The sequence below is a fragment of the Streptomyces sp. AC555_RSS877 genome (assembly GCF_019049245.1).
Taxonomy (GTDB): Bacteria; Actinomycetota; Actinomycetes; order Streptomycetales; family Streptomycetaceae; genus Streptomyces.
Genome location: NZ_JAGMUK010000060.1, coordinates 75,829 through 190,023, shown reverse-complemented (window position 1 = coordinate 190,023; position 114,195 = coordinate 75,829). Strand labels below are relative to the sequence as shown.

Genomic DNA, 114,195 nt, shown 5'->3' with positions numbered 1-114,195 from the left:
CAGTCGACGTCCGTACCGACGCAGGGTGACGAGTCGCGTACGACATGCGTACCCTCGCGAACGACCCGCGTGCCCGCGCCAGGAGTTTTGTGACCCACCCCCTGCTGACCGACCTCACCACCCGAGCCAAGGCCAAGGCCCACTCGGCCCCATCCGCCTGCCCCTGCGGGGCAACCGCCACCCTCGCCGACCGCCCCGACGCCACAGTCGTCCGGCACGCCGGGACCGTCGCCAAGGCGCACGCCCCGGACACCACCCGCACCGGCCTGGCCCCGCGTCTCACCGCCGCAGCCCACCTCCCCGGCATACTCCTGCCCCCACTCGGGGCGACCCCGGTCGACCTGCACGGCAGGCTCGTGACGTTCTGGCCCTACGGCACCCCCGTGGACCCGGAGGATCCGGACGCGGCCCCCTGGGAGGACGCCGCCGCCCTCCTGGCCCGCCTCCACCGGACCCCCACCGCGGCCCTGTCCACACCCGCACCCCCGCCCCGCACCGGCGCGCACAACTCCCCGGCCCTCCTCGCTCCGCCTCCCATGCGCGGCCCCGCCAAAGCCGCCCTCGCGATCGCCCGGCTCCGCGCCGCGGCGGCCCACCACGCGGCCACCACCCCTGTTCTGCGGGCTTGGTCCACCCTCCCGGCCTGGGCCCGCGACGAGGCCCCCATGCCGGACACCACCACCCTCTGCCACGGCGACCTCCACCTCGGCCAACTGGTCCGGCATCCCGCCCCCGACGGTCCGTGGCTGCTCATCGACGTCGACGACCTCGGTGTCGGCGTCCCGGCCTGGGACCTGGCCCGCCCGGCCGCCTGGTACGCCTGCGGACTGCTCCCGCCCGAGGAGTGGACCCGTTTCCTGACCGCCTACCGAGCGGCGGGCGGCCCGGCCGTCCCGGCGGCCGGCGATCCCTGGCCCGCGCTGGACGTCCCGGCCCGCGCGCTCACCGTGCAGACCGCCGCCCGGTCGATCGCCAAGGCCGTCGCGGCGGACCGCCCCCTGGACGAGGTGGAGCAGGCGCTCGTCGACGCCTGCGACCGCATGGATTCCGCCCCGCCGCAGTTGGAGCCTGGTTTCGCGAAGTAGGGTGCAACCGACCGCAGCCGGACAGAGTCTGTCCTGGCGAAGCACCAAGCAGGACCTACCGGCGAGGAGTTGAACCGACCATGCAGTGTCCGAAGTGTCATGCTCCGATGCACACGTACAACCGCAACGGCGTCCAGATCGAGCAGTGCAGCGGCTGCCGCGGCATCTTTCTCGACTACGGAGAGTTGGAGTCGCTGACCCGCCTGGAGTCCCAGTGGGCCCAGCCCGCGGTACCGCCGCCCCCGGTCGCCCCGCAGTACCCGGCGGCTCCCGGCGCTCACTCCGCCCCCGCCTGGGGCGCCCCGCAGGGCGGCCACTACGGCCAGCAGGGTCACCATGGTCATCACCGGAACAAGGGCTTCGGCCGCATGCTGTTCTCCAGCTGACAGCCGGCCGGCAGACGAAGAAGCCCCCGGCCGCAGGGCCGGGGGCTTCGGTGTGTGGACGATACTGGGATTGAACCAGTGACCTCTTCCGTGTCAGGGAAGCGCTCTCCCGCTGAGCTAATCGTCCTCGGGACCACAGCCCGCGGGCGGTGGAAACTGCGTGCGCGATACTGGGATTGAACCAGTGACCTCTTCCGTGTCAGGGAAGCGCTCTCCCGCTGAGCTAATCGCGCGGGTCCGGATCTTCGAAGATCCAGTGGACGATACTGGGATTGAACCAGTGACCTCTTCCGTGTCAGGGAAGCGCTCTCCCGCTGAGCTAATCGTCCTTGGAGGTGGAGACGGGATTTGAACCCGTGTAGACGGCTTTGCAGGCCGTTGCCTCGCCTCTCGGCCACTCCACCAGGAGTGTAGGGGCCCGGGAAGACCCCTGTTCCTTCGAGCGGACGACGAGGTTCGAACTCGCGACCTCAACCTTGGCAAGGTTGCGCTCTACCAACTGAGCTACGTCCGCCTGTCGTTTCGGTCCGCTCCCGCGTCCCGGCGACGTCTGAACTCTAGCGGATTCCCGGGCCAGCACAAAAACGCGTTTGCGCAGCGTGCTGCGCTGCGCCTGCTCAGGGACGTGCCCCGGGGCTCCCGCGGGGACACGGCCAGGTCACGCGCCGGGTACCCACCCTAGACTCGACTGCGTGCCCGACCTCCCTCCCCTCGCCCGCTTCGGCGACCGTGCTGCCACCGGTCTCCTCGACGTCACCAGCGATCCCGCCGCGCTCGACTCCACCGGTTTCTGGGCGGTCTGCGCGGACTTCGAGGGCCGGCTGACCTGTGCCCGCTTCGCGGACGTACGCAAGGAGCCGGTGCCCGCCCCGGTGCCGGGTGAGTGGCGGGGGCCGGCCGCCGGTGACTGGACGTCCTCCCTCGACCGCGCCGCGTACACGGCGGGCGTGCGGCGCATCCGTGAACACATCGCCGCCGGCGAGGTCTACCAGGCGAACCTCTGCCGGGTGCTGTCCGCGCCCGTCGCGCCGGACGCCGACGTGGACGCCCTCACGGCCCTGTTGGCGCGCGGTAACCCGGCGCCGTATGCAGGAACGATCCGCCTGCCCGGCCACGGAGTGGAGATCGCCACCGCCTCCCCGGAACTGTTCCTGCGCCGTGACGGCCGGGCCGTCGAGTCCGGACCGATCAAGGGGACCGGACGGACCGAGGCGGACCTGCTGGAGAAGGACTACGCCGAGAACGTGATGATCGTGGACCTCGTCCGCAACGACATCGGGCGGGTCTGCGCGACCGGCAGTGTGACCGTGCCCGACCTGTGCGTGACGGAGAAGCACCCCGGCCTGGTCCACCTCGTGTCGACCGTCCGCGGCGAGCTGCGCGAGGACGCCGGGTGGGCCGAACTGCTCGCCGCGGCCTTCCCACCCGGTTCGGTCACGGGTGCGCCCAAGTCGAGCGCCCTGCGGATCATCGAGGAGCTCGAGACGGCACCAAGGGGCCCGTACTGCGGCGGCATCGGCTGGGTCGACGCCGACCGGGGCGTCGGTGAGCTGGCCGTCGGCATCCGCACCTTCTGGATCGACCGCGCGGAGGGCGTCCTGCGCTTCGGGACCGGCGCCGGCATCACCTGGGGGTCCGACCCCGAGGCGGAGTGGCGGGAGACCGAACTGAAGGCGTCCCGGCTGCTCGCGGTAGCGTCGGGAACGTACGAGGTGACTGGAGGGATCCCGAAGTGACGATCTGGCTCGACGGTGGGCTGCAGGACATCGAGTCCGCCCGTGTCTCCGTCTTCGACCACGGGCTGACCGTGGGCGACGGCATCTTCGAGACGCTGAAGGTGGTGGAGGGCAGGCCGTTCGCACTCACCCGGCACCTCGACCGGCTGACCCGCTCCGCGCGCGGCCTCGGCCTGCCCGACCCCGACCTCGACGAGGTCCGCCGCGCCTGCGCCGCCGTCGTCGAGGCCAACCCGATGCCGCTCGGCCGGCTGCGCATCACGTACACCGGCGGCTACGGCCCGCTCGGTTCCGACCGCGGGGAGCACGGCCCGACCCTGGTGGTCGCCCTCGGCGAGTCCGCCCGCCGCCCCGACTCCACGGCCGTGATCACGGTCCCCTGGACCCGCAACGAGCGAGGCGCGCTCACCGGCCTCAAGACGACCTCGTACGCCGAGAACGTCGTCGCCCTAGCCCGCGCCCGTGAACAGGGCGCCACCGAGGCGCTGTTCGGCAACACGGTCGGACAGCTCTGCGAGGGCACCGGGTCGAACGTCTTCGTCGTTCTCGACGGCGAGATCCACACCCCGCCGCTCGCCTCCGGCTGCCTCGCAGGCATCACCCGTGCCCTGGCCGTCGAGTGGACGGGGGCCAGGGAGACGGACCTGCCGCTGGACGTCCTGGAGCGGGCCGACGAGATTTTCCTGACCTCCACCCTGCGGGACGTTCAGGCCGTGCACCGGGTCGACGACCGCGAACCGGCCCGCGCACCGGGCCCGGTGACCGCCAAGGCCATGCGGATCTTCGAGGAGCGGTCGGGCCACGATCTCGATCCGTAAAAGCGCGGCATATTGGGCTGCTCCAGGGCCCGGCACCGGGTAGAACACCCGTGATGACCACGACCCTGCGGCCGACCGAGCCGCTCCAGCGCACGGCCGACGGGACGCGCTCACGCCGCTACCAGGTATGCGTGAACAGCCGTCCCGTCGGCGAGATACATCTCGGCACGTCCCCCGTCTTCGGCGACGCGGTGGCCCGGATCCTGCACCTGCACATCGACGAGCCGGACCGCCGACGCGGCCGGGGCACGGTGGCCGCGCTCGCCGCGGAGGAGGTGGCGCGCGGCTGGGGCTGCAGGCGGATCGAGGCGGCGGTGCCGGCCGAGGCGGAGGCGGCGCTGAGGGCGGCGACCGCCCTCGGGTACGTCGTCCGCAACCGGCTGATGGAGAAGGGCCTCGGTGACACCCCGCCGGAACTGCCCGCGGGGAGCCGGAGCCGTGCCATGACCGAGGCGGAGTTCGCCGCCTGGCAGGAACACGAGAAGAAGGCCTACGCGCAGAGCTGGATCTCCCGCGGCGTGCCCGAGCCCGAGGCGCGGGCCAAGGCCGAGAAGGACCACGCCACCATGCTGCCCGACGGCCCGGCCACCGAGGGCATGCGGTTCAGCGTGCTGGAGCACGACGGGGTCCGGGTCGGCACGCTGTGGCTGGGATCGCGTGACGAACGTGCCTTCGTCTACGACGTGGAGACCGACGCCGGCCACCGGGGCCACGGCCACGGCCGGACGCTCATGCTGCTGGCGGAGGCGCAGGCCGTCGCGGCCGGGTGGCCCGGTATCCGGCTGAACGTGTTCGCGGGCAACACCCCGGCCGAGCGGCTCTACGACTCACTCGGCTACCGGACGCGCACCCACCACATGTACAAGGAACTGCTCTGACGCAAGGAGCCCGTCCGGGATTCAGGCACCCTCGGCCAGCAGCCGGTCCACGATCTCCTCGATGCGCTCGCGCAGCCCCTCCTGGCTCTTGCCGCCGTCGAGGCGCTCGCCGTCGATGACGTAGGTGGGGGTGCCACTCACGCCGATCGCCTTGCCCTCGGCCTGGTCGGCGTCCACGATCAGGATGTGCCGGCCGTCGATCAGCGCGGTGTCGAACTCCTCCGCGTCCAGGCCCAGTTCACGGGCGACCTCGACCAGGAGGGGTTCCCCCTCACGGTCCAGATCCGCCACCCGGGCCAGCACCGCCTCGACGTACGGCCACCCCTGCCCCTGCTCCGCGGCCTCCTCGGCGGCCTGCGCGGCGGCGAAGGCGTGCTTGTTCTTCTCCAGCGGGAAGTGCCGCAACCGCAGCTCCAGCCGGTCGCCGTAGCGGGCGCGCAGGACACGGAGGTCGTCCAGGGCGCTACGGCAGTCGGGGCACTGGAGGTCGCACCAGACGTCGAGAACGGGGGCGGCGGCACGCACGGGGGAGGAGTCACTCATGCCCCCATTCTCCCAGCCCCGGCCGGGACGCCCCCACCGGACCTCGGTCCGGCCCGGACGCCACCTGCGACGGCGACCCCGACCGGCCCCTGAGGTGGACGACCCGACCGGCCCCTGCGGAGGAGCCGACCCGGAGATGTCCCTGATGTCCGGTCGGAGCATGGCCCGGCGGGGCGCCGGGGGTGCAGGATGGAAGGGACGAAGTGCCCCTGCCCGACGCGCCCTGCCCTGGAGGACCGGATGATTGCCGAGACCGTCTGTTCCGCCGTCGCCGCAGCCGGCCTGGGCATCGCGGCGGTCACGGCCTACCGCAAGCGTTTCCTCTCCGCCGTCCGTATCGCCGCGTACTCGCTCGTGCCGCTCGGTCTGGTGATGACCGGCGTCGTGGAGTGGCTGGCGGACACCGCGTTCAGCCCGACGGCCTGGGCGGGATTCGGGGTGCTCGGCGTCTCCTGGCTGCTGTTCGCGGGCACGCGCGCCGTGGAGCGCCGCCGAGGCGGTACCCGCAAGGAGCGCAGGGAGGCGGCCAGGGGTGCCGCCCGGAGCGAGGCGGTGGCGCCGGCGGCCTCGGCGCCGTCCCTGGGCTCGGGCGCCCGCCCGGCGGACACACCCGCGAGCCCGCCCCGCGGCAAGCCCGCCACGGACGACTTCAGCGACATCGAGGCCATCCTCAAGAAGCACGGCATCTGACGTGCACGGACGACGGCATCACGTCCGCTCGAGGCGCTGAAAACGACACAGCGAGTCCCTGCGCGTCCGGAAATGATCACGACTCGAACCGGACATCACGGAATTCGGCGAACTCCCGCGCATTACGGGCGTGTTGATCGCGCCACAGGTCCGGACTGCGTCATCATCGCCGCGAGATGCTGGACACGACACAGAGCGACGCCGCGCCACCTCAGGACGAGCCGCGCGGATGCCTCTTCGCCCTTTCCCAGCCACCGCTGATGATCTTCCTTGCGGTGATCGGGTGTCTGCTGCTCACGGCTGCGCTGCACGACCTGCTGTTGCTGTGAGCCATATCCGCGGTCCCCGGCGTCACCCGCCGGGGACCGCGAGGACACCAGCGCTCGTCCGGGCCTTCAGCCCGCCGCCTCCTTGCGCCGCGCCCGGTACGCGGCCACATGCAGTCGATTGCCGCAGGTGCGGCTGTCGCAGTACCGCCGCGAGCGGTTGCGGGAGAGGTCCACGAAGGCCCGGCGGCAGTCGGGCGCCTCGCAGCGACGCAGCCGCTCCTGCTCGCCGGCCACCACGAAGAAGGCCAGCGCCATCCCGCAGTCGGCTGCCAGGTGATCGGCGACGGAGGCGCCGGGCGCGAAGTAGTGCACGTGCCAGTCGTAGCCGTCGTGGTCCGTGAGCCGGGGCGTGGTGCCCGCGGCGGCGACGAGGTCGTTGATCAGCGCGGCAGCGGCCCGGGGGTCCGGTGCGGCGAAGACCGCGGCGAACCGCCCGCGGATCTTGCGCACCGCCGAGAGATCGAACTCCGAGAGCACTCCGACATCGCTGATCTCGTGGTTCTGTACGAAATCCTCGAGGGCCGCGACATCCGGCAGCGCGTCCTGAGCCGCGTCGTCCTCCGGGGCGGTGTTCACCAGATCCACCACGGTGTCGAGGGCACACCGGGTGTCGTGGGTGATCAGCACGTTTCGCTCCCTGGCCTGGGGGTCGGGCGGACGCCCGCCGATGCTGGCCGATGGTAATGGGTCGCGCCCGCCAGGGAGCCGACGGTGGCACGACGCACGCAGACGCCGCCCCCGTGGGGATCCACGGTGACGACGCCTGCGCATGCCCTATGCGGTTGTCTGAGCCCGAGCCGTCTCCCCGAGTGGACGGCGCCGGGCGGCTCTGTGCAGCCTCGCCCCTTAGCTTTCCGCCAGGATGTGCGAGAGCTCCTGATCGAGATCGAAGTGGCGATGCTCCGTGCCGGGAGGCACAGCGGCATCGGTTCGCTTCAGGAAGGACTCCAGGGCCCGCGCCGGGGCCTCCAGCAGGGCCTCGCCCTCCGGTGAACTCAGGGCGATGCAGACGACGCCCTGACCATGACTGCGCGACGGCCAGACACGGACGTCGCCGGTGCCGGTGGGTCGGTGGAGACCCTCCGCGAGCAGGTCGCGGGCGAACACCCACTCGACGGTCTCCTCGGCTCCGGTGTGGAAGGTGGCGTGCACGGCGTAGGGATCGGCCGTGTCGTACCGCAGGCCTGCGGGGACAGGCAGGGAGGACTCGCTCGACACAACGAGGCGCAGGTGCAGCTCGCAGCTGACCGTGGTGTTCATAAGCGCCAGGGCCTTTCGCTCAGTGTGCGCTCGGGGATTCGCACGTCGGCGAAATCGACATGCCACCTACGGTGCCGTTGTAAACCCCTCTGAGTGTTTTGCGTGCCTTTACGTAACTCTTCCGGCCGAGAGTGCGTTCGCACGGTACGCCCATTTCGGTGACCGGTTTCCGTCCGGTAGGGTTTGGCCGTATGAACACGGGGAGTGACGAGTCGGGCGAGGTTGCCGTGGCGGTGGACAAGACGCAGACCGACGGCGTGAAGGGCGAGCAGGTGCTCGGCTCCAAAGCGCCCGAATTCATCAAGGCGCGCCGCATGCTGCACCTCAGCTGGCAGGTCTGTGTCTTCATCATCGGACTCGCGGTCGTGGGCCTCGGCATCGTCATGCTGCCGCTGCCCGGACCGGGCTGGGTCGTGATCTTCGGTGGCATGGCGATCTGGGCGACCGAGTTCGTCTGGGCCCAGCTGGTGCTCCGCTGGACCAAGCGCAAGGTCACCGAGGCGGCCCAGCGTGCCCTCGACCCCAAGGTCCGGCGGCGCAACATCATCCTGACGTCGATCGGCCTGGTGGTCGTGGCCGCCATCGGCAGCGTCTACCTGTGGAAGTTCGGCCTCGTGATGCCCTGGAAGATCAAGAACCAGTGAGCCGCCAAGGGGGTGCGCGGGCCGGCCGGTGCCGGTCACCCGTACCCCCTGACATGGGGTAATGTTCTGCCTGCGTCCGGGCGATTAGCTCAGTGGAAGAGCGCTTCGTTCACACCGAAGAGGTCACTGGTTCGAACCCAGTATCGCCCACCCGGACACGACGGCCCGTCTGCGAGACAGCAGGCGGGCCGTCGTCATGTGCGCGTCCCGGGCGAGTCCGGCCCCGCCGGAAGAGCCGCGCAACCTCCGGCGAGTTTTGGCCGATCAACATCCGCGTCCCGAGGGCCGGTTCACGTTCGACCGGTCGATCCCATGCGCCTCACCTGCGGCATCGCCCGGCCCGCCGCCGCCTCCGCTCCCGACACACCGTCAACTCGCGGCGCAGGCTCGCAAGAAAATCCTGTCCGAATCATTGACGCATTCCTGGGCCCTCCGTAGCTTGTGCCAGCAAGCGCTTACTTGAAACGATTCATGCAGACGGCAACGACGCTGCGGGGAGGGTCCGACTGTGGGAACCAGCAGGAATGTTGAGAGGCGTACGATCCTGAAGGCCGCGGGAGCGACGGCGGCCACACTGGGCCTGGCCGCGACCACGGGGTGCGGGGGAGACGGCGGTACCTCCTCGGACGGGACGGTGACGCTCCGTTATGCATGGTGGGGTGGCGAGCCGCGCACCATCGCCATGAAGAAGGCGATCGCGCTCTTCGAGAAGAAGTACCCGAAGATCAAGATCAAGCCTGAATTCACCGACTACCAGGCCTTCTGGGAGAAGTTCCAGACACAGGCCTCCGGCGGGAATCCGCCGGACGTATTCCAGAATGCGGTCGGTTTCCTGCGCAAGTACGACAAGCGCGGTGTTCTGCTCGATCTCAAGGCGCAGGCGGACGCCGGGAACCTGAGCCTTGACAACTTCCGCAACGGCGTTCTGGCGAACGGTCAGGTCGAGGGCAAGCAGCTCGGCATCCCCGTCGGCGCCAACACCATGGCGCTCGTCATCGACCTCAAGGCCTTCGAGAAGGCCGGGGTCGAGGCGAAGATGGGCTGGACCTGGGACGAGTACTTCGACGCGCTGCAGACGATCCAGGACAAGCTGAAGATCGCCGGTGACACCGGCTACCACGGCATCATGTACCTGTACGACCTGTACCTGCGGCAGAACGGCAAGGCCTTCTTCACCGACTCCGATCTCGGCTTCACCGAGGACGACCTCACGCAGTGGTGGACGGACGCGTACAAGCGCGTGAAGTCCGGGCTCGTCACCGACCCCAAGAAGATCGAGCAGGTCCAGCCCAAGTCGGGTCTGTCGGCCGGGCTCGCCGCGTCCGAGTTCACCTGGGACAACTTCTCCATCCGCTACGAGGGTGAGGGCGAGTCGGACTACGGACTCGCGCCGATCCCCACTACGGACGGCAAGCAGACCGGCCAGTACCTCGGCTCGCTGATGCTCAGCGGCTTCTCCGGGACCAAGCACCCCAAGGAAGTCGCCCAGTTCATCTCCTTCATGGTCCACGACCCCGAGGTCGGCAAGATCATGGGCTACGACCGCGGCATCCTCGCCACGACCGAGCAGTACGACGCGTTCCAGCCCACCGACGCCAACAACAAGGGCGTCAAGGCGTACGAGGAAGAGGTCGCCAAGGCCGGCGTGCTCGGGAAGATCACCCCGCACCCGTCGGGCGCCGATGTCATCGAGGCGGCGTTCCTGCGGATCGGCGGCGAGGTCTCCCAGGGCAAGACCAAGCCGGCCGACGCCGCCAAGGCGCTGTTCAGCGAGGCCAAGGCCGCGTTCGCGGGCTGAGGGGACGTACCACCATGACGCTCGTCAAGGAAGCGCCCGCGCGCCCGGTGAAGAAGCGGTCCGCCGCTCCTGCCGCCGGGCGGCGCGGGCGGCGCCGCGAGAACCTCTCCGGCTATCTCTTCATGTCGCCGTGGATCGCGGGATTCCTGGTGCTCACCGCGGGGCCGATGATCGCGTCGCTGTACTACGCGTTCACCCGCTACAACCTCTTCACCCCGCCGCAGTGGGTGGGCTTCGACAACTTCACGACCATGTTCCAGGACCCGCGCTGGCAGAAGTCGGTCGAGGTCACGCTGAAGTACGTCGTCGTGGCCACACCGCTGAAGCTGCTGCTCGCGCTCGGTGTCGCGCTGCTGCTTGCGCAGAAGCGGAGCGGGCAGGGCCTGTACCGGGCCGCGTTCTACATGCCCTCGCTCATCGGCGCCAGCGTCTCCGTCGGTTTCGTGTGGCGGGCGCTGTTCTCGGACGACGCGGTCGTGGATCGCACACAGAAGGTCTTCGGGCTGGACGTGGGCGGCTGGATCGGCAACCCGGACTACGTCATCTACGCGCTGGTGGCGCTGAGCATCTGGCAGTTCGGCGCGCCGATGGTCATCTTCCTCGCCGGCCTCAAGCAGGTTCCGCAGGAGCTGTACGAGGCCGCCGAGATGGACGGGGCCGGCCCCCTCCGGCGGTTCTGGAACATCACACTGCCGATGATCTCCCCGGTGCTGTTCTTCAACGTGCTGCTGGAGTCCATCCACGCGTTCCAGGTCTTCGGGTCCGCGTACGTGGTCTCCAACACCCAGTGCGGGCCGGCCGACGCCACCCTCGTCTACACCTGTTACCTCTACCAGAAGGGCTTCAAGGAGGCTCAGATGGGCTTCGCCTCCGCGATGGCCTGGACGCTGGTGGTCGCGGTGGCGCTCGTCACGGCGGTCCTGTTCTGGTCGCAGAAGAAGTGGGTGCACTACGAGGAGGCCGCCAAGTGACCACTGTCAGCACCCCTGCCGTGCGCACCGCGGGCGAGCGGCGGCGCACCGGTTCCATCGCCTGGCATGTGAGCGCGCTCGCCGTCCTCGCGGTCGTCCTGTACCCCGTGATCTGGGTGGTCGGCGCCTCGTTCAAGCCGAGCAAGGACATCATCGCCAGCATCGAACTCCTGCCCACCAAGCCGGTCTGGGAGAACTTCTCCGGGCTCGCCGACGGCATCTCCGGCATCTCCATCGGCACGTTCTTCACGAACTCGATGATGTATGCGGGTCTCGCCGTGGTCGGTGTCGTGCTGTCCAGCTCGCTCACCGCGTACGCCTTCGCCAAGATCCGGTTTGCCGGCCGGAACCTGCTGTTCACGCTGATGATCGGTACGCTGCTGCTGCCGTACCACGTCCTGCTCATCCCGCAGTACGTGATGTTCCGCAAGCTTGAGCTCACGGACACCCTGGTCCCGCTCGTAGCGGGCAAGTTCCTGGCCACGGAGGCGTTCTTCGTCTTCCTGATGGTGCAGTTCATGCGCGGGCTGCCGCGCGAGCTGGACGAGGCCGCCAAGCTCGACGGCTGCGGGCACCTGAGGACCTACTGGTCCATCGTGCTGCCGTTGTGCCGGCCAGCCCTCATCACCAGCGCGATCTTCACCTTCATCAACGCGTGGAACGACTTCATGGGGCCGTTGATCTATCTCAACACCCCTGACAACTACACCGTCTCGCTCGGCCTGATGATGTTCCGCGACCAGGAGGGCATCTCCAACTACGGCAGCATGATCGCGATGTCGCTGGTGGCGCTGGTGCCGGTCATCGCCTTCTTCATGGCCTTCCAGCGGTACCTCATCGACGGTATGGCGACGTCCGGACTGAAGTGAGCAGAAAGGGCTGAGGCGGTCACCATGGCGGAAGCACGTGTGAAGGCCCGTTCCCGGCGCAGGGGGTCCATGTTCGGCGAACGCTTCGCGCTCTTCGCCGAGTGTCTGCTCACCGGCGTGTGGATCGCCGTGGCCTGTCTCGGGGTCGTCACCTACCCCGCGGCCTTCGCCGCCGGCGCGCGGCACCTGCGGCGCCGTACGACCCACGAGGACGGTGGCTGGCGGGAGTTCGTCGCGGACTTCCGTACGGCCGCGCGCGCCGGGTGGTTCGTCGGGCTCGTCGGCTGGGTGGCGGCCGCCGCGGTCTGGGTGGACGTCCTGGCCGCACGGGCCGGGATTCCCGGCGGGCCGTTCGTCGGGGCGGTCGGTATCTTCGCGCTGATCGGACTCACCGTGGCGCTGCTGCGGGCGGCCGCCGTCTGGACGCCGGGTGCCACCTGGCGGGCGCTGCTCGCGGACGCCGGGCGGCGGACCGTGCTCGATCCCGCCGGGTCCTTCCTGGTCGTCTGCGGGCTGGCTGTCGTCACCCTGTCCGCCATGTTCGTCGCACCGCTGGCGGTCCCCGTCCTGGGGGCCGTGGCGGCTGCGGCCGTCGCCGTGGAGGAGCGGTACCGGCACCGCTGACCCGCGGTGCCCTCGCACAAGGTCGGCGCCCTGGGCGTCGTACCTCTCTCTGTCATGCCCCTGACCATCCGCATGTGGAAAGGAAAGGCTGGATTCTCATGTCTCCCATCCCCCGCAGGTCCATCCTCAAAGCAGCCGCCGTGGCCGGCGCCGCCGCACAGTTCAGCTGGGCTCTAGGAGCCAAGGACGCTCAGGCGGCGCCGAGAGCCGCCGACGGCGACGCCGATCCGGTGACCCTGGACTGGCTGGAGGACGGCGGCCTGGGCGCGGCCCCCGGCTCCACCGTCGGTGTCCCCTGGCCGAAGGGCACCTATCAGAAGGACCAGAAGTTCGCGATCACGGACGCGGACGGCAAGGCCGTGCCCGCGCAGTCCTGGCCGATCGCCTACTGGCCCGACGGCTCGCTCAAGTGGACGGCGCACGCCGTCAGTTCGGGTACCGGCAAGCTCACCCTGGCCGCGGGCGAGGCCGCCGCCCCCGCCAAGAAGGTGACCGTCGACAAGAGCGGCGGCACCATCGACATCTCGACCGGCGTGATCACCGCGAAGATCGGCAAGTCCGGCGCCACGCTGATCAAGTCGGTCACCCGCGGCTCGACCGAGATCGCCAAGAACGGCCGGCTCGTCCTCATCCGCCAGCCCGAGATCGAGGACGAGGACCAGGGCGCGGTCAAGACCGAGCGCTTCGAGGGCGCCATCTCGAAGGTCGAGGTCGAGCAGGAGGGCCCGGTTCGCGCCGTCGTCCGCATCGACGGCAAGCACCGCAAGGGCAGCCGGAGCTGGCTGCCGTTCTCCATCCGGCTGTACTTCTACGCGGGCGCCGACTCCTTCCGGATGGTGCACACCATCACCTTCGACGGCACCCAGGAGCCCGGCAAGGCCAGCGGCGACTTCATCCGCGGCCTCGGCGTCCGGTTCACCGTGCCGATGCGCGACCAGTCGTACGACCGCCACATCCGCATCGGCGGCGACGGCACCGGTCTGCTGCGCGAGGCCGTCAAGGGCATCACCGGACTGCGCCGCGACCCGGGCGCGGCCGTGCAGGCGGCGCAGTACGAGGGGAAGAAGCTGCCTGACCCCGCCACCTGGGACCAGCGGGTCACCACCCGGCTCCAGTACATCCCGGAATGGGGCGACTACACCCTCTCCCAGCTCTCCGCCGACGGCTTCGGCCTGCGCAAGCGCACCAAGAAGGGCCACGGCTGGATCGGCGCCGGCGGCGGCAAGCGCGCCTCCGGGTTCGGATACGTCGGCGGGGCGAGCGGCGGCTTCTCCTTCGGCCTCAGGGACTTCTGGGAGAAGTTCCCGGCCCAGCTCGACATCCGCGACGCCCAGACCGAGGAGGCCGAGGTCACCCTCTGGCTCTGGTCGCCCGAGGCGCAGCCCATGGACCTGCGCTTCTACCACGACGGCATGGGCCAGGACACCTTCGCCGAGCAGCTCGAAGGCCTCAACATCACCTACGAGGACTACGAGCCCGAGTTCGGCACCCCCTACGGCATCGCCCGCACCTCCGAACTCCTCTTCTGGGCCAACGAGTCCACGCCGAGTGCCGAGGCGCTCGCCGAACAGGTCGAGGCCGTACGGGTGCTGCCGCAGCTCGCCGCCCCGCCCAAGCAGCTCATCAAGGCCGGGGTCTTCGGCCCGGGTCTGTACTCCGAGCCGGACCGCTCCACGCCCGCCAAGGCCAAGATCGAGGACCACCTCGACTTCCTCTTCACGTACTACAAGGACCAGGTGGAGCAGCGGCGTTGGTACGGCTTCTGGGACTACGGCGACATCATGCACACGTACGACACGGTCCGGCACCAGTGGCGGTACGACATCGGCGGATACGCGTGGGACAACTCCGAGCTGTCGCCGGACCTGTGGCTGTGGTTCGCGTACCTGCGCTCCGGCCGGGCGGACATCTTCCGCTTCGCCGAGGCGATGACCCGCCACACCGGTGAGGTCGACGTCTACCACCTCGGCAAGTGGGCCGGCCTCGGCACCCGGCACGGCGTGCAGCACTACGCCGACAGCGCCAAGCAGCAGCGCATCGCCAACACGACGTACCGCCGCTACTACTACTTCCTCACGGCCGACGAGCGGGTCGGCGACCTCATGCACGCCAACGTCGACTCCGACGAGACGTTCCTCGTCCTCGACCCGATCCGCAAGATCCGCACCGAGCCGTACACGCCCGACCGGCACGCCCTGTCGATCGGCTTCGGCACGGACTGGAGCGGTCTGGTGTCCGCCTGGCTGACGGAGTGGGAGCGCAAGGGGCCCAAGTGGGAGAAGGCCAAGGCGCGCATCCTGTCGACCATGGAGACCATCGCCGCCCAGCCCAACGGGTTCGTGCAGGGCACCGGCCTCTACGACCTCGACACGGGCAGGTTCGCCGTCGCCGACAAGCCGGTGGTCGGCGTCTCGCACCTGTCCGCCGTCTTCGGCCTCAACGAGCTGTGCGCCGAGCTCATCGACCTCGTCGACATGCCGAAGTTCAACGAGGCCTACTTCGACTACTGCCGCTACTTCAACGCGACGAAAGCCGAGCAGGCCGCCCGTTACGGCTCCAACTTCGGCTCCCTGCTGCTGTTCCAGGGCCACTCGCGCCTCGACGCGTACGCCGCCGTCCAGACCGGGGACGAGAAGCTCGCCAAGCGGGCCTGGGACAAGTTCTACAACTCCGACGGGTACAAGGAGTCCTCGCCCTGGAGGACCGAGAAGCTGAGCGGCCCGGCCGCGCTGGTCCCGGGCAGCGAGGCCACCTGGGTGTCCACGAACGACACCTCGCTCTACGGCCTCGCCGCCATCGAGAACCTGGCGCTGCTGGGGGACAAGATGCCGTAACCGTCGGCTAGTTCATCTTCCCCAGGACCTCCCGCACCCGCCGGACATCACGCAGTCGCTGCTCGTACGTCGCCCCGAGTGCGAGCAGCAGCAGCCCGGCGAGGGCGGGAGGCACCCAGCGGGGGAGTGCGTCGGTGACCTGGACGAGGTAGGGCGCGAGCTCGTGCAGCGCGTCCAGGGCCAGTACCCAGCCGCCGAGCAGGAGCGGGGCCTGGAGGTGGTGCCGGGCGCCCAGCAGGGTGACCAGCAGGGCCGCGACGCCCAGCAGCAGGGGGCGCGTCCAGTGGGCGTCGCCCCAGGCCGCGACGAGGCTCGGCAGGAGCGTGGCGGCGAGTCCGGGGCCGTACGCCGTCCAGGAGGACGCCCGCGGATCGCGGCGCCGGCGCAGGGCGCCGACCAGCAGCGCCGGGACGGTGACCGGGAGGGTGTACGCCTCCGGGGTTCCGACGTCCCAGGCTGCCAGCCGGACCCAGGCCGCCAGCACGAAGAGGGCGGTGGCCGCGTAGCCGAGGGCGTGGCGGTCCGGGCGTACGGCCGTGCCGGCGGTGATCACCGCGCACAGGGCCAGGACCAGGGCGAGCAGCGGCGGGTCGGTGAGGGCGAGGGCCATGGCGAGCAGACCGGCGGCGGCGCCCGCCACCTCGACCGGCACGGTCGCCGAGGAACCGCCGAGCCGTGCCGCGAGCAGGGCCGCGACCGCGGGCACCGCGAGCACGAGCAGAGCGGTGTGCGAGGCCGGCCGCCCCGCGGCGGCACCGGTCGCGCAGGCGAGAGCGGCGGCGTACGCGAGTGCGGCCGGGGCCGTCACGGGGGCGAGGCGCGACCGCCACGAGGCCGCCGCGAACAGCGCCGTCAGAGCGGAGAGCACGGTCAGGGTCGCGGTCTGCGTGGCGAGGGAGAGGCAGGCGAGGCTGAGAGAGGTGGCCGATGCGAGAACGAGGGCCGTGAGATGCGTGAGCCGGTGCTCGGACGGGGCGCGGAGCGCGTACGCCGCCACCGCGAGCGCTCCGGCGGTCGTGAGGCCCGCGACCGACAGGCCGACGGCGTAGGGCAGTTCCAGGACCGGCGCCAGGGTGAGCACGGTGGCCCAGGCCAGCCCCACCGCACCGGCCAGGGCTCGCGGGCGCCAGGCCGTGTCACGGACCGCCAGGACGAGCACGGCCGCGACGGCCACCAGCACGAGCGGGACCGTCGCCGCGTGCGGCGGCCAGGGCGTGTCGACCGTCACCGCGGCACGCGCGTCCGGAGGAGCGCCGGTCCATGTGTGCCCCGACCAGCCGGCCGGACCCAGCAACGTGACCACGAGGACCGGCAGCGCCCACAGCACGGCGAGTGCCTGCACGGTGCCCGAGGCCCATACGAGGCCGCCTCGCACCGCCTCCGGGAGCCGTCCGGCCCGCACCGCCGCCAGCAGGGCGATCCCGCAGGCCAGATGGACCGGGACCGTCCATGCCTCGGCGAGCGCGGGGCGCACCGCACCGCCGAGCGCGGCGACGGTGAGCAGTCCGGCGGTGACGGCGAGACCGAGGGCTCGCTTCTCGCCCTCGCTCCGCCACGCCGCGACCAGCCCGATCGTCGCCGCGAGGAGGAGGAGGGCCGCCGCACGGGCTGCGGCGCTCGCGCCGCTGGCCGTCAAGGACAGCCAGCCGGCGGCCATCACGCCCCAGGCGCCCGTGCCGTACGCCCCGACGGCGGCGGCGATCCGTACGGACGCGGCCGGCGCCCGCAGCGCCACGGCCGTGTCGAACGCGGCGGTCAGCAGGAGCGCGGCCGTGATCCCGTGGGGACCGGCGTCGGCAGCCACCGACCAGAGGAGCAGCGGGAGTTGGGCCGGGGCCAGGGCGGCAGGGAAGGGCAGACGCAGAGCGGCGGTCGCCGGCAGCAGACCGTACGCGGCCCACAGCACCGCGAGCACGGCCGACGCGACGGCCGTGTACCCGGTGCCGTCCACCTCCGCGAGGGCGACCTCGTGCAGCGCGTACGCGTCGAGCACCGTCAGCGCGAGCCCGAGGCCCGCCACCGACTCGGCCGTCGAACGCAGGCCCCGCTTCAGGAGCGGCACCGGCGCCGCGAGCGCGGCCAGCGTGACCGCACCGAGCACCACGGCCCGCCCGGCGATGCCCAGATGACCCCAGCTGACCAGCGTGAACACCATCGCAGCGATGGTGAGCAGGATGCCGCCGAGCAGGAGCAGCACGTTCTGGACACGCGGTGCGGGAGCCTCGGGGCGGGGCGGCGCGACAGGCGCGGGCGGTGGAGCGTGGTGCAGGGCCGCGACCAGCCACGCACGACGGGTCAGCAACTGGGCCCGGCGGGCGTCCAAGTGCCACAGCTCGGCATCGAGGAGCCGCAACTCCTCGGCCGGGGGCGGAATGTGCGTCATGCCGTCGAGTGTGGTCCGCGTCACGCCGTACGCCATGAGTGCGGGTACTCAGGACGTACTCAAATACGCCTCACGGTGCCTGCGTACGGGCAGACTCCGCTCATGGACTGGACCCACTACCGCTTCCACAGCCGCTGGCACCTGCCCGCGGCGCCCGCCGTCGTGTACCGCGCACTCGAGCAGGTCGAGGAGTATCCACACTGGTGGCGCCAGGTGCGCGAGGTGAGCCGGACCGACGGCACGACCGCCGTCGTCCGTATCCGCTCCCTGCTGCCGTACGGCCTGACCTTCACCGCCCGCGAGGTGCGGCGCGACCCGGGGGCGGGGGTCCTGGAGATCGCCGTGTCCGGGGACATCGACGGCTGGGCGCGCTGGACGATCACCGCGGACGGCACGGGCAGCCTGGCCCGCTACGAGCAGGAGGTCCACGTGAACAAGCCGCTCCTGCGGCGGCTGGCCGTACCGGGACGGCCGGTGTTCCGCGCCAACCACCGGCTGATGATGCGGGCCGGGCGGCGAGGTCTCGCCGGCCACCTGGAAGCGGTTTGAAGGAAAGGCGCGGGGACCTGTATTGTTCAGTGCGTTCCCGGGCGATTAGCTCAGTGGGAGAGCGCTTCGTTCACACCGAAGAGGTCACTGGTTCGAACCCAGTATCGCCCACCGGGAAAGGCCGGTCCGTCCCAGACGGACCGGCTTTTTGCTGCCCCTATGCGTCCCCTTCGCGTCCCCCTACGCTGCCGCCGCCGGCAGGCCCGGACGCAGTGGCCACGCCGGGTCCACCGCCTCCTCCGTGCCGCTGCGCGCGAACCACGCCTGCAGACCGCGCGCCTGCCCCGCGTGCCACACCGCCTGCAGGGTGTGCAGTTCGGCGGGGCTCAGCCGCTCCAGCCGGACCGCGAACCGGCGCCCCACCGCTCGGACGACGTCCAGCGCGGCCAGTGCGTCGGCGCCCGCGTCGTGCGCGCCCTCCAGTTCGACGCCGTAGTGCGCGCACAGGTCGGTGAGGGTGCGGCGGCCCTTGCGGTAGCGGTCCAGATGCTTGTCGAGGACCCGCGGATCCAGCACCAGCAAGGGCGAGGACTCGAACCAGCGGTCCAGGGACGAGGCGCGATGACGGCGCAACTCCCGGTCCAGCAGCGTCAGATCGAACGGCGCGTTCATCACCACCAGCGGCCGGCCCGCCGCGGCCTGCTCGGCCAGCGCCTCGGCTATCTCGTACATCACCGGAGCCGGCCAGCGGCCGTTGCGCTGCAAATGCTCCTCCGTCAGCCCGTGCACCTCCGTCGCCCCGGCGGGCACCGCCACACCCGGGTTCACCAGCCACCGGGTCACCCGCGGCCGGGTGCCCGGGGCGTCCTGGACGGCGACGGCGGCCGACACGATCCGATCGGTCTCGACGTCGACACCCGTGGTCTCCGTGTCGAAAGCGGCCAGGGGCCCTTCGTACCAGCACGTCATACCTACTCAACCCCTCGTTCACCCACGGCAGCTGACGCCCCGTCGTCTGCCCCGTTTGGTGATACCCGGGCTGTTTGCGCCGTACGCCGGAAGGACACAACAGGAGTACGGGTCTTTGCAGTTCAACGACCCTACGCGGGATTCACTCGGCCCAGGTGTGGGCATATCACTTGGCTTGGAAGGCTGTTCGTCATGGCGATAGCCCAGCCCGAGCGGGGCGGGCTGCTGCCCGAACGCACCGGCCCCCAACGCGGCACACTCGCCACCACCGCCTGCATGGAGACCTTGCAGGTGGGCTACCTGCACGCGGTCGCGGCGGCCGCCGGCTGCTCGCTGTCCCAGCCGTTCCCGGACAACGGCATCGACTGGCACGTCAGCCACGGCTCACCCGGGCACACCGTCGACGACGAGGTGACCATCAAGGTGCAGCTGAAATGCACCTACCAGGTCCCGCCGAATCCCCCCGGCCGCACCTTCTCCTTCACGCTCGACAACGACCATCTGCGCAAGCTCGCCCGCACTCCGGTCTCGGTCCACAAGATCCTGGTCGTGATGCTCGTGCCGAGATCCCAGGACGACTGGCTGCGCGCCAGCCACGACCGGCTGGACCTCAGGCACTGCTGCTACTGGGTCAACCTCGCCGGTCACGCCATCACCGGCCGGAACCGGACCACCGTGCGGATACCGACCTCGCGCATCTTCGACGACCGGGCGCTCTGCGAGATCATGACGCGCGTCGGGACGGGAGGCAGACCATGACGCACCGCCCGACGGAAGAGCCACTGCGGCTCGTACGACCACACCCCGTCGGCCAGACCGCCGCCTGGAGGCGTCCCCCCGAGCCCGGCGAGGTCGACCCCGGCGTACTCGGCGCCCTGCTGCGCCGGCACGGCTGGCAGCGGCGCGGGGGAGCGGCCGGACGCTACGGCCGCTGGACCCCGCCCGGGCCGGGCGCCGGCGGCACGAGCCTGCTCGTGCCCGAGAGCCGGGCCTTCCCCGACAGCGAGGACCTGCTCGCCGAGGCGCTGCTCGCGCTGTCCCGCAGCGGCACACCCTCCGCGCGCGAGGTGCTGGTCTCCCTCGCCGTGCCCAGCGACGAGATCCGCTGGCGGCGCGACGTACCGACCGGTCCGGCCGGAACCGTCCCCTGGACGGTCGAGGAACAGCTGCGTTCGGCCGCCCGCCAGACGCTGCTCGCCGGAGCACTCGCCACCCGCGCGCGGGCGGGCTACTACGGCGCCCGCTACCGCCGCTCCGCCGCCGCGGTCCTGGAGAACGTCCTCGTAGGATCCGCCGCCGGCGGCCGCCGCCTGACCGCCTTCGTGCCCGTCGGCACCGGCCGCCCGCTCGCCGTACGCCTGCATCAGGCCCTGTACGCCGCCCGCGAGGCCATCGACTACCAGCGGGCCACCGGCGGCATGGACGCCTTCGACGGCGCCGTCGCGGCGGGCGTCAGCCGCGAGCTCACCGAGGCCCTGATCGCCCTCGTGCGCGGTACGGAGGGGGCGCGCATCGGCGTGGAGTGGGCACCGGCCGCCGGTGTACCCGAAGGATGCGCGGCGCCCGCCGAGGCCGTCGAGTTCTCGCCCGGGGACCTGCCCGTGCTGCGTGAGGCCGGCGCCCGCTATCTGCGCGAGGAGCCCTCCATGCCGGTCAGGATCACCGGGGCGGTGGTCCGGATGCGCAGATCGGGGCCGCGCGGGGAGGGATCGGTACGGCTGCGGGTGATCGCCGGCGCCGACATCCCGCACATACGACTGACACTGGACGAGGAGTCCTACCGGATCGCCGGGCACGCGCACCTCGTCGGACTGCCGGTGCGGGTGCACGGGCGGCTGGAGAGCAGGGGCGGCTTCAGGCGCCTCACGGACGCCTCCGGGGTCGAACCGGTGCAGGTGGACGAGGCCGAGCGGGACCGGCTGATGAAGTCGCTCCAGGAGACCGCGGAGATCACGGCCTTCTTCGAGGAGGCCTGCGGCGGGGACTGATTTCGCGGAGGGCGCGCCCGGGTCGGTACGATCCCCTATTGCGCGCGCTCTCGGTATGGCGCCGCATCCGCCTTCAGTCAGGAGAGACCGGTGTCAGACGTCCGTGTGATCATCCATCGCGATTCCGAGCGGGAAGAGCGCGTGGTGACGACGGGCACCACGGCCGCCGAGCTCTTCGCCGGCGAGCGTTCGATCATCGCCGCGCGCGTGGGCGGCGAGCTGAAGGACCTGTCGTACGTCCTGTCCGAGGGCGAGGAGGTCGAGGGCGTCCAGATCTCCTCCGAGGACGGCCTGAACATCCTGCGCCACTCCACCGCGCACGTCATGGCGCAGGCCGTGCAGGAGCTCTTCCCCGAGGCGAAGCTGGGCATCGGCCCGCCGGTCAAGGACGGCTTCTACTACGACTTCGACGTCGAGAAGCCGTTCACGCCCGAGGATCTCAAGGCCGTCGAGAAGAAGATGCAGGAGATCCAGAAGCGGGGGCAGAAGTTCTCCCGCCGTGTGGTCACCGACGAGGCGGCCCGCGAGGAGCTGGCGTCCGAGCCGTACAAGCTGGAACTGATCGGCATCAAGGGCTCCGCCTCCACGGACGACGGCGCGGACGTCGAGGTCGGCGCGGGCGAGCTGACGATCTACGACAACCTGGACGCCAAGACCGGTGACCTGTGCTGGAAGGACCTGTGCCGCGGTCCCCACCTGCCCACCACCCGGAACATCCCGGCGTTCAAGCTGATGCGCAACGCGGCCGCCTACTGGCGCGGCAGCGAGAAGAACCCGATGCTCCAGCGCATCTACGGCACCGCCTGGCCGACCAAGGACGAGCTGAAGGCGCACCTCGACTTCCTCGCCGAGGCGGAGAAGCGCGACCACCGCAAGCTGGGCTCCGAGCTCGACCTGTTCTCGATCCCCGAGCAGATCGGCTCCGGCCTGGCCGTGTTCCACCCCAAGGGCGGCATCATCCGCCGGGTCATGGAGGACTACTCGCGCCGCCGTCACGAGGAGGAGGGCTACGAGTTCGTCTACACCCCGCACGCGACGAAGGGGAAGCTCTTCGAGACCTCGGGCCACCTGGACTGGTACGCCGACGGCATGTACCCGCCCATGCAGCTCGACGAGGGCGTGGACTACTACCTCAAGCCCATGAACTGCCCGATGCACAACCTGATCTTCGACGCGCGCGGCCGCTCCTACCGTGAACTGCCGCTGCGCCTCTTCGAGTTCGGGACCGTGTACCGGTACGAGAAGTCGGGCGTCGTGCACGGCCTGACCCGTGCCCGCGGCTTCACCCAGGACGACGCGCACATCTACTGCACGCGCGAGCAGATGTCCGAGGAGCTCGACAAGACGCTCACCTTCGTCCTCGGCCTGCTGCGGGACTACGGTCTGACCGACTTCTACCTGGAGCTGTCGACCAAGGACCCGGAGAAGTTCGTCGGCTCCGACGAGGCCTGGGACGAGGCCACGGAGACGCTGCGCCAGGTCGCCGAGAAGCAGGGCCTGCCCCTGGTCCCCGACCCGGGCGGCGCCGCCTTCTACGGCCCGAAGATCTCCGTCCAGACCAAGGACGCCATCGGCCGCACCTGGCAGATGTCGACGATCCAGCTCGACTTCAACCTGCCGGAGCGCTTCGAGCTGGAGTACACCTCCCCCGACGGCTCCAAGCAGCGCCCGGTCATGATCCACCGAGCGCTCTTCGGTTCCATCGAGCGGTTCTTCGCGGTGCTCCTGGAGCACTACGCGGGTGCCTTCCCGGCGTGGCTGGCCCCGGTCCAGGCGGTCGGCATCCCGATCGGCGACGCGCATGTCGAGTACCTGGAGAAGTTCGCCGCGGCGGCCAAGAAGAAGGGGCTGCGGGTCGAGGTCGACTCCTCCTCCGACCGTATGCAGAAGAAGATCCGCAACGCCCAGAAGCAGAAGGTGCCCTTCATGGTCATCGCGGGCGACGAGGACATGGCGGCCGGCTCGGTGTCCTTCCGCTACCGCGACGGCTCGCAGGAGAACGGCATCCCGTTCGACGAGGCCATCGCGAAGATCGGGAAGGTCGTCGAGGAGCGGGCGCAGATCTGATCCGTCGCAGATGAGGCCCCCGGCGCGTTCATCCCGTCGGGGGCCTCTCGTCGTCCTCGCTCGAGAAGACCTGGAGCAGCCACGAGGCGAAGGTCCCGGTCACGGCGCCGAGCAGGGCCATCCCGATGCCCATCATCCCGACCGCGATCAGGCGTCCGACCGGCGTGACGGGGACGACGTCGCCGTAGCCGACGGTGGCGAGGGTGGCGCAGGTCCACCACACGGCGTCCCCGAAGGTCAGGATGCTCGCGTCCGGTGCTCCGTGCTCCTGCTGGTAGACGGCGAGGGCACCGGTGAAGCCGAGGAGGACGGTCGACAGCCCGGCGTAGGCGATCACGCGCGCGTGCAGCGCCAGCCGGGGCTTCCCGTGCCGCCGCTGCACGGCCTCGTACACCTGGACGACCCGCAGCGGCCGCAGCAGCGGCAGGACCAGCACCACGGTGGCCAGCCAGTGCGTCCGTACGAAGCGCAGGCGCTGCCCGCTCAGCCGCCAGCGCACCGCGTAGTCGACGGCGAACAGCGCCCAGGCGGCCACGGTCAGCGCGAGGCACAGGCCGAGCAGGCCGTCGGGGAGGCCGTCGACGAGCACGCGGATCGCGTACGAGGTGAGGAAGACCAGCGAGGCCACGGCGAGCGGGACCTCCGTGCGCCGCTCCCAGCGGGCCGAGGGGCTGTCGTCGCCCAGCGCATGCGCATCGTTCACCGGCCCAGCTTGGCCCGGGACGCTTTTCCCACAACCCGCCGACACGGCGCGAACGGGCGAAGTCATATGCTGCACTGCATGACGAGTGAGCCGGAGCAGCAGTGGGGCGTGGGGACCCGGGACGCGTTCCAGCGTCTGTGGACGCCCCATCGGATGGCCTACATCCAGGGTGAGAACAAGCCGACCGGCCCGGGCGCCGAAGACGGCTGCCCCTTCTGCTCGATCCCGGCCAAGTCCGACGAGGACGGGCTGATCGTCAGGCGCGGTGAGCAGGTCTACGCGGTGCTGAACCTGTACCCGTACAACGGCGGCCACCTGATGGTCGTGCCCTACCGCCACGTCGCCGACTACACGGACCTCACGGACGCCGAGACGGCCGAGCTGGGCGCGCTGACCAAGCAGGCCATGACGGCTCTGCGCACCGCGTCCGGAGCACAGGGCTTCAACATCGGCATGAATCAGGGCTCGGTGGCCGGCGCCGGCATCGCGGCCCACCTGCACCAGCACATCGTCCCGCGCTGGGGCGGCGACACGAACTTCATGCCCGTGGTCGGACACACGAGGGTGCTGCCGCAGCTGCTCGCGGACACCCGGAAGATGCTGGCGGAGGCCTGGCCGACGGCCTGACCCCCCCCGGGCGGGGGTGGGGGAGCCGTGAGCACGGCCCCCCACGCCTACGCGTCGTACACGTCGGCCTTCCGCGGTGTCGGGTCCTGCACCGCCGTGCTGAGGAACGCCGACCGGTTGCCGAACTTCTCCGTGTCCACGCCGTTCTCCTCCAGGACCCGGATCGCCGCGGCGTGCACCACCCGCAGCACCGGCGTGGCCGCGCGCAGCGCGTCGTCGGCCATGAAGCGGTGCCGCCACGGCTTGTCCGCCCAGGCGTGCCGCAGTCCGAAGGGCTCGGGGAGGGTCAGCGCGCCGCCGAGCCAGTTCAGCAGCGGCGGATACCTGGTCAAGGGCGCCCGGGCGGCGAGGCGTACCACCTCGTCCGCGTCGACCAGCGGGAGCTTCACCTTCCGGGTCTCCCAGAACTTGACCTGCTTGGCGACTTCCTTCTCCTTGGCCTCCGGCTTCGTGGTGAACAGCGAGTGCACCGGGCCCAGCGCGTGGCCGGTCACCTCGATGCGCAGCGTCTCGTGCAGCACGGTCACGGTGATCATCATGGTGATGACGAGCTGTCCGTCCCACAGCGTCCACTGCACGCCCAGGTAGTGCCGGTCGCCCGCGCCGAACTGCTGCTTGTTGCAGATGTCCTGTATGGCGTGCGGCTTGACCTGGTACGCGCTCACGTCCGTGCCCTCGGGCCGGGAGACCGCCTTCGCGTTCTCCCCCACCGGGGTGACGACCCAGTGCCGTACGGACGCTTTCGGGAAGCCGCCGGTGTTCAGCGTGTTCCGCTCCAGCATGCGCAGTTTGTCGTGGATGGACCGTATGACGTCCCAGCTGCGGAAGGGGTGGATCTCCCGGTCCGGATGGCGTGAGACCAGGTCCTCGGCGAGCTGCCAGCTGCCCCAGCGGGTGCCCATGCCGAGTATGCCCTTGGGCCCGGCGTAGAACACGGAGTTGGACTGCTGCTCGGCGCTCAGCTGGGCGAGGGACTGGCGCAGTTGCTCGGCAGCGGTCTCGCGGGGGCTGCTCGGCACCGCCTCGGGGACCTTCGCCCCGACGCTGCTGCCGGAGAGCAGGCTGTTCCAGCGCTCCCGCAGGTCCCTGGCCGTCCGCTCGCAGATCTGCTTGGCCCAGAACCAGCCCACCACCGGCATCACGATCGCCGCGCGTGCGTACCACGCCCAGAACCCGTCGAACGGCGTGCGCACCAGGAAGATCACGGCGAGCGCGCCCACTCCGACGAGCAGGGTGGTGGCGAGCGCTCCGGCCTGCCTGTTCTCGGTCCTCGCCACGGTGGTGCGGATCTGGAAGACCAGCAGCCAGATGAGGAGCCCGGGCAGGAACAGCACACCGCACAGCACCATGACGATGGTCAGCAGGCTGTCGCGGTCCCTGCGGATGTTGTTCGCCGCGAGACAGTGCTCGACCACGGCCTGTGGCTCGGCACCGAAGGACTGGATGAGCGGCTTGCGGCCGGCCCCCAGCATGCGGGCGATCACGGCCCCGGAGAAGGCCTCGCCCAGGTTGGGCCGGAAGATCCGCGCCCACCTGCGGCCGTCCGAGACGGTCGACTGATGCCACTCGCTGTTGGCCGCGAGGATGTCCCTCACGGGATTGTCCCGGTAGGCCGCCGAGGCCAGCGCGAACGTCGCCGTCTGTCCCTCGTCGCCCGTGCGCGGCACCTGCGGACCGAAGATGTCCGCGTAACCGCTGTCAACGGTCATTCCCGCCCCCGATCGCCGCGACTCCTGCTCATGCGGCCTTCCCGACTTCCTTGCTTCGCACACCTGTTGATCAGGTGATCAGCGTATCCGCAGGCACGGACATCCGTCGGCGGACGTACGACAACCGGTCGGCAAAGGCACAACATCCGGTCGGCGGGCGGCCGAAGCCGCCCGCCGAGGAGGAGGGGAGCCTTGCGCAAAGGTCACTTGTGGCGGGCCCGAGGCCAACTACGAGATGCTGCCCACCTTTTCACGGAGCCTTTCCGCGACCTGCGGCGGCATCGGCTCGTGGCGCGCGTAGGAGCGGCTGAAGCGTGCCGTGCCGTGGGACAGGGAGCGCAGGTCGACGGCGTACCGGCCGATCTCGAGCTCGGGGACCTCCGCCCGCACCAAGGTCCGCCCGCCGCTGGTCTGTTCCGTGCCGAGCACCCGGCCACGCCGGCCGGACAGGTCGCTCATCACGGCTCCCACGTAGTCGTCGCCGACCAGGACGGTCACCTCGGCCACCGGCTCCAGCAGATGGATCTTCGCGTCGGCCGCCGCCTCCCGCAGCGCCAGCGCGCCGGCCGTCTGGAACGCGGCGTCGGAGGAGTCCACGGAGTGCGCCTTGCCGTCCAGCAGCGTGACCCGGATGTCGAGGAGCGGATGACCGGCGGCAACTCCCTTGGCGGCCTGGGCCCTTACGCCCTTCTCGACGGACGGGATGAACTGGCGCGGCACCGCCCCGCCGACGACCTTGTCCACGAACTCGATGCCCGAGCCGCCGGGCAGCGGCTCCACCTCGATCTCGCAGATGGCGTACTGCCCATGGCCGCCGGACTGCTTCACATGACGGCCGCGGCCCGCCGACCTGACCGCGAACGTCTCCCGCAGGGAGACCTTGTGCGGGACGACGTCGACCTGGACGCCGTACCGGTTGCGCAGCCGTTCCAGCGCGACGTCGGCGTGTGCCTCGCCCAGGCACCACAGCACCACCTGGTGGGTGTCCTGGTTCTGCTCCAGCCGCATGGTCGGGTCCTCGGCGACCAGCCGGGACAGTCCCTGGGAGAGCTTGTCCTCGTCGGCCTTGCTGTGCGCCTGGATGGCGAGCGGCAGCAGCGGGTCGGGCATCTCCCACGGCTCCATGAGCAGCGGGTCGTTCTTGGCCGAGAGGGTGTCCCCGGTCTCGGCGCGGCCGAGCTTCGCCACGCACGCGAGATCACCGGCGATGCAGTGGGTGAGCACCCGCTGCTGCTTGCCGAAGGGTGCGGACAGCGCGCCGATCCGCTCGTCGGCTTCGTGGAGGGCGCGGCCCTCGTGCCCGCGGTCGGCGAGCCCGTGCCCGGAGACGTGCACGGTCTCGTCCGGGTGCAGGGTTCCGGAGAAGACCCGCACCAGCGAGACCCGGCCCACGTACGGGTCGGACGACGTCTTCACGACCTCCGCGACCAGCGGCCCGTCCGGGTCGCACAGCTTCAGTTCACGCGGCTTGCCATCGACGGTGGTGACTCTCGGTGCCTCGCGCTCCAGCGGCGTCGGAAAGCCGCGGGTGACCAGGTCGAGGAGTTCGACCGTGCCGAGCCCCTGCCGGGCGCCCCCGGCCGCGGGAGCGGCCGCCAGGACCGGGAAGAAGACCCCGCGCGCCACGGCCCGCTCCAGGTCCTCGATCAGCGTCGCGACGTCGATCACCTCGCCGGCGAGGTAGCGGTCCATGAGGGTCTCGTCCTCGCTCTCGGAGATGATCCCCTCGATCAGCCGGTTGCGGGCCTCCTCGATCAGCGGCAGCTGGTCCTCGCCCGGCTCGGACTCCTTGCGCTCCCCGGACGAGTAGTCGAACAGTTTCTGCGACAGCAGCCCGATCAGCCCGGTCACGGGCGCGTGCCCGTCCGGGGCCTGCGGGCCGTGCAACGGCAGGTACAGGGGCAGTACGGCGTCGGGGTCGTCGCCGCCGAAGGTCTCGGCGCAGAGCCGTGTCATGTCCTCGAAGTTCGCCCGGGCGGACTCCAGGTGCGTGACGACGATCGCCCGCGGCATGCCGACGGCCGCGCACTCCTCCCACACCATGCGCGTCGAGCCGTCCACCCCGTCGGAGGCCGAGACGACGAAGAGGGCCGCGTCCGCCGCTCGCAGACCGGCCCTGAGTTCTCCGACGAAGTCGGCGTATCCGGGGGTGTCGAGAAGATTGATCTTGTAACCGTTCCACTCGACGGGTACCAGGGAGAGCTGTACCGAGCGCTGCTGCCGGTGCTCGATCTCGTCGTAGTCGGAGACGGTGCCGCCGTCCTCCACGCGGCCCGCCCGGTTCACCGCTCCCGTCGTGAGGGCGAGAGCTTCCACCAATGTCGTCTTGCCCGATCCGGAGTGGCCGACCAGCACCACATTCCGTACGGACGCGGGTTGGTCGGCCGCTGTTGCCCTGCCGGCGGCTCCGGGGTGTGCGTTCGCCTTGTCACCCATGGCCTTGCCTCCCGTGCACGGTGAGGTCACTGTGGGCGCGGACATGCGGACCCTGCCCCGGACTCCGTCCGGGGACCCCCAGCGGTGGCGGCTCCGGTGACGCCCGCGATGTTCTTCGAGCTTTCCACTCCCGTCACGGTGCGTCCATACGACGGACGCGATCTGGCGGCCCACCGTCGGTCGCGGGCCGTACGGGGGATCACGGGACGTGGTGCCCGGCCGTCGCCCACGCGCGCGCGTGGCTACGATGGGCCAGCCGGTGGCCAGCAGGGGCCGCTCGGCCACACCGACCCTCGGGAAGGCCATGCTGAACAAGTACGCGCGTGCATTCTTCACGCGTGTCCTCACACCGTTCGCCGCGTTTCTCATCCGCAGGGGCGTCAGCCCCGACGCGGTGACACTCATCGGCACCGCCGGTGTGGTCACGGGGGCGCTGGTCTTCTACCCCATGGGCGAGTTCTTCTGGGGCACGGTCGTGATCACACTGTTCGTGTTCTCCGACCTCGTCGACGGAAACATGGCCCGCCAGCTCGGCCGCTCCAGCCGCTGGGGCGCCTTCCTGGACTCCACGCTGGACCGGGTCGCCGACGGCGCGATCTTCGGCGGCTTCGCCCTCTGGTACGCCGGGCACGGCGACGACAACGTGCTCTGCGCGGTCTCGATCTTCTGCCTGGCAAGCGGCCAGGTGGTGTCGTACACCAAGGCCCGGGGCGAGTCGATCGGCCTGCCGGTCGCCGTGAACGGACTCGTCGAGCGTGCCGAGCGCCTGGTGATCGCCCTCGTCCTGGCGGGGCTCGCGGGTCTGCACAAGTTCGGGGTACCCGGTATCCAGTACCTGCTGCCGATCGCCCTGTGGATCGTGGCCGTCGGCAGCCTGGTCACGCTGATCCAGCGGGTCGTCACGGTCCGCCGGGAGTCTGCCGAGGCGGAGGCCGCCGCCCAGCAGGAGACGCACGGGAGTGAGGCGGCGAAGTGAGCGCGCAGGAGCGGTTCGCCGACGCGCTGTACGGCCTCGGCTGGGGCGTGGTCAAGAAGCTCCCCGAGCCGGTCGCCGTGCGTCTGGGCCGGAGCATCGCCGACCTCGCCTGGAAACGGCGCGGCAAGGGCGTCCAGCGGCTGGAGAGCAACTACGCGCGCGTGGTGCCCGACGCCACCCCCGAGCGCCTCGCCGAGCTCTCGCGCGCGGGCATGCGCTCGTATCTGCGCTACTGGATGGAGTCCTTCCGGCTCCCCGCCTGGAGCGCGGAGCGCGTCAAGAGCAGCTTCGAGGCCAAGGACCTGCACCACCTCACCGACGGCGTCGCGGCCGGCAAGGGCGTCATCCTCGCGCTGCCGCACATGGCCAACTGGGACCTCGCCGGCGCCTGGCTCACCACCAAGCTGGGCATGCCCTTCACCACGGTCGCCGAGCGCCTCAAGCCGGAGACGCTGTACGACCGTTTCGTCGCCTACCGGGAGGGCCTCGGCATGGAGGTCCTGCCGCACAGCGGCGGCACCGCCTTCGGCACGCTGGCCCGGCGGCTGCGCGACGGCGGCGTGGTCTGCCTGGTCGCCGAACGTGACCTGTCCTCCTCCGGCGTCGAGGTCGAGTTCTTCGGCGAGGCCACCCGGATCCCGGCCGGCCCGGCGCTGCTCGCGCAGCAGACCGGCGCGCGGCTGTTGCCGGTGACGCTCTGGTACGACGACTCTCCGGTGATGCGCGGCCGGGTGCATCCCCCGATCGAGGTCCCCGGGACAGGTACGCGGGCCGAGAAGACGTCTGTCATGGCACAGGCGCTGGCCGATGCCTTCGCCACAGGGATCGCCGACCATCCGGAGGACTGGCACATGCTGCAGCGCTTGTGGCTCAAGGACCTTGATCCCGCGCGTTCTCCCGCCGGGGGGACCGCGTGAGGATCGGCATCGTCTGCCCGTACTCCTGGGATGTACCGGGTGGCGTCCAGTTCCACATCCGCGATCTCGCCGAGTACTTCATCCGCCTCGGCCACCAGGTGTCCGTCCTCGCCCCGGCCGACGACGACACCCCGCTGCCGCCGTACGTCGTCTCGGCCGGCCGCGCGGTGCCGGTGCCGTACAACGGCTCGGTGGCCCGCCTGAACTTCGGCTTCCTGTCCGCGGCCCGGGTGCGGCGCTGGCTGCACGACGGCGAGTTCGACGTCATCCACATCCACGAGCCGGCCTCGCCGTCCCTCGGCCTGCTGGCGTGCTGGGCCGCGCAGGGCCCCATCGTCGCCACCTTCCACACCTCCAACCCGCGCTCCCGGGCCATGATCGCCGCCTATTCGATCCTGCAGGCCGCCCTGGAGAAGATCAGCGCGCGGATCGCCGTGAGCGAGTACGCCCGCCGCACGCTCGTCGAACACCTCGGCGGCGACGCCGTGGTGATCCCGAACGGCGTCGACGTCGGCTTCTTCGCCCGGGCCGAACCCAAGCCCGAATGGCAGGGGGACACGATCGGCTTCGTCGGTCGCATCGACGAGCCCCGCAAGGGTCTGCCGGTGCTGATGAAGGCCCTGCCGAAGATCCTCGCCGAGCGCCCGCAGACCCGGCTGCTGGTAGCCGGGCGCGGCGACGAGAAGGAGGCCGTCGAGTCGCTGCCCGCCGAACTCCGCCCGCGCGTCGAGTTCCTCGGCATGGTCAGCGACACGGACAAAGCCCGTTTCCTGCGCAGTGTCGACCTGTACGTCGCCCCCAACACCGGCGGTGAGAGCTTCGGCATCATCCTGGTCGAGGCGATGTCGGCGGGGGCCCCGGTGCTGGCCTCGAACCTGGACGCATTCACCCAGGTGCTCGACCAGGGCGCGGCGGGCGAGCTGTTCGCCAACGAGGACGCGGACGCGCTCGCCGAGGCAGCCGTACGGCTGCTCGGGGACCCGGTACGGCTGGCCGAGCTGCGCGAGCGCGGCAGCGCGCACGTACGGCGGTTCGACTGGTCCACGGTCGGCGCGGACATCCTGTCCGTCTACGAGACGGTGACGTCCGGCGCGGCGGCGGTCGCCGCGGCGGACGACGAGCGGGCGACGGGGTTGCGGGCGCGGCTGGGGCTGGCGCGGGACTGAGCGGGGGGCATGCCTTTTCAGCGCGGGTCGGTATCACCCAGCCCGTCCGGCGTTTGAGGACGAGGCCCCTTCAGGGCCGAAGCGGGGGTCTGGGGGCGGCAGCCCCCAGCCACACCCCCACCAACGCCCCGCCAACCCCGGCGCAGCTCCCCGGTAGCCTTGCCGCCCGTGACCGCAACCCTGATCTGGATCCTCGTCGCGCTGGTCGCGATCGGCCTCTACCTGAGCTGGACGGCCGGGCGACTGGACCGGCTGCACGCCCGCATCGACGCCACCCGCGCCGGTCTCGACGCCCAACTGCTGCGCCGCGCCTCGGTGGCCCAGGAACTGGCCACCTCCGGGGTGCTCGACCCGGCCGCCTCGATCGTCCTGTACGAGGCAGCGCACGCCGCCCGGCAGGCCGAGGAGGAGCAGCGGGAGGTCGCCGAGAGCGACCTGAGCCAGGCGCTGCGGGCCGTGTTCGCCGAGACGCAGCAGGTGGAGGCGGTACGGGAGGCCCCCGGGGGAGAGCAGGCCACCCGGGAACTGACCGAGGCGGTGCGCAGGGTGCCGATGGCCCGCCGCTTCCACAACGACTCCGTACGGGCGGCCCGGGCGCTGCGCCGGCATCGCAAGGTGCGCTGGTTCCGGCTGGCGGGGCACGCGCCGTTTCCGTTGGCCTTCGAGATGGACGACGAGCCGCCCCCGGCCCTGGCGGATCGCCCTACCTAGGGCCTGCACGGCGGACAGCGCCGAGCCACTCTCACCGGCCCCTGGCCGGAAAACGATCCACCGTCTCCCCATTGGCCCTTGCTGTGGACTGGTCCCGTCCCGTTTCCTCGGTGCTGCAGATCCCTCTTTCACTTCAGCGAGGTCACCCGTGTCCAGCACGTTCCCCGACAACCAGACCCCCGAGACCGGCACCGCGCGCGTGAAGCGCGGCATGGCGGAGCAGCTCAAGGGCGGCGTGATCATGGACGTCGTCAACGCCGAGCAGGCGAAGATCGCCGAGGACGCGGGCGCCGTCGCCGTCATGGCTCTGGAGCGCGTGCCCGCCGACATCCGCAAGGACGGCGGCGTGGCCCGGATGTCCGACCCCACCATGATCGAAGAGATCATCGAGGCCGTGTCGATCCCGGTCATGGCCAAGTCCCGCATCGGTCACTTCGTCGAGGCCCAGGTCCTGCAGTCCCTCGGCGTCGACTACATCGACGAGTCCGAGGTCCTCACCCCGGCCGACGAGGTCAACCACTCCGACAAGTGGGCGTTCACGACCCCCTTCGTCTGCGGTGCCACCAACCTGGGCGAGGCCCTGCGCCGCATTGCCGAGGGCGCCGCGATGATCCGCTCCAAGGGCGAGGCCGGCACCGGCAACGTCGTCGAGGCGGTCCGTCACCTGCGCCAGATCAAGAACGAGATCGCCCGCCTGCGCGGCTACGACAACAACGAGCTGTACGCCGCCGCCAAGGACCTGCGTGCCCCGTACGAGCTCGTCAAGGAGGTCGCCGAGCTCGGCAAGCTGCCGGTCGTGCTGTTCTCCGCCGGTGGCGTCGCCACCCCCGCCGACGCCGCGCTGATGCGCCAGCTCGGCGCCGAGGGCGTCTTCGTCGGCTCGGGCATCTTCAAGTCCGGCGACCCGGCCAAGCGCGCCGCCGCCATCGTGAAGGCGACCACCTTCTACGACGACCCGAAGATCATCGCGGACGCGTCCCGCAACCTGGGCGAGGCCATGGTCGGCATCAACTGCGACACCCTCCCCGAGGCCGAGCGCTACGCCAACCGCGGCTGGTAAGTCACCCCCTGAGGACTGCACGTACATGACTGACACACCTGTCATAGGCGTCCTGGCACTCCAGGGCGACGTACGGGAGCACCTCATCGCCCTGGCCGCGGCCGACGCCGTGGCCAGGCCGGTGCGGCGCCCCGAAGAGCTCGCCGAGGTGGACGGCCTGGTCATCCCCGGCGGCGAGTCCACCACCATCTCCAAGCTGGCCGTCCTGTTCGGCGTGATGGAGTCGCTCCGCGCGCGCGTGCGGGCCGGCATGCCCGTCTACGGCACCTGTGCGGGCATGATCATGCTCGCCGACAAGATCCTCGACCCGCGCTCGGGTCAGGAGACGATCGGCGGCATCGACATGATCGTGCGCCGCAACGCCTTCGGGCGCCAGAACGAGTCCTTCGAGGCCTCGCTCGACGTGCAGGGCATCGCGGGCGATCCTGTGGAGGGCGTGTTCATCCGCGCCCCCTGGGTCGAGTCCGTCGGCGCCGAGACCGAGGTGCTCGCCGAGCACGACGGCCACATCGTCGCGGTCCGCCAGGGCAACGCGCTCGCCACGTCGTTCCACCCGGAACTGACCGGCGACCACCGCGTGCACGCCCTGTTCGTCGACATGGTGCGCGCGAACCGGACGGCGGAGTCCTTGTAGGATCTCTGCGTTCGTACGGAGTTGGGTTACGCGAAGGAGACAGGCAGATGTCCGGCCACTCTAAATGGGCTACGACGAAGCACAAGAAGGCCGTGATCGACGCCAAACGCGGCAAGCTCTTCGCGAAGCTGATCAAGAACATCGAGGTCGCGGCCCGGATGGGCGGCGTCGACATCGAGGGCAACCCGACTCTCTACGACGCCATCCAGAAGGCGAAGAAGTCGTCGGTCCCGAACAAGAACATCGACTCCGCGGTCAAGCGCGGCGGCGGTCTCGAGGCCGGCGGCGCCGACTACGAGACGATCATGTACGAGGGCTACGGTCCGAACGGCGTCGCGGTGCTCATCGAGTGCCTCACCGACAACCGCAACCGCGCCGCCTCCGACGTCCGCGTCGCCATGACCCGCAACGGCGGCTCCATGGCCGACCCGGGCTCGGTGTCGTACCTCTTCAACCGCAAGGGCGTCGTCATCGTCCCCAAGGGCGAGCTGGGCGAGGACGACGTGCTCGGTGCCGTCCTGGACGCGGGGGCCGAGGAGGTCAACGACCTCGGCGAGTCCTTCGAGGTCATCAGCGAGGCCACCGACCTGGTCGCGGTCCGCACCGCCCTCCAGGACGCCGGCATCGACTACGACTCCGCCGACGCCAACTTCGTCCCCACCATGCAGGTCGAGCTCGACGAAGAGGGCGCGAAGAAGATCTTCAAGCTGATCGACGCGCTCGAGGACAGCGACGACGTGCAGAACGTCTTCGCCAACTTCGACGTCAGCGACGAGGTCATGGAGAAGGTCGACGCGTAACGCTGCGCGAGCGAACGGTCTCAACGGGCCGACGGGACACGCCCCGTCGGCCCGTCGCCTTGCCGGGCGTCGCTGGCGGCCGTTGTCGGTGGCACCCGATAACCTGCCCAAACAGGCGATCGAAGGGAGGGCGGCGTGCGCGTACTCGGGGTGGACCCCGGACTCACGCGGTGCGGTGTCGGTGTCGTCGAGGGGGTGGCGGGCCAGCCACTCACCATGCTCGCCGTCGGTGTCGTACGGACCCCGGCGGACGCCGAGTTGGGGCAGCGCCTCGTCGCGATCGAGCAGGGCATCGAGCAGTGGCTGGACGAGCACAGGCCCGAATGCGTCGCCGTGGAGCGGGTGTTCAGCCAGCACAACGTCCGGACCGTGATGGGCACCGCCCAGGCCAGTGCTGTCGCCATGCTGTGCGCCGCCCGCCGCGGCATCCCCGTCGCCCTGCACACCCCGAGCGAGGTCAAGGCCGCCGTCACCGGCAGCGGCCGCGCCGACAAGGCCCAGGTCGGCGCCATGGTCACCCGCCTGCTGCGGCTCGGCGCACCGCCGAAGCCGGCCGACGCCGCCGACGCCCTCGCGCTCGCCATCTGCCACATCTGGCGCGCCCCCGCCCAGAACCGACTCCAGCAGGCCGTCGCCCTGCACGCATCGAAAGGCCGTACGGCATGATCGCCTACGTCAGCGGTCCGGTCGCCGCCCTCGCCCCCGACTCCGCGGTGGTCGAGGTGGGCGGGATCGGCATCGCCGTCCAGTGCACGCCGAACACGCTCTCCGGGCTGCGCATGGGCCAGCAGACCAAGCTGGCCACCTCCCTGGTGGTCCGCGAGGACTCACTGACCCTGTACGGCTTCGCGGACGACGACGAGCGGCAGACCTTCGAACTGCTCCAGACCGCCAGTGGCGTCGGACCGCGCCTCGCCCAGGCGATGCTCGCCGTGCACTCGCCGGACGCCCTGCGCCGGGCCGTCTCCACCGGCGACGAGAAGACACTGATCGCCGTCCCCGGCATCGGGAAGAAGGGCGCCCAGAAGCTGCTCCTGGAGCTGAAGGACCGTCTCGGCGAGCCGATCGGCGCGCCTGCGGTGGGCGCCGCGATCAGCACCGGCTGGCGCGACCAGCTGCACGCCGCCCTGATCGGCCTCGGCTACGCGACCCGGGAGGCCGACGAGGCCGTGTCCGCGGTGGCCCCGCAGGCGGAGGCGGCCGGCGGCACGCCCCAGGTCGGACAGCTGCTGAAGGCGGCCCTGCAGAGCCTGAACCGAGCCCGCTGAACGCCGAACCACCGCGCCGTCACGAGACCGCGAGGCACACTCGATGCCGTGTCCTTCGGGAGACGGCCCCGGGACCCACGGCCGACCGACCGACCGGCGCGCCACCGCGAGGAGAACTGCAGTGAACTGGGACGACACGACCGACACCCCCGCCGCCGAGCGGCTCGTCGGCGCGTCAGCCGATGGTGAGGACCAGGCCGTCGAGGCCGCCCTGCGCCCCAAGGACCTCGGCGAGTTCATCGGCCAGGAGAAGGTCCGCGAACAGCTCGACCTCGTCCTGCGCGCCGCCCGCGCGCGGGGCGCCACCGCCGACCACGTGCTGCTCTCCGGCGCCCCCGGCCTCGGCAAGACCACGCTGTCGATGATCATCGCGGCCGAGATGAACGCCCCCATCCGCATCACCAGTGGCCCCGCCATCCAGCACGCCGGCGACCTGGCCGCGATCCTCTCCTCCCTCCAGGAGGGCGAGGTCCTCTTCCTCGACGAGATCCACCGCATGTCCCGGCCGGCCGAGGAGATGCTCTACATGGCGATGGAGGACTTCCGCGTCGACGTCATCGTCGGCAAGGGCCCCGGCGCGACCGCCATCCCGCTCGAACTGCCCCCCTTCACCCTGGTCGGCGCCACCACGCGCGCGGGCCTGCTGCCGCCCCCGCTGCGCGACCGCTTCGGTTTCACCGGGCACATGGAGTTCTACGAGCCCGCCGAACTGGAGCGCGTCATCCACCGCTCGGCGAACCTGCTCGACGTGGAGATCGACGCCGACGGCGCCGCCGAGATCGCCGGCCGCTCCCGCGGCACGCCCCGCATCGCCAACCGTCTGCTGCGCCGCGTGCGCGACTACGCCCAGGTCAAGGCCGACGGCCTGATCACCCGTGACATCGCCCAGGCGGCACTCGCCGTCTACGAGGTCGACGCCCGCGGCCTGGACCGTCTGGACCGCGCGGTTCTGGTGGCCCTGCTCAAGCTGTTCGGCGGCGGCCCGGTCGGCCTGTCGACGCTCGCCGTCGCCGTGGGGGAGGAGCGTGAGACCGTGGAGGAGGTCGCCGAACCCTTCCTCGTCCGGGAGGGGCTGCTCGCCCGCACCCCGCGCGGACGGGTGGGCACGCCCGCCGCGTGGGCGCATCTCGGCCTCACCCCGCCCCGCTCCACGGCCACAGGAAACGGACAACAGGACCTGTTCGGGGCGTGACGACGAGCGTGGTGGCCGAGGTCAGGAACCCTGGTGCCATGCTGAGCGTTGTTCCATGCGCGCGGACTCGCTTAGACTCCGCCGATGCCGCCTTTGTCGGCGGTGTACACACCCCCAACCATCAGGCCGCTCACCATCGCGGTCACGTGAAGGAAGTACCGACCCGTGAGTCTCGTGACCCTCCTCCCGTTCATCGTGCTCATCGGGGCCATGTTCCTGATGACCCGCTCCGCCAAGAAGAAGCAGCAGGCGGCCGCGAACATGCGGAACGAAATGCAGCCCGGCAGTGGCATCCGCACCATCGGGGGGATGTACGCGACGGTCAAGGAAGTCAACGAGGACACGGTCCTCGTCGATGCCGGTCCGGGCGTCGACCTGCTCTTCGCGAAGAACGCAATCGGTGCCGTTCTGTCGGACGACGAGTACAACCGCATCGTCCACGGCGTCGAGCACGACCTGAAGTCCGACTCCGACGTCGTCCCGGACGACGCCTCCTCCCTCACCGAGACCGACGAGCCCGCCGACGCTGCCGCCGCTTCCGACGACAAGCCCGTCGACCTCGGCAAGAAGGACACGGCCGAGGAGACCGCCGAGACCCCGGCCGACACCGAGGCCGCCGAGGCGAAGACGGACGAGGAGCCGAAGAAGACCGACGGCGACTCCGAGGCGAAGTAGCCGCACCCCCGGGCGCCGCGGGCCGGCTCCGCGTGCCCTGGGACGTGCACAGCTCGCACGGGATCCCGACACCAGTCATGGCCGTCCGCCCGCAGATCCGGCGCGAGGCGGCCCGAGAGGGAGTACGAGAAGGTGGCAGCACCTAAGAAGGGCCGGAGCGCGAGCGCCCAGAGCAGGCCAGGGCGCTCGCTGGCCCTCATCCTGATCGCCATCGTGGCGCTCACCGGAGGAATGTTCCTCTCCGGGCACACCACTCCGCGTCTCGGCATCGACCTTGCCGGTGGTACGAGCATCACGCTCCGGGCGGTCCCGGAGGCCGGCCAGGAATCCGCGATCAACAAGACCAACATGGACACAGCGGTCGACATCATGAACCGCCGTGTCAATGGTCTCGGCGTCTCGGAGGCCGAGGTTCAGACCCAGGGCGAGAAGAACATCATCGTCAACATCCCCAAGGGTACGAACTCCGAGGAGGCCCAGAAGCAGGTCGGCACCACCGCCAAGCTGTACTTCCGGCCGGTCCTCACCACCGAGGTCTCGGGCGCGGAAGCGCCGGCCAGCCCGTCGCCGAGCGCCTCCAGCAGCGGCGACAAGGCCACGGACAAGGCGACCTCGTCGTCTTCTCCCTCCGGCTCCACCACCCCGTCGGCGACCCCCACCTCGCAGGGCCGCGCGGTCACCGACGCCCTGAAGGCCGACCCGACGCCGTCGACGAGCGCTTCGGCCTCCGCGAGCGCCAGCCCCTCCCCGTCCGCGAGCAGTGGCGACGCGAGCGCGGCGGCCGGTCAGATCGAGGCCCAGTACGCCGCCCTCGACTGCACGAAGCCGACGGCCCGAGCCAAGGCCGGCGACGGCGCCAAGCCCGGTGACTCCACCGTGGCCTGCGGCCAGAACTCGCAGGGCCAGTGGCAGAAGTACGTCCTGGGCCCGGCCGAGGTCGACGGCACCGACGTGGACGAGGCAAAGGCTGTCCTCAACACGACGACGGGCGCCGGCTGGACCGTCACCATGCAGTTCACGTCCGGCGGCGCCAAGAAGTTCGGCGACATCACCGGCAAGCTGGCCCAGAACCAGCCCCCGCAGAACCAGTTCGCCATCGTCCTCGACGGCGAGGTGGTCTCCGACCCGTCCGTCAGCCAGGCGCTGACCGGTGGCAACGCGGAGATCTCCGGCAACTTCAACCAGGAGTCGGCCGAGAGCCTTGCCAACATGCTGTCGTACGGCGCCCTGCCGCTGACCTTCAAGGAGGACAGCGTCACCACGGTGACCGCCGCGCTCGGTGGCGAGCAGCTGAAGGCCGGTCTGATCGCGGGCGCGATCGGTCTCGCCCTGGTCGTCATCTACCTGGTGGCGTACTACCGCGGCCTGGCGCTCATCGCCGTCGCGTCGCTGCTGGTCTCCGCGGCCCTCACCTACGTGATCATGGCGCTGCTCGGCCCGGGCATCGGCTTCGCGCTGAACCTCCCGGCCGTGTGCGGTGCGATCGTCGCGATCGGCATCACGGCGGACTCGTTCATCGTGTACTTCGAACGGGTCCGGGACGAGATCCGCGAGGGCCGCTCGCTGCGCCCCGCCGTCGAGCGGGCCTGGCCGAGGGCCCGGCGCACCATCCTGGTCTCCGACTTCGTGTCGTTCCTCGCCGCGGCGGTGCTCTTCATCGTCACCGTCGGCAAGGTCCAGGGCTTCGCGTTCACGCTGGGTCTGACCACTCTCCTCGACGTGGTGGTGGTCTTCCTGTTCACCAAGCCGCTGCTGACGCTCGTTTCGCGCAGCACGTTCTTCTCGAGCGGTCACAGCTGGTCCGGCCTCGACCCCAAGCGGCTGGGCGCCAAGCCCCCGCTGCGCCGCACCCGCCGTCCCGCCCAGCCTGCCGCCGGCCCTGTCGACCCGAAGGAGGCGTGAGATGTCGAAGCTCGGCAACCTCGGCGCCCGACTGCACCGTGGCGAGGTCGGCTACGACTTCGTCGGCAACCGCAAGATCTGGTACGGCCTCTCGATCCTGATCACCATCACGGCCATCGTCGGCCTGGCGGTGCGCGGCCTGAACATGGGCATCGAGTTCGAGGGCGGCGCCGTCTTCACCACCCCGAAGAACACGAGCGTCTCGGTGTCGCAGGCGGAGACGTACGCGGAGGATGCCTCCGGGCACGACGCGATCGTCCAGAAGCTCGGCGACGGCAGCCTGCGCATCCAGCTCGCGGGCATCGACACCGACACGTCCGGGCAGATCAAGCAGGAGCTCGCCAAGGACCTGAAGATCGACAGCGAGCAGATCAACGCCGACCTGGTCGGCCCCAGCTGGGGTGACCAGGTCGCCAACAAGGCCTGGCAGGGCCTGGGGATCTTCCTGATCCTGGTCGTGATCTATCTGGCGATCGCCTTCGAGTGGCGCATGGCGATCGCCGCGTTCGTCGCGCTGATCCACGACATCACCATCACGGTCGGCATCTACGCCCTCGTCGGCTTCGAGGTCACGCCGGGCACGGTGATCGGTCTGCTGACCATCCTCGGCTACTCGCTGTACGACACGGTCGTCGTCTTCGACAGCCTCAAGGAACAGACGAAGGACATCACCAAGCAGACCCGCTGGACCTACAGCGACATCGCCAACCGCTCGATCAACAGCACCCTGGTCCGCTCCGTCAACACCACGGTGGTCGCGCTGCTGCCGGTGGCCGGCCTGCTGTTCATCGGTGGCGGTGTCCTCGGCGCCGGCATGCTGAACGACATCTCGCTGTCGCTGTTCGTCGGCCTCGCGGCCGGTGCGTACTCCTCGATCTTCATCGCCACGCCGCTCGTCGCCGACCTCAAGGAGCGCGAGCCGCAGATGAAGGCCCTCAAGAAGCGGGTACTCGCCAAGCGCGCGCAGGCCACCGCCAAGGGCGAGACGCCGGAGAACGAGGTCGTCGACGACCAGTACGACGACGAGCCGGAGGACGCCACCCCCGCGGTCGTCGGCCCGCGCAGCCAGCCCGCGGCCCGCAACCGCGGCCGCGGCCGGCCCTCCGGGAAGCGCCGATGACCGGTATCGAGGAACTGCTGCTCAGCCGGATCCGTGACGTGGCGGACTACCCGGAGCCGGGCGTGATGTTCAAGGACATCACCCCGCTCCTGGCGGACCCGGCGGCGTTCACCGCGCTCACCGACGCCCTCGCCGCGATCGCAGCGGACGCCGGCGCCACGAAGATCGTCGGCCTGGAGGCTCGCGGCTTCATCCTCGGAGCCCCGGTGGCCGTCCGTGCCGGCCTCGGCTTCATTCCCGTGCGCAAGGCGGGCAAGCTCCCCGGAGCCACGCTCAGCCAGGCGTACGACCTGGAGTACGGCTCCGCCGAGATCGAGGTGCACGCCGAGGACCTGAGCGCGGCCGACCGCGTGCTGGTCGTCGACGACGTCCTCGCCACCGGCGGCACGGCCGAGGCGTCGATCCAGCTCATCCGCCGGGCGGGCGCCGAGGTCGCGGGCCTCGCCGTTCTGATGGAGCTGACCTTCCTGGGCGGCCGTGCCCGCCTGGAGCCGTCCCTCGCCGGCGCCCCGCTGAAGGCGCTGCTCAAGGTCTGAGCACCCGTACGAAACCCCTGCGCAAGGCGTGTGCCACCCGCAGGACACCGCAGTGGCGGGCCCGGAGGAATCCGGTGCCCGCCTCTCGCGTTTCACCGGTGGACGGCCCTCACATCGGGCTGAAGGCGATCCTCGGGCGCAGGCTCGCTACCATGGGGTCTCCGGAGCCTGACCGGGGGACCCGGATCGCGCACGAGGAGTCCTCTTGCCAGACGAGGCCCAACACCTGACCGCCGCAAAGCCCGAGTCCGCCTCGGGGCCCGCAGCGAAGCCCGCGCCGACCGACGCGGCCCAGGCGAAGAACGACCCCCGCGGGCCGGTCGAGCACGCCCAGTCGGCGCCCGTCGACAAGTCGGCCGAGCAGACGCGTCCCAAGCCCCTGCCGCCCACCCCCGACGCCGCGCGAGCGGGGGGTGCCCCGGCGCCCCAGCGGGCCACGAACTCGCCCACGGCCCGCCCCACCGCGGGCCAGCCCGCCCGCACCGGCTCCTCCAACCGCGTACGGGCCCGCCTCGCCCGTCTCGGCGTGCAGCGCTCCAACCCGTACAACCCGGTCCTGGAGCCCCTGCTGCGGATAGTCCGCAGCAACGACCCCAAGATCGAGACCGCGACGCTGCGCCAGATCGAGCAGGCCTACCAGGTCGCCGAGCGCTGGCATCGCGGCCAGAAGCGCAAGAGCGGCGACCCGTACATCACGCACCCGCTCGCGGTGACCACGATCCTCGCCGAGCTCGGCATGGACCCCGCCACCCTGATGGCCGGACTCCTGCACGACACCGTCGAGGACACCGAGTACGGCCTCGACCAGCTCCGCCGCGACTTCGGCGACTCCGTGGCCCTGCTGGTCGACGGCGTCACCAAGCTGGACAAGGTCAAGTTCGGCGAGGCCGCGCAGGCCGAGACCGTGCGCAAGATGGTCGTGGCGATGGCCAAGGATCCGCGTGTCCTGGTCATCAAGCTCGCCGACCGCCTGCACAACATGCGCACCATGCGGTACCTCAAGCGCGAGAAGCAGGAGAAGAAGGCGCGCGAGACGCTGGAGATCTACGCGCCGCTCGCCCACCGGCTGGGCATGAACACCATCAAGTGGGAGCTGGAGGACCTCGCCTTCGCGATCCTCTACCCCAAGATGTACGACGAGATCGTCCGCCTGGTCGCCGAGCGCGCCCCCAAGCGCGACGAGTACCTCGCCATAGTGACCGACGAGGTCCAGTCCGACCTGCGCGCCGCCCGCATCAAGGCGACCGTCACCGGCCGCCCGAAGCACTACTACAGCGTCTACCAGAAGATGATCGTCCGCGGACGTGACTTCGCGGAGATTTACGACCTGGTGGGCATCCGTGTCCTGGTCGACACCGTCCGCGACTGTTACGCGGCCCTCGGCACCGTGCACGCGCGATGGAACCCGGTCCCCGGCCGGTTCAAGGACTACATCGCGATGCCCAAGTTCAACATGTACCAGTCGTTGCACACGACGGTCATCGGGCCCAACGGCAAGCCCGTCGAACTGCAGATCCGCACCTTCGACATGCACCGCCGCGCCGAGTACGGCATCGCCGCGCACTGGAAGTACAAGCAGGAGGCCGTCGCCGGCGCCTCCAAGGTGCGCTCCGACCAGCCGAGGACCACCGGCAAGGACGACCACCTCAACGACATGGCGTGGCTGCGCCAGCTCCTGGACTGGCAGAAGGAGACCGAGGACCCCGGCGAGTTCCTGGAGTCCCTGCGCTTCGACCTGTCGCGCAACGAGGTCTTCGTCTTCACGCCGAAGGGCGACGTGATAGCGCTGCCGGCCGGCGCCACGCCCGTGGACTTCTCGTACGCGGTGCACACCGAGGTGGGCCACCGCACCATAGGAGCCCGCGTCAACGGCCGCCTCGTCCCGCTGGAGTCCACCCTGGACAACGGCGACCTGGTGGAGGTCTTCACGTCCAAGGCGGCCGGTGCCGGGCCGTCCCGGGACTGGCTGAACTTCGTGAAGTCGCCGCGCGCCCGCAACAAGATCCGGGCGTGGTTCTCCAAGGAGCGCCGCGACGAGGCGATCGAGCAGGGCAAGGACGCCATCGTCCGCGCCATGCGCAAGCAGAACCTGCCGATCCAGCGCATCCTGACCGGCGACTCCCTGGTCACGCTCGCCCACGAGATGCGCTACCCGGACATCTCCGCGCTGTACGCGGCGATCGGCGAGGGACACGTCTCCGCGCAGAACGTCGTGCAGAAGCTCGTCCAGGCGCTCGGCGGCGAGGAGGCGGCCACCGAGGAGATCGACGAGTCGGTCCCGCCGTCCCGCGGCCGCGGCCGCAAGCGCCGCACCAGCACCGACCCTGGTGTCGTGGTCAAGGGCGTCGACGACGTGTGGGTCAAACTCGCCCGCTGTTGTACGCCCGTCCCCGGCGACCCGATCATAGGATTCGTCACACGCGGTAGTGGAGTATCGGTTCACCGCAGCGACTGCGTGAACGTGGACTCGCTGTCCCGCGAGCCCGAGCGCATCCTCGAGGTCGAGTGGGCGCCCACCCAGTCGTCGGTCTTCCTGGTCGCCATCCAGGTCGAGGCGCTGGACCGCTCCAGGCTCCTGTCGGACGTCACGCGGGTGCTGTCCGACCAGCACGTCAACATCCTGTCCGCGGCCGTCCAGACCTCCCGGGACCGCGTCGCGACCTCCCGCTTCACTTTCGAGATGGGCGACCCGAAGCACCTGGGGCACGTCCTGAAGGCGGTCAGGGGAGTCGAGGGCGTGTACGACGTGTACCGGGTGACGTCGGCCCGCAGCAGGTAGGCACCGGCACCACGCACGAAGTGGGGCTCCCGAACCGGCAAGGTTCGGGAGCCCCACTTCGTACCTGCGTGGCGAGAGTCAGCCGCCGAACTCCTGCAGACCCTTCAGCGCCTGGTCCAGCAGGGCCTGGCGGCCCTCCAGCTCCCTCGCGAGCTTGTCGGCCCTGGCGTTGTTGCCCTGGGACCGCGCCTGCTCGATCTGGCCCTGCAGCTTGTCGACCGCCGCCTGGAGCTGGCCGGTCAGACCTTCGGCACGCGCGCGTGCCTCCGGGTTCGACCGGCGCCACTCGCTCTCCTCGGCCTCCTGGAGGGCCCGCTCGACCGCGTGCATCCGGCCCTCGACCTTCGGCCGCGCGTCACGCGGGACGTGACCGATGGCCTCCCAGCGCTCGTTGAGCGAGCGGAACGCGGCACGCGCGCTCTTGAGGTCACCGATCGGCAGGAGCTTCTCGGCCTCCTCGGCCAGCTCCTCCTTCAGCTTCAGGTTCTCGGACTGCTCGGCGTCCCGCTCGGCGAAGACCGAGCTGCGGGCGGCGAAGAAGACGTCCTGGGCGCCGCGGAAGCGGTTCCACAGGTCGTCCTCGTGCTCGCGCTGGGCGCGTCCCGCGGCCTTCCACTCGGCCATCAGCTCGCGGTAGCGCGCGGCCGTCGGCCCCCAGTCCGTCGAGCCGGACATCGCCTCGGCCTCGCCGACCAGGCGCTCCTTGGTCTTCCGGGCCTCCTCGCGCTGCGCGTCCAGCGACGCGAAGTGCGCCTTGCGGCGCTTGGAGAACGCCGAACGGGCGTGGGAGAAGCGGTGCCACAGCTCGTCGTCCGACTTGCGGTCCAGGCGCGGCAGGCCCTTCCAGGTGTCCACCAGGGCGCGCAGCCGCTCACCGGCCGCCCGCCACTGGTCCGACTGCGCCAGCTCCTCCGCCTCGGTGACCAGCGCCTCCTTGGCGTGACGCGCCTCGTCGGACTGCTTCGCGCGCTGCTGCTTGCGCTCTTCGCGACGCTTCTCGACGGTCTCCACGAGCGCGTCCAGCCGGACCCGCAGGGCGTCCAGGTCGCCGACCGCGTGGTGCGCGTCGACCTGCTCGCGGATGTGGTCGATCGCGGCCTGCGCGTCCTTCGCCGACAGATCGGTGGTCTTGACTCGCTTCTCGAGGAGGCCGATCTCGACCACCAGGCCCTCGTACTTGCGCTCGAAGTAGGCCAGTGCCTCGTCAGGGGAACCGGCCTGCCAGGAACCGACGACCTGCTCGCCGTCGGCCGTACGCACGTACACGGTCCCCGTCTCGTCGACGCGGCCCCACGGGTCGCTGCTCACAGCGCCTCCTCCACATGATGCCTGCGAGGGCCTCAGCGCCCCCGAGCATCGTCCACAGTTTCGTCACGGCCAACATAGGCGACCGGCGGGTTGCCTGTCCGCATCCCGCGCGACCGAAATTTCGCAGTTGGGGGTCAGGATTTGGTGACGGTTGCCTTGTTGATGACGACCGTTGCGTTGGGCGCTCCGTCGCCCGCTCCGGTGCTCTCTCCGGCGGCGGCGATCTTCTTCAGAACCTTCATGCCGCCTTCCGAAATCGTGCCGAACGGTGTGTAGCTGGGCGGCAACTGGCTGTCCTGGTAGACGAGGAAGAACTGGCTGCCGCCGGTGTGTGCCTGGCCGGTGTTCGCCATCGCGACCGTGCCCGCCGGATAGACGTTGTCCTTCAGGGATTTGTCCTTCAGGTTCTCGTCCGGGATCGTGTAACCGGGGCCGCCGCTGCCGGAGCCGGTCGGGTCGCCGCACTGCAGCACGTAGATGCCGTTGGTGGTGAGCCGGTGGCACTTGGTGTGGTCGAAGTAGCCCTTGCCGGCGAGGAAGCTGAACGAGTTCACGGTGTGCGGCGCGGCCGACGTCTTCATCGCGATGTCTATGTCACCGCACGTCGTCGCCAACGTCATCGTGTACTTCGCCGACTTGTCGATGGTGACCGCCGGCTCCTTCTTCCAGGTCGCCGTCTTGACCTTGCCGGCGGCGGCCTTCTCGCACGGGTCCGGCGCCTTGCTGGTCGGCGCCGCGCTCGGAGTCGTCTCGGAGCTCGCGTTGGTCTTGTCGTCGTCCTTGAGGGCGCCGGTCGTGTACAGCGCGAGGCTGCCGATCACGACCACGCCGAGCACGGACGCGATCACCGAGTTGCGCATGCGCGCCTTGCGTCGCGCGGATGTGCGCCGCTGCTGCTGCCGCAAGAACTTCTCCCGGGCAAGCTGCCGCTTCCGCTGTTCCTGGGTGACCACCGGATTCTCTCCTCATGCGTCTCGTACGCCTGCTGGGACGCGTGCGTCTTGTGAGCCGACCGCCTGCGTGTGCCCCGTACCGTATATGGGTTCGCTGAGGAATCGGCAGCGCCGGTAGGCTCTGACCACAGGCGCAGCCATTCCGAAGCCCGCCCGTATCGACACAAACGAAGGACGATCGTGCTCATTGCCGGGTTCCCCGCCGGGGCCTGGGGGACGAACTGTTATCTCGTCGCCCCCGCCGCCGGTGAGGAGTGCGTGATCATCGACCCCGGCCACCAGGCCGCCCAGGGAGTCGAGGAGACGCTGAAGAAGCATCGGCTCAAGCCCGTCGCCGTCGTCCTCACGCACGGCCACATCGATCACGTGGCCTCGGTCGTCCCGGTGTGCGGCGCGCACGGCGTACCGGCGTGGATCCACCCCGAGGACCGGTACATGATGACCGACCCGTCGATGGGTCTCGGCCGGTCGATCGGGACGCAGCTGATGGGCGAGCTGACCGTGGGGGAGCCGGACGACGTCAAGGAGCTGACCGACGGCGCGAGGCTGGAGCTCGCGGGCCTCGAGCTGTCCGTCGCGCACGCGCCCGGCCATACCAAGGGGTCGGTGACCTTCGGGATGCCCGAGGCCGCGGACATCCCGCCGGTCTTCTTCTCGGGCGACCTGCTGTTCGCCGGCTCCATCGGACGCACCGACCTGCCCGGCGGTGACATGGACGAGATGCTCGACTCGCTGGCCCGTGTGTGCCTGCCGCTCGAGGACTCGACCGTGGTGCTGTCCGGTCACGGCCCCCAGACGACCATCGGCCAGGAGCGCGCCACCAACCCGTATCTGCGGCAGGTGGCCGCGGGCCGCGAGGAACGCGGCAGCGTGGACGCTCCCCGACGAGGAATGTGACGAGACCTTCCGTGAGCACCTTCAAGGCCCCCAAGGGCACGTACGACCTGATCCCCCCGGACAGCGCCAAGTTCCTGGCGGTCCGTGAGGCGATCGCCGCGCCGCTGCGCAACTCCGGCTACGGCTACATCGAGACGCCCGGCTTCGAGAACGTCGAACTGTTCGCGCGCGGTGTCGGCGAGTCCACCGACATCGTCACGAAGGAGATGTACGCCTTCGAGACCAAGGGCGGCGACCAGCTCGCCCTGCGCCCCGAGGGCACGGCCTCCGTGCTGCGGGCCGCGCTCGAGGCCAACCTGCACAAGGCGGGCAACCTCCCGGTCAAGCTCTGGTACTCCGGCTCGTACTACCGATACGAGCGTCCCCAGAAGGGCCGTTACCGTCACTTCTCCCAGGTCGGTGCCGAGGCGATCGGCGCCGAGGACCCGGCGCTGGACGCCGAGCTGATCATCCTGGCCGACCAGGCGTACCGCTCGCTGGGCCTGCGCGGCTTCCGGATCCTGCTGAACAGCCTGGGCGACAAGGAGTGCCGTCCGGTGTACCGGGCCGCCCTGCAGGACTTCCTGCGCGGCCAGGACCTGGACGAGGAGACGCTGCGCCGCGCCGACATCAACCCGCTGCGGGTCCTGGACGACAAGCGCCCCGACGTCCAGAAGCAGCTCACCGACGCCCCGATCCTGCGCGACTACCTGTGTGACGCCTGCAAGGCGTACCACGAGGAGGTGCGCGAGCTGATCACGGCCGCGGGCGTCTCCTTCGAGGACGACCCGAGGCTGGTGCGCGGCCTGGACTACTACACCCGTACGACCTTCGAGTTCGTCCACGACGGTCTCGGTTCCCAGTCCGCGGTGGGCGGCGGCGGCCGCTACGACGGCCTGTCCGAGATGATCGGCGGTCCCGCGCTGCCGTCCGTCGGCTGGGCGCTGGGTGTCGACCGCACGGTCCTGGCCCTGGAGGCGGAGGGCGTCGAGCTGGAACTCCCTGCCCTCACCAGCGTGTTCGCGGTGCCGCTCGGCGAGGAGGCCCGCCGGGTGCTGTTCGCCAAGGTCACCGAGCTGCGCAAGGTGGGTATCGCCGCGGACTTCTCCTACGGCGCCAAGGGGCTGAAGGGCGCCATGAAGAACGCCAACCGCAGTGGCGCCCGCTACACCGTCGTCGCCGGCGAACGCGACCTCGCCGAGGGCGTCGTCCAGCTCAAGGACATGGAGTCCGGCGAGCAGACGGCGGTCGGGGTCAACGAGATCGTGGCGGAACTGGAGTCGAGGCTGGGCTGAGGGGGGTGCGCGCGGGGGTTTTCTTCGCCCCCGCCGCCCCTTCCCGTCCCTGGGGGCTGCCGCCCCCAGACCTCCGCTTCGGCCTGAACGGCCTCGTCCTCAACGCCGGACGGGCTGGAAGGAGCTGAGCGGCCCTCATTGGTCCAGCAGGCCGTGCCGCATCGCGCTCGTCACCGCCGCCGTCCGGTCGTCCACCCCCAACTTGCCGAAGGCCCGCAGCAGATGGGTCTTCACCGTCGACTCGCCGATGAACAACCGGCGCCCGATCTCCGCGTTCGTGCAGCCCTCCGCCACCAGCCGCAGGACCGCCGTCTCACGCTCCGACAACCGTGGTCGTTCCGGCCTCGTGCGGAGCCGGTCCACCAGCCGGGCCGCCACCGACGGCGCCAGCACGGTCTCGCCCCGGGCCGCAGCCCGCACCGCCTCCGCCAGCTCCGCGCGCGGCAGATCCTTCAGCAGGTAACCCGCCGCTCCCGCCTCCACGGCCCGCAGGATGTCCCGGTCCGTCTCGTACGTCGTCAGGACGATCACCCGGCACGGCAGGTCCGCCTCGCTCATCCGCACGATGGAGTCCACGCCCCCGCCGCCCGGCATCCGCAGGTCCATCAGCACGATGTCGGGCCGCAAGGCGGCGGCCAGTGCCTCCGCCTGCGGCCCGCTGGACGCGTCGGCGACCACCTCCAGATCCGGTTCCGCGCTCAGCATCGCCCGCAGTCCCTCCCGAACGACGGGATGGTCGTCGGCCAGGATGATCCGGATCACGGTGAGCTCCTCGGGGGTGGGACGGGCAGGCGGACGGTCACCGTCGTGCCGGCGCCGGGGGCACTGCGCACCTGGGCCGTCCCGCCCGCCTCGACGACCCGGGCCCGCAACCCCGCCAGACCGTAGCCGTCGGCACCGGTGCCGACGGCGGACGGGTCGAAGCCGCAGCCGTCGTCGCGTACGGACACGGTGAGCGTGTCGTCGGTGTACCCGAGGGTGATGCCGACCGACGTCGGACTCCCCGCGTGTTTGCGGGTGTTGGCCAGCGCCTCCTGACAGGCGCGGAGGGCGACCACCTCGGGACCGGCGGGGAGGGGACGCAGCGGACCGGTCACCTCCAGTGTCGCCTCGTGGCGGGCGGCCAGTCTGCGCAGCGCGTCCGGCAGGGAGGCGCCGGCCAGGTCCGCGGGCCCGCCCCCGGCGACCAGGGCGCGGGCCTCGGCGAGGTTCAGCCGGGCCGTCTCGTCCATCAGCGCCAGATGCCGGCGGGCCTGGGACACGTCGTGGTCGAGCTCCGCCTCGACGGCCTGCACCAGCATCAGCAGGCTGGTGAAGCCCTGCGCGAGCGTGTCGTGGATCTCCCGGGCCATCCGCTCCCGCTCGGCCAGGGCGCCGTGCGCGGCCGACAGCCGGGAGACCTCGTGGCGGCTCGCGTCGAGTTCGGCGATCAGCTCGGCCCGCTCCTGGCTCTGCTCGATGATCCGGATGACCCAGGTGCCGAGGGCCACCGAGAAGACGAGGGTGACCACGGCGAACAGCCCGTTGAAGAAGACGTCCTGGTCGCTCGGCCACCACAGCAGGGCCCAGCCGGCCACGGGCGCGAGATTGATGACGGCCACCGCCGTCAGTGCCCGCCGGATCCGCAACGACATGAAGCACTGGGGGACCAGCGCGAAGGTCATCAGCCGGGTCTCGCCCACGAGGATCGCCGACGGCAGGAACAGCGCCATCGCCGCCACCAGGTAGCCGAGCGCCTGTCGTTCCTCGGGCGGATCGCCCCGCAGGATGGGCCGCCCCACCCACACGAACAGGGGGATGAGAGGCACGAGCAGCGCCGCCGCGGCGAGGCGGACCGGCCACCCCGGGTTCGCCGTGCCGAGCACGAACACCAGGGTGGCCAGCCAGATGAGCGCGAAGTAGGTGTCCCAGATCCGGAACGACCGCGCCCAGGTGTAGGCGCCGACGACATCGTCCGGGTCGGTCACCCGTCGCGCCGGTTCTTCCACCGGAAGGTCAGCAGACACAGCAGCAATCCTCCGACGCACCACGCCCCCAGCACCAGGGCGATCCGTCCGAACTCCCAGTCCCCGGCCTGCTCCAGGACCTGCGCCGACTCCGGAAGGAACACACCGCGCAGGCCCTGGCACATCCACTTCAGCGGGAACAGCGCGCCGATGTTCAGCATCCAGCCCGGGATGGTGTCGATCGCGATGTACACCCCGGAGATGAACTGCAGGACCAGGAACGGGAGAACCACCACGGAGGTCGCGCTCTTGCCGGTCTTCGGGACCGAACTGATCGCGATCCCGAGCAGCGAGCACGCCGTCAGACCGAGAACGAAGATCCAGGCGAAGTCGAGCCACCGCCCCGCGTCCGAGGGCAGATCGATGTCGTAGAAGGCCGTGCCGACGAGCAGCAGGATCGCGGTCTCCAGCAGACCGGTGACCAGAACCAGCCAGATCTTGCCGAGGAAGTACGCCGCCGGAGGCATCGGCGTGCCGCGCAGCCGCCGCAGCACCTTCTCGTCCCGCTCGATGGCGATCGAGACGCCGAGGGACTGGAAACTCGTCGACATGATGCCGGCGGCCATCATCGCCGGGACGTACAGCTGCGAGGCGTTGATGCCCGCGCCCCGGACGTCGTCGCGGAAGATCGACGCGAAGAGGAACAGGAACACCACCGGGAAGGCGAAGGTGAACACCACGTGGTCGCGCTGCCGGAAGAACTGCCGGAGCTCCAGGGCGCCGCGCCCGAGACCGATGCCCCAGACACCGGGCAGGCGCTCGTCGGGCGCCTGCGACCGTGGTCGTACGGCGGTCGTGGTCATCGCGCGTCCTCCTGTCCGGTCAGCCGGAGATAGACGTCCTCCAGCGTGGGGCGGCTCACCCGCAGCCCCGGGATCTCGCCGTCGAAGCGGCTCATGAGCGCGCCGACCGTCCTGGTCGGCGTGTCCGTGCGTTCCGTGCGCGGGGTGCCGTCCGGGTCGGTCCACGCGACGGTGGCGCCCGTGCCGTACCGCTCCCGCAGGCCCGCCGGATCGCCCTCGGCGACGACCCGCCCCCGGGCGACGACCGCCAGCCGGTCCGCGAGGGCCTCCACCTCCTCCAGGTAGTGCGTGGTCAGCACGATGGTCGTGCCCTCGGCGGAGAGCTTGCGGATCAGGTCCCAGAACTGGCGGCGCGCCGCCGGGTCGAATCCCGTCGTCGGCTCGTCCAGGAGCAGCAGCTCGGGGCCGCCGATCACTCCGAGCGCGACGTCGAGCCTTCGGCGCTGCCCCCCGGAGAGGGCCTTGATCCGGCTGCCCGCCTTGGCCTGCAGACCGACCAGGCCGATGACCTCCTCCGGGTCCCGGGGCCTTGGGTAGTAGCGGGCGAAGTGCCGCACTGTCTCGCGGACCGTCAACTCGGCGGGCGCGGATTCGTCCTGCCAGACGATTCCGACGCGTGAGCGCCACGCGCGTGTGCCGTGCGCCGGATCCGCCCCCAGCACGGACACCTCGCCCGCGTCCCTGCCGCGGTTGCCCTGAAGGATCTCCACCGTCGTGCTCTTGCCCGCCCCGTTGGGTCCCAGCAGGCCGAAGACCTCTCCGCTGCGGATACCGAGATCGATGCCGTCGACGGCGGTCACGTCGCCGTACCGCTTGCGCAGCCCTCGTACGTCCACAGCGAGTTCGTTCGCGTGTGCAGTCATGCCGACGAGCCTCGTCCGGAACCGAGCGCTCCGGGACGACCGTGCGTACGTCCTTACGTCCACCGAACGGTGGACACACGCCTGCGTACGGCACAATGAGCGGTGTCCGCGGAAGGTCCAACTCTCAGTGATGGAATCGGCGTGATGAGCAAGACGACAGTCAAGGACGTCTCCACCGAACCGGGGCCGGAGCGCGCCGAGGCCGCCCCGCGGTCGGTGGGCGGCAGCCGTGCGTTCGCGCTGCTGCTCGTGATCACCGGTGCGGCGGGTCTGCTCGCGGCCTGGGTCATCACGATCGACAAGTTCAAGCTGCTCGAGGCCAAGGTCGAGGGCAAGTCCTTCACGCCCGGCTGCAGCCTGAACCCCGTCGTCTCCTGCGGCAGCGTGATGGAGAGCGACCAGGCCTCGGCCTTCGGCTTCCCCAACCCGATGCTCGGCCTCGTCGCCTACGGCATCGTCATCGCCGTCGGCATGAGCCTGCTCGCCCGCGCCCGCTTCCCGCGCTGGTACTGGCTCACCCTCAACGCCGGCACCCTCTTCGGCGCCGGATTCTGCGCCTGGCTGATGTTCCAGTCCCTGTACCGCATCAACGCGCTGTGCCTGTGGTGCTGCCTGGCCTGGGTCGCGACGATCATCATGTTCTGGTACGTGACCTCGTTCAACATCCGCAACGACCTCCTGCCCGCCCCGCACTGGCTGAAGAGCTTCTTCGGCGAGTTCACCTGGGTCATGCCGGTCCTGCACATCGGCATCATCGGCATGCTGATCCTGACCCGCTGGTGGGACTTCTGGACCAGCTGACCGCCCGGGGACCGGGGCCCTCCGACGGCCCCGACCGGATTGTCAGCGGTGTGACATAGGGTTTTCCTCGTGGAGCCCGACCTGTTCACCGCCGCAGCAGAAGAACGCCAGGAGAAGGACCCGTCCAGCAGCCCCCTGGCGGTCCGGATGCGCCCGCGCACCCTCGACGAGGTCGTGGGCCAGCAGCACCTGCTGAAGCCGGGCTCCCCCCTGCGCAGACTGGTCGGCGAGGGCGCCGGCGGCCCCGCCGGGCCCTCCTCGGTGATCCTCTGGGGCCCGCCCGGCACCGGCAAGACCACCCTGGCCTACGTCGTCTCCAAGGCGACCAACAAGCGCTTCGTGGAACTGTCGGCGATCACCGCCGGCGTCAAGGAGGTCCGCTCGGTCATCGACGGAGCCCGCCGCGCCACCGGTGGCTACGGCAAGGAGACCGTCCTCTTCCTCGACGAGATCCACCGCTTCAGCAAGGCCCAGCAGGACTCCCTGCTCCCGGCCGTCGAGAACCGCTGGGTGACCCTGATCGCGGCGACCACCGAGAACCCGTACTTCTCGATCATCTCCCCGCTGCTGTCCCGCTCCCTCCTCCTCACCCTCGAACCCCTCACCGACGACGACCTGCGTTCCCTGGTCCGGCGTGCGGTGGGCGACGAGCGCGGACTCAAGGACGCCGTCACCCTCCCCGAGGACACCGAGAACCACCTGCTGCGCATCGCCGGCGGCGACGCGCGGCGCGCCCTGACCGCCCTGGAGGCCGCGGCCGGGGCCGCCCTCGACAAGGGCGAGACGGAGGTCGGCCTCCAGACACTCGAGGAGACCGTCGACCGAGCCGCCGTGAAGTACGACCGGGACGGCGACCAGCACTACGACGTGGCCAGTGCCCTCATCAAGTCGATCCGCGGCTCCGACGTCGACGCGGCCCTGCACTACCTGGCCCGCATGATCGAGGCCGGCGAGGATCCCCGCTTCATCGCCCGCCGCCTGATGATCTCCGCCAGTGAGGACATCGGCCTCGCCGACCCGAACGCCCTGCCGATCGCGGTCGCCGCCGCCCAGGCAGTCGCCATGATCGGCTTCCCCGAGGCCGCCCTCACCCTCAGCCACGCCACCATCGCCCTCGCCCTGGCCCCCAAGTCCAACGCCGCGACCACGGCGATCGGCGCCGCCCTGGACGACGTGCGAAAGGGACTGGCCGGTGCCGTGCCGCCGCATCTGCGCGACGGGCACTACAAGGGCGCCGCCAAGCTCGGCCACGCGCAGGGATACGTGTACCCGCACGACCTGCCCGAGGGCATCGCCCCCCAGCAGTACGCCCCGGACGCCATCCAGGACCGCGAGTACTACACCCCCACCCGGCACGGCGCCGAGGCCCGGTACGCGGACGCGGTGGAGTGGACCAGGAAGCACCTCGGTCGCAAGCGGCCTTGAGCACCCTGTAGACTCGCCCGAAGTGCTGCGTCCCGTGTCCGGCCCAGGCCGGTTCACCAGAACGGGACATCCAGCCGGAGGCCTGGTCCGCCAGGATCTCCAGGAGCGTCGCGCACCGTCGAACGGTGTCGCGGGCAGCCCACCACCACCCGGATTCCCGGGAGAGGCCGGTGGGCCACTCGCGTGCTGCACGTTGTGCCCAGACCAGGGAGCGGCTGCCCGGCAGGTCCCCAGTGGACCGGCGGGGTTTCCCCGGCTGCGGATGCGACCTCCCCTAACCCTGGTGAAGCCGTATTCGCATCAGAAACACGAGGTGTTTGGTTCATGCCGAACCAGTCCCGCCCCAAGGTGAAGAAGTCGCGTGCCCTCGGCATCGCGCTGACCCCGAAGGCCGTCAAGTACTTCGAGGCCCGCCCCTACCCGCCGGGTGAGCACGGCCGTGGCCGCAAGCAGAACTCGGACTACAAGGTCCGTCTGCTCGAGAAGCAGCGTCTGCGCGCGCAGTACGACGTGTCCGAGCGCCAGCTCGTCCGCGCCTACGAGCGTGCCGCCAAGACCCAGGGCAAGACCGGTGAGGCCCTGGTCATCGAGCTCGAGCGCCGTCTCGACGCGCTGGTCCTGCGTTCGGGCATCGCCCGCACGATCTACCAGGCCCGCCAGATGGTCGTCCACGGCCACATCGAGGTCAACGGCCAGAAGGTCGACAAGCCGTCCTTCCGCGTCAAGCCCGACGACGTCGTGATGGTCCGCGAGCGCAGCCGCGAGAAGACCCTGTTCTCGATCGCCCGCGAGGGTGGCTTCGCCCCCGACGGCGAGACCCCGCGCTACCTCCAGGTGAACCTCCGCGCCCTGGCCTTCCGCCTGGACCGCGAGCCGAACCGCAAGGAGATCCCGGTGATCTGCGACGAGCAGCTCGTCGTCGAGTACTACGCCCGCTGATCACCAGCAGGCCGTAGCACCACCTCTCAGCCCGCCGTCTTGCCGCCCTTCCGGGTGGGCGAGGCGGCGGGTTCGTGCGTGTCCGGGGCCGAGGCCGCCGTCGTGTGCCGCACCGGCCCGCGCGGCGCCGGCACCGCCTCCAGTAGGCGATCCTCGCAGTGCCCGGCGCAGCGCCCGGACGGCCGTCGCGTCCCGGCCGAGCCGCGCGCCCTGCCGTACGCCCTCCCCGTACGGTCCGTCGCCCAGCCGCATCCCCGGGCGATCGCCTCGCAGAGGACGAGGCTGACGATCGAGCCGTCGGCGGCCACGGAGGGCGACCCGGCGGAGGCCGCGCTGCTGCAGGGCGCCACTGCCGCGACGTGGCCGTCGGTGAGTCTGCCCCTGTTCGCCCAGCGGCCCCAGCGTGAACACCCGCTCGCCCGCCACGGCCGGCGGCCGGCGTCCCGCGGCGAGCATCCGGAGGCCGGGCGCCCGGCGCAGCAGTTCGACGACCAGGTCGGCGCAAGCCTCCAGCAGGTGCTCGAACCCGGCGAGAACCAGCAGGAGTTGGCGCCCGGCGAGATACGCGGGCAGGATCTCGCGTGGCAGCTTGGCGCTGTGGTCCGTCAGCCCGAGCGCCGCCACGAAAGCGTGGCGGCGAACTCCGGATCGCGCACCGGCGCCGGCTCGACACGCCACACGCCGTCGGCGGACCGCCCGGCCGCGCGCCGCCAGACGCGAGGTGCCCCGCCCCGCCCACACCCCCGGCCGTGACGAGCCGCGAGGGGCCGAGCGCCCGCGCCGGCCCGGAGAGTTCGGCCGTGCGGTCCGCGAACACGTCGGCATCCAGGGGCAGATCGCCGCTCACCGAGGTGCCGCCGGGCTGATGGGCGCGCATGGGCCACGGAACGTACCGAGACGTGTTCGGTCCGTACAATCGCCTCCCGCGGTGCGGCCGCGCGCGGGCCTTAATCCGGTTCGGAGTCAGGACCCCGGCGCGATAGGCTCGGCGTACGACTTTTCCGATACGCAGGCACGTTTCAGGGAGCGGGTGCACACAGTGTCCGGTGGAGAGGTGGCCGGGATCCTGGTGGCCGTCTTCTGGGCGATTCTGGTCTCTTTCCTCGCCGTCGCGCTGGCGAGGCTGGCCCAGACGCTCAGGGCGACCACCAAGCTCGTGGCGGACGTGACCGACCAGGCCGTCCCGCTGCTGGCCGACGCCTCCTCGGCGGTGCGCTCCGCGCAGACCCAGATCGACCGGGTCGACGCGATCGCCTCCGACGTCCAGGAGGTCACGTCGAACGCCTCCGCGCTGTCGACCACCGTCGCCTCGACCTTCGGTGGCCCCCTGGTGAAGGTCGCCGCCTTCGGCTACGGCGTGCGCCGGGCCCTCGGCGGCAGCAAGGAAGACGTGCCCGCGAAGGCACCCCGGCGTACCGTGATCGTGGGCCGCACGGTCTCTCGGCGGGACAAGCGAGACCTCCGCAAAAAGAAGGACTGAGAGCCAGCGATGTTCCGCCGTACCTTCTGGTTCACCTCGGGCGTCGCCGCCGGTGTGTGGGCCACCACCAAGGTCAATCGCAAGCTGAAGCAGTTGACCCCCGAGAACCTCGCCGTGACCGCGGCGAACAAGGCGCTCGATGCCGGTCACCGCATCAAGGACCGCGCGGTGGGCTTCGCGCTGGACGTCCGCGACAACATGGCCCAGCGGGAGGAGGAACTGGGCGACGCGCTCGGGCTGAACGCCTCCGTCGACCCCGAACTCCCCGCACCCCGGCGGTACACCGCCATCGAGAACCGCAGCAATCCGAAGTCCGTCGACAGCGACAGGACGACGTACACGTACAACCGGAATGAGGACCACTGATGGAGTCGGCCGAGATTCGTCGCCGCTGGTTGAGCTTCTACGAGGAGCGCGGGCACACCGTCGTCCCTTCGGCGTCGCTCATCGCGGACGACCCGACTCTGCTCCTGGTCCCCGCCGGCATGGTGCCCTTCAAGCCCTACTTCCTCGGTGAGGTCAAGCCGCCGTGGTCGCGCGCCACCAGCGTGCAGAAGTGCGTGCGCACGCCCGACATCGAAGAGGTCGGCAAGACCACGCGGCACGGCACCTTCTTCCAGATGTGCGGCAACTTCTCCTTCGGCGACTACTTCAAGGAAGGCGCCATCAAGTACGCCTGGGAGCTGCTCACCACGCCCCAGGACAAGGGTGGTTACGGCCTGGAGCCGGAGAAGCTCTGGATCACCGTCTACAAGGACGACGACGAGGCCGAGCGCATCTGGCACGAGAACATCGGTGTGCCCAAGGAGCGCATCCAGCGCCTCGGCATGAAGGACAACTACTGGTCCATGGGCGTTCCCGGCCCGTGCGGCCCCTGTTCCGAGATCAACTATGACCGCGGCCCCGAATTCGGCGTCGAGGGCGGCCCCGCCGTCAACGACGAGCGGTACGTGGAGATCTGGAACCTCGTCTTCATGCAGTACGAGCGCGGCGAGGGCATCGGCAAGGACAACTTCGAGATCCTCGGAGACCTGCCGAGCAAGAACATCGACACGGGCCTCGGCATGGAGCGGCTCGCCATGATTCTGCAGGGCGTGCAGAACATGTACGAGATCGACACCTCCATGGCCGTCATCAAGAAGGCCACCGAGCTGACCGGTGTCGAGTACGGCGACTCGCACGACTCGGACGTCTCCCTGCGCGTGGTCACCGACCACATGCGCACGTCCGTGATGCTCATCGGCGACGGCGTGACCCCCGGCAACGAGGGCCGCGGCTACGTCCTGCGCCGCATCATGCGCCGCGCCATCCGCAACATGCGTCTGCTCGGTGCCACCGGCCCGGTCGTCAAGGACCTGATCGACACGGTCATCGAGATGATGGGACAGCAGTACCCCGAGCTCGTCACCGACCGCGAGCGGATCGAGAAGGTCGCCGTCGCCGAGGAGAACGCGTTCCTCAAGGCCCTCAAGGGCGGCACGAACATCCTCGACACCGCCGTCACCGAGACCAAGCAGGCCGGTGGCAAGGTCCTGTCCGGCGACAAGGCCTTCCTGCTCCACGACACCTGGGGCTTCCCGATCGACCTCACCCTGGAGATGGCCGCCGAGCAGGGCCTGTCCGTGGACGAGGACGGCTTCCGCCGCCTGATGAAGGAGCAGCGGGAGCGCGCCAAGGCCGACGCCCAGGCCAAGAAGACCGGCCACGCCGGCGTCGGCGCCTACCGCGAGATCGCCGACAAGGCCGGCGAGACCGACTTCATCGGCTACTCGGACACCGAGGGCGAGTCCACGATCGTCGGCATCCTCGTCGACGGCGCCTCCTCCCCGGCCGCCACCGAGGGCGACGAGGTCGAGATCGTCCTGGACCGCACCCCCTTCTACGCCGAGGGCGGCGGCCAGATCGGCGACACCGGCCGCATCAAGGTGGACACCGGTGCCGTCATCGAGATCCGCGACTGCCAGAAGCCGGTGCCCGGCGTGTACGTCCACAAGGGCGTCGTCCAGGTCGGCGAGGTCACCGTCGGTTCCAAGGCCCACGCCTCGATCGACAACCGCCGGCGCACGGCCATCGCCCGCGCCCACTCGGCCACCCACCTCACCCACCAGGCCCTGCGCGACGCCCTCGGCCCGACGGCCGCCCAGGCCGGTTCCGAGAACCAGCCCGGCCGCTTCCGCTTCGACTTCGGCTCGCCGTCCGCCGTTCCGACGGCCGTGATGACCGACGTGGAGCAGAAGATCAACGAGGTGCTGGCCCGCGACCTGGACGTCCGTGCCGACGTCATGGGCATCGACGAGGCCAAGAAGCAGGGCGCCATCGCCGAGTTCGGCGAGAAGTACGGCGAGCGGGTCCGGGTCGTGACCATCGGTGACTTCTCCAAGGAGCTGTGCGGCGGCACGCATGTGCACAACACCGCCCAGCTGGGTCTGGTGAAGCTGCTCGGCGAGTCGTCGATCGGCTCGGGGGTGCGCCGTATCGAGGCCCTGGTCGGTGTCGACGCCTACAACTTCCTCGCCCGTGAGCACACGGTGGTCGCCCAGCTCCAGGAGCTGATCAAGGGCCGTCCGGAGGAGCTTCCGGAGAAGGTCTCCGCCATGCTCGGCAAGCTGAAGGACGCCGAGAAGGAGATCGAGAAGTTCCGCGCCGAGAAGGTGCTCCAGGCCGCCGCCGGTCTCGCCGAGTCCGCCAAGGACGTCCACGGTGTCGCCGTCGTCACCGGCCGCGTCCCGGACGGTACGACCCCCGACGACCTGCGCAGGCTGGTCCTCGACGTGCGAGGCCGCATCCAGGGCGGACGGGCCGCCGTGGTCGCCGTGTTCGCGGTCAACAACGGCAAGCCGCTGACCGTCATCGCCACCAACGAAGCCGCCCGCGAGCGCGGCCTCAAGGCCGGTGACCTGGTCCGTACGGCCGCCAAGACCCTCGGTGGCGGCGGTGGCGGCAAGCCGGACGTCGCCCAGGGCGGCGGCCAGAACCCCGCCGCCATCGGCGAGGCCGTCGACGCCGTCGAGCGGCTCGTGGCGGAAACGGTCAAGTGAGCGCCGAAAACCAGGCGGGTGGCGACGGTCGCGGCATGCGCCGCGGCCGTCGTCTCGCGATCGACGTCGGGGACGCCCGCATCGGGGTCGCCTCGTGCGACCCCGACGGGATCCTCGCCACCCCGGTGGAGACGGTTCCCGGCCGCGACGTTCCCGCAGCTCACCGCAGGCTCCGGCAACTGGTCGAGGAGTACGAGCCGATCGAGGTCGTCGTCGGCCTCCCGCGCTCCCTGAAGGGGGGCGAGGGCCCGGCCGCGGTCAAGGTCCGCGGCTTCGCGCAGGAGCTCGCCCGGGGGATCGCCCCCGTCCCGGTCCGGCTCGTGGACGAACGGATGACCACGGTGACGGCCAGTCAGGGACTTCGGGCTTCGGGTGTGAAGTCGAAAAAGGGCAGATCGGTCATCGACCAGGTGGCAGCCGTGATCATCCTCCAGCAGGCCCTGGAATCGGAACGAGTGTCAGGTAAAGCACCCGGCGAGGGCGTCGAAGTGGTCATCTGATCGCGATACGGTAACGTTCCGCGCGATGTGGAGGTGTTCGAACAGCCACCGCACAAAGAGAGGCGGAACGGGAGCCGAGCCGAAAGTCGTGCGACCGCCGCCTCGCGGCTCTAGGGGATCGATGACTGAGTATGGCCGGGGCGAAGGCTCCGAACCGTGGCATCCGGAGGACCCGTTGTACGGGGACGGCGGATGGGGCGGACAGCAGGCCCACACGGGCCAGCAGTCCCCCTACGGCGGCCAGCCGCAGCACTATCCGGAGCAGCCGCAGCAGCCGCAGTACGACGATGGAGGCTGGGGCGACGGCCAGCAGGCCGCATACGGTCAGGCGCAACAGCAATACCAGCAGCAGTACGGCGAGCAGCATCACGACCAGCAGCACGGTCAGCAGCACCAGCAGCAGCACGGTCAGCAGCAGTACGGCGACCAGCAGTACCAGCAGCAGTACAGCCAGCAGCCCTACGGCCAGCAGCAGTACGCGCCCCAGCCCCAGCAGCAGTACGACAACGGCTCCTGGGGCACCGGCACGCACGCGCACGTGCCGTACACCGACCCGTCGGACCCGTACGCACAGCAGCAGCAGGGCGTGGCGTACGGCGCGGAGCAGCAGCCCGATTTCTACGGTACCCCGGACGCCTACCCGCCGCCGGAGCCGCCCGCGCGTCGGCGCACCGAACCCGAACCGCAGCAGGCCGACTGGGATCCCGGCCCCGACCAGGGCGAACACGCCTTCTTCTCGGGCGCTGACGACGACGAGGACGACTCGGACGACCGGGACGACTCGAAGGGCGGCCGCGGCGACCGCAAGGGCCGGGGTGGCAAGCCCAAGAAACGCCGCAGCGGGTGCGCCTGTCTGGTGGTCCTGCTGGTGTTCGGCGGAGGCCTGGGCGGGGTCGGCTACTTCGGCTACCAGTTCTACCAAAATCGTTTCGCCACGGCTCCGGACTACGCGGGGGAGGGGACGGGCGAGGTGGTGTCCGTCGTCATCCCGAAGGGTGCGTACGGATCGACCATCGGCCAGAAGCTGAAAGAGGCGGGGGTCGTCAAGAGCGTCGACGCCTTCGTCGCGGCTCAGGAGCAGAACTCCAAGGGGAAGACTTTGCAGGCGGGCGCCTATCTGCTGAAGAAGCAGATGTCCGCCGCGAGCGCCATCGAAATGATGCTCGACCCCAAGAGCCAGAACAACGTGGTGGTCAGGCCGGGCGAGCGCAATATCAGCGTCTACAAGGCGATCGACCAGCAGCTCGAATTGTCGTCCGGCACCACCAGGAAAGCCGCCGACAAGGGGTACAAGAGCCTCGGTCTGCCGAGCTGGGCGAACAGCAACAAGGACATCAAGGACCCGCTGGAGGGCTTCCTCTACCCGGGCACCTATCCCGCGGCCAAGGGCATGAAGCCCGAGACGGTCCTGAAGGAGATGGTGAGCCAGGCCGCCGAGAAGTACGAGGCGCTCGACCTGACTGCCAAGGCCAAGGCGCTGAAGCTGGACAACCCGCTGCAGGTCATCACGGTCGCGAGTCTCGTCCAGGCGGAGGGCAAGACCGACGACGACTACCGCAAGATGGCGGAGGTCGTCTACAACCGCCTCGATCTCGCGAACCCCGAGACCTATGGACTGCTGCAGTTCGACTCGACCTTCAATTACCTGAAGAACGAGAGCAACATCAACATCAGTGAGTCGGAGATCAACAGCAACCAGGACCCGTACAACACGTACACGCAAAAGGGTCTGCCGCCCGGTCCGATCGGAAACCCGGGCGACGGTGCGATCAAGGCGACACTGAATCCGACGGACGACGGCTGGTACTACTTCGTGGCGGTCGACGGCGTGAGCAAGACCGAGTTCGCCAAGACGCATGCCGCGTTCCTCAAGCTCAAGGACAAGTTCGATGCCAGCTCGGGCAGCTGACGCCCGCCGGGCCGCCGTGCTCGGCAAGCCCATCGCCCACTCCCTCTCGCCGGTGCTGCACCGCGCCGCGTACCAGGAGCTGGGACTCGCCGACTGGTCGTACGACCGGTTCGAGCTCGACGAGGCCGCCCTGCCCGGGTTCTTCGCCGAGCTCGGCCCGGAGTGGGCCGGACTCTCGGTCACCATGCCGCTGAAGCGGGCGGTCATCCCGCTGCTCGACGAGATCACCGAGACGGCCGCCTCGGTGGACACGGTCAACACGGTCGTGTTCACCGAGGACGGCCGCCGGGTCGGCGACAACACCGACATCCCCGGCATGGTCGCGGCCCTGCGCGAACACGGCATCGAACAGGTCGACTCCGCCGCCATCCTCGGCGCCGGCGCCACCGCCTCCTCCGCGCTCGCCGCGCTGGCCCGGATCTGCACCGGCGAGGTCGTCGCCTACGTGCGCAGCGGGGCACGCGCCGCCGAGATGCGGCAGTGGGGCGAGCGGCTGGACGTCGAGGTCCGTACGGCGGACTGGGCGGACGCCGGGCAGGCCCTGCACGCACCGCTCGTCATCGCGACGACTCCGGCCGGTGCGACCGACGCGCTGGCCTCGGCGCTGCCGGAACGGCCCGCCACCCTCTTCGACGTGCTCTACGACCCGTGGCCCACCGAGCTCGCCGCCCGCTGGTCCGCGTACGGCGGGGCCGTCGTCAGCGGGCTCGACCTGCTGGTGCACCAGGCGGTGCTGCAGGTCGAGCAGATGACGGGACGTGCCCCGGCCCCGCTGGACGCCATGCGCAAGGCGGGCGAGCACGGGCTCGCGGCCCGCTAGGGCAGGTCAGGACCCGCTGAGACCCGCTCGGTCCCGGGCCACGGCGGCGGGATCCCGTCCGCCCTGTGGACCGGCGGCCTGTCCCGGCGCCCGGACGTGGGAGGATCGGAGGTGGCGGGCCAGGGCCGCGCACCTGGTCGGGCCGTCGCCGTACGCGAGGACGCGTGTACGAGGGGCAGTACCAGGGCGCGAGCATTGAGGAGCACCGTTGAGCAGGTTGCGCTGGCTGACCGCGGGGGAGTCCCACGGCCCCGCACTCGTCGCGACGCTGGAGGGACTTCCCGCCGGCGTGCCGATCACCACGGAGATGGTGGCGGACCACCTGGCCCGGCGCCGACTCGGCTATGGACGCGGCGCCCGCATGAAGTTCGAGCGTGACGAGATCACGTTCATCGGCGGTGTGCGGCACGGCCTCACCCTCGGCTCGCCGGTCGCGATCATGGTGGGCAACACCGAGTGGCCGAAGTGGGAGCAGGTCATGGCGGCCGACCCCGTCGACCCCGAGATCCTCGCGGGCCTGGCCCGCAACGCCCCGCTGACCCGCCCGCGCCCCGGCCACGCCGACCTCGCCGGCATGCAGAAGTACGGCTTCGACGAGGCCCGGCCGATCCTGGAGCGCGCCTCCGCCCGGGAGACGGCGGCCCGGGTGGCGCTGGGCGCGGTGGCCCGGTCGTACCTCAAGGAGACGGCCGGCATCGAGATCGTCTCGCACGTCGTCGAGCTGGCCGCCGCGAAGGCGCCGTACGGCGTGTACCCCAAGCCCTCGGACGTCGAGAAGCTGGACGCCGACCCGGTGCGCTGCCTGGACGCGGACGCGTCGAAGGCGATGGTCGCGGAGATCGACCAGGCCCACAAGGACGGCGACACCCTCGGCGGTGTGGTCGAGGTGCTGGCCTACGGCGTGCCGGTGGGCCTGGGCTCGCACGTGCACTGGGACCGCAGGCTGGACGCCCGGCTGGCCGCCGCCCTCATGGGCATCCAGGCGATCAAGGGCGTCGAGGTCGGCGACGGCTTCGACCTGGCGCGGGTGCCCGGCTCCCAGGCGCACGACGAGATCGTCGCCACCGACGAGGGCATCCGGCGGGCCACCGGCCGTTCCGGTGGCACCGAGGGCGGTCTGACCACCGGTGAGCTGCTGCGGGTGCGGGCCGCGATGAAGCCGATCGCGACCGTGCCGCGGGCACTGAAGACCGTGGACGTCGTCACCGGCGAGGCCACTCAGGCCCACCACCAGCGCTCGGACGTGTGCGCGGTGCCGGCCGCCGGCATCGTCGCGGAGGCGATGGTCGCGCTGGTCCTCGCGGACGCCGTCGCGGAGAAGTTCGGCGGCGACAGCGTCGCCGAGACCCACCGCAACGTGCGGTCGTACCTCGACAACCTCCCGGTCCGATGAGCGCTGTGCCGCTGGTCGTCCTGGTCGGGCCGATGGGCGTCGGCAAGTCCACCGTCGGACAGCTCCTCGCCGAGCGGCTCGGGGTCGGTTACCGGGACACCGACGAGGACATCGTCGCCGAGGAGGGCCGGAGCATCGCCGAGATCTTCGTCGACGAGGGCGAGCCGGCTTTTCGCGCGATCGAGAAGCGGGCCGTGCACACGGCACTCGCCGACCACGCCGGCGTCCTCGCACTGGGCGGCGGCGCGGTCCTGGACGAGGACACCCGCGCGCTGCTCGCCGGGCAGCGCGTCGTCTACCTCTCCATGGACGTCGAGGAAGCGGTCAAGCGCACCGGCCTGAACGCCGCCCGGCCGCTGCTCGCCGTCAATCCGCGCAAGCAGTGGCGCGAGCTGATGGAGGCGCGGCGGCACCTGTACGAGGGAATCGCCACCGCGGTCGTGTCCACGGACGGCCGTACGCCCGAAGAGGTCACCCAAGCAGCCCTGGACGCACTGGAGTTGAAGGAAGCATGAGCGAGGCAGTCACCCGCATCCAGGTCGGCGGCACCGCGGGCAGCGAGCCCTACGAGGTCCTGGTCGGCCGGCAACTCCTGGGCGAACTCGGCGCGTTGATCGGCGACAAGGCCAAGCGGGTCGCGATCGTGCACCCCGAGGCGCTGGCCGAGACCGGCGAAGCGCTCCGTGCCGACCTGGCCGAGCAGGGCTTCGAGGCCGTCGCCATCCAGGTGCCCAACGCCGAGGAGGCCAAGACCGCCGAGGTCGCCTCCTACTGCTGGAAGGCGCTCGGCCAGTCCGGCTTCACCCGCACGGACGTCGTCGTCGGAGTCGGCGGCGGCGCGACCACGGACCTCGCCGGGTTCGTGGCCGCGACCTGGCTGCGCGGGGTGCGCTGGATCGCCATCCCCACCACCGTGCTGGCCATGGTGGACGCGGCCGTCGGAGGCAAGACCGGCATCAACACCGCCGAGGGCAAGAACCTCGTCGGCGCCTTCCACCCGCCGGCCGGCGTGCTGTGCGACCTGGCCGCGCTGGACTCCCTCCAGGTCAACGACTACGTCTCCGGGCTCGCCGAGGTCATCAAGGCCGGCTTCATCGCCGACCCGACGATCCTGGAGCTCGTCGAGTCCGACCCGGAGGCCGCGCGCACCCCGGCCGGCCCGCACACCGCGGAGCTCATCGAGCGCTCCATCCGGGTCAAGGCCGAGGTCGTCTCCTCCGACCTCAAGGAGTCGGGCCTCAGGGAGATCCTGAACTACGGCCACACGCTCGCGCACGCCATCGAGAAGAACGAGCGCTACCAGTGGCGGCACGGCGCGGCGGTCTCGGTCGGCATGCACTTCGCCGCCGAACTCGGCCGCCTCGCGGGCCGGTTGGACGACGCCACGGCCGACCGCCACCGCACGGTCCTGGAATCGGTCGGGCTGCCCCTGCACTACCGCTACGACCAGTGGCCCAAGCTGCTGGAGAACATGAAGGTCGACAAGAAGTCCCGCGGCGACCTGCTGCGCTTCATCGTCCTGGACGGGCTGGCCAAGCCCACCGTCCTGGAGGGCCCCGACCCGGCCGTCCTCCTCGCCGCGTACGGCGAAGTGGGCGAGTAGATCCCCGGGTACGCCTTCCGCCCGATTCCCCTTGCGTGATGGGGCACTTCGGACCGCCCCCGGCCGTTGCACCAAACGACGGCCGGGGGCGGTACCGTTCCGACGGGGGCCCCTCCCACGCCCTTTAGGCTGTGGGGAAGCGGGGCTTACCCGCGCTGTCAGCACCCATTGCCTGTACGAGACGGAGTGGCACCGGATGCAGCACGCAGTGGGTTCTCCGCTGCCGCCGCCCCACCAGCCGGGGCACGGACCGGCCGTCGGCTGGTCGCCGGCCGCACACCACCCGGGTCCGCAGCACCCGGGCGCACACCAGGGTTCCGCCCCCGTGCCCCCGCCGCCCGCACCCGCTCCGGGCTTCACCGGCGCCCCCTCGGCGCAGGTACCGCCCGCGCCGCAGCACGCCCCGGCCTCGCCGGTGCCGGACACCACCGGCCATCTGCCGCTGCCGTCCGGCGCCCCCGTCCCCATGCCGAGCGCGACGCCCGCCACGTCCGCCGCCGACCCGGCCGGCACCACCCTCGCGGTCCTGCTCATCGGCCCGGCCGGTGCCGGCAAGACCAGCGTCGCCAAGTACTGGGCGGACCACCGCCGGGTCCCCACCGCCCACATCAGCCTCGACGACGTACGCGAATGGGTCCGCTCGGGCTTCGCCGACCCGCAGTCCGGGTGGAACGACCACTCCGAGGCCCAGTACCGCCTGGCCCGCCGCACCTGCGGCTTCGCCGCCCGCAACTTCCTGGCCAACGGCATCTCGTGCATCCTCGACGACGCCGTGTTCCCCGACCGCCCGGTCGTCGGCCTCGGCGGCTGGAAGCGCCACGTGGGCCCCGGCCTGCTGCCGGTGGTTCTGTTGCCGGGCCTGGAGATCGTCCTGGAGCGCAACGCCGAGCGCTCCGGAAACCGCCGCCTCACCGACGACGAGGTCGCCCGCATCCACGGCCGCATGGCGGGCTGGTACGGCTCGGGCCTGCCCATCATCGACAACTCCCAGCTGGACGTACCGCAGACGGCCCAGATCCTGGACGACGTACTGGCCAGGTCGATAGCAAGCCCGCCGAGCTGGTGAACGCGTGGGACTGAGCCGGCGCCAGGAGCGCGGGGCCGTATCGACATGCGGCTCCGCCGCGTGGGCGAGCCCAGCCCTCACCGGCCCGCACCCGGAAAAACAACGGGATCACGCACCGCGGTCCCCCAAACGGCACCCTCCCAACCAGCACAATCCGGGCACCCCTCCTACGCTCGTGTCATGTCAGAGGTCTACGCTGCCCGCCGAGCCCGCCTACGGGAACGCTGCCAAGCCGGCGGCAGCTCCTCCGCGCTGGTCTCCCGCCCCGCCAACGTCCGCTACCTCGCCGGCACCGCCCCGCGCGGCGCCGTCCTGCTGCTCGGCAGGATCGAGGACCTGCTGCTGTGTCCCGGCCGTCCGCCGGACGACCGCCCCGCGGACGGCCGGCCCGACGAGGCGCTGCGCGTGCAGAGGCTGTCCGGCTCCGGCGGTGATCCCGCCGTCGCGGCGGCCGACCTCGCGGCCGCGCAGGGCGGCGAATCCCTTGCCGTCGAGGAGCACCACCTGACCGTCGCCCGGCATCGCGCCATCCGCTCGGTCGTGCCCCGGCTGCGCCTGGCCGACCTGGGCGGCGGGGTGGAACAGCTGCGTCTGGTGAAGGACGAGGAGGAGATCTCCTGCCTCAGGATCGGCGCCGAGATCGCCGACCAGGCCCTCGGTGAACTGCTGGAGTCCATCCTCGTCGGCCGCACCGAACGTCACCTCGCTCTCGAACTGGAACGCCGCCTCGTCGACCACGGCGCCGACGGTCCCGCCTTCGCGACCTCCGTCGGTACCGGCCCGAACTCCGGCAGACCCGGCCACCGCCCCACCGACCGGAGGGTCGAGGAGGGCGACTTCCTCTCCGTCTGCCTTGGCGCGACCTATCGCGGCTACCGGTGCGAGATCGGCCGTACTTTCGTCATCGGTACGTCCCCGGCGGACTGGCAGATCGAGCTGTACGACCTGGTTTTCGCCGCTCAGCGGGCCGGCCGGGAGAGCCTGGTCCCCGGCGCCGCCTACCGTGACGTGGACCGTGCCGCACGCCAGGTGCTGGACTCCGCGGGGTACGCGGAAGGCCTTCCGGCCCTGACGGGGCACGGTGTGGGACTCGAAATCGACGAGGACCCGCAGCTGGCCCCCGCGGCCATGGGTAAACTGGACGCTTGCGTGCCGGTCACCGTCGAACCGGGGGTCCACCTCCCGGGCCGGGGCGGTGTCCGGATCGATGACACGCTCGTCGTCCGCCCCGAGGCGGACGGCGGCCCAGAGCTACTCACCATCACGACCAAGGAGCTGCTCGCCCTTTAGCCAGGTGCGTGCGCCGGGGTCGTCCACGTCAGTCCAGGAGATTCCGCAACCGTGGCTTCCACGAACGACCTCAAGAACGGCCTGGTGCTCAAGCTCGACGGAGGCCAGCTGTGGTCCGTCGTCGAGTTCCAGCACGTCAAGCCCGGCAAGGGCCCGGCCTTCGTGCGCACCAAGCTGAAGAACGTGCTTTCCGGGAAGGTCGTCGACAAGACGTTCAACGCCGGCGTCAAGGTCGAGACGGCCACGATCGACAAGCGCGACATGCAGTTCTCCTACATGGACGGCGAGTACTTCGTCTTCATGGACATGGAGACCTACGACCAGCTCATGGTCGACCGCAAGGCCGTCGGTGACGCCGCCAACTTCCTGATCGAGGGCTTCACCGCCACCGTCGCGCAGCACGAGGGCGAGGTGCTCTTCGTCGAGCTGCCCGCCGCCGTCGAGCTCGTCATCCAGGAGACCGAGCCGGGCGTCCAGGGCGACCGTTCCACCGGTGGCACCAAGCCCGCCATCCTGGAGACCGGTCACCAGATCAACGTCCCGCTCTTCATCACCACCGGTGAGAAGATCAAGGTCGACACCCGCACGAGCGACTACCTCGGCCGGGTGAACAGCTAACCGTGGCTGCCCGCAATACGGCCCGCAAGCGCGCCTTCCAGATCCTCTTCGAGGGCGACCAGCGCGACGCGGACGTCCTGACCGTCCTCGCGGACTGGATCCGGCTCTCCCGGGGAGACACCCGGCAGCCGCCGGTGAGCGAGTACACGATGCAGCTGGTCGAGGGGTACGCGCAGCACGCGACGCGCATCGACGAGCTGATCGCCCAGTACTCGGTCGGCTGGACGCTCGACCGGATGCCCGTCGTCGACCGCAACATCCTGCGCCTCGGCGCCTATGAGCTGATCTGGGCGGACGAGACGCCGGACGCGGTCGTGCTCGACGAGATGGTGCAGCTGGCGAAGGAGTTCTCCACGGACGAGTCGCCCTCGTTCGTGAACGGCCTGCTCGGCCGGTTCAAGGATCTCAAGCCCTCACTGCGCCGCGACCAGGCGTAGGCGAGCCCAGGACCGACCTGGCGCCAGAGGTACGCATTGCCGAGGGGCCCACAGCAGTGATGCTGTGGGCCCTCTGGCGTTCCTGGTGAGGCTGATGGCGTTCCCGTGCCTCTGAGGGCCTTCAGGCCCGCAGAAAGCCGCCGGGGTGGCCGGAACCATGAAGTTCCGGCCACCCCGGCGGCACGTTTCTGCTCAGATGAGAAGCGGCTCAGCTGTCCTCGTGGGAGGCCACCGCACGCCGCGCGTCGGCGTCCAGGACGCCCCAGCTGATGAGCTGCTCGGTGAGGACCGAGGGCGACTGGTCGTAGATGACGGCGAGTGTGCGCAGGTCGTCCTGACGGATCGAGAGCACCTTGCCGTTGTAGTCACCGCGCTGGGACTGGATCGTGGCGGCATACCGCTGGAGGGGGCCCGCCTTCTCGGCCGGCACGTGGGCCAGCCGCTCCAGGTCCAGGACCAGCTTCGGCGGCGGCTCGGCGGCCCCGCCCGGAGTGGTGCCCGGCAGCAGCTCCTGCACCGGAACGCCGTAGAAATCCGCCAGCTCGGCGAGTCGCTGCACGGTCACGGCGCGGTCGCCACGCTCGTACGAACCGACCACGACGGCCTTCCAACGCCCCTGGGACTTCTCCTCGACACCGTGGAGGGAAAGGCCCTGCTGGGTGCGGATGGCCCGGAGCTTGGCCCCGAGCTGTTTGGCGTATTCGCTGGACATATAGCTCCCCGGACACTGTGTCGACGCGGCTGGGTCTGTTCCGTGCCGCGCGGCTGGTAACTCACTGTGAGGTTACGCAGCGTTACTCTGTCGCGTCAAGCCGAATGGTCCGCACCGACGCTTCCGTGGTACCGGTGACCGGTTGGGCCAGGGGGGTGATCTGGGACGCCGTCCGGGCCTGCTACCGTGGATGGCGCAAATCCGACGTCCTTTAAGGTCCGTCCCGTGAGGCGGAGAAGGAGGTCCGTTTTCTATGGACACTCAAGCGTCCGATGCAAGGCCGGTTCTCGAAGGCCCTGACATCGCGCGGGTACTGACCCGCATCGCCCACGAGATCGTCGAGCGCGCCAAGGGCGCCGACGACGTGGTGCTCCTCGGCATCCCGACGCGGGGCGTCTTCCTCGCCCAGCGGCTCGCCGCCAAGCTCCAGGAGATCACCGACCGCAAGATCCCGGTCGGCTCCCTCGACATCACCATGTACCGCGACGACCTGCGCATGCACCCGCCGCGTGCGCTGGCCCGTACCGACATCCCCGGTGACGGCATCGACGGCAGACTGGTCGTCCTCGTCGACGACGTGCTCTTCTCCGGCCGCACCATCCGAGCCGCCCTCGACGCCCTGAACGACATCGGGCGCCCCCGCGCGGTCCAGCTAGCGGTCCTCGTCGACAGAGGCCACCGCGAACTGCCCATCCGCGCCGACTACGTCGGCAAGAACCTCCCCACGTCACTGCGGGAGACGGTCAAGGTCCAGCTCGCCGAGGAGGACGGTCGCGACACCGTGCTGCTCGGGGTGAAGCCGGCCGCCCCGGGCGAGCAGTAGCGCCCAGCGGTACGCCCCTGAGTGCGCGACCGCGCGCTTGCATGCCCGCATTCTCCTGAACTGCCTTACGGAGCCTGACAGATGCAGCGTCATCTCATCTCGGCCGCCGACCTCACCCGCGACGACGCCGTCCTGATCCTCGACACCGCCGAGGAGATGGCCCGGGTCGCCGACCGGCCGATCAAGAAACTGCCGACCCTGCGCGGCCGTACCGTCGTCAACCTCTTCTTCGAGGACTCCACCCGGACCCGGATCTCCTTCGAGGCCGCCGAGAAGCGCCTGTCCGCGGACGTCATCAACTTCTCCGCCAAGGGGTCGAGCGTGTCCAAGGGCGAGTCCCTGAAGGACACCGCCCAGACCCTGGAAGCCATGGGCGTGGACGCCGTCGTCATCCGGCACGGGGCCTCCGGAGCGCCGTACCGCCTGGCCAACTCCGGCTGGATCGACGCGGCCGTCATCAACGCCGGTGACGGCACCCACCAGCACCCCACCCAGGCGCTGCTGGACGCCTTCACCATGCGCCGCCGGCTCGTCGGCCGGGACGCCGGGCTCGGGCAGGACCTCGACGGCAAGCGGATCACGATCGTCGGTGACGTCCTGCACAGCCGGGTCGCCCGCTCCAACGTCGACCTGCTGCACACCCTCGGCGCCGAGGTCACCCTCGTCGCCCCGCCCACCCTGGTGCCGGTCGGCGTCGAGACCTGGCCCTGCGAGATCTCGTACGACCTGGACAGCACGCTCCCCAAGTCCGACGCGGTGATGATGCTGCGCGTCCAGCGGGAGCGGATGAACGCCGCGTTCTTCCCGACCGAGCGCGAGTACGCGCGGCGCTACGGCCTCGACGGCGATCGCATGGCGCGGATGCCCGAGCACGCCATCGTGATGCACCCCGGTCCGATGGTCCGCGGCATGGAGATCACCGCCGAGGTCGCCGACTCCGAGCGCTGCACCGTCGTCGAGCAGGTCGCGAACGGGGTCTCCATCCGGATGGCCGTCCTCTACCTGCTGCTGGGCGGCAACGAGCCCGCCGTCAGCCACACCCGTACCGAGGAGAAGTAAGACAGATGAGCAAGATCCTGATCCGTGGTGCGAAGGTGCTCGGCGGCGAGCCGCAGGACGTGCTGATCAACGGCGCGACCATCGCCGAGGTGGGCGTCGGTCTGTCGGCCGAGGGCGCGGAGGTCGTCGACGCCGGCGGCAAGGTGCTCCTGCCGGGACTCGTGGACCTGCACACCCATCTGCGCGAGCCGGGCCGCGAGGACTCCGAGACCGTGCTGACCGGCACGCGCGCGGCCGCCTCCGGCGGCTTCACCGCCGTGTTCGCCATGGCCAACACCTTCCCGGTCGCCGACACGGCCGGAGTGGTCGAGCAGGTCTACCGGCTGGGACAGCAGCACGGCTACTGCGACGTCCAGCCCATCGGTGCCGTCACCGTCGGCCTGGAGGGCAAGAAGCTCGCCGAGCTGGGCGCCATGCACGAGTCGGCCGCCGGTGTCACCGTCTTCTCCGATGACGGCAAGTGCGTCGACGACGCCGTGATGATGCGCCGGGCGCTGGAGTACGTGAAGGCGTTCGGCGGGGTCGTCGCCCAGCACGCGCAGGAGCCGCGGCTGACCGAGGGCGCCCAGATGAACGAGGGCGTCGTCTCGGCCGAGCTGGGGCTCGGGGGCTGGCCGGCGGTGGCAGAGGAATCGATCATCGCCCGGGATGTGCTGCTCGCCGAGCACGTCGGTTCCCGCGTCCACATCTGCCACCTGTCGACCGCGGGCTCGGTGGAGATCGTGCGCTGGGCCAAGTCCCGCGGCATCGACGTCACCGCCGAGGTCACCCCGCACCACCTCCTGCTCACGGACGAGCTGGTACGGACGTACAACCCGGTCTTCAAGGTCAACCCGCCGCTGCGCACCGAGCGCGACGTGTTCGCGCTGCGCGAGGCGCTCGCCGACGGCACGATCGACATCGTGGCCACCGACCACGCCCCGCACCCGCACGAGGACAAGGACTGCGAGTGGGCCGCGGCCGCCATGGGCATGGTCGGTCTGGAGACCGCGCTGTCGGTGGTCCAGGAGACGATGGTGGACACCGGACTGCTCGACTGGGCGCAGGTCGCCGACCGTATGTCCTTCGCGCCGGCCCGGATCGGGCAGGCCAAGGGCCACGGCCGTCCCGTCTCGGCAGGTGAGCCCGCCAACCTCGCTCTCGTCGACACGGAATACCGTGGATCCGTGGACCCCGCGGGCTTCGCCTCGCGCAGCCGCAACACGCCCTACGAGGGGCGCGAGCTGCCGGGCCGTGTCACGCACACCTGGCTCCGGGGCAAGGCCACGCTCGTCGACGGGAAGCTCACGTGACACCTGTAATTCTGCTGGCCGCCGAGAAGGAATCGGCTGAGGTCACCGACTGGGCCGCCCGCATCGGCTGGCTGGTCGGCCTCGCCCTGTTCGTCGCGCTCGTCTACTGGCTGATGCGCGAGGGCTGGAAGTGGCGCGGCACCCTCCAGGGCGACCTGCCCGAGCTGCCCACCGCGCCGCAGGAGCCCGGTGCGGCGAGACTGACGATGAGCGGCCGCTACCACGGCTCCACCACCGCCGGTCACTGGCTCGACCGCATCGTGGCGCACGGCCTGGGCACCCGCAGCCGCGTCGAGCTCACGCTGACGGACGCGGGACTGGACGTCGTACGTCCGGGAGCGACGGACTTCTTCGTCCCTCTCGAGGCGCTGCGCGAGGCCCGGCTCGACAAGGGCATCGCCGGCAAGGTGCTGACCGAGGGCGGACTGCTCGTGGTGACCTGGGCGCACGGCGAGAGGCTGCTCGACTCCGGGTTCCGCTCCGAGCGCGCGGCCGAGCACAACGAGTGGGTCGACGTCATTAACTCCATGATCAAAACAACCACCAGGGAAGGCGCCGAACGATGACGACCTCCACCAAGGGAATCGCTTCCGACACGAAGGCGCCTCCCGCCGTACTCGTCCTGGAGGACGGCCGCACCTTCCGCGGCCGTGCCTACGGGGCCGTGGGGGTGACCTTCGGCGAGGCCGTGTTCTCCACCGGGATGACCGGCTACCAGGAGACGCTCACCGACCCGTCGTACCACCGCCAGGTCGTCGTGATGACCGCCCCGCACGTCGGCAACACCGGCGTCAACGACGAAGACCACGAGTCGAAGCAGATCTGGGTCGCCGGATACGTCGTGCGCGACCCCGCGCGCGTGCCGTCCAACTGGCGCTCCCGCCGTTCGCTCGACGACGAGCTGCGTCAGCAGGGTGTCGTCGGGATCTCGGGCATCGACACCCGCGCGCTGACCCGCCACCTGCGCGAGCGCGGCGCCATGCGCGTCGGCATCTTCTCCGGCCACGCGCTGCCCGACGAGGACACCATGCTCACCGAGGTGCGCCAGGCCCCCGAGATGAAGGGCGCGGACCTCTCCGCGGAGGTCGCCACCAAGGAGACGTACGTCGTCCCGGCGATCGGCGAGAAGAAGTTCACCGTCGCCGCGGTCGACCTCGGCATCAAGGGCATGACGCCGCGCCGCATGGCCGAGCGCGGCATAGAGGTGCACGTGCTGCCGGCGACGGCGTCGGTCGAGGAGGTGTACGCGGCCGGCCCGGACGGCGTGTTCTTCTCCAACGGGCCCGGCGACCCCGCCACCGCCGACCACCCGGTCGCGCTGATGCAGGCGGTGCTGGAGCGCGGGACCCCGCTCTTCGGCATCTGCTTCGGCAACCAGATCCTGGGCCGCGCGCTGGGCTTCGGCACGTACAAGCTGAAGTACGGCCACCGCGGCATCAACCAGCCGGTGCAGGACCGTTCCACCGGCAAGGTCGAGGTCACCGCGCACAACCACGGCTTCGCCGTCGACGCCCCGCTCGACAAGGTCTCCGACACCCCGTTCGGCCGTGCCGAGGTGTCCCACGTGTGCCTCAACGACAACGTGGTGGAGGGGCTGCAACTCCTCGACCGCCCCGCCTTCAGCGTCCAGTACCACCCCGAAGCGGCAGCCGGCCCGCACGACGCCGCCTACCTGTTCGACCGCTTCGTATCCCTGATGGAGGGCCAGCGTGCCTAAGCGCCCCGATATCCAGTCCGTCCTGGTCATCGGCTCCGGCCCGATCGTCATCGGCCAGGCCGCCGAGTTCGACTACTCCGGCACCCAGGCGTGCCGCGTCCTCAAGGCCGAGGGCCTGCGCGTCATCCTGGTCAACTCCAACCCGGCGACGATCATGACCGACCCGGAGATCGCCGACGCCACGTACGTCGAGCCGATCACCCCCGAGTTCGTCGAGAAGATCATCGCCAAGGAGCGGCCGGACGCGCTGCTGCCGACGCTCGGGGGCCAGACCGCCCTCAACACAGCGATCTCCATGCACGAGCAGGGTGTGCTGGAGAAGTACGGCGTCGAGCTGATCGGCGCCAACGTCGAAGCCATCAACAAGGGCGAGGACCGCGACCTCTTCAAGGACGTCGTCGAGGCCGTCCGCCAGAAGATCGGGCACGGCGAGTCCGCCCGTTCCTACATCTGCCACTCGATGGACGACGTACTGAAGGGCGTCGAGCAGCTCGGCGGCTACCCGGTCGTCGTCCGTCCCTCCTTCACCATGGGCGGCGCCGGCTCCGGCTTCGCGCACGACGAGGAGGAGCTGCGCCGGATCGCCGGTCAGGGCCTCACGCTGTCTCCCACCACCGAGGTGCTCCTGGAGGAGTCCATCCTCGGCTGGAAGGAGTACGAGCTGGAGCTCATGCGCGACAAGAACGACAACGTCGTGGTCGTCTGCTCCATCGAGAACTTCGACCCGATGGGCGTCCACACCGGCGACTCGATCACCGTCGCCCCCGCGATGACGCTGACCGACCGTGAGTACCAGCGCCTGCGGGACATCGGCATCGCGATCATCCGCGAGGTCGGCGTCGACACCGGTGGCTGCAACATCCAGTTCGCGGTCGACCCGGTCGACGGCCGCATCATCGTCATCGAGATGAACCCGCGGGTCTCGCGCTCCTCGGCCCTCGCCTCCAAGGCCACCGGCTTCCCGATCGCCAAGATCGCCGCCAAGCTGGCCGTCGGCTACACGCTCGACGAGATCCCGAACGACATCACGGAGAAGACCCCGGCGTCCTTCGAGCCGACCCTCGACTACGTGGTCGTCAAGGCGCCGCGGTTCGCCTTCGAGAAGTTCCCCTCGGCCGACTCGACGCTGACCACGACCATGAAGTCGGTCGGCGAGGCCATGGCCATCGGCCGGAACTTCACCGAGGCGTTCCAGAAGGCGCTGCGCTCGCTGGAGAAGAAGGGCTCGCAGTTCACGTTCGTCGGCGAGACGGGCGACAAGAAGGAGCTCCTGGAAGCGTCGGTCCGTCCCACCGACGGCCGGATCAACACGGTCATGCAGGCGATCCGCGCCGGTGCCACGCCGGAGGAGATCTTCGCGTACACGAAGATCGACCCCTGGTTCGTGGACCAGCTCTTCCTGATCAAGGAGGTGGCGGACGAGCTCGCCGCCGCCGAGCGCCTGGACGCCGAGCTGCTCGGCGAGGCCAAGCGGCACGGTTTCTCCGACCAGCAGATCGGTGAGATCCGGGGGCTGCGCGAGGACGTCGTGCGCGAGGTGCGGCACGCGCTGGGCGTGCGCCCGGTGTACAAGACGGTCGACACCTGCGCCGCCGAGTTCGCCGCGAAGACGCCGTACTTCTACTCCTCCTACGACGAGGAGACCGAGGTCGCGCCCCGCGAGAAGCCCGCGGTGATCATCCTGGGCTCCGGCCCCAACCGCATCGGCCAGGGCATCGAGTTCGACTACTCCTGCGTCCACGCCTCCTTCGCGCTGAGCGACGCCGGCTACGAGACCGTGATGGTCAACTGCAACCCGGAGACCGTCTCCACGGACTACGACACCTCCGACCGCCTGTACTTCGAGCCGCTCACGCTGGAAGACGTGCTGGAGATCGTCCACGCGGAGGCGCAGGCCGGCCCGATCGCGGGCGTGCTCGTGCAGCTCGGCGGCCAGACCCCGCTGGGTCTGGCGCAGGCCCTCAAGGACAACGGCGTACCGGTCGTGGGCACCCCGCCCGAGGCGATCCACGCCGCCGAGGACCGCGGCGCCTTCGGCCGTGTGCTCGCCGAGGCCGGTCTCCCGGCCCCCAAGCACGGCACCGCGACCACCTTCGCGGGCGCCAAGGCCATCGCCGACGAGATCGGCTACCCGGTCCTGGTGCGGCCGTCGTACGTCCTCGGCGGGCGCGGCATGGAGATCGTCTACGACGAGACGCGCCTGGAGTCGTACATCGCCGAGTCCACCGAGATCAGCCCCTCCCGGCCGGTCCTGGTCGACCGCTTCCTCGACGACGCGATCGAGATCGACGTCGACGCCCTGTACGACGGCGAGGAGCTCTACCTCGGCGGTGTCATGGAGCACATCGAGGAGGCCGGCATCCACTCCGGCGACTCGGCGTGCGCGCTGCCGCCGATCACGCTCGGCGGCTTCGACATCAAGCGCCTGCGGGCCTCCACCGAGGCCATCGCCAAGGGCGTCGGCGTCCGCGGCCTGATCAACATCCAGTTCGCGATGGCCGGCGACATCCTGTACGTCCTCGAAGCCAACCCGCGTGCCTCCCGCACCGTCCCCTTCACCTCGAAGGCGACCGCGGTGCCGCTGGCGAAGGCCGCCGCCAGGATCTCCCTGGGCGCGACCGTCGCCGAGCTGCGCGCGGAAGGGCTGCTCCCGGCGACCGGTGACGGCGGCGAACTCCCGCTCGACGCGCCGATCTCCGTCAAGGAGGCCGTCATGCCGTGGTCGCGCTTCCGCGACATCCACGGGCGGGGCGTGGACACGGTCCTCGGCCCGGAGATGCGCTCCACCGGCGAGGTCATGGGCATCGACTCCGTCTTCGGCACGGCGTACGCCAAGTCGCAGGCCGGCGCCTACGGCCCGCTCCCGACCAAGGGCCGTGCCTTCATCTCCGTCGCCAACCGCGACAAGCGCTCGATGATCTTCCCGGCGCGCGAACTGGTCGCCCACGGCTTCGAGCTGCTCGCCACCTCCGGCACGGCCGAGGTCCTCAAGCGCAACGGCATCAACGCCGTCGTCGTGCGCAAGCAGTCTGAGGGCACCGGCCCGAACGGCGAGAAGACCATCGTCCAGCTCATCCACGACGGCGAGGTCGACCTCATCGTCAACACCCCGTACGGCACCGGCGGCCGCCTCGACGGCTACGAGATCCGTACGGCGGCCGTGGCGCGGTCCGTGCCGTGCCTGACGACCGTCCAGGCGCTCGCGGCGGCCGTCCAGGGCATCGACGCCCTCAACCACGGAGACGTGGGCGTCCGATCGCTCCAGGAACACGCGCGACACCTGACCGCGGCCCGCGACTAGCAGCCCTGAGGGGGACACCGGAAGGTGTCCCCCTCTTCATGAGGACCCCAGAGGACTCTCGCGATGTACAAGCTCTTCTTCCGTCTGGTTTTCACCCGGATGGACCCCGAGAAAGCTCACTACCTGGCCTTCCGCTGGATCCGGCTCGCCGTCCGGATCCCCGTCCTGCGGACGTTCGCCGCCGCCGCCCTCGCGCCCCGCCACAAGGAGCTGCGCACGGAGGCCTTCGGGCTGCGGATGCACGGCCCCTTCGGGCTCGCCGCCGGCTTCGACAAGAACGCCGTCGCCATCGACGGCATGTCGATGCTCGGCTTCGACCACGTCGAGATCGGCACGGTCACGGGGGAGGCGCAGCCCGGCAACCCCAAGCAGCGGCTGTTCCGGCTCGTGAAGGACCGCGCGCTGATCAACCGCATGGGCTTCAACAACGACGGCTCGCTGACCGTCGCCGCCCGCCTGGCCTCCCGTACGCCCGTCTTCAGGACCGTCGTCGGCGTCAACATCGGCAAGACCAAGGTCGTCCCGGAGGAGGAGGCCGTCGGCGACTACGTGAAGTCGGCCGAGCGGCTGGCCCCGTACGCCGACTACCTGGTCGTGAACGTGTCGTCGCCGAACACCCCGGGGCTGCGCAACCTCCAGGCCACCGAGGCGCTGAGGCCCCTTCTGAGCGCCGTCCGCGAGGCCGCCGACCGCGCGGTCACCTCGCGCCGCGTCCCGCTCCTGGTGAAGATCGCGCCGGACCTCGCCGACGCGGACGTCGACGCGGTCGCCGACCTGGCCGTCGAGCTCGGCCTGGACGGGATCATCGCCACCAACACCACCATCGCGCGCGAGGGCCTCGGCCTGACGTCCGAGCCCGGCCTGGTGAAGGAGACCGGCGGGCTGTCCGGAGCGCCTCTGAAGGCGCGCTCCCTGGAGGTGCTGCGCCGCCTCTACGCGCGCGTGGGCGACCGGATCACCCTGGTGGGCGTCGGCGGCATCGAGAACGCCGAGGACGCCTGGCAGCGCATCCTTGCGGGCGCCACGCTCGTCCAGGGGTACAGCGCCTTCATCTATGAGGGCCCCTTCTGGGGCCGCGCCATCCACAAGGGACTCGCCGCGCGTCTGCGCACGAGCCCCTACGCGACCCTCGCCGACGCGGTCGGCGCCGACGTGAGGAAGACGGCATGACCGAGCCCTTCGGCGCCCGGCTGCGCCGCGCCATGGACGAGCGCGGCCCGCTGTGCGTCGGCATCGACCCGCACGCCGCCCTGCTCACCGAGTGGGGCCTGAACGACGACGTGGCCGGCCTGGAGCGATTCAGCCGCACGGTCGTCGAGGCGATGGCCGACCGGGTCGCCGTCCTCAAGCCGCAGAGCGCCTTCTTCGAGCGCTTCGGCTCGCGAGGCGTCGCCGTCCTGGAGAAGACGGTCGCCGAGGCGCGAGCGGCAGGCGCGCTGGTCGTGATGGACGCCAAGCGCGGCGACATCGGCTCGACCATGGCCGCGTACGCCGAGTCCTTCCTGCACAAGGACGCGCCGCTCTTCTCCGACGCGCTGACCGTCTCGCCGTACCTCGGCTACGGCTCGCTCGGGCCGGCCGTCGAGCTGGCACGGGAGACCGGCACGGGCCTGTTCGTGCTCGCCCTGACCTCGAACCCGGAGGGCGGCGAAGTCCAGCACGCGGTCCGCGCCGACGGCCGCGACGTCGGAGCGACGATGCTGGCCCACCTGGCCGCCGAGAACGCGGGAGAGGGGCCCCTGGGGTCCTTCGGGGCCGTCGTGGGCGCCACGCTGGGCGACCTGTCGTCGTACGACCTGGACATCAACGGGCCGCTCCTGGCGCCCGGGATCGGCGCCCAGGGGGCCACTCCGGCCGATCTTCCGGGCGTTTTCGGCGCGGCCGTGCGCAACGTCGTGCCGAACGTCAGCCGGGGTGTGTTGCGCCACGGTCCCGACGTCGTCGCACTGCGTGACGCCGCGGACCGCTTCGCGGAGGAGATCCGGGCCGCGGTGGCGGCCGCCTGAGGCCTTCGCCTCGGTGCTCGAGTCCTCCGATGAGTGGTCCGGAGCCGACTTGAGTCTGAATACATCCTCAAATCCTGGGCAGTATGTCTGAAATGTCCGGCCTGGCGGAGGCTGACCAGGACTTTTCCGCTGTTCTCGCTGACTCTGGCGCACTTGGCCGCTAGTCTCCGACGAGAGCGAACGGGCAAGCGTGTTGCTCGTAGCTCCCCAGGTGTGGGGCGACTAGGTTCCTCACCGGTCCGTATCCGACAGTTCGACATCCGAGGTGACGTAGGCGTGGCTCTTCCGCCCCTTACCCCTGAACAGCGCGCAGCCGCGCTCGAAAAGGCCGCCGCGGCTCGCCGGGAGCGGGCCGAGGTCAAGAATCGACTCAAGCACTCCGGCGCCTCCCTGCACGAGGTCATCAAGCAGGGCCAGGAGAACGACGTCATCGGCAAGATGAAGGTCTCCGCGCTGCTCGAGTCCCTGCCAGGCGTGGGCAAGGTCCGCGCCAAGCAGATCATGGAGCGACTCGGCATCTCCGAAAGCCGCCGTGTGCGCGGCCTCGGTTCCAACCAGATCGCCTCCCTGGAGCGTGAGTTCGGCAGCACCGGCTCCTGAACCCCGGGTCACTCCGGGAAGGGAGTCCCGGGCACTCCGGGATTGCTGGAATAATCGCTGCATGAGTGAACGTCCGCGGCTGACCGTGCTCTCCGGCCCCTCCGGGGTCGGCAAGAGCACGGTCGTCGCTCATATGCGCAAGGAACACCCCGAGGTCTGGCTCTCGGTGTCGGCGACGACCCGCAAGCCTCGTCCTGGCGAGAAGCACGGAGTCCAGTACTTCTTCGTCACCGACGAGGAGATGGACAAGCTGATCGCCAACGGTGAGCTGCTGGAGTGGGCCGAGTTCGCCGGCAACCGCTACGGCACGCCGCGTGCGGCCGTGCTGGAGCGCCTGGAGGCGGGTGAGCCTGTGCTCCTGGAGATCGACCTCCAGGGTGCCCGGCAGGTCCGCGAGTCCATGAAGGACGCCCAGCTGGTGTTCCTGGCCCCGCCCTCCTGGGAGGAGCTGGTGCGCAGACTCACCGGTCGAGGCACCGAGCCGCCCGAGGTGATCGAGCGCCGCCTGGAGGCGGCGAAGATCGAACTGGCGGCCGAGCCGGAGTTCGACGTGACCCTGGTCAACACCTCCGTCGAGGATGTAGCGCGCGAGCTGCTAGCCTTGATGGAAGTTGTGTGATCATGACTGATCTTTTCCCATCCATCGGAAGGTAGAGCGTGTCCTCTTCCATCTCCGCGCCCGAGGGCATCATCAACCCGCCGATCGACGAGCTTCTCGAGGCCACGGACTCGAAGTACAGCCTCGTCATCTACGCGGCCAAGCGGGCCCGCCAGATCAACGCGTACTACTCGCAGCTCGGCGAGGGTCTCCTCGAGTACGTCGGCCCGCTCGTTGACACCCACGTCCACGAGAAGCCGCTGTCGATCGCCCTGCGCGAGATCAACGCGGGACTGCTGACGTCCGAGGCTGTCGAAGGCCCGGCGCAGTAGCATTTTCAGCTTGCGGTGAGCTTTTCCACAGGCCCGGCAGCGCGACTGCCGGGCCTGTGGTGTGTGATGGAGTCGTGTACGGCGGGAGCCGCGGCGTACGTTTTCCGAGGTGCGGGGAGAAACGGTGGACAAGCCGAAGGTCGTTCTGGGCGTCAGCGGTGGCATCGCCGCGTACAAGGCCTGTGAGCTGCTGCGCAGACTGACCGAGTCCGGGCACGACGTCCGGGTGGTGCCCACCGCCTCCGCCCTGCACTTCGTCGGCGCCGCCACCTGGTCCGCGCTCTCCGGCCACCCGGTCTCCACCGAGGTCTGGGACGATGTCCACGAGGTGCCGCACGTCCGCATCGGCCAGTACGCCGACCTGGTGGTCGTCGCCCCCGCCACCGCGGACATGCTCGCCAAGGCCGCCCACGGCCTCGCCGACGACCTCCTCACCAACACCCTGCTCACCGCCCGCTGCCCGGTCGTCTTCGCGCCCGCGATGCACACCGAGATGTGGGAACACCCGGCCACCCGGGAGAACGTGGCGACGCTGCGCCGCCGGGGCGCCGTGGTCGTCGAACCGGCCGTGGGCCGCCTGACCGGCGTCGACACCGGCAAGGGCCGGCTGCCCGATCCCGCCGAGATCTTCGAGGTCTGCCGGCGCGTCCTGGCCCGGGGCGTCACCGAACCCGACCTCACGGGCCGGCACGTCGTCGTCAGCGCCGGCGGCACCCGCGAACCCCTCGACCCGGTCCGCTTCCTCGGCAACCGCTCCTCCGGCAAGCAGGGCTACGCCCTCGCCCGCACCGCCGCGGCGCGGGGGGCCCGGGTCACGCTGATCGCGGCGAACACCGGCCTGCCCGACCCGGCGGGCGTGGACGTCGTCCCGGTCGGGACGGCCGTACAGCTGCGGGAGGCGGTGCTCAAGGCCGCCGCGGACGCCGACGTGGTCGTCATGGCCGCGGCGGTGGCCGACTTCAGGCCGCAGACGTACGTTGCAGGCAAGATCAAGAAGAAGGACGGCCAGGACCCCGACCCCATCGTGCTCATACGGAATCCGGACATCCTCGCGGAGATCTCCGCCGACCGCGCCCGCCCCGGCCAGGTGGTCGTCGGCTTCGCCGCCGAGACGGACGATGTGCTGGCCAACGGCCGTACGAAGCTGCGGCGCAAGGGCTGCGACCTCCTCGTCGTGAACGAGGTGGGGGAGCGCAAGACCTTCGGCTCCGAGGAGAACGAGGCCCTCGTGCTGGGCGCCGACGGCAGCGAGACGCCGGTCCCGCACGGCCCGAAGGAAGCCCTGGCCGAAACCGTGTGGGACCTGGTGGCCGAACGCCTGGGCTGACCGTCTCCTTTTGGCCCAAGGATCGCTCGAGCCCCGCAGATTGGGGCGTGGCGCCCCTGGCCAAGCCCACTCGCCATTGGGCAGAATGCCTGTGCCGCAGGTCACAGCCCTCCCGAGAGGCGAGACAGGGAGGCCGGTGGCCGAGTACGACCGATAAACTGTTCTCGGACGACGCCGGGCGCAGCCCCCGACCGTCCGCCAATGATCAGCCAGCAGCCGCTGCAACCCCAGGGAGCGTTGTGTCCCGTCGCCTGTTCACCTCGGAGTCCGTGACCGAGGGTCACCCCGACAAGATCGCTGACCAGATCAGCGACACCATTCTCGACGCGCTCCTGAAGGAGGACCCGACTTCCCGGGTCGCCGTCGAGACGCTGATCACGACCGGCCTGGTGCACGTGGCCGGAGAGGTAACGACCAAGGCGTACGCGCCGATCGCCCAGCTGGTGCGCGACAAGATCCTGGAGATCGGCTACGACTCCTCGAAGAAGGGCTTCGACGGCGCCTCCTGCGGCGTCTCGGTGTCGATCGGCGCGCAGTCCCCGGACATCGCGCAGGGCGTCGACACCGCCTACGAGTCCCGGGTCGAGGGCGACGAGGACGAGCTGGACCGCCAGGGCGCGGGTGACCAGGGCCTGATGTTCGGTTACGCGTGCGACGAGACGCCCACGCTGATGCCGCTGCCGATCTTCCTGGCGCACCGCCTGTCCAAGCGCCTGTCCGAGGTCCGCAAGAACGGCACCATCCCCTACCTGCGCCCCGACGGCAAGACGCAGGTCACCATCGAGTACGACGGCGACAAGGCCGCCCGTCTCGACACGGTCGTCGTCTCCTCGCAGCACGCGTCGGACATCGACCTGGAGTCGCTGCTGGCCCCCGACATCCGCGAGTTCGTGGTGGAGGCGGAGCTCAAGGCCCTCCTCGAAGACGGCATCAAGCTCGACACCGAGAACTACCGTCTCCTGGTCAACCCGACCGGCCGCTTCGAGATCGGCGGCCCGATGGGCGACGCCGGCCTGACCGGCCGCAAGATCATCATCGACACGTACGGCGGCATGGCCCGCCACGGCGGTGGCGCGTTCTCCGGCAAGGACCCGTCCAAGGTGGACCGTTCGGCGGCGTACGCGATGCGCTGGGTCGCCAAGAACGTCGTCGCCGCGGGTCTCGCCACCCGCTGCGAGGTCCAGGTCGCCTACGCGATCGGCAAGGCCGAGCCGGTCGGCCTGTTCGTGGAGACCTTCGGCACCGCCAAGGTCGACACCGACCGGATCGAGAAGGCCATCGACGAGGTCTTCGACCTCCGCCCGGCCGCCATCATCCGCGACCTCGACCTGCTCCGCCCGATCTACGCCCAGACGGCGGCGTATGGCCACTTCGGCCGCGAACTGCCCGAGTTCACGTGGGAGAAGACGGACCGCGTGGACGCGCTGCGGAAGGCTGCGGGACTGTAGGACCGTAGGTCGACCTGCTCCGTTTCGAGGCCCGGCCCCCCGGTGGGGGACGGGCCTCGTCGGCGTTCCGCAGCTGCGGGCTACTGCGAGGCTGCCGTTTCGTCGTCTGATCTGCGCCGTCCAGCCGGTGTACTCCGCGAAGCGTGCCGCCGGGGCGAGGCGGCCTTGCCCGGTGGAGCCGCACGTTCTCGAGGCCGGCGCACGGAGCCGCGCTCGTCGCGGTCCGCGGCGGAGTGCCTGGCGTTGCCGTCCAAGGCCTTGGGCGTCGTCGGTTGTCAGTGGCGTTTGGTAAGAATGCAGGTGTGAGCAGCGAGAACGGGTCGGTGGACGGTGGGGCCGAAGGGGCGCCGCCCGAGCAGCTTGCGCTCATTCGGGACAGCGTGCGGCAGGCGAAGAAGCCTCGGGCCAAGCCGCGGACCTGGCGCGGGGCCGCGCTGGCCAAGGAACTGCCCGTCGCCCGGGTGCTGGTGGACAAGGGAGTGCTGCACCTCGACCGGTACTTCGACTACGCGGTGCCCGAGGAACTGGACGCCGACGCGCAGCCCGGGGTGCGGGTGCGGGTGCGGTTCGGGGCAGGGCGGCACCGGGTGCGGGACGGCCGGCGTGAGGGTGGCGGGCTGATCGACGGGTTCCTCGTCGAGCGGCTCGCCGAGTCCGACTACTCCGGGCCTCTTGCCGCGCTGGCCCAGGTCGTGTCGCCCGAACCGGTGCTCGGCGAGGAGCTGCTGGGGCTGGCGCGGGCGGTCGCCGATCGGTACGCCGGGAGTCTTGCCGACGTGCTGCAGCTTGCCGTTCCGCCGCGCAGTGCGAGGGCCGAGCAGCGGCCGTCGCCCGCGCCGCTGCCGCCGCCGAGCGCACCCGAGGCGGGGTCCTGGGAGCGGTACGAGCACGGGGCGGCGTTCGTGGAGGCGCTGGCCTCGGGGGGCGCCCCACGGGCCGTGTGGAACGCGTTGCCCGGGCCGCAGTGGAGCGAGGAGCTGGCGCGGGCCGTGGCGGCGACGCTGGCCTCCGGGCGCGGCGCGCTGGTGGTGCTGCCGGACGGGCGGGCGGTCGCGCGGGCCGACGCCGCGTTGACGGCGTTGCTGGGGGAGGGGCGGCACGCCGTGCTCACCGCCGACGCCGGGCCCGAGAAGCGGTATCGGGAGTGGCTGGCCGTGCGACGCGGTTCCGTACGGGCGGTCATCGGGACGCGGGCCGCCATGTTCGCCCCCGTTCAGGATCTCGGGCTGGTCGCCATCTGGGAGGACGGCGACGACAGCCACAGCGAGCAGCACGCTCCCCAGCCTCATGCCCGGGAGGTGCTGCTGCTGCGGGCCGCGCTCGACAAGTGCGCCTTCCTGCTGGGCAGTTGGAGCTGCACCGTCGAGGCGGCGCAGCTCGTGGAGAGCGGCTGGGCCCGGCCGCTCGTCGCGGGGCGGGAACAGGTGCGGGGCGCCGCTCCGCTCGTCCGGACCGTCGGTGACGGCGATCTCGCCCGGGACGAGGCCGCCCGGGCCGCCCGGCTGCCCACCCTCGCCTGGCAGGTCGTCAGGGAGGGTCTGAAGCAGGGGCCGGTGCTCGTCCAGGTGCCCCGAAGGGGTTACGTACCGCGGATGGCGTGCGCCAACTGCCGGGCGCCCGCGCGCTGTCGGCACTGCGCCGGGCCGTTGGAGGCGCAGGAGTCCGGGGCCGCGCTGCGGTGCGGGTGGTGCGGGCGCGACGAGGGTGCCTGGCACTGTCCGGAGTGCGGTGCGTTCCGGCTGCGGGCGCAGGTCGTGGGGGCGCGACGTACCGCGGAGGAGCTGGGACGGGCGTTTCCGGCCGTGCCGGTGCGGACCTCCGGGCGCGAGCAGGTGCTGGACACCGTGACGTCGGCGCCCGCGCTGGTGGTGAGCACACCGGGGGCCGAACCCGTCGCCGAGGGCGGGTACGCGGCCGCGCTGCTGCTGGACGGCTGGGCCATGCTCGGGCGCCCCGATCTGCGCGCCGGTGAGGACGCGTTGCGGCGGTGGCTCGGCGTGGCGGCGCTGGTACGGCCGCAGGGTGCGGGGGGCACGGTCGTGATCGTCGCCGAACCCACGCTGCGGCCCGTGCAGGCCCTCGTGCGATGGGACCCCGTCGGCCATGCGGTGCGGGAGCTCTCTGAGCGGACCGAGCTGGGATTTCCCCCGGTGTCGCGGATGGCGGCGGTGTCGGCGCCCGCGGAGGCGCTCGCCGAGTTCCTGGGGGCGGTGGAACTGCCTTCGGAGGCCGAGGTGTTGGGGCCCGTGCCGGTGCCCGTCACGACCGCCGGGCGTCCGCGCCGGGCGGGGGCGCCGCCGCCCGGGGAGCACTGGGAGCGGGCGCTGATCCGGGTGCCGCCGGGGACGGGGTCTGCGCTGGCGTCCGCGCTGAAGGCCGCGCAGGCGGCGCGGATGGCGCGTGGGGGCGCAGAGGCGGGGGTCCGGGTGCGGATCGATCCGCCCGACATCGGCTGAGGCGAGGGACGAGCGACGGCCGCCCCGGCGATACGGGCCTGGCCGCCGGGGTTCTGGGCAACGCGGCCGCCAGGGGGCCTCGGTCGCTCGAGGCGCCGGAATGCGGTGCTGCGCTGGAACGCGGTGGTGCGCGCGGAGCGTTGACGCGCGCCGGAACGCGGTCGCGTGGTGGACCCGTGACATGCGGCTGCCCTCCCGGATGCGCCGGGAGGGCAGGAAGGGGATCGGTCAGCCGTTGCGGGGGGCGGGGAAGGCGGTCGGCCTGGCCTCGTCGCGAAGGGACGGGCTGCCTGCCGTCGGCTGGGACGGCATCGAGCGTGCGGCCGGGACCGTGGGCACGGTGGTGATACCGGAGCCCACGTTGACCGTGCGGGAAGGCGCGGCGTCCGTGGTCCGCTCGGGCTCGGTCACCGTCTGGGCCGTGGCGCGGCGCGCGCCGTAACGGCGGTGCACCGCCTGCTTGGTGACTCCGAGGGCGGAACCCACCGCGTCCCACGAGAAGCCGAGCGAGCGGTCGAAGTCCACGGCGGCCGTGACCAGCGTCTCGACACTGTCCCGCAGTTCCTGGGCGAGTCGGACCGTTGGGGCGGGGGCGCGTCCGTAGACGACGAAGCCCGTGGACGGGCCGGAGCGGCGCGGGCGGTAGACGTTGCCCAGCTGGGCGGTGAGCGTGCGCAGTGCGTCCACCTGCCGGCGGACCCGCTCGATGTCCCGCACCAGCAAGTGCAGGCTGGCCCGAGCCTGGGCGTCGTGGGTTGCGTGGTCGGCCATGAACAAGCCTCTCGAACCGGCGATGAAAAGGATCGGGCCGCGCGATGTACGGCCCGCGTTGGTCAACTCTGTCTTGACCAACGCGTCTGTGCTCCGCTGGTCACGCACCGGGGGCGTATGGGCATTTGCGTACGCCCCCGGAGGGGGGTCTGCGCCTCGATCGTGGGCGTCGGGTTGGTCCCTCATCGCTGTTTCATACGTGGTCATAGACTTGGGCGTTGCCCGCCCCGCCCCCGCCCGAGAGGCCCGAACCCACCCATGAAGCTCGTCTTCGCCGGTACCCCCGAGGTCGCCGTTCCCGCTCTGGACGCTCTGCTCGCCTCCGGGCGGCACGAGGTGGCCGCCGTCGTCACGCGGCCCGACGCGCCGGCCGGACGTGGGCGGAGGCTGGTCGCCTCACCCGTCGCCCAGCGGGCCGAGGAAGCCGGGATCGAGGTGCTGAAGCCGGTCAGGCCGCGGGATCCGGAGTTCCTGGAGCGGCTCGGGGAGATCGCCCCGGACTGCTGCCCCGTCGTCGCCTACGGCGCGCTCCTGCCCAGGGTGGCCCTCGACATCCCCGCCCACGGCTGGGTCAACCTGCACTTCTCGCTGCTGCCCGCTTGGCGCGGGGCCGCCCCGGTGCAGCACGCCATCATGGCGGGGGACGAGATCACCGGCGCCTCGACGTTCCTGATCGAGGAGGGGCTCGACTCCGGGCCCGTCTACGGCACGGTCACCGAGGAGATCCGGCCCACCGACACCAGCGGCGACCTGCTGACCCGGCTCGCTTTCGCGGGCTCCGGGCTGCTCGCCGCGACCATGGACGGGATCGCGGACGGCGCGCTGAAGGCCGTACCGCAGCCCGCCGAGGGCATCACGCTCGCCCCGAAGATCACCGTCGAGGACGCCCGGGTGGACTGGGCGACGCCGGCGCTGCGGGTGGACCGGGTGGTGCGCGGGTGCACCCCGGCGCCCGGCGCCTGGACGGTCTTCCGGGGCGAACGGCTCAAGCTGGTCCAGGCCCGGCCCGTGCCCGAGCGGACCGACCTGGCCCCCGGCGTGCTCTCCGTCGGCAAGAACGACGTCCACGTCGGCACGGGCTCCTGCGCCGTCGAGCTGGTGTGGGTGCAGGCCCAGGGCAAGAAGCCGATGAAGGCCGCCGACTGGGCGCGCGGGGTGCGCATCGGTGACGGCGAGACCCTCGGCGCGTGATACGCGGGGCCACGGACTTACCCTTGGCGGGTATCCCCCTCTGAACCCGGAGCACCTTTTTCGTGAGTGACCAGCCCCGTCGGCCCCGCCCCGCCGGCAAGCCCTACCGTCGGCCGCAGAAGGACCCCGTCCGCTTCCTCGCCTTCGAGGCGCTGCGAGCCGTGGACGAGCGGGACGCGTACGCCAACCTCGTCCTGCCGCCGCTGCTGCGGAAGGCGCGGGCAAAGGGCGACTTCGACGGGCGGGACGCGGCGCTGGCGACCGAGCTGGTGTACGGGACGCTGCGCCGGCAGGGAACGTACGACGCCGTCATCAAAGCCTGTATCGACCGGCCGCTGCGCGAGGTCGACCCGCCGGTGCTCGACGTGCTCAGTCTCGGCGTGCACCAGCTGCTCGGGACGCGGATCCCGACGCACGCCGCCGTGTCCTCGTCCGTCGAGCTCGCCCGGGTGGTGCTCGGCGACGGGCGGGCGAAGTTCGTCAACGCCGTGCTGCGCAAGGTCGCGCAGGACGACCTCGACGGGTGGGTCGCGAAGGTCGCGCCGCCCTACGACAAGGACCCCGAGGACCATCTCGGCGTCGTGCACTCGCACCCCCGCTGGGTCGTCTCCGCGCTGTGGGACTCGCTCGGCGGCGGGCGGGCCGGCATCGAGGAACTGCTGGCGGCCGACAACGAGCGGCCCGAGGTGACCCTGGTGGCGCGGCCGGGCCGGTCCACCACCGACGAGCTGCTTCGGGAGGAGGCCGCGGTGGCGGGCCGCTGGTCGCCGTACGCCGTGCGGCTGGCCGAGGGCGGCGAGCCCGGCGCCATCGAGGCCGTACGGGACGGCCGGGCCGGTGTGCAGGACGAGGGCAGCCAGCTCGTCGCCCTCGCCCTCGCCCACGCGCCCCTCGAAGGGCGGGACGAGAAGTGGCTCGACGGATGCGCCGGGCCCGGCGGCAAGGCCGCGCTGCTCGCCGCTCTCGCCGCCGAGCGCGGGGCCTTCCTGCTCGCCTCCGAGATGCAGCCGCACCGGGCCGGGCTCGTCGCCAGGACCCTCGACGGCAACCCAGGGCCCTACCAGGTCATCGCCGCCGACGGGACCCGGCCGCCGTGGCGGCCCGGCTCCTTCGACCGGGTGCTGATGGACGTGCCGTGCACCGGGCTCGGCGCGCTGCGGCGGCGGCCCGAGGCCCGCTGGCGCAGGCGCCCCGAGGACCTCGAAGGGTTCGCGCCGCTGCAGCGCGACTTGCTGCACTCCGCGCTCGACTCCGTGCGGGTCGGCGGGATCGTCGGCTACGCCACCTGCTCGCCGCATCTCGCGGAGACCCGGGCCGTCGTCGACGACGTGCTCAAGCAGCACCCCGAGGCCGAACTCGTCGACGCCCGGCCCCTGCTGCCCGGAGTGCCGGACCTCGGCGAGGGTCCCGACGTACAGCTGTGGCCGCATCGCCACGGGACCGACGCCATGTATCTGGCGCTCATTCGACGGACCGGCTGACTCCGGCCCCCACCGCCTCGGCGCCGGGGGACCCGCCGTCCTCCCGGGCCAGCCGGTGCGGCCACCACACCTTCGGGCCCACGTCCAGGAACAGGGACGTGACCAGCACCGACCGCACGATGAACGTGTCGAGGAGCACGCCCAGGGCCACCGCGAAGCCGAGTTCGGCGAAGGCGACCATCGGCAGGGTGGCCAGGGCGGCGAAGGTGCCCGCGAGGACCAGGCCCGCCGAGGTGATGACGGCCCCGGTCGCGGCCAGGCCCGTCAGCGTGCCCTTGCGGGTGCCCTGATGGGCGGCCTCCTCCCGGATGCGGGTGGTCAGGAAGATGTTGTAGTCGATGCCCAGGGCGACCAGGAAGACGAACACGAACAGCGGGAAGTCCGTCGACTCGCCCGCGTAGTCGAAGACGTAGCGGAACGCGAGCGCGCTGATGCCGAGGGCCGCCGTGAACGAAAGGATCACCGTCCCGATCAGCAGCAGCGGGGCGATCAGCGCGCGCAGCAGCACGCACAGGATCAGCAGCACGACGACCAGCACCAGCGGGATGATCAGTCTGTTGTCGTGGGTGGTCGCCTCGTCCATGTCCAGCAGCGCTGCCGTACCGCCGCCCACCTGGGCGTCGGCGTCCGGCACCGCGTGCACGGCGTCGCGCACCCGTTCCACGGTCTGTTTCGCGGCCGCGCTGTCGGCCGGATCGGTCATGGTGGCCTCGAACAGCACCTTGCCCTCGAAGGACGGTTTGGTGCCCGGTGGCAGACCGAGCGACTCGGGGACGACGCCCCGGGTGGCGGCGACCGTCTCGCCGACCTGCCGCGCCTGCGCCTGGTTGCTGACGACGACCAGTGGATCACCGCTTCCGGCCGGGAAGTAGCGTGCCGAGACCTCCTGGCCGACGATCGAGTCCGGTTTCCCGGTGAAGGCGTCGGCGTTGCTGATGCCCTCGGCGCGCAGCTGGATCATGCCGAGCGAGCAGATCGCCAGCGCCACCGCGGTGACGCCCCAGACCATGCGGGGGCGGACGGCCATACGGCCGCCCATCCGGGCCCAGAAGCCCCGGTCGGCCGGGTTCGGCGTGCCGAGGTGCGGGATCACCGGCCAGAAGATCCAGCGGCCGAAGATCACCAGCAGCGCCGGGAACAGCGTCATCATCGCCAGCAGGGCGACCGCGACGCCGATCGCCGCCACCGGCCCGAGGCCCCTGGTGGAGTTCATCTCGGCGGCCAGCAGCACCAGCATGCTCAGCACGACGGTCGCGCCGGAGGCGAGGACCGCCGGGCCCGCGCGGTGCAGGGCGAGTGCCATCGCCTCGTGGCGGTCCTCGTGGCGGCGCAGTTCCTCGCGGTAGCGGGCGACCAGCAGCAGGGCATAGTCCGTCCCCGCGCCGAACACGAGCACGGTCAGGATGCCCGCGCTCTGGCCGTTGACCGTCAGGCCCGCGTGTTCCGCCAGGAAGTAGATCAGCGCCTGGGCGGTGAGCAGCGCGGCGATCACCGCGAGCAGCGGGACCAGGATGAGGGTGGGACTGCGGTAGGTGAGGAGCAGCATCACGATGACCACGGCCATCGCCGAGATCAGCAGCGTGGAGTCGATGCCCTCGAAGGCCTCGGAGAAGTCGGCGGACGTGCCGCCCGGGCCGGTGATGTGCACGGCGAGCCCGTCGCCGCCCTCGCCGACGATCTCGCGGATGGAGTCGACCGCGGGTGCGATCTCCTCCCAGCCCTTCTCGTCCATGGTGATCGGCACCAGGACCTGGGCGGCGCGCGGGTCGGTCTGACGGTCGTAGACCGGGCCCCGGGTCTCGTCACCGCGGATGCCGTGGGCCGTCAACTGCTCGAGTTCGGCCGTGTCCTCGGTGATCTGCGCCCGTTCCTGGGCGGTCAGGCCGTCCTCGCGGGCGTACACCACGATCGCGGGGATCTGCTCGGGCCTGAAGTCCTCGGAGATCTCCAGGACCTGGGTCGACTCGGCGGAGCCGGGCAGCCAGGAGGCCGCGTCGTTGTCCTGTGCGTCGGTGAGCTTCGAGGCGAACGGTGCCGTCAGGAACAGCACCACCAGCCACAGCACCAGCACCAGCCACTTGGCACGCCGCCCGCACACCAGATGTGCGATGCCCCGCTGCCCCTGTCCGTTCCGCTGGATCCCCGTCATGGCCACCCCCACAGCCGCTCGTGGAGCCGATCGGCCGCCCAGCATGGCACCGGCAGCCCCGGTGCAACATCCGATGAACGGCTCAGGTCTGGACCGGCGCGAACATTCGTGCCCGGACATGGCAGTCTTGGGGCATGGCCGCGCAGATCAATCCCAGCATCCTGTCCGCCGACTTCGCCCGCCTCGCGGACGAGGCGAAGGCGGTTGAGGGAGCCGACTGGCTCCACGTAGACGTGATGGACAACCATTTCGTCCCGAACCTCACCCTCGGCGTGCCGGTCGTAGAGTCGCTGGCCCGTGCGACGGACACCCCGCTGGACTGCCATCTGATGATCGAGGCCCCCGACCGGTGGGCGCCCCAGTACGTGGAGGCGGGGGCCTCGTCCGTCACCTTCCACGTCGAGGCGGCCGCCGCTCCGGTCCGGCTCGCCCGGGAGATCCGGGCCAAGGGCGCCCGTGCCTCCATGGCGCTGAGGCCCGCGACGCCCATCGAGCCGTACGAGGATCTGCTTCCCGAGCTCGACATGTTGCTGATCATGACGGTCGAGCCGGGCTTCGGGGGTCAGGCCTTTCTCGACATCATGCTCCCCAAGATTCGCCGCACCCGCGAGTTGATCAGCAAGCACGGCCTGGAGCTGTGGCTCCAGGTCGACGGCGGAGTCTCGGCCTCCACCATCGAGCGCTGCGCGGACGCGGGGGCCGACGTGTTCGTCGCCGGCTCGGCGGTCTACGGCGCATCCGACCCCGCCGAGGCGGTACGTGCATTGCGCACGCAGGCGGAGGGGGCGACGGCCAAGGCCTCCTGGGCATGCGGCCACTGAACCACGGGAACGTGAACGGCTCTCGTCAGGGCCGATCAAGTGCGCCACATCTGCAAGGATGAACGGCGAATCCAGAGTGTGAACAGCAGTGAGGAGATCGCCGTGTCGGGTATGTCGGCGGGCCGGTCAGCCATGCGGATGGGACCCGCTGAGCTGGTGCAGGCGGCGGCCATGGCCCGCCGCTTCTACCTCGAGGGCAAGTCCAAGATCCAGATCGCGGAGGAGTTCGGCGTCAGCCGCTTCAAGGTGGCCCGGGTCCTGGAAACCGCTCTCGAACGGGATCTCGTACGAATCGAGATCCGCGTCCCGGCCGAGCTGGACGCGGAGCGCTCGGACGCGCTCCGCGCCCGCTACGGCCTCAGGCACGCAGTGGTGGTCGAGTCCCCGGCCGAGGCCGAGGAGACGCCCGACCCCGAGAACCTGGGAGAGGTGGCCGCCGACCTGCTCGGTGAGCTCCTGAACGAAGGTGATGTGCTGGGCCTGGCTTGGGGCCGCTCCACCATCCACATGGCGGCGGCGCTGGACCGGCTGCCACCGTGCACGGTGGTGCAGTTGACGGGTGTGTACGACGCCGGGACCGCCGAGCGCGGCTCGGTGGAGGCGGTACGGCGTGCCGCGCAGGTGTCGGGCGGCGACGCCCATCCGATCTACGCGCCGATGCTGCTGCCGGACGCCGCCACGGCGATCGCGCTGCGCAACCAGACGGGGATCGCCCGGGCCTTCGAGTACTTCGACAAGGTCACGGTCGCCTGCGTCTCCATCGGCTCGTGGGAGCCGGGCATCTCCACGGTGCACGACATGCTCAGCGACGAGGAGGTGTCGCACTACGCCTCGCTCGGTGTCGCCGCCGAGATGTCCGCGCACCTCTTCGACTCCGACGGCCGCCGGGTCGGGCGGGATCTGGGCGAGCGGTGCATCACCGTCAAGGCCGAGCAGCTCCGCCGTATCCCCGAGGTCGTCGCGATCGCGGGCGGGCAGCGCAAGGCGGCCGCGATCGACGCGGTGCTGCGGTCGGGGCTCGTCACCAGCCTGGTGACGGACACGTCGGCCGCGGACTACCTGATGACGGCGGGGCCCACGCCGAAGCCGGCGCTCAACCGGTCCGACCCCGACGGGATCTGACGAACCGTCCGCAAGGGGGGCGGTCGTGGCGGTACGCCGCCATGGCCGCCCCCTTTTGTGGTCCACTACACCGACGATCACCCCAACTCCTCGGGAGGCGCCGAGATGACGGACGATCTGGCGGGCCGGCGCATGGTCACGCTGGACCTCGACGGGGTCGCGGACAAGGCGGGGCTGATGGACCGCTGCGCCCGGGCCCTGGAGCTGCCCGCCTGGTTCGGCCGCAACTGGGACGCGCTGGCCGACTCCCTCGGCGACCGCACCGTCTGGCCCGAGGGCGCCGTCGAGAAGGGGCTGCTGATCGTCGTACGGAACTGGCAGCCGTACGCGAAGGCGCGGCCGGACGAGTGGGAGACCGCCCGGGAGGTGTTCGCCGAGGCGGCGGACCGGACGCCGGCGCTCTCCGTGGCGCTCACCCTTGGAGGTTCCTCCTAAGGCCCCTCTGACCTGCCTGGATGTTTCGCCCGTGCCTCGCGTGCCGGCCGCCATGGGACAATGAAGTACGTGCTCTTCCCCCTGGCTGACCTGTCCGGGGGCCACCTCTGATCGACTGGGATGTGCAGCACGTGCGTTTCCTCAATGACATCCAGCCCCCGTACGACCTGACGTACGACGACGTGTTCATGGTCCCGAGCCGCAGCGCGGTCGGCTCGCGGCAGGGCGTGGACCTCAGCTCCCCGGACGGCACGGGCACCACCATCCCGCTGGTCGTCGCCAACATGACCGCCATCGCCGGGCGCCGCATGGCCGAGACGACGGCCCGGCGCGGTGGACTGGTCGTCATCCCGCAGGACATCCCGATCGAGGTCGTCACCGAGGTCGTCTCCTGGGTGAAGAGCCGTCACCACGTCCTGGACACCCCGATCGTGCTGGCCCCGCACCAGACCGCCGCCGACGCGCTGTCCCTGCTGTCCAAGCGAGCGCACAACGCCGGTGTCGTCGTCGACGAGGAGCAGCGGCCCATCGGTGTCGTCACCGACCGGGACCTGACCGGCGTGGACCGCTTCACCCAGCTCGAAGTGGTCATGTCCAAGGACCTGTTGCTGCTCGACGCGGACATCGACCCGCGCGAGGCCTTCAACCGGCTGGACCACGCCAACCGCCGCTACGCCCCCGCCGTCGACAAGGACGGCCGCCTCGCCGGCATCCTCACCCGCAAGGGCGCCCTGCGCGCCACGCTCTACACGCCGGCCGTGGACGCGAACGGCAGGCTGCGCATCGCCGCCGCCGTCGGCATCAACGGCGAGGCCGCGGCCAAGGCCAAGCAGCTGCTGGACGCGGGCGTCGACACGCTCGTCATCGACACGGCACACGGCCACCAGGAGTCGATGATCAGCACGGTCAAGCTGGTGCGCGGTCTCGACCCGCGCGTGCCGATCGTGGCGGGCAACGTCGTCGCCGCGCAGGGGGTCAGGGACCTGATCGAAGCCGGCGCGGACATCGTCAAGGTCGGCGTGGGCCCCGGCGCCATGTGCACCACCCGCATGATGACCGGCGTGGGCCGCCCCCAGTTCTCCGCGGTCATGGAGTGCGCCGCCGAGGCGAAGAAGTACGGCAAGCACGTGTGGGCCGACGGCGGAGTCCGCCACCCTCGCGACGTGGCCATGGCGCTCGCGGCCGGCGCGTCCAACGTGATGATCGGATCCTGGTTCGCCGGAACCTACGAGTCCCCGGGCGACCTCCAGCAGGACGCCAACGGACGTCTGTACAAGGAGTCCTTCGGCATGGCCTCCGCGCGTGCGGTGGCCAACCGTACGTCGGAGGAGTCGGCCTACGACCGCGCCCGCAAGGCGCTGTTCGAGGAGGGCATCTCCACCTCCCGCATGTTCCTCGACCCGGACCGGCCCGGCGTCGAGGACCTGATCGACTCGATCATCGCGGGCGTCCGCTCCTCCTGCACCTACGCGGGGGCCGGCTCCCTGGAGGAGTTCGCCGAGAAGGCCGTCGTCGGCATCCAGAGCGCGGCCGGCTACGCGGAGGGCAAGCCGCTGCACGCCAGCTGGATGTGAGCAGTCCTCTTCCGTACGGCCCCCGTCGTCCCGCTCGTGGGGAGAGTCGGGGGCCTCTTTTATGCGTTACGCAGTGAGTGCCGCGCGTTGCGCAACGAACGCCCGCGCATCCGCCATGAACGCAACGATCTTGCGGAGATGCGCAAGGTTGGCGCATTACGACCGTGATGCCCTGGCTCATAGGGTCATGCGCTGTACGTGGCGTGGCGGGGACCCCGCTCGGTGGGTTCCTGCTCGCGCAGGGGTGCCGCAGGTCCCCGCCGCCCTCAGTGGCAGCGACAAAGGAGTCAGCGCGTGCTCGACCAAGGCGCACCCCCGAACCAGCGCAGTCAGAACGGGCCCCCGTCCCCGGGCCTCGGTGCGCGCCTCATGCGTCGCAAGCCGGTGGAGCGCCTGGTCGCGGAGGGCGGCCAGGGCGAGGGCGGCAGCCTGCGCCGCTCCCTGGGGCTCTGGCAGCTGACCATGATCAGCATCGGCGCCACCCTCGGCACGGGCATCTTCGTCGTCCTCGGCGAGGCCGTTCCCAAGGCCGGCCCGGCCGTCACCCTGTCCTTCGTGATCGCCGGCCTCACCGCGCTCTTCTCGGCGCTGTCCTACGCCGAACTGGCCGGCACCATCCCGGTCGCCGGATCCTCGTACTCGTACGCGTACGCCACCATGGGCGAGCTGGTCGCCTGGATCTGCGGCTGGTGCCTGGTCCTGGAGTACGGCGTCTCGGTCGCCGCTGTCGCGGTCGGCTGGGGCGAGTACCTGAACGAACTGCTCGACGGGATTCTCGGCGTCACCATCCCGGCCACGCTGTCCGCCCCGCCCGGCGACGGCGGCGTCTTCAACCTGCCGGCTCTGATCGTCGTCCTGCTCGCCATGGCGTTCCTGCTCGGCGGCGCCCGCGAGTCCGCCCGCGCCAACACCGTCATGGTCGTCGTGAAGATCGCCGCGCTGGTGCTGTTCTGCGCGATCGGCGTCCAGGGCTTCCGCTCCGGCAACTACGAGAACTTCATGCCGCTCGGGATGGCAGGGGTCAGCGCGGCCGGGGCGACGCTCTTCTTCTCGTACATCGGCTTCGACGCCGCCTCCACCGCCGGTGAGGAGGCGAAGAACGCGCAGCGCGACCTGCCCCGCGCGATCATGCTCTCGCTCGTCATCGTGACCGCGCTGTACGTCCTCGTCGCGGCCGTCGCCGTCGGTGCGAAGCCCTGGCAGCGGTTCACCGGCTCCGAGGCCGCGCTCGCCCAGATCATGCGCGAGGTCACCGGACAGACCTTCTGGGGCACCCTGCTCGCGTTCTGCGCGGTCATCGCCATCGCGAGCGTCGTCCTGACCGTCCTGTACGGCCAGACCCGCATCCTCTTCGCGATGTCCCGGGACGGGCTGATGCCCAAGGTGTTCGGCCGCGTCCACCCGAAGACCGGGGCGCCCCGCGCCAACACGGTGATCGTGTCCCTGTTCTGCGGTGTGCTGGCCGCGGCCGTACCGCTGGGCCAACTGGCCGACGCCACCAGCATCGGCACCCTGTTCGCCTTCGGGCTGGTCAACATCGCCGTCGTGGTGCTGCGCCGGACCCGCCCCGACATGCCCCGCACCTTCCGGGTGCCGCTGTCGCCGGTCGTGCCCGCCCTGGGCCTCGGCTTCTGCGTCTGGATGATGGGCAGCCTCTCGGCGATCACCTGGGCGGTCTTCGGAGTCTGGATGGCCGTCGGGCTCGTGTTCTACTTCGGGTACGGCCATCGCCGCTCCCGTCTTGCCCCACCTGAAGCGAAGTGAACCACCCGCAGTGCTGAACGATCTCGACGAACGCATCGTGCACGCCCTCGCCGAGGACGCCCGCCGCTCCTACGCGGACATCGGGCAGCTGGTCGGCCTGTCCGCGCCCGCCGTGAAACGGCGCGTGGACCGGCTGCGCGCCACCGGAGCCATCACCGGCTTCACCGTACGGGTGGACCCGGCCGCCCTCGGCTGGGAGACGGAGGGGTTCGTCGAGATCTACTGCCGGCACAACACCTCGCCGGACACCATCCGGCGGGGCCTGGAGCGCTACCAGGAGGTCGTGGCCGCGTCGACCGTCACCGGGGACGCGGACGCGGTCGTGCAGGTCTTCGCCGCAGACATGCGGCACTTCGAGCGGGTCCTGGAGCGGATCGCGGGGGAGCCGTTCGTGGAGCGCACCAAGTCCGTGCTGGTGCTGTCCCCGCTGCTGCGCCGGTTCTCCTCCGGGTCACCCACCTGATCAGCCCTGTTCCGCCCGGCTGCCGATCGCCGAGAGCAGGCGCCCGGTGAGAACGGCGTGCCCGCCCGTGCGGACGACGAGCAGCCGGTAGAGGCCGCCGCCCGGGCCGGGGAACCTGGCCCGGGTCTCGGCCCGCAGCCGGGTGCGGCCCGGGCCCGCCTCGTCGAGGCGGAAGACCAGGGCGTACGTGGCGAAGTGGTGGCGGCCGATCAGGACCAGCTCCCGGCCCCGGTCCGCGGAGGCCACCCGGAAGCCGGTCACCGTCGAGCCCAGGGCCAGCGGCCGGGGCCCGGACGCCGTACGGTCCGCGCAGCCCACGAGGCGCGCGTAGCCGGGTCCGAGCAAGGAGTGGTCCAGGACGTCGCCGATGCCCCGCCAGACGGCGTCGGCGTCCGCCGCGACCTCGGTGGCGTGCTCGTCGACGCGGGGCAGGGCGGCGATCTCCACGGGGGACTCCTTCAGTCGGCCGTCTTGCGGGCGAGCGCGTTGTTCGCTATCGAGTTGTGCACGCTGAAGCTGACCGCGTCCGAGCGGTAGCGGTCGTCGGACCACTCCACCGGGCGCCCTTCGCGGGTCGTCGTCACCCGGCGCACGCGCAGCAGCGGACTCGTCCGGCGGATACTCAGCAGTTCCGCGTCCCGGGCGCCCGCCGCCACCGCGTCGATGACGTGCTCACCGTAGGCGAAGACCAGGCCGGTGTCGTCGAGGAGGCGTTGGGTGACCGAGGGGCAGTCCGGCTCGATCGGCTCGACGGCGGGGGCGATCCAGTCGGCGTACACGGTCCGCTCCAGGAGGACCGGCTCGCCGTCCAGGCCGCGCAGCCGCAGGACGTGCAACCGGGGTCCCTTCGCGCAGTTGGAGGCGCACGGCGTCCTCGGCGGTCGCCGGACGGTACTCCTGCGCGACCACGCGGCCGCTCGCCTCGCGGCCCATCGCGCGCGCCCACTGGGCGAAGCTGCGCAGTTCGGCGAAGCTCTGGCTGCGGCGTCCGGCCAGGACCATGCGGCGGGCGCCCTGGCGTGAGCCGATGAGCCCTTCGGCGGTGAGCGCCGCGACGGCCTGGCGGACGGTGCCGCGCGAGACGCCGTAGTGCGCCGCGAGGTCGGTCTCGGCGGGCAGCAGACTGCCGACGGTGTACTCCTCGCGGTCGATCGCCCGGCGCAGTTCGTCGGCGATCTCCTCGTGTCGCGCAGCCATGCTCCCCCTCCGCGTCAGCCGCTGTGCACAGGCTCTCGACGGCTCGACCTGACCGTCCGGCCCGGTGAACTCCTCGCCCTGCTCGGCCCCTCCGGCTGCGGCAGGACCACCGCGCTGCGGATGCTCGCCGGGTTCGAACACCCCGACTCCGGCGAGGTGCTGGTCGACGGCGAGGACGTCACCCGCGTCCACGCCCACCGGCGCGACGCCGGGATGGTCTTCCAGTCGTACAGCCTCTTCCCGCACCTCGACGCGCTCGACAACGTGGCCTTCGGGCTGCGGATGCGGAAGGTGCATACGGCCGAACGGCGGGCCCGGGCCGCCGAGTTGCTGGAGTTGGTCGGGCTCGCCGAGAAGGGCGGGCGGTACCCGCACCAGCTCTCCGGCGGCCAGCAGCAGCGCATCGCCCTGGCCCGTGCCCTTGCCCTGCGCCCCCGCGTCCTGCTCCTGGACGAACCGCTGTCCGCCCTCGACGCCAAGGTGCGCCTCACGCTCCGCGAGGAGATCCGGCGGCTCCGGCAGGAGCCCGGCATCACCACGCTGTTCGTGACCCACGACCAGGAGGAGGTCCTGTCCATGGCGGACCGGGTCGCCGTCATGCACGCCGGCCGCCTCGAACAGTGCGCCGCCCCCGCCGAGTTGTACGGCCGTCCCGCCACCGCCTTCGTCGCCGAGTTCGTGGGCACGATGAGCCGGATCCCGGGGCGGCTCTCCCAAGGCGTCGTCGAGGTACTGGGACAACGGCTGCCGGTCGACGGCCAGGCGCCGCCGGTGACCGAGGTGGACGTGCTGGTGCGGCCCGAGGCGATGGGCGTACGGGCCGACGACGCCGGGGACGCGCGCGTGGTCGCCACCGCGTTCCTCGGAGCGGCCGTACGGGTCACCGTGCTGCTCGCCGTCGGCACGGAGGTGAAGGCCGACCTGCCCACGCACGAGGCCGCCGCACTCGGCGCCGGGGCCGCGGTGAGCGTGTCGCTGCCGGAGCGCCCGGTGCTGGTGGCCGAACGAACCCGCTGAACTGCCCCCCCCCGCAGAACACGTAGGAAAGAGACCACTGTGACGCGACTCCCGCTCCAGGCCGTCCTGTTCGACATGGACGGCACGCTCGTCGACACCGAGCGGCTGTGGTGGGAGGCGGTGGAGCGGGTCGCCGGGCGCGCCCTGACGGAGGCGGACCAGCCCGAGGTGCTCGGCCGTCCGGTCGAGCACACGGCCGCCTGGCTCGCCGCGGCCACCGGTACCCCGGCCGCGGACCTCGCCGAAGCCCTTCACCGGGAGTTCGCGGACCGCGTGCGCACCGGCATCGTGCCCCGTCCCGGCGCCCTCGACCTGCTCGACGCCCTGGCCCGCGAGGGCGTCCCCACCGCCCTGGTGACCGCCTCCCCCCGAACGGTCGCCGACACCGTGCTGGCGGCGCTCGGCGCGAGCCGCTTCGCGGTGTCCGTCACCGCCGGCGACACCGAGCACACCAAGCCCGCCCCCGACCCCTACCTCGCCGCCTGTCGCGCCCTCGGCGTGGACCCCGCCGCCTGCGTCGCCGTCGAGGACACGCAGACCGGCGTCACCTCCGCCGAGGCAGCCGGCTGCGCGGTCCTCGCGGTGCCCTCGCTCGCCCCGATCGAGGCGGCACCCGGCCGGACCGTGCTGGCCAGCCTGGCGGCCGTGACGCCGTCCCGTCTGCGCGCCCTGCTGCCGTACGCACTGCGCGTCATGACCTGGAACCTCTGGTACGGCGGCATGAAGGTCCGCGACCACCGGGCCAAGCAGCTCAAGGTCATCACGGAGACCGGCGTGGACGCGGTCGGCCTCCAGGAGACGTACGGCACCGCCGCACAGGAACTCGCCGAAGCCCTCGGCTGGCACCACCACCGGGCCGGCGAGAACCTCGGCATCATCAGCCGCCACCCGATCACGGCCCGCTTCGGCGACCCGGACGTCGGCTTCTACGGGTCGGCGGGCGTCCGGATCCGGATCGGCGCGGACACCGAGGTGGACCTCTGGACGACACATCTGGACTGCATGCCGTACGGCCCCTACGAGTCCGCCTTCGACGGACTCCCGGCCGACGAACTGACCGCCCACGAGGAGGTGCGGCTCGGGCGGATACGGGACACCCTGCGCCGGATCGACGCCACCGTGCCGGTCGTCCTGGTGGGCGACTTCAACAGCCCCTCCCACCTGGACCGGCCGGACGCCGAGTGGCCGGTGACCAGAGCGGCGGAGCGGGCCGGCCTGCGGGACTCCTACCGGGAGGCCCACCCGGACCCCGTACGCGACCCCGGCCACACCTGGTCCCCGGTCCACGCCGAGCACGAGGACGGCAGTGGCCGGCCGGAGCCCCAGGACCGCATCGACTTCGTCCTGCACCGGGGGCTGAGGGTCCTCGACTCCCGGACGTACGTCAGCGGCCGCCCCCGGCCCTGGCCGGACGTCGAGGACAACGACTGGCCGTCCGACCACGCGGCGGTGATCACCACATTCTCGCTGGGCAGCCAGGCGGAGCCGGTCTAACATCGGTTCCATGACCTGGCGACATTGATCCACCAGCAGTGCCTCCCGCAGCCGTGCACCCCGAGGGCCGCCTCGGACGCCGTACCTCCGGCATCCGATCCGTCCCTGCGGGAAGGCCTCATGACACTCTCACCTGCGCGTGTGCCCGACACCACCGGTGTGCGGCGGCTCACGGCCACGCTGTACGGCTACGCGTTCCTCGACGACCTTGTCCTGCTGTACCCGGTGTACGCGCTGCTGTTCGCCGACACCGGTCTGTCCCTGTGGCAGATCTCCTCCCTCTTCGCCCTCTGGTCGCTCACGTCCGTGCTCCTGGAGGTCCCCTCCGGCGTCTGGGCCGACGCCGTGTCCCGACGCACACTGCTGTGGATCGGCCCGCTGCTCACCGCCGTCGGCTTCGCGCTGTGGGTGACCGTCCCGTCGTACGGCGCCTTCGCGCTCGGCTTCGTCCTGTGGGGCGCCGGGGGAGCGCTCGGCTCCGGCGCCCAGGAGGCGCTGGTCTACGACGAACTCGACCGGCTCGGCGCCGCCGACCGGTACGCGCGCGCCACGGGCAGGGCCCGGGCGGCGCGCCTGCTGGGCACGATGGCGTCGGTGGGCCTCGCCGGACCGGTCCTCGCGCTGGGCGGCTATCCGGCCGTGGGCGCGGCGAGCGTCCTGGCCTGCCTGCTGACCGCGGCGACCGCCACGCGGTTCCCCGAGCACCGGGTGCCGACGGCGGCCGGAGACGGCGGCTGGGCGACGACCCTGCGCGCCGGACTCGCCGAGGCCCGCGGGGACCGGTCCGTGCGGGGAGCCCTCCTGCTGGTGCCGGCCGTCGCCGCGGTGTGGGGCGCACTCGACGAGTACACACCGCTGCTGATCCGCGACCTCGGAGTGGCGGACGAGACCGTGCCCTACCTGGTCCTGTTGATCTGGGCGGGCGTCACCGCCGGGAGCCTGCTCGCCGGAGCGGCCGAACGGCTCGGCACGACCGGACTCGCCGTGCTGCTCGCGGGCGGCGCGCTCGCCCTGGCCGCGGGTGCCGTGGCCGGGACGCCGGCCGGCATCGCCCTGGTGGCCCTCGCCTTCGGCGGCTTCCAGCTGGCCGAGGTGCTCGCGGACGTCCGCCTCCAGCACCGGATCGACAGCACCGGCCGGGCCACCCTGACCTCGGTCGCGAGCCTGGGCACCGAACTGGCCACGGTCGCCGTGTTCGGCGTGTACGCGACGCTCGGCACGCGGGCTTCGCACAGCACCGTGTTCGCGATGCTCGCCGTGCCGTACCTGGTGACGGCGGTCGTACTGGCGGCCAGGGCGCGGCGTGCCATGACCTAGTCCGCGCGGTGCCGGCGGGCTGAGCGCAACGAAGCGCAACGAATCGCCGCCGGACGGCCTGCGCACGCAACGATCAGCTCGTCGACGCGCAACGGCTCCTGCTTGTCCGCCCGAGCCCGCCGACCGTACCGTCTACAGGGCCCCCAAACCCTTCGCCCCCGGTGAGGAACACGCATGCGCACCGCCCTGCTCCAGAGCTCCGGCCGCCCCGGCTCGAGCGTCGAGAACCTCAAGGTCCTCGACGAGGCCGCGGGCCGGGCCGCCGCCGCGGGCGCCGGGCTCCTGGCCGCGCCGGAGCTGTTCCTCACCGGGTACGCGATCGGCGACGACATCGGCCGCCTCGCCGAGCCCGCCGACGGCGAGGCCGCGGACGCGATCGCCGAGATCGCCGGCCGGCACGGCCTGGCGATCGCCTACGGCTATCCCGAGCGGGCCGCGGACGTGGTGTACAACTCGGCCCAGCTGATCTCCGCAGACGGCTCCCGCCTCGCCAACTACCGCAAGACCCACCTCTTCGGCTGCTTCGAGCGCGACCACTTCACGCCGGGCGACGAGACCGTCGTACAGGCCGAGCTCGACGGCCTGCGGGTCGGGCTGATGATCTGCTACGACGTCGAGTTCCCGGAGAACGTCCGCGCCCACGCCCTCGCCGGTACCGACCTCCTCCTGGTGCCGACCGCGCAGATGCACCCGTTCCAGTTCGTCGCCGAGTCGGTCGTGCCGGTGCGGGCCTTCGAGAACCAGATGTACGTGGCCTACGTCAACCGGGTCGGCCAGGAAGGGGAGTTCGACTTCGTCGGACTCTCCGCCCTCGCCGGGCCCGACGGTGTCGCCCGCACCCGCGCCGGACGCGGTGAGGAGCTTCTCCTCGCCGACGTCGACCCCGCCTTCCTCGCCGCGTCCCGCGAGGCGAACCCGTATCTGCGGGACCGCCGCCCCGGCCTCTACGGGTCCCTGGTCTGAAAACCCCTCAGCTTCCCCCCAGATTCTTTTCGTGCAAGGAGTCCGTACCCCATGACGTCCACCGTGCCCAACGCCGTCGAGCACGCAGACGAGCAGCAGCCGCCGATCACCATGTTCGGCCCGGACTTTCCTTACGCGTACGACGACTTCCTCGCCCACCCGGCGGGGCTCGGCCAGATACCCGCTACCGAGCACGGCACCGAGGTCGCGGTCATCGGCGGCGGCCTGTCCGGCATCGTGGCCGCGTACGAGCTGATGAAGATGGGCCTGAGGCCCGTCGTCTACGAGGCCGACCGGATCGGCGGCCGGTTGCGGACCGTCGGCTTCGACGGCTGCGACCCGTCCCTCACCGCCGAGATGGGCGCGATGCGCTTCCCGCCGTCCTCCACGGCCCTCCAGCACTACATCGACCTGGTGGGCCTCAAGACCCGGCCCTTCCCCAACCCCCTCGCGGAGACGACCCCTTCGACCGTCGTCGACCTCAAGGGCGAGTCCCACTACGCCGAGACGGTCGACGACCTGCCGCAGGTCTACCGGGACGTCGCCGCCGCCTGGAGCAAGTGCCTCGAAGAGGGCGCCGACTTCTCCGACATGAACCACGCCATGCGCGAACGGGACGTGCCGCGCATCCGCGAGATCTGGGCCGAGCTCGTCGAGAAGCTCGACAACCAGACCTTCTACGGCTTCCTCTGCGACTCCGAGGCCTTCAGGTCCTTCCGGCACCGCGAGATCTTCGGCCAGGTCGGCTTCGGCACCGGCGGCTGGGACACGGACTTCCCCAACTCCATCCTCGAAATCCTCCGCGTCGTCTACAGCGAGGCCGACGACCACCACCGCGGCATCGTCGGCGGCTCCCAGCAGCTGCCGCTGCGCCTGTGGGAGCGCGAACCGGAAAAGATCGTCCACTGGCCGTACGGCACCTCGCTCGCGAGCCTCCACAAGGGCGGCGAGCCCCGCCCTGCCGTGACCCGGCTGCACCGCACCGCGGGCAACCGGATCACCGTGACCGACGCGGGCGGCGACATCCGCACCTTCCAGGCGGCGATCTTCACGGCCCAGTCCTGGATGCTGCTGTCGAAGATCGCCTGCGACGACTCGCTCTTCCCGATCGACCACTGGACGGCGATCGAGCGGACCCACTACATGGAGTCGAGCAAGCTGTTCGTCCCGGTCGACCGGCCCTTCTGGCTGGACAAGGACGAGGAGACGGGCCGGGACGTCATGTCGATGACCCTCACCGACCGGATGACGCGCGGCACCTATCTGCTCGACGACGGTCCGGACAAGCCGGCCGTGATCTGTCTGTCGTACACCTGGTGCGACGACAGCCTGAAGTGGCTGCCGCTGTCCGCGGGCGAGCGGATGGAGGTCATGCTGAAGTCGCTCGGCGAGATCTACCCGAAGGTCGACATCAGGAAGCACGTCATCGGCAGCCCGGTGACGGTCTCCTGGGAGAACGAGCCCTACTTCATGGGCGCCTTCAAGGCCAACCTGCCCGGCCACTACCGTTACCAGCGGCGCCTGTTCACCCACTTCATGCAGGACCGGCTGCCCGAGGACAAGCGGGGCATCTTCCTCGCCGGAGACGACATCTCCTGGACGGCCGGCTGGGCCGAGGGCGCCGTCCAGACCGCGCTGAACGCGGTGTGGGGCGTCATGCACCACTTCGGCGGGGCGACCGACGCGACGAACCCCGGACCGGGGGACGTGTACGACGAGATCGCGCCCGTGGAACTCCCGGAGGACTAGTGCCCCAACAGACAACGTTCGCCCCGTCGCGACGCCCGGCACGCACTCTCGCCGCACCGGCCGAAAGCCCAAGTACGTCCGGTCCATCGACGGGGACTTCCGGCCGGCACTCCCCCAGAGCACGCACCGGACGCCGCTCCTTGACGGACAAACGTTGCCTGCCGGGGCACTACCTCACCGGTCGGGCATCGGCGTGAGCAGCATGCGTCCCGCCAGGCCCACCGCCGCGTCCAGGCGTTCGGTGAACTCCTCGGCGACGTCGGGCAGCCGGCGCAGCACCCACAGGGCCCGCGCCGCGGTCCACGTCGCCTCCCGGGCGCGCTCCAGGCTCCAGGCGCCGAGCAGGTGGGTGAGCGGGTCGGCGATCTGGAGGAGGTCGGGGCCCGGCATCAGCTCTTCGCGGATGCGCTCCTCCAGCGAGACGAGGAGATCGCCCACGCGGTCGAACTCGTCCTCCACGTCGGCGGGTTCGCAGCCGAGAGTACGACAGGTGTCCACGACGGCGAGCGCCAGGTCGTGCCCGATGTGCGCATTGATGCCCGCGAGGGCGAACTGCAACGGGCGTACGCCGGGGTGGCGGCGGAACTGGAACAGGGGCCGCCAGCAGGCCGGCGGACGCCGCCCGTCGGCCACCGCCTCGACGGCGTCCAGGTAGCGCTCCGCGAACCGCACGTCCAGCGTGATCGCGGCCCGCGCGTCCCCCAACTGCCCGCTGTCGATACGCCGGTCGACCGCCTCGGTGACGGCGAGGTAGACGCGGTTGAAGACCGCCAGGCCGTCGCGCTCCGGCAGGGTCGCGTCGAGCGCGCGCATACGGGAGATGACGCCGTCTACGGGAGTGACGACCCGGTCGAGGGGAGGAGTGAGCCGCTCCATGGGGGTGGTGACTTGTTCGCATTGCACCATGTGGGCAGAGTCGCAGCTTTAGGCTGGCCCCGGTACCGGCAGGCCCGACGCTTCCCCAGAACGGGGGAACGCGCCCGCCGTGGAAGAGCAACAGGGGGGAACTGCACTGTGTCAGGCCAACGTGCCCAGCGCCTGGCCGCGCGCCGGGCCGAGCGCAGACGGACCGCAGGGCGCGGCGCCATGGTGGCGGCGGCCTCCGTGGTGGTCGCGATATCCACCGCGACCGGAATGCTGTCCGCCCTCGGCGACCGTCCCGACTCCGACCAGGCGAAGCCCGAGGTGACCAGCTCGCCCTACCTCGAGCCGCTGCCCGCCCGACCGACGCCGTCGGCCTCGCCCACCGCGAGCGGTTCCGCCTCGCCATCCCCGAAGAAGAAGGCCAGTCCCACGCCGTCCCGCACGAAGACGGAGACGCAGGCCAAGCGGCAGTCTCCCGCCACCTCCACCCGGCTCTACCGCTACCCCGAGTCCCAAGTGCTCGACTGGGTCCGCGCCAACGGCGCCGACCCACGCCACGCGGTCATAGAGTCCCGCATAGCCGACCAGCCCGCGGCGGTCTGGTTCGCCGACTTCACGCCGTCGACCATCACCAGCCGGGTCCGCGCCGTCACCTCCGGCGGCGGCGCGCAGGGCCAGGTCCCCGTCGTCGTGCCGTACGCCATCCCCGGCCGCGACTGCGGAGGCGCCTCGCAAGGCGGTGCCCCCGACCTCGACGCGTACGACGACTGGATCGACGCCTTCGCCGCCGGGCTCGGCTCCGACGAGGTCATCGTGATCCTGGAGCCGGACTCGGTCGCTCAGGCCGAGTGCCTCTCGTCGGGCGAACGCAGCCGCCGCTTCGCCTCGCTGGCGCGCGCGGGCCGCGTCCTCAAGGCCGCCAACCCCCAGGCACGGGTCTACTACGACGCCGGCCACTCCGGCTGGAACGACGCCGCGAAACAGGCCGGCCGACTGCGGCAGGCCGGCGCCGCCTCGGCCGCCTCCTCCGACGGCATCTTCAGCAACGTCTCCAACTTCCACCGCACGGCTGACGAGATCGCCTACGACCGGCGGATCCTCGACGCCATGGGCGGCCCGGCCGGACTCGGCGCCGTCATCGACACCAGCCGCAACGGCAACGGCGCCCCCGCCGACGGCGAGTGGTGCGACCCGGCCGGCCGCAAACTGGGCCGGACGCCCACCCTGAACACCGGGGAGGCACGGATCGACGGCTACCTCTGGGTGAAACTGCCGGGGGAGTCGGACGGCTGCAAGGGAGCGCCGGGGACGTTCACGCCGTCGTACGCGTACGACTTGGCGCGCTGAGGAGGGCCTGCGCCCGGTCAGGACGTGCGGCTTCGTGCTCGGGCGCCGCGCGGCGCGGCTGGACGCGGGGACCTGGTGCCCCGCGCGTCCTGGAGCGACGGTTTCAGGTCCGCGGGCCGGGAACTGCCGAGGGCCGCCTACCGACCTTCGGGCGGTCGCGGTCGCCCGCGCGCAGCACGCCCGCGAACAGCACGAGCCCGCACGCCAGCACCGTCACCAGCCCGAACGACACTGTCAGGCTGGTCGCCTCGGCGATACCGCCGATCGCGCTCGGCGCGACCAGCCCCGAGGTGTACGTGATCGTCGCGACGCCGGCGATGGCCAGACTGGGGTTCGGTCCGCTGCGGCCCGCGGCGGCGAAGCACAGCGGTACGACGACGGCGATGCCGAGACCCATCAGCGCGAACCCGGCCATCGCCGCGGCCGGATGGCTCGCGAGGACGATGAGCAGTCCTCCGGCGGTGGCGAGGACTCCGCCGACGCGCACCGTGCGCACGGAGCCGTACCGGTCCACCACCTTGTCGCCCACGAGCCGGGCGATCGCCATGGTGAGCGTGAAGCCCGTGGTGCACGCGGCCGCCAGCCCCGGCGAGGCCTCCAGCCGGTCACGCAGGTACACCGCCGACCAGTCCAGGCTGGCGCCCTCCGCGAACACCGCGCAGAACCCGACCGCACCGATGAGCAGCGCCGACCGGGGCGGCAGCGCGAACCGGGGCGGCGGCTCCTCGTCCTCGCCGGGCTGGAGGTCCAGCACCCACGCGCACGAGGCGACGCCGAGCGCGGTGAGGACCCCGGCCGCCAGCACGTGGTGCAGCCGGGCGTCCGCGCCGAGGTGCGCGGCGAGGGTGCCGGCCGCCGACCCGATCAGGGCGCCCGCGCTCCACAGACCGTGCAGGCCGGACATGATCGACCGGCCCAGGCGGTTCTCGACGTCGACGCCGAGCGCGTTCATCGCCACGTCCGCCATGCCGGCGGTCGCGCCGTACACGAACAGGGCCAGGCAGAGAGTGAGGAGGTTCGGGGCGAGGGACGGCAGGACGAGGGACAGGCTCCACAGGGCGATCAGGCCGCGCAGCGCGTTCCGGGCGCCGAAGCGGTGGCTGATACTGCCCGCGAGCGGCATCGCCAGCGACGCGCCGAGCGCGGGAAAGGCCAGGGCCAGGCCCAGTTGCCCCGCACTCACCGACGCGTGGTCCTGGATCCACGGCACCCGGGTAGCGAACGAACCGGTCACGGCCCCGTGCACCGCGAAGACGGCGGCCACGGCGTACCGGGCCCGCCTCACCTCGACTTCGTCGTAGACCACTTCACTCATTCTCCGGCCCCTCCAGGGTTTTCGGTCCCCACCGCCGACCGCGTAAACTATCAGGAACCCTGCCTGATAGATAGCGGGCCAACTGGCCCGCTGTACGGCCCCGCCGATCTGGAAGGATCCCGGCATGCCCGCATCCCCGAGCACCGCCCGGGCCATCAACGACGAAGTCGCCCTGCGTCTGCTCCAGCAGGAGGGCCCGCTGACGGCAGGGCAGTTGAAGCAGCTCACCGGCCTGTCCCGGCCGAGCGTCGCCGACCTCGTCGAACGCCTCACCGACGTCGGCCTGATCACGGTGGTCGGGGAGTCGGGCGAGCAGCGGCGCGGGCCGAACGCCAAGCTGTACGGCATCGTCGCCGACCGCGCCCACCTGGCGGCCCTCGACGTCCGTACCGAGGGAGTGGCGGTCCTCGTCTCCGACCTCCTCGGCCGGGTGCTCGCCGAGGCGTCCGTGCCGATCGGCGACGACACGGGCACCGGGTCCGCGGTGGAACAGGCGGTCACCCTCGTCGAGCGGGTGGCGAAGGAGGCCGGCGCCGACCGGCTGCACACCCTTGGCATCGGCGCGCCCGGCCTGATCGACCCGGCGAGCGGCGACCTCCACGACTCCTCGGGCCTGCCCGAGTGGCACCGCCGGCTGGTGGCCGCGCTGCAGGAGCGCTTCCCGCAGGCCGCGGTCAGCGTCGAGAACGAGACCAACCTCGCCGCCCTCGCCGAACAACGCGACGGCGCCGCCCGCGACCGGGACACCTTCGTGCTGCTCTGGCTCGGCGTGGGCATCGGCGCCGCGGTCGTCCTCGACGGAACACTGCGCCGGGGCGCCTCCGGCGGCGCGGGCGAGATCGGCTTCCTGCCCGTGCCGGGGACGGCCGGCCTGCCGTCGGCGACCGGCTGCGACGGGGGCTTCCACTCCCTCGCGGGCGCCGGCGCGATAGCCGGCCTCGCGGCGGAGTACGGCGTCACAGCCACGCCCGCCCCGCACGAGCCACGGGCGGCGGCACTGGTCCGCGCGGCGGTGGAAGGGGTGACGGCCGGGGCGCCGGCGGCAGCGGACAGCCCGGAGAGGGGCCGGGAGGCCACGGTGGACCGCGCGCCCGGTGAAGCCTTCGCGCAGGGCGGCCGCACCGCACCGCGCCCGCCCGCCGCCTCCGCCGACCGCTTCCTCGGCGCTCTCGCCGATCGTGTCGCCCTCGGTGCCGCCGCTGTCATCGCCGTACTGGATCCCGGCTGCGTGGTGCTGGCGGGGGAGATCGGCCGGGCAGGTGGTGAGGTTCTGGCGCGTCGTGTCCAGGAACGTCTCGCCCGGTTGTCGCCTCTGCCCACGGAGGTGCGGCCCAGCGCTCTGGGCGGGGGCGCGGTGCTGCGCGGGGCGCTGCTCACGGCGCGGGAGCGGGCGCAGGACGAGTTGTTCGCGCCCTGGAGGGCCGGCTAACCCCGCCGGGCCAGGTAGTCCTCGAACGTCCCCTCGCCCACCGCCCGTTCCGGCGTCAGGTGACCGCCCGCCCGGAACTCCCGGTACGCCTTCCCCGCGAGCGGCACGTTCACCACCGCCCGCTTCCGGCCCGTCGCCCTCAGATACGCCCGGGCCAGCGACTCGAACGACCGCACCTCGGGCCCGCCCATGTCGGCGACCCGTCCCACGGGCCCACCCACCGCCAACCCGGCCAGCCGCTCCGCCACTTCCGCCACCTCGATGGGCTGGTCCCGGACACCCGCGGGCAGCGGCAGGACCGGCGACTTGGCCAGTACCTGGAACACCTGCGCCAGCAGATCGTGGAACTGAGTGGTCCGCAGCACGGTCCAGCCGATCCCGGACGCCTCGATCTGCCGCTCCACGGCGAGCTTGGTCCGGTAGTAGCCGAACGGCACCCGGTCCACCCCGACGATCGAGATGTAGACGAGGTGGCCCACTTCCGCCCGCCGTGCCGCCCCGACCAGGTGCTGAGCCGCCCGCTCGTCACCACCGCGGGGTGTGCTCGCGCAGTGCACGATCGTGTCCACGCCCGCGACGGCCGTCTCCAGGCCGGTGCCGCCCTCGCGCAGATCGACGGCGTACGGCTCCGCGTGCCGGCTGAGCACCCGCACCTCGTGCCCGTCCGCCCGTAACCGCTCGGTGACGAGCCGGCCGAGCGTTCCGGTACCGCCGGTCACCAGAATCGTGGTCATGCTCCAGCATGTCCGGGCTCAGCACGGCCCGCACCCGCGCGATCACGCCATCCCGTACCTCGAGCCTCGCGGCCACCGCGAGAAGCGTGCCCCCATCCAAGCGGTCGGCGCGCACCTGCCGTTGACCTCGGCCGCGATGGGCGCCCGATCCGTCGCGAACGGCTCGCACGGGCCCGTCGCGCACCAACCCGGGGAGACCCGGCGGCGGGCAAGGGCCGTCGTCACCGCCGCCGGGCCCGTCTTGGCGGGTATCCACGCAGGGCGACCCTAAAAAGGACTAGACCATTGCGTCAAGGGATGGGGGTCAGGGTGAAACAGTCAAGGCCCGGCATCCGCGGGGAGATTGAGGGCGTCACCGTCCGGCCCGGAAGTCCATCGGCGCGGCCTGTGAGCCACCCCACACCCTTCGTCCGTATGGACGTCGATCAGGCGTGGCACACTGGCTCTGTACCAGAAGCAGCGCACTCCGGGGTCGGTGAAAGTCCGAACCGGCGGTTACAGTCCGCGACCCGGTCGCTTCCAGCGGCCGGTTGACCAGGTGAAATTCCTGGACCGACGGTTAAAGTCCGGATGGGAGGCAGTGCGCGGCGGGCGGGCATTCGTGCGCGCCGCCGTACCGGTTCGTCCATGAGGCGAGCCCTGTCCGGCGTCGCCCCCGGTGTCCCTGCTCGTACGTTCTGTCGTCATCGACAGCCCCGGAGTCCGTGCCCGAAGAGGCAGGAGGACCCGGGAAGTGTTCACCGGAATCGTCGAAGAGCTGGGTGAGGTCACCGCCGTCGAGAACCTCGGCGACGCCTCCCGCTTTCGGCTGCGCGGCCCCGTCGTCACCGAGGGTGCGAAGCACGGCGACTCCATCGCCGTCAACGGCGTCTGTCTGACCGTCGTCGAGCACGAGGGCGACTGGTTCACGGCCGATGTGATGGCCGAGACCCTGAACCGCTCCAGCCTCGGCGCCCTCGCTGTCGGCTCCCGCGTCAACCTCGAACGCCCCATGGCGCTCGGCGCCCGCCTCGGCGGCCACATCGTGCAGGGCCACGTCGACGGAACCGGCCACGTGCTGGAGCGCAAGCCGTCCGAGCACTGGGAGATCGTGAAGGTCTCCCTCCCCGCGGACCTCACGCGCTACGTCGTCGAGAAGGGTTCCATCACCGTCGACGGCATCAGCCTCACCGTCGTCGACGCCGGCCCCGACTACTTCACGGTGAGCCTCATCCCCACCACCCTCGGCCTGACCACGCTCGGCCACAAGCAGCCCGGCGACCCGGTCAACCTCGAAGTCGACGTCATCGCCAAGTACGTCGAGCGACTGATGGGCAGTCAGGGGGCCACCCC

103 protein-coding genes, 7 tRNA genes, 1 pseudogene and 1 riboswitch are annotated in these 114,195 nt (G+C 71.0%); of the genes and pseudogenes, 84 read left to right on the top strand and 27 right to left on the bottom strand.

Annotated features, from left to right (window positions below):
• Positions 1-44: 44 nt before the first annotated feature.
• Together KUM49_RS27655 and KUM49_RS27650 are read left to right on the top strand one after the other, a co-directional pair.
• Positions 45-1,085 (top strand): aminoglycoside phosphotransferase family protein, encoded by a 1,041-nt coding sequence (locus tag KUM49_RS27655; protein ID WP_217239669.1) that lies wholly within the window; start codon positions 45-47, stop codon positions 1,083-1,085.
• Between the two features lie 80 nt (positions 1,086-1,165).
• A complete protein-coding gene (locus KUM49_RS27650; RefSeq protein WP_217239668.1) occupies positions 1,166-1,471 on the top strand; it encodes a zf-TFIIB domain-containing protein in 306 nt (101 codons plus the stop codon).
• Between the two features lie 55 nt (positions 1,472-1,526).
• Here the strand turns inward: KUM49_RS27650 and KUM49_RS27645 are convergent.
• From KUM49_RS27645 to KUM49_RS27625, 5 genes are all read right to left on the bottom strand, one after another.
• Positions 1,527-1,598 (bottom strand) — tRNA-Val (locus KUM49_RS27645).
• A gap of 34 nt (positions 1,599-1,632) precedes the next feature.
• Positions 1,633-1,704, bottom strand: a tRNA-Val gene (locus KUM49_RS27640).
• Positions 1,705-1,728: 24 nt separating this feature from the next.
• Positions 1,729-1,800: transfer RNA gene (locus tag KUM49_RS27635), tRNA-Val, on the bottom strand.
• Position 1,801: 1 nt separating this feature from the next.
• Positions 1,802-1,875, bottom strand: a tRNA-Cys gene (locus KUM49_RS27630).
• A gap of 37 nt (positions 1,876-1,912) precedes the next feature.
• Positions 1,913-1,985: transfer RNA gene (locus KUM49_RS27625), tRNA-Gly, on the bottom strand.
• Positions 1,986-2,163: 178 nt separating this feature from the next.
• Between KUM49_RS27625 and KUM49_RS27620 the strand changes: the two genes are divergently transcribed.
• The 3 genes from KUM49_RS27620 to KUM49_RS27610 are packed head-to-tail and all read left to right on the top strand — an operon-like array spanning position 2,164 to position 4,903.
• Complete coding sequence (locus tag KUM49_RS27620) at positions 2,164-3,207, top strand: chorismate-binding protein (RefSeq protein ID WP_217239667.1); 1,044 nt, start codon at positions 2,164-2,166, stop codon at positions 3,205-3,207.
• Complete coding sequence (locus KUM49_RS27615; protein WP_217239666.1) at positions 3,204-4,025, top strand: aminotransferase class IV; 822 nt, start codon at positions 3,204-3,206, stop codon at positions 4,023-4,025. Before KUM49_RS27620 ends, KUM49_RS27615 begins: the two co-directional genes overlap by 4 nt.
• Before the next feature lie 53 nt (positions 4,026-4,078).
• Positions 4,079-4,903: an N-acetyltransferase gene (locus tag KUM49_RS27610; RefSeq protein WP_217239665.1), complete on the top strand. Its 825-nt coding sequence runs from the start codon at positions 4,079-4,081 to the stop codon at positions 4,901-4,903.
• A 21-nt stretch (positions 4,904-4,924) separates the two neighbouring features.
• Here KUM49_RS27610 and KUM49_RS27605 read toward each other — a convergent pair whose 3' ends face one another.
• Positions 4,925-5,446 (bottom strand): DsbA family protein, encoded by a 522-nt coding sequence (locus KUM49_RS27605; RefSeq protein WP_217239664.1) that lies wholly within the window; start codon positions 5,444-5,446, stop codon positions 4,925-4,927.
• A 240-nt stretch (positions 5,447-5,686) separates the two neighbouring features.
• Between KUM49_RS27605 and KUM49_RS27600 the strand changes: the two genes are divergently transcribed.
• Positions 5,687-6,136, top strand: coding sequence for a hypothetical protein (locus KUM49_RS27600; RefSeq protein WP_217239663.1), 450 nt, complete (start codon positions 5,687-5,689; stop codon positions 6,134-6,136).
• 176 nt (positions 6,137-6,312) lie between these two features.
• Complete coding sequence (locus KUM49_RS27595) at positions 6,313-6,465, top strand: hypothetical protein (RefSeq protein WP_164873000.1); 153 nt, start codon at positions 6,313-6,315, stop codon at positions 6,463-6,465.
• 66 nt (positions 6,466-6,531) lie between these two features.
• On the opposite strand, the gene KUM49_RS27590 is transcribed toward KUM49_RS27595, so the two are convergent.
• Both KUM49_RS27590 and KUM49_RS27585 read right to left on the bottom strand, forming a co-directional pair.
• Complete coding sequence (locus KUM49_RS27590) at positions 6,532-7,092, bottom strand: CGNR zinc finger domain-containing protein (protein ID WP_217239662.1); 561 nt, start codon at positions 7,090-7,092, stop codon at positions 6,532-6,534.
• Positions 7,093-7,311: 219 nt separating this feature from the next.
• Entirely contained in the window at positions 7,312-7,725 is a 414-nt protein-coding gene (locus KUM49_RS27585; RefSeq protein WP_004002642.1) for an SsgA family sporulation/cell division regulator, read from the bottom strand.
• Positions 7,726-7,916: 191 nt separating this feature from the next.
• Between KUM49_RS27585 and KUM49_RS27580 the strand changes: the two genes are divergently transcribed.
• The 7 genes from KUM49_RS27580 (at position 7,917) to KUM49_RS27550 (ending at position 15,465) form a co-directional block, all read left to right on the top strand.
• Positions 7,917-8,369 carry a TIGR02611 family protein gene (locus KUM49_RS27580; RefSeq protein ID WP_217239661.1) on the top strand — a complete coding sequence of 151 codons (453 nt, stop codon included), beginning with the start codon at positions 7,917-7,919 and terminating at the stop codon, positions 8,367-8,369.
• Positions 8,370-8,447: 78 nt separating this feature from the next.
• Positions 8,448-8,519, top strand: a tRNA-Val gene (locus KUM49_RS27575).
• A 358-nt stretch (positions 8,520-8,877) separates the two neighbouring features.
• Positions 8,878-10,167 carry an extracellular solute-binding protein gene (locus tag KUM49_RS27570; RefSeq protein WP_217239660.1) on the top strand — a complete coding sequence of 430 codons (1,290 nt, stop codon included), beginning with the start codon at positions 8,878-8,880 and terminating at the stop codon, positions 10,165-10,167.
• Between the two features lie 14 nt (positions 10,168-10,181).
• Positions 10,182-11,138, top strand: a complete 957-nt coding sequence (locus KUM49_RS27565) for a carbohydrate ABC transporter permease (protein ID WP_217239659.1) — start codon at positions 10,182-10,184, stop codon at positions 11,136-11,138.
• Positions 11,135-12,007 (top strand): carbohydrate ABC transporter permease, encoded by an 873-nt coding sequence (locus tag KUM49_RS27560; RefSeq protein WP_217239658.1) that lies wholly within the window; start codon positions 11,135-11,137, stop codon positions 12,005-12,007. Before KUM49_RS27565 ends, KUM49_RS27560 begins: the two co-directional genes overlap by 4 nt.
• Before the next feature lie 24 nt (positions 12,008-12,031).
• Complete coding sequence (locus tag KUM49_RS27555) at positions 12,032-12,631, top strand: hypothetical protein (RefSeq protein WP_217239657.1); 600 nt, start codon at positions 12,032-12,034, stop codon at positions 12,629-12,631.
• 98 nt (positions 12,632-12,729) lie between these two features.
• Positions 12,730-15,465, top strand: a complete 2,736-nt coding sequence (locus KUM49_RS27550) for a Tat pathway signal sequence domain protein (protein ID WP_217239656.1) — start codon at positions 12,730-12,732, stop codon at positions 15,463-15,465.
• 7 nt (positions 15,466-15,472) lie between these two features.
• On the opposite strand, the gene KUM49_RS27545 is transcribed toward KUM49_RS27550, so the two are convergent.
• On the bottom strand, positions 15,473-17,884 hold the full coding sequence (locus tag KUM49_RS27545; RefSeq protein WP_217239655.1) for an SCO7613 C-terminal domain-containing membrane protein: 2,412 nt from the start codon (positions 17,882-17,884) through the stop codon (positions 15,473-15,475).
• A 66-nt stretch (positions 17,885-17,950) separates the two neighbouring features.
• On the opposite strand from KUM49_RS27545, the gene KUM49_RS27540 reads away from it, so the two are divergent.
• Both KUM49_RS27540 and KUM49_RS27535 read left to right on the top strand, forming a co-directional pair.
• Positions 17,951-18,397, top strand: a complete 447-nt coding sequence (locus tag KUM49_RS27540; protein WP_217239654.1) for an SRPBCC family protein — start codon at positions 17,951-17,953, stop codon at positions 18,395-18,397.
• A gap of 39 nt (positions 18,398-18,436) precedes the next feature.
• Positions 18,437-18,508, top strand: a tRNA-Val gene (locus KUM49_RS27535).
• Positions 18,509-18,577: 69 nt separating this feature from the next.
• Here the strand turns inward: KUM49_RS27535 and KUM49_RS27530 are convergent.
• Positions 18,578-19,306 (bottom strand): 3'-5' exonuclease, encoded by a 729-nt coding sequence (locus KUM49_RS27530; RefSeq protein ID WP_217239653.1) that lies wholly within the window; start codon positions 19,304-19,306, stop codon positions 18,578-18,580.
• A gap of 192 nt (positions 19,307-19,498) precedes the next feature.
• Between KUM49_RS27530 and KUM49_RS27525 the strand changes: the two genes are divergently transcribed.
• From KUM49_RS27525 to thrS, 3 genes are all read left to right on the top strand, one after another.
• On the top strand, positions 19,499-20,065 hold the full coding sequence (locus tag KUM49_RS27525; RefSeq protein ID WP_217239652.1) for a DUF4365 domain-containing protein: 567 nt from the start codon (positions 19,499-19,501) through the stop codon (positions 20,063-20,065).
• Positions 20,062-21,294 (top strand): hypothetical protein, encoded by a 1,233-nt coding sequence (locus tag KUM49_RS27520; RefSeq protein WP_217239651.1) that lies wholly within the window; start codon positions 20,062-20,064, stop codon positions 21,292-21,294. The genes KUM49_RS27525 and KUM49_RS27520 overlap by 4 nt, the downstream gene beginning before the upstream one ends.
• A 90-nt stretch (positions 21,295-21,384) precedes the next feature.
• Positions 21,385-23,361, top strand: coding sequence for a threonine--tRNA ligase (thrS, locus tag KUM49_RS27515; protein WP_217239650.1), 1,977 nt, complete (start codon positions 21,385-21,387; stop codon positions 23,359-23,361).
• A 28-nt stretch (positions 23,362-23,389) separates the two neighbouring features.
• Here the strand turns inward: thrS and KUM49_RS27510 are convergent, their stop codons facing one another.
• Positions 23,390-24,046, bottom strand: coding sequence for a potassium channel family protein (locus KUM49_RS27510; RefSeq protein ID WP_254401886.1), 657 nt, complete (start codon positions 24,044-24,046; stop codon positions 23,390-23,392).
• Positions 24,047-24,142: 96 nt separating this feature from the next.
• On the opposite strand from KUM49_RS27510, the gene KUM49_RS27505 reads away from it, so the two are divergent.
• Positions 24,143-24,691, top strand: coding sequence for an HIT domain-containing protein (locus KUM49_RS27505; protein ID WP_254401846.1), 549 nt, complete (start codon positions 24,143-24,145; stop codon positions 24,689-24,691).
• Positions 24,692-24,738: 47 nt separating this feature from the next.
• On the opposite strand, the gene KUM49_RS27500 is transcribed toward KUM49_RS27505, so the two are convergent.
• Positions 24,739-26,400, bottom strand: a complete 1,662-nt coding sequence (locus KUM49_RS27500) for a hypothetical protein (RefSeq protein WP_217239647.1) — start codon at positions 26,398-26,400, stop codon at positions 24,739-24,741.
• Between the two features lie 228 nt (positions 26,401-26,628).
• Positions 26,629-28,836 carry an elongation factor G-like protein EF-G2 gene (locus KUM49_RS27495; protein ID WP_217239646.1) on the bottom strand — a complete coding sequence of 736 codons (2,208 nt, stop codon included), beginning with the start codon at positions 28,834-28,836 and terminating at the stop codon, positions 26,629-26,631.
• A gap of 247 nt (positions 28,837-29,083) precedes the next feature.
• Here KUM49_RS27495 and pgsA point away from each other — a divergent pair, with 247 nt between their 5' ends.
• From pgsA to KUM49_RS27420, 15 genes are all read left to right on the top strand, one after another.
• Positions 29,084-29,812: a phosphatidylinositol phosphate synthase gene (gene pgsA / locus KUM49_RS27490; RefSeq protein WP_217239645.1), complete on the top strand. Its 729-nt coding sequence runs from the start codon at positions 29,084-29,086 to the stop codon at positions 29,810-29,812.
• Entirely contained in the window at positions 29,809-30,729 is a 921-nt protein-coding gene (locus tag KUM49_RS27485; protein ID WP_217239644.1) for a phosphatidylinositol mannoside acyltransferase, read from the top strand. The genes pgsA and KUM49_RS27485 overlap by 4 nt, the downstream gene beginning before the upstream one ends.
• Positions 30,726-31,895 carry a glycosyltransferase family 4 protein gene (locus tag KUM49_RS27480; protein ID WP_217239643.1) on the top strand — a complete coding sequence of 390 codons (1,170 nt, stop codon included), beginning with the start codon at positions 30,726-30,728 and terminating at the stop codon, positions 31,893-31,895. Before KUM49_RS27485 ends, KUM49_RS27480 begins: the two co-directional genes overlap by 4 nt.
• Before the next feature lie 168 nt (positions 31,896-32,063).
• A complete protein-coding gene (locus tag KUM49_RS27475) occupies positions 32,064-32,606 on the top strand; it encodes a hypothetical protein (protein WP_217239642.1) in 543 nt (180 codons plus the stop codon).
• A 148-nt stretch (positions 32,607-32,754) separates the two neighbouring features.
• Positions 32,755-33,666 carry a pyridoxal 5'-phosphate synthase lyase subunit PdxS gene (gene pdxS / locus KUM49_RS27470; RefSeq protein WP_217239641.1) on the top strand — a complete coding sequence of 304 codons (912 nt, stop codon included), beginning with the start codon at positions 32,755-32,757 and terminating at the stop codon, positions 33,664-33,666.
• A 25-nt stretch (positions 33,667-33,691) separates the two neighbouring features.
• On the top strand, positions 33,692-34,300 hold the full coding sequence (pdxT, locus tag KUM49_RS27465; RefSeq protein ID WP_217239640.1) for a pyridoxal 5'-phosphate synthase glutaminase subunit PdxT: 609 nt from the start codon (positions 33,692-33,694) through the stop codon (positions 34,298-34,300).
• 47 nt (positions 34,301-34,347) lie between these two features.
• Positions 34,348-35,100, top strand: coding sequence for a YebC/PmpR family DNA-binding transcriptional regulator (locus KUM49_RS27460; protein WP_057614183.1), 753 nt, complete (start codon positions 34,348-34,350; stop codon positions 35,098-35,100).
• 135 nt (positions 35,101-35,235) lie between these two features.
• Positions 35,236-35,766 (top strand): crossover junction endodeoxyribonuclease RuvC, encoded by a 531-nt coding sequence (gene ruvC / locus KUM49_RS27455; RefSeq protein WP_217239639.1) that lies wholly within the window; start codon positions 35,236-35,238, stop codon positions 35,764-35,766.
• A complete protein-coding gene (gene ruvA, locus KUM49_RS27450) occupies positions 35,763-36,368 on the top strand; it encodes a Holliday junction branch migration protein RuvA (RefSeq protein ID WP_217239638.1) in 606 nt (201 codons plus the stop codon). The genes ruvC and ruvA overlap by 4 nt, the downstream gene beginning before the upstream one ends.
• A 121-nt stretch (positions 36,369-36,489) precedes the next feature.
• Positions 36,490-37,560 carry a Holliday junction branch migration DNA helicase RuvB gene (ruvB, locus tag KUM49_RS27445; protein WP_217239637.1) on the top strand — a complete coding sequence of 357 codons (1,071 nt, stop codon included), beginning with the start codon at positions 36,490-36,492 and terminating at the stop codon, positions 37,558-37,560.
• Positions 37,561-37,725: 165 nt separating this feature from the next.
• Entirely contained in the window at positions 37,726-38,235 is a 510-nt protein-coding gene (yajC, locus tag KUM49_RS27440) for a preprotein translocase subunit YajC (RefSeq protein WP_217239636.1), read from the top strand.
• Between the two features lie 132 nt (positions 38,236-38,367).
• Positions 38,368-40,137 (top strand): protein translocase subunit SecD, encoded by a 1,770-nt coding sequence (secD, locus tag KUM49_RS27435; protein WP_217239635.1) that lies wholly within the window; start codon positions 38,368-38,370, stop codon positions 40,135-40,137.
• Between the two features lies 1 nt (position 40,138).
• On the top strand, positions 40,139-41,257 hold the full coding sequence (gene secF, locus KUM49_RS27430; protein ID WP_217239634.1) for a protein translocase subunit SecF: 1,119 nt from the start codon (positions 40,139-40,141) through the stop codon (positions 41,255-41,257).
• Positions 41,254-41,793: an adenine phosphoribosyltransferase gene (locus tag KUM49_RS27425; RefSeq protein ID WP_217239633.1), complete on the top strand. Its 540-nt coding sequence runs from the start codon at positions 41,254-41,256 to the stop codon at positions 41,791-41,793. The genes secF and KUM49_RS27425 overlap by 4 nt, the downstream gene beginning before the upstream one ends.
• A 205-nt stretch (positions 41,794-41,998) precedes the next feature.
• Entirely contained in the window at positions 41,999-44,572 is a 2,574-nt protein-coding gene (locus KUM49_RS27420) for a bifunctional (p)ppGpp synthetase/guanosine-3',5'-bis(diphosphate) 3'-pyrophosphohydrolase (protein ID WP_217239632.1), read from the top strand.
• 78 nt (positions 44,573-44,650) lie between these two features.
• On the opposite strand, the gene KUM49_RS27415 is transcribed toward KUM49_RS27420, so the two are convergent.
• Positions 44,651-45,880, bottom strand: a complete 1,230-nt coding sequence (locus KUM49_RS27415) for a DUF349 domain-containing protein (RefSeq protein ID WP_217239631.1) — start codon at positions 45,878-45,880, stop codon at positions 44,651-44,653.
• A 134-nt stretch (positions 45,881-46,014) separates the two neighbouring features.
• Positions 46,015-46,833, bottom strand: coding sequence for a peptidylprolyl isomerase (locus tag KUM49_RS27410; RefSeq protein ID WP_217239630.1), 819 nt, complete (start codon positions 46,831-46,833; stop codon positions 46,015-46,017).
• 180 nt (positions 46,834-47,013) lie between these two features.
• Here KUM49_RS27410 and KUM49_RS27405 point away from each other — a divergent pair, with 180 nt between their 5' ends.
• Positions 47,014-47,730 (top strand): MBL fold metallo-hydrolase, encoded by a 717-nt coding sequence (locus tag KUM49_RS27405; RefSeq protein WP_217239629.1) that lies wholly within the window; start codon positions 47,014-47,016, stop codon positions 47,728-47,730.
• 11 nt (positions 47,731-47,741) lie between these two features.
• On the top strand, positions 47,742-49,004 hold the full coding sequence (gene hisS / locus KUM49_RS27400; RefSeq protein WP_217239628.1) for a histidine--tRNA ligase: 1,263 nt from the start codon (positions 47,742-47,744) through the stop codon (positions 49,002-49,004).
• A gap of 135 nt (positions 49,005-49,139) precedes the next feature.
• Here the strand turns inward: hisS and KUM49_RS27395 are convergent, their stop codons facing one another.
• Genes KUM49_RS27395 through KUM49_RS27380 form a run of 4 tightly spaced genes read right to left on the bottom strand, consistent with a single transcriptional unit; the run spans position 49,140 to position 52,676 of the window.
• Positions 49,140-49,766 carry a response regulator transcription factor gene (locus KUM49_RS27395; protein ID WP_217239627.1) on the bottom strand — a complete coding sequence of 209 codons (627 nt, stop codon included), beginning with the start codon at positions 49,764-49,766 and terminating at the stop codon, positions 49,140-49,142.
• Positions 49,763-50,992, bottom strand: a complete 1,230-nt coding sequence (locus KUM49_RS27390; protein WP_374200205.1) for a sensor histidine kinase — start codon at positions 50,990-50,992, stop codon at positions 49,763-49,765. The genes KUM49_RS27395 and KUM49_RS27390 overlap by 4 nt, the downstream gene beginning before the upstream one ends.
• Positions 50,968-51,813, bottom strand: coding sequence for an ABC transporter permease (locus KUM49_RS27385; RefSeq protein ID WP_217239625.1), 846 nt, complete (start codon positions 51,811-51,813; stop codon positions 50,968-50,970). The genes KUM49_RS27390 and KUM49_RS27385 overlap by 25 nt, the downstream gene beginning before the upstream one ends.
• On the bottom strand, positions 51,810-52,676 hold the full coding sequence (locus KUM49_RS27380) for an ABC transporter ATP-binding protein (protein ID WP_217239624.1): 867 nt from the start codon (positions 52,674-52,676) through the stop codon (positions 51,810-51,812). Before KUM49_RS27380 ends, KUM49_RS27385 begins: the two co-directional genes overlap by 4 nt.
• Before the next feature lie 144 nt (positions 52,677-52,820).
• Between KUM49_RS27380 and KUM49_RS27375 the strand changes: the two genes are divergently transcribed.
• The 17 genes from KUM49_RS27375 (at position 52,821) to nusB (ending at position 69,995) form a co-directional block, all read left to right on the top strand.
• The gene (locus KUM49_RS27375) at positions 52,821-53,477 is read left to right on the top strand and encodes a vitamin K epoxide reductase family protein (protein ID WP_217239623.1); all 657 of its coding nucleotides are present in this window, start codon (positions 52,821-52,823) and stop codon (positions 53,475-53,477) included.
• 69 nt (positions 53,478-53,546) lie between these two features.
• The gene (locus KUM49_RS27370; protein ID WP_217239622.1) at positions 53,547-54,902 is read left to right on the top strand and encodes a replication-associated recombination protein A; all 1,356 of its coding nucleotides are present in this window, start codon (positions 53,547-53,549) and stop codon (positions 54,900-54,902) included.
• A 324-nt stretch (positions 54,903-55,226) separates the two neighbouring features.
• Positions 55,227-55,841 (top strand): 30S ribosomal protein S4, encoded by a 615-nt coding sequence (rpsD, locus tag KUM49_RS27365; RefSeq protein ID WP_053748612.1) that lies wholly within the window; start codon positions 55,227-55,229, stop codon positions 55,839-55,841.
• 78 nt (positions 55,842-55,919) lie between these two features.
• Positions 55,920-56,594 (top strand): hypothetical protein, encoded by a 675-nt coding sequence (locus tag KUM49_RS50310; protein WP_217239621.1) that lies wholly within the window; start codon positions 55,920-55,922, stop codon positions 56,592-56,594.
• Between the two features lie 277 nt (positions 56,595-56,871).
• Complete coding sequence (locus KUM49_RS27355; protein WP_217239620.1) at positions 56,872-57,321, top strand: DUF948 domain-containing protein; 450 nt, start codon at positions 56,872-56,874, stop codon at positions 57,319-57,321.
• Positions 57,322-57,330: 9 nt separating this feature from the next.
• Entirely contained in the window at positions 57,331-57,687 is a 357-nt protein-coding gene (locus KUM49_RS27350; RefSeq protein WP_217239619.1) for a hypothetical protein, read from the top strand.
• Complete coding sequence (gene alaS / locus KUM49_RS27345; RefSeq protein ID WP_217239618.1) at positions 57,687-60,359, top strand: alanine--tRNA ligase; 2,673 nt, start codon at positions 57,687-57,689, stop codon at positions 60,357-60,359. The genes KUM49_RS27350 and alaS overlap by 1 nt, the downstream gene beginning before the upstream one ends.
• A 35-nt stretch (positions 60,360-60,394) precedes the next feature.
• Positions 60,395-60,859, top strand: a complete 465-nt coding sequence (gene ruvX / locus KUM49_RS27340; protein WP_217239617.1) for a Holliday junction resolvase RuvX — start codon at positions 60,395-60,397, stop codon at positions 60,857-60,859.
• A 121-nt stretch (positions 60,860-60,980) separates the two neighbouring features.
• A complete protein-coding gene (gene mltG / locus KUM49_RS27335) occupies positions 60,981-62,768 on the top strand; it encodes an endolytic transglycosylase MltG (protein WP_217239616.1) in 1,788 nt (595 codons plus the stop codon).
• Complete coding sequence (locus KUM49_RS27330) at positions 62,749-63,588, top strand: shikimate dehydrogenase (RefSeq protein ID WP_217239615.1); 840 nt, start codon at positions 62,749-62,751, stop codon at positions 63,586-63,588. The genes mltG and KUM49_RS27330 overlap by 20 nt, the downstream gene beginning before the upstream one ends.
• Before the next feature lie 208 nt (positions 63,589-63,796).
• The gene (gene aroC / locus KUM49_RS27325; RefSeq protein ID WP_217239614.1) at positions 63,797-64,981 is read left to right on the top strand and encodes a chorismate synthase; all 1,185 of its coding nucleotides are present in this window, start codon (positions 63,797-63,799) and stop codon (positions 64,979-64,981) included.
• The gene (locus KUM49_RS27320) at positions 64,978-65,496 is read left to right on the top strand and encodes a shikimate kinase (protein WP_217239613.1); all 519 of its coding nucleotides are present in this window, start codon (positions 64,978-64,980) and stop codon (positions 65,494-65,496) included. Before aroC ends, KUM49_RS27320 begins: the two co-directional genes overlap by 4 nt.
• Entirely contained in the window at positions 65,493-66,584 is a 1,092-nt protein-coding gene (gene aroB, locus KUM49_RS27315) for a 3-dehydroquinate synthase (RefSeq protein ID WP_217239612.1), read from the top strand. Before KUM49_RS27320 ends, aroB begins: the two co-directional genes overlap by 4 nt.
• A 196-nt stretch (positions 66,585-66,780) precedes the next feature.
• On the top strand, positions 66,781-67,650 hold the full coding sequence (locus KUM49_RS27310; RefSeq protein ID WP_217239611.1) for a Pro-rich N-terminal domain-containing protein: 870 nt from the start codon (positions 66,781-66,783) through the stop codon (positions 67,648-67,650).
• A gap of 180 nt (positions 67,651-67,830) precedes the next feature.
• Positions 67,831-68,940, top strand: coding sequence for an aminopeptidase P family protein (locus tag KUM49_RS27305; protein ID WP_217239610.1), 1,110 nt, complete (start codon positions 67,831-67,833; stop codon positions 68,938-68,940).
• A gap of 51 nt (positions 68,941-68,991) precedes the next feature.
• Complete coding sequence (gene efp, locus KUM49_RS27300) at positions 68,992-69,558, top strand: elongation factor P (protein WP_030038547.1); 567 nt, start codon at positions 68,992-68,994, stop codon at positions 69,556-69,558.
• 2 nt (positions 69,559-69,560) lie between these two features.
• Positions 69,561-69,995: a transcription antitermination factor NusB gene (gene nusB, locus KUM49_RS27295; protein ID WP_217239609.1), complete on the top strand. Its 435-nt coding sequence runs from the start codon at positions 69,561-69,563 to the stop codon at positions 69,993-69,995.
• Between the two features lie 208 nt (positions 69,996-70,203).
• On the opposite strand, the gene bldD is transcribed toward nusB, so the two are convergent.
• On the bottom strand, positions 70,204-70,707 hold the full coding sequence (bldD, locus tag KUM49_RS27290) for a transcriptional regulator BldD (RefSeq protein WP_217239608.1): 504 nt from the start codon (positions 70,705-70,707) through the stop codon (positions 70,204-70,206).
• Positions 70,708-70,960: 253 nt separating this feature from the next.
• On the opposite strand from bldD, the gene pyrR reads away from it, so the two are divergent.
• From pyrR to KUM49_RS27220, 14 genes are all read left to right on the top strand, one after another.
• Positions 70,961-71,530, top strand: a complete 570-nt coding sequence (gene pyrR, locus KUM49_RS27285; RefSeq protein WP_217239607.1) for a bifunctional pyr operon transcriptional regulator/uracil phosphoribosyltransferase PyrR — start codon at positions 70,961-70,963, stop codon at positions 71,528-71,530.
• 81 nt (positions 71,531-71,611) lie between these two features.
• On the top strand, positions 71,612-72,589 hold the full coding sequence (locus KUM49_RS27280; protein ID WP_217239606.1) for an aspartate carbamoyltransferase catalytic subunit: 978 nt from the start codon (positions 71,612-71,614) through the stop codon (positions 72,587-72,589).
• Positions 72,590-72,594: 5 nt separating this feature from the next.
• Positions 72,595-73,881: a dihydroorotase gene (locus KUM49_RS27275; protein ID WP_217239605.1), complete on the top strand. Its 1,287-nt coding sequence runs from the start codon at positions 72,595-72,597 to the stop codon at positions 73,879-73,881.
• The gene (locus KUM49_RS27270) at positions 73,878-74,447 is read left to right on the top strand and encodes a hypothetical protein (protein WP_217239604.1); all 570 of its coding nucleotides are present in this window, start codon (positions 73,878-73,880) and stop codon (positions 74,445-74,447) included. Before KUM49_RS27275 ends, KUM49_RS27270 begins: the two co-directional genes overlap by 4 nt.
• On the top strand, positions 74,444-75,598 hold the full coding sequence (gene carA / locus KUM49_RS27265) for a glutamine-hydrolyzing carbamoyl-phosphate synthase small subunit (RefSeq protein ID WP_217239603.1): 1,155 nt from the start codon (positions 74,444-74,446) through the stop codon (positions 75,596-75,598). Before KUM49_RS27270 ends, carA begins: the two co-directional genes overlap by 4 nt.
• A complete protein-coding gene (carB, locus tag KUM49_RS27260) occupies positions 75,591-78,899 on the top strand; it encodes a carbamoyl-phosphate synthase large subunit (protein WP_217239602.1) in 3,309 nt (1,102 codons plus the stop codon). Before carA ends, carB begins: the two co-directional genes overlap by 8 nt.
• Before the next feature lie 63 nt (positions 78,900-78,962).
• Positions 78,963-80,069 carry a quinone-dependent dihydroorotate dehydrogenase gene (locus tag KUM49_RS27255; protein ID WP_217239601.1) on the top strand — a complete coding sequence of 369 codons (1,107 nt, stop codon included), beginning with the start codon at positions 78,963-78,965 and terminating at the stop codon, positions 80,067-80,069.
• Entirely contained in the window at positions 80,066-80,905 is an 840-nt protein-coding gene (pyrF, locus tag KUM49_RS27250; RefSeq protein WP_217239600.1) for an orotidine-5'-phosphate decarboxylase, read from the top strand. Before KUM49_RS27255 ends, pyrF begins: the two co-directional genes overlap by 4 nt.
• A 276-nt stretch (positions 80,906-81,181) precedes the next feature.
• A complete protein-coding gene (locus KUM49_RS27245; RefSeq protein ID WP_003977346.1) occupies positions 81,182-81,505 on the top strand; it encodes an integration host factor in 324 nt (107 codons plus the stop codon).
• Positions 81,506-81,566: 61 nt separating this feature from the next.
• Positions 81,567-82,124 (top strand): guanylate kinase, encoded by a 558-nt coding sequence (gene gmk, locus KUM49_RS27240; protein ID WP_217239599.1) that lies wholly within the window; start codon positions 81,567-81,569, stop codon positions 82,122-82,124.
• 38 nt (positions 82,125-82,162) lie between these two features.
• Positions 82,163-82,435: a DNA-directed RNA polymerase subunit omega gene (gene rpoZ / locus KUM49_RS27235; protein ID WP_003988945.1), complete on the top strand. Its 273-nt coding sequence runs from the start codon at positions 82,163-82,165 to the stop codon at positions 82,433-82,435.
• Positions 82,436-82,559: 124 nt separating this feature from the next.
• On the top strand, positions 82,560-83,762 hold the full coding sequence (gene coaBC / locus KUM49_RS27230) for a bifunctional phosphopantothenoylcysteine decarboxylase/phosphopantothenate--cysteine ligase CoaBC (protein WP_217239598.1): 1,203 nt from the start codon (positions 82,560-82,562) through the stop codon (positions 83,760-83,762).
• Between the two features lie 239 nt (positions 83,763-84,001).
• Positions 84,002-85,210, top strand: a complete 1,209-nt coding sequence (gene metK / locus KUM49_RS27225) for a methionine adenosyltransferase (RefSeq protein WP_217239597.1) — start codon at positions 84,002-84,004, stop codon at positions 85,208-85,210.
• A gap of 302 nt (positions 85,211-85,512) precedes the next feature.
• Entirely contained in the window at positions 85,513-87,666 is a 2,154-nt protein-coding gene (locus tag KUM49_RS27220; RefSeq protein WP_217239596.1) for a primosomal protein N', read from the top strand.
• Positions 87,667-87,894: 228 nt separating this feature from the next.
• Here the strand turns inward: KUM49_RS27220 and KUM49_RS27215 are convergent, their stop codons facing one another.
• Positions 87,895-88,437 carry a hypothetical protein gene (locus KUM49_RS27215; RefSeq protein WP_217239595.1) on the bottom strand — a complete coding sequence of 181 codons (543 nt, stop codon included), beginning with the start codon at positions 88,435-88,437 and terminating at the stop codon, positions 87,895-87,897.
• A 258-nt stretch (positions 88,438-88,695) separates the two neighbouring features.
• On the opposite strand from KUM49_RS27215, the gene fmt reads away from it, so the two are divergent.
• Positions 88,696-89,628, top strand: coding sequence for a methionyl-tRNA formyltransferase (fmt, locus tag KUM49_RS27210; protein WP_217239594.1), 933 nt, complete (start codon positions 88,696-88,698; stop codon positions 89,626-89,628).
• Between the two features lie 62 nt (positions 89,629-89,690).
• The gene (locus KUM49_RS27205; RefSeq protein ID WP_217239593.1) at positions 89,691-91,109 is read left to right on the top strand and encodes an RsmB/NOP family class I SAM-dependent RNA methyltransferase; all 1,419 of its coding nucleotides are present in this window, start codon (positions 89,691-89,693) and stop codon (positions 91,107-91,109) included.
• Here the strand turns inward: KUM49_RS27205 and KUM49_RS27200 are convergent.
• On the bottom strand, positions 91,090-93,258 hold the full coding sequence (locus KUM49_RS27200) for an MMPL family transporter (RefSeq protein WP_254401844.1): 2,169 nt from the start codon (positions 93,256-93,258) through the stop codon (positions 91,090-91,092). The two genes, KUM49_RS27205 and KUM49_RS27200, sit on opposite strands and share 20 nt — an antisense overlap.
• Before the next feature lie 134 nt (positions 93,259-93,392).
• Here KUM49_RS27200 and rpe point away from each other — a divergent pair, with 134 nt between their 5' ends.
• The 6 genes from rpe to KUM49_RS27170 all read left to right on the top strand — a co-directional run bounded on the left by rpe (position 93,393) and on the right by KUM49_RS27170 (position 99,437).
• The gene (rpe, locus tag KUM49_RS27195) at positions 93,393-94,079 is read left to right on the top strand and encodes a ribulose-phosphate 3-epimerase (RefSeq protein WP_217239591.1); all 687 of its coding nucleotides are present in this window, start codon (positions 93,393-93,395) and stop codon (positions 94,077-94,079) included.
• Between the two features lie 78 nt (positions 94,080-94,157).
• Positions 94,158-95,201 (top strand): sugar-binding transcriptional regulator, encoded by a 1,044-nt coding sequence (locus KUM49_RS27190; RefSeq protein ID WP_217239590.1) that lies wholly within the window; start codon positions 94,158-94,160, stop codon positions 95,199-95,201.
• A 105-nt stretch (positions 95,202-95,306) separates the two neighbouring features.
• Positions 95,307-95,636: a barstar family protein gene (locus tag KUM49_RS27185; RefSeq protein WP_217239589.1), complete on the top strand. Its 330-nt coding sequence runs from the start codon at positions 95,307-95,309 to the stop codon at positions 95,634-95,636.
• A gap of 131 nt (positions 95,637-95,767) precedes the next feature.
• Positions 95,768-97,210: a GuaB1 family IMP dehydrogenase-related protein gene (locus tag KUM49_RS27180; RefSeq protein WP_217239588.1), complete on the top strand. Its 1,443-nt coding sequence runs from the start codon at positions 95,768-95,770 to the stop codon at positions 97,208-97,210.
• 294 nt (positions 97,211-97,504) lie between these two features.
• Entirely contained in the window at positions 97,505-98,974 is a 1,470-nt protein-coding gene (locus KUM49_RS27175; RefSeq protein WP_217239587.1) for an amino acid permease, read from the top strand.
• 10 nt (positions 98,975-98,984) lie between these two features.
• A complete protein-coding gene (locus tag KUM49_RS27170) occupies positions 98,985-99,437 on the top strand; it encodes an Lrp/AsnC family transcriptional regulator (RefSeq protein ID WP_217239586.1) in 453 nt (150 codons plus the stop codon).
• Here the strand turns inward: KUM49_RS27170 and KUM49_RS27165 are convergent, their stop codons facing one another.
• Both KUM49_RS27165 and KUM49_RS27160 read right to left on the bottom strand, forming a co-directional pair.
• Positions 99,438-99,884, bottom strand: a complete 447-nt coding sequence (locus KUM49_RS27165; RefSeq protein ID WP_217239585.1) for an SRPBCC family protein — start codon at positions 99,882-99,884, stop codon at positions 99,438-99,440. It abuts the gene before it with no gap.
• An 11-nt stretch (positions 99,885-99,895) separates the two neighbouring features.
• A pseudogene (locus KUM49_RS27160) lies at positions 99,896-100,634 on the bottom strand (GntR family transcriptional regulator).
• On the opposite strand from KUM49_RS27160, the gene KUM49_RS27155 reads away from it, so the two are divergent.
• The 5 genes from KUM49_RS27155 (at position 100,620) to KUM49_RS27135 (ending at position 107,174) form a co-directional block, all read left to right on the top strand.
• Positions 100,620-101,651, top strand: coding sequence for an ABC transporter ATP-binding protein (locus KUM49_RS27155; RefSeq protein WP_308406764.1), 1,032 nt, complete (start codon positions 100,620-100,622; stop codon positions 101,649-101,651). The pseudogene KUM49_RS27160 and the gene KUM49_RS27155 overlap by 15 nt on opposite strands.
• A gap of 39 nt (positions 101,652-101,690) precedes the next feature.
• Positions 101,691-103,145, top strand: coding sequence for an HAD-IA family hydrolase (locus KUM49_RS27150; RefSeq protein WP_217239584.1), 1,455 nt, complete (start codon positions 101,691-101,693; stop codon positions 103,143-103,145).
• A gap of 120 nt (positions 103,146-103,265) precedes the next feature.
• Positions 103,266-104,462, top strand: a complete 1,197-nt coding sequence (locus KUM49_RS27145) for an MFS transporter (RefSeq protein WP_217239583.1) — start codon at positions 103,266-103,268, stop codon at positions 104,460-104,462.
• Between the two features lie 174 nt (positions 104,463-104,636).
• Entirely contained in the window at positions 104,637-105,425 is a 789-nt protein-coding gene (locus KUM49_RS27140; protein ID WP_217239582.1) for a carbon-nitrogen hydrolase family protein, read from the top strand.
• 51 nt (positions 105,426-105,476) lie between these two features.
• On the top strand, positions 105,477-107,174 hold the full coding sequence (locus KUM49_RS27135; protein ID WP_217239581.1) for an NAD(P)/FAD-dependent oxidoreductase: 1,698 nt from the start codon (positions 105,477-105,479) through the stop codon (positions 107,172-107,174).
• A 174-nt stretch (positions 107,175-107,348) separates the two neighbouring features.
• Here KUM49_RS27135 and KUM49_RS27130 read toward each other — a convergent pair whose 3' ends face one another.
• Entirely contained in the window at positions 107,349-108,050 is a 702-nt protein-coding gene (locus tag KUM49_RS27130) for a DUF5995 family protein (RefSeq protein ID WP_217239776.1), read from the bottom strand.
• Positions 108,051-108,260: 210 nt separating this feature from the next.
• Here KUM49_RS27130 and KUM49_RS27125 point away from each other — a divergent pair, with 210 nt between their 5' ends.
• Positions 108,261-109,385 (top strand): glycoside hydrolase family 6 protein, encoded by a 1,125-nt coding sequence (locus KUM49_RS27125; protein WP_217239775.1) that lies wholly within the window; start codon positions 108,261-108,263, stop codon positions 109,383-109,385.
• A gap of 103 nt (positions 109,386-109,488) precedes the next feature.
• On the opposite strand, the gene KUM49_RS27120 is transcribed toward KUM49_RS27125, so the two are convergent.
• Positions 109,489-110,700, bottom strand: coding sequence for an MFS transporter (locus KUM49_RS27120; RefSeq protein ID WP_217239580.1), 1,212 nt, complete (start codon positions 110,698-110,700; stop codon positions 109,489-109,491).
• Positions 110,701-110,824: 124 nt separating this feature from the next.
• On the opposite strand from KUM49_RS27120, the gene KUM49_RS27115 reads away from it, so the two are divergent.
• Complete coding sequence (locus KUM49_RS27115; protein WP_217239579.1) at positions 110,825-112,129, top strand: ROK family transcriptional regulator; 1,305 nt, start codon at positions 110,825-110,827, stop codon at positions 112,127-112,129.
• On the opposite strand, the gene KUM49_RS27110 is transcribed toward KUM49_RS27115, so the two are convergent.
• Positions 112,126-112,863, bottom strand: a complete 738-nt coding sequence (locus tag KUM49_RS27110; RefSeq protein WP_217239578.1) for an SDR family oxidoreductase — start codon at positions 112,861-112,863, stop codon at positions 112,126-112,128. The two genes, KUM49_RS27115 and KUM49_RS27110, sit on opposite strands and share 4 nt — an antisense overlap.
• A gap of 457 nt (positions 112,864-113,320) precedes the next feature.
• A riboswitch (FMN riboswitch) is annotated at positions 113,321-113,451 on the top strand.
• 145 nt (positions 113,452-113,596) lie between these two features.
• Between KUM49_RS27110 and KUM49_RS27105 the strand changes: the two genes are divergently transcribed.
• On the top strand, positions 113,597-114,195 hold a 599-nt coding region (locus tag KUM49_RS27105), incomplete at its 3' end, for a riboflavin synthase (protein WP_217239577.1).

Coding starts and splice junctions, on each gene's coding strand:
- KUM49_RS27655 (WP_217239669.1), top strand. CDS start 45: ATGCGTACCCTCGCGAACGACCCGCGTGCCCGCGCCAGGAGTTTTGTG.
- KUM49_RS27650 (WP_217239668.1), top strand. CDS start 1,166: ATGCAGTGTCCGAAGTGTCATGCTCCGATGCACACGTACAACCGCAAC.
- KUM49_RS27610 (WP_217239665.1), top strand. CDS start 4,079: ATGACCACGACCCTGCGGCCGACCGAGCCGCTCCAGCGCACGGCCGAC.
- KUM49_RS27605 (WP_217239664.1), bottom strand. CDS start 5,446: ATGAGTGACTCCTCCCCCGTGCGTGCCGCCGCCCCCGTTCTCGACGTC.
- KUM49_RS27600 (WP_217239663.1), top strand. CDS start 5,687: ATGATTGCCGAGACCGTCTGTTCCGCCGTCGCCGCAGCCGGCCTGGGC.
- KUM49_RS27595 (WP_164873000.1), top strand. CDS start 6,313: ATGCTGGACACGACACAGAGCGACGCCGCGCCACCTCAGGACGAGCCG.
- KUM49_RS27585 (WP_004002642.1), bottom strand. CDS start 7,725: ATGAACACCACGGTCAGCTGCGAGCTGCACCTGCGCCTCGTTGTGTCG.
- KUM49_RS27580 (WP_217239661.1), top strand. CDS start 7,917: ATGAACACGGGGAGTGACGAGTCGGGCGAGGTTGCCGTGGCGGTGGAC.
- KUM49_RS27565 (WP_217239659.1), top strand. CDS start 10,182: ATGACGCTCGTCAAGGAAGCGCCCGCGCGCCCGGTGAAGAAGCGGTCC.
- KUM49_RS27555 (WP_217239657.1), top strand. CDS start 12,032: ATGGCGGAAGCACGTGTGAAGGCCCGTTCCCGGCGCAGGGGGTCCATG.
- KUM49_RS27550 (WP_217239656.1), top strand. CDS start 12,730: ATGTCTCCCATCCCCCGCAGGTCCATCCTCAAAGCAGCCGCCGTGGCC.
- KUM49_RS27545 (WP_217239655.1), bottom strand. CDS start 17,884: ATGGCGTACGGCGTGACGCGGACCACACTCGACGGCATGACGCACATT.
- KUM49_RS27540 (WP_217239654.1), top strand. CDS start 17,951: ATGGACTGGACCCACTACCGCTTCCACAGCCGCTGGCACCTGCCCGCG.
- KUM49_RS27530 (WP_217239653.1), bottom strand. CDS start 19,306: ATGACGTGCTGGTACGAAGGGCCCCTGGCCGCTTTCGACACGGAGACC.
- KUM49_RS27525 (WP_217239652.1), top strand. CDS start 19,499: ATGGCGATAGCCCAGCCCGAGCGGGGCGGGCTGCTGCCCGAACGCACC.
- KUM49_RS27520 (WP_217239651.1), top strand. CDS start 20,062: ATGACGCACCGCCCGACGGAAGAGCCACTGCGGCTCGTACGACCACAC.
- KUM49_RS27505 (WP_254401846.1), top strand. CDS start 24,143: ATGACGAGTGAGCCGGAGCAGCAGTGGGGCGTGGGGACCCGGGACGCG.
- KUM49_RS27500 (WP_217239647.1), bottom strand. CDS start 26,400: ATGACCGTTGACAGCGGTTACGCGGACATCTTCGGTCCGCAGGTGCCG.
- KUM49_RS27495 (WP_217239646.1), bottom strand. CDS start 28,836: ATGGGTGACAAGGCGAACGCACACCCCGGAGCCGCCGGCAGGGCAACA.
- pgsA (WP_217239645.1), top strand. CDS start 29,084: ATGGGCCAGCCGGTGGCCAGCAGGGGCCGCTCGGCCACACCGACCCTC.
- pdxT (WP_217239640.1), top strand. CDS start 33,692: ATGACTGACACACCTGTCATAGGCGTCCTGGCACTCCAGGGCGACGTA.
- KUM49_RS27460 (WP_057614183.1), top strand. CDS start 34,348: ATGTCCGGCCACTCTAAATGGGCTACGACGAAGCACAAGAAGGCCGTG.
- ruvA (WP_217239638.1), top strand. CDS start 35,763: ATGATCGCCTACGTCAGCGGTCCGGTCGCCGCCCTCGCCCCCGACTCC.
- secF (WP_217239634.1), top strand. CDS start 40,139: ATGTCGAAGCTCGGCAACCTCGGCGCCCGACTGCACCGTGGCGAGGTC.
- KUM49_RS27425 (WP_217239633.1), top strand. CDS start 41,254: ATGACCGGTATCGAGGAACTGCTGCTCAGCCGGATCCGTGACGTGGCG.
- KUM49_RS27385 (WP_217239625.1), bottom strand. CDS start 51,813: ATGACCACGACCGCCGTACGACCACGGTCGCAGGCGCCCGACGAGCGC.
- KUM49_RS27380 (WP_217239624.1), bottom strand. CDS start 52,676: ATGACTGCACACGCGAACGAACTCGCTGTGGACGTACGAGGGCTGCGC.
- KUM49_RS27375 (WP_217239623.1), top strand. CDS start 52,821: ATGAGCAAGACGACAGTCAAGGACGTCTCCACCGAACCGGGGCCGGAG.
- rpsD (WP_053748612.1), top strand. CDS start 55,227: ATGCCGAACCAGTCCCGCCCCAAGGTGAAGAAGTCGCGTGCCCTCGGC.
- KUM49_RS27350 (WP_217239619.1), top strand. CDS start 57,331: ATGTTCCGCCGTACCTTCTGGTTCACCTCGGGCGTCGCCGCCGGTGTG.
- alaS (WP_217239618.1), top strand. CDS start 57,687: ATGGAGTCGGCCGAGATTCGTCGCCGCTGGTTGAGCTTCTACGAGGAG.
- ruvX (WP_217239617.1), top strand. CDS start 60,395: ATGCGCCGCGGCCGTCGTCTCGCGATCGACGTCGGGGACGCCCGCATC.
- mltG (WP_217239616.1), top strand. CDS start 60,981: ATGACTGAGTATGGCCGGGGCGAAGGCTCCGAACCGTGGCATCCGGAG.
- KUM49_RS27330 (WP_217239615.1), top strand. CDS start 62,749: ATGCCAGCTCGGGCAGCTGACGCCCGCCGGGCCGCCGTGCTCGGCAAG.
- KUM49_RS27320 (WP_217239613.1), top strand. CDS start 64,978: ATGAGCGCTGTGCCGCTGGTCGTCCTGGTCGGGCCGATGGGCGTCGGC.
- aroB (WP_217239612.1), top strand. CDS start 65,493: ATGAGCGAGGCAGTCACCCGCATCCAGGTCGGCGGCACCGCGGGCAGC.
- KUM49_RS27310 (WP_217239611.1), top strand. CDS start 66,781: ATGCAGCACGCAGTGGGTTCTCCGCTGCCGCCGCCCCACCAGCCGGGG.
- KUM49_RS27305 (WP_217239610.1), top strand. CDS start 67,831: ATGTCAGAGGTCTACGCTGCCCGCCGAGCCCGCCTACGGGAACGCTGC.
- bldD (WP_217239608.1), bottom strand. CDS start 70,707: ATGTCCAGCGAATACGCCAAACAGCTCGGGGCCAAGCTCCGGGCCATC.
- pyrR (WP_217239607.1), top strand. CDS start 70,961: ATGGACACTCAAGCGTCCGATGCAAGGCCGGTTCTCGAAGGCCCTGAC.
- KUM49_RS27280 (WP_217239606.1), top strand. CDS start 71,612: ATGCAGCGTCATCTCATCTCGGCCGCCGACCTCACCCGCGACGACGCC.
- KUM49_RS27275 (WP_217239605.1), top strand. CDS start 72,595: ATGAGCAAGATCCTGATCCGTGGTGCGAAGGTGCTCGGCGGCGAGCCG.
- carA (WP_217239603.1), top strand. CDS start 74,444: ATGACGACCTCCACCAAGGGAATCGCTTCCGACACGAAGGCGCCTCCC.
- KUM49_RS27255 (WP_217239601.1), top strand. CDS start 78,963: ATGTACAAGCTCTTCTTCCGTCTGGTTTTCACCCGGATGGACCCCGAG.
- pyrF (WP_217239600.1), top strand. CDS start 80,066: ATGACCGAGCCCTTCGGCGCCCGGCTGCGCCGCGCCATGGACGAGCGC.
- gmk (WP_217239599.1), top strand. CDS start 81,567: ATGAGTGAACGTCCGCGGCTGACCGTGCTCTCCGGCCCCTCCGGGGTC.
- KUM49_RS27215 (WP_217239595.1), bottom strand. CDS start 88,437: ATGGCCGACCACGCAACCCACGACGCCCAGGCTCGGGCCAGCCTGCAC.
- fmt (WP_217239594.1), top strand. CDS start 88,696: ATGAAGCTCGTCTTCGCCGGTACCCCCGAGGTCGCCGTTCCCGCTCTG.
- KUM49_RS27200 (WP_254401844.1), bottom strand. CDS start 93,258: ATGACGGGGATCCAGCGGAACGGACAGGGGCAGCGGGGCATCGCACAT.
- rpe (WP_217239591.1), top strand. CDS start 93,393: ATGGCCGCGCAGATCAATCCCAGCATCCTGTCCGCCGACTTCGCCCGC.
- KUM49_RS27185 (WP_217239589.1), top strand. CDS start 95,307: ATGACGGACGATCTGGCGGGCCGGCGCATGGTCACGCTGGACCTCGAC.
- KUM49_RS27145 (WP_217239583.1), top strand. CDS start 103,266: ATGACACTCTCACCTGCGCGTGTGCCCGACACCACCGGTGTGCGGCGG.
- KUM49_RS27140 (WP_217239582.1), top strand. CDS start 104,637: ATGCGCACCGCCCTGCTCCAGAGCTCCGGCCGCCCCGGCTCGAGCGTC.
- KUM49_RS27135 (WP_217239581.1), top strand. CDS start 105,477: ATGACGTCCACCGTGCCCAACGCCGTCGAGCACGCAGACGAGCAGCAG.
- KUM49_RS27130 (WP_217239776.1), bottom strand. CDS start 108,050: ATGGAGCGGCTCACTCCTCCCCTCGACCGGGTCGTCACTCCCGTAGAC.
- KUM49_RS27125 (WP_217239775.1), top strand. CDS start 108,261: ATGGTGGCGGCGGCCTCCGTGGTGGTCGCGATATCCACCGCGACCGGA.
- KUM49_RS27120 (WP_217239580.1), bottom strand. CDS start 110,700: ATGAGTGAAGTGGTCTACGACGAAGTCGAGGTGAGGCGGGCCCGGTAC.
- KUM49_RS27115 (WP_217239579.1), top strand. CDS start 110,825: ATGCCCGCATCCCCGAGCACCGCCCGGGCCATCAACGACGAAGTCGCC.
- KUM49_RS27110 (WP_217239578.1), bottom strand. CDS start 112,863: ATGACCACGATTCTGGTGACCGGCGGTACCGGAACGCTCGGCCGGCTC.